The following is a 115343-nucleotide window of genomic DNA, read 5'->3' as shown; positions in this document are numbered from 1 at the left end:
GAAGCTTTTTGAGACGGAAGATAATCTAAGTCGGGTTCAAGACATTATTTATGAATTAGAAGATCAGCTGACTCCTTTAGCTGCTCAAAGTGAAGCAGCCAAGGAGTTTTTGGCGCTTAAAAAGGAACTGACGGCGACGGACGTCAGCTTAACTGTAGCTAAAATCAAACGAACACGTGATTCTTGGCAATCAGCGAAGACCGACTTCGAAGTATTATCTAAAACGGTCGAAGAAAAAGGGCTTTTTATCCAGCAAACGGAGCAGCAATTAGGAACGCTGCGGGAAAAACGCGGCTCGTTGGATGAACAATTAGAAACGGGTCAACAGCAGCTATTGCATTTATCCGAAGCGCTGAAACAGGCGGAAGGTCAAAAAGCCTTATTGAGTGAACGTTCGAAAAATACGCAAAAGACCAGCGCGGAATATCGGGAAACATTGAACGACCAGCGCAAGAAAACAGCAGATGCGCAAGAGAATTTACTAGAAGTTCAAGCTCAGCAGACGGATAAACAAGCAGAAAAGGCAGCGTTAGAAGAGAAAATCCAGCGGCTGACGAATGAAGCGGAAAAATACAAAAAATCGCCGAAGGAACTGTTGGAAGATCTGCGTGGGACTTATGTAGAGCTGATGCAGGAGTCTGCAAATGTCAGTAATGAACTAAAATACTTGGAGCGTCAATATACGCAGGAAACAGCCAAGAACCAACAGAGCGTGACTCGCTTTGAGGCTTTGCGGGAACAATTAGAAGAGTTAACGGCGCAGCAATCGGCTGCTAAAGCCAAGACGCAAACGCTTGAAACGCAATTAACGGAAGAGCAAGAAAATTATCGTCGTTTAGCTGAAGAGAAGAATGCGGCGCAGCAGCAATTGCAAAAGGAACAGCAGTTGATGTATGACATGATGAGCCAAGTCCAACAAGCTCGCGCGCGCCAGAAAAGCCTGCAGGAGATTCAAGAAAATTACAGCGGCTTTTATCAAGGGGTCCGCAGTGTCTTGCAGCACAAAGACCAATTAAGCGGGATCGTCGGTGCAGTGGCAGAGTTGATTCAAGTGCCGCAGGAATATACTTTGGCGATCGAGACTGCGTTAGGTGCTTCAGCTCAACACATCATCGTGGAGAATGAAAAAGATGCCCGGCAAGGGATCACTTTCTTGAAAAAACAACGCAGCGGTCGGGGGACGTTCCTGCCGTTAACAACAATCAAACCACGTAGTTTAGGTACGCATCACTATCAAGCAATCAAAGATGAAGACGGCTTTTTAGGTATTGCTAGTGACTTAGTTTCCTTTTCAGAAAATGTTGCCCCTGTTATGGAGAATCTGTTGGGAGCGATTTTGATCGCTCGTGATCTGGATAGTGCCAATCGGCTTGCCCGCTTGGTACGTTATCAAGTTCGTGTGGTTTCTCTGGACGGCGACGTCATGAATGCTGGCGGCTCCATGACTGGTGGCGCAACGAAGCAAGGAAATCGTGGGAATCTATTCAACCAAGGTCATGAACTGGCCGAATGGACCAAACGTTATGAAGAAATCAATCAAGCGCTGCAAGTAAAAGAAAAACTTGTCCGTGATCTGCAGGCAAAAGTTGCAGAACAAACGGAAGCGTTAGAAACGTTGCGGACGCAAGGCGAGCAAACACGTTTGTCCTATCAGGAAGCCCAAAGCAATGAAGAACGGGTGGAAACGGAATTCGCACGTTTGCAAAAGGAACAAACCTTGTTTTCTTATGAGGCCAAAGAGCTGGAAAGCTTCTTGAATGATTATCAGGCACAAAAAGAAACATTGGAATTTCAACAGGTCGAATTAAAGACGCAGCAGGATCAGATCAATCAAGAGATTCAGCAATTGAATGAAGAAAGCGATCAGCTGGAAGAAAAACGCGCCAGCATCAACGCTGAGTTGAGTCGTTTACAAGCGGATTATGCAGTATTGGATGAACGATTGCTTTATTTGGAACGGCAAGCATTGGGCTTTGAACAGCAGATCAGTGAGATTAATGAGCAGATTGCGAGTTTAGAAAACCAGTTACTGGCACTTTCCAGCGATTCCTCCGATCATGAAGAATCCGAAGAAAGCTTGAGTCAACGCTTAACAGAATTAGCCACTGCTCGTGAACATTTACAGGAACAGCTGGCGATCTGGAAAGAAACCCGTCAAAACTTGCAGCAGCAAGTCGATCAGGCGGATAGCGGGCTGACTGAAGCGAATCGGGAGCAAAAGCAATTGTTGGCACGGCAGTCACAAGCAGATGTTCAAAAAAATCGTTATGAACTGAAGCTGGATAACGCCCTGGCTTACTTGCAAGAAGAATATAGTTTGACCTTTGAAGGGGCAGAAGCTCAAGCAGATCCTGAAATTGATCAGCAGGAAGCTCAATCCGAGGTTACTAGGCTTAAACAAGCAATCGATCGACTAGGACCAGTTAATCTGAACGCCATCGAACAATACCAGCAAGTTGAAGAACGCTATGATTTCTTAACGACACAGCGGGATGACTTACTGTCGGCGAAAGAGCAGCTGTTCGAAACGATGGATGAGATGGATGATGAAGTCAAAACCCGTTTTTATACGACGTTCCAAGCGATTCGCGAAAAATTCAACGTGGTCTTTCCGAATATGTTTGGCGGTGGTCGAGCGGAATTGGTCTTGACGGATCCGGATGATTTATTGAATACTGGGATTGAGATCGAAGCGCAGCCGCCGGGTAAAAAATTACAGAGTTTATCACTTCTTTCCGGTGGTGAACGAGCATTGACGGCGATCGCGTTGTTATTCTCAATCATTCAAGTACGCCCTGTACCTTTCTGTGTCTTGGATGAAGTCGAGGCGGCTTTGGATGAAGCGAACGTTGCCCGTTTTGGCCGCTATCTGAGTGCTTTCCAAAACGATACGCAATTCATCGTAGTGACGCACCGTAAAGGGACGATGGAAGCAGCAGATGTGCTTTATGGAGTGACGATGCAGGAATCCGGTATTTCAAAAATTATTTCGGTACGACTTGAAGAAGTGAAAGAAGATGGGAAATTTCGAGTGAAGGAAGGAAATACACCAGAATGATAAAGTTAATTGCGATTGATTTAGACGGTACATTGTTGACGGATGCGAAGACGATCTCGGATACAAATAAAGAAATATTGGCAAAAGCAAAAGATCGGGGAGTGAAGATCGTTATCTGTACCGGTCGTCCATTGATCGCGATCAAAGATTATTTAGCAGAGCTGAACTTGCTTGATGCGGATGATTACTCGATCACGTTCAACGGCGGTTTGATCCAAACAAACACAGGTGAGATTTTGGGCAAGACAGCGATGGAATTAGCAGATGTGCGGCACATTTATCAATTGATGACGAAGTTAAATCTGCCAATGGATGTATTGTCAGATGCTTTATGTTTTCAACTGATGACATCGAAAGACCATCCTTCGATCTATCCCACAATGAACAAAGCATTGACCTATGTGTCAAAGACCATTGATGCACTAGAAGTCGACGCATTGTACAATAAGGTAGTCACAGCGATCGACGTGGCCTATTTAGACCAACAGATGGCGCTGATCCCAAACGAAGAATACGAGCGTTTTGAAATATTCAAAACACGACCAAATTTATTAGAGTTTATGCCTAAAGGTGTGACAAAAGCATTTGGACTTTCCGTTTTAGGTGACCATCTAGGAATCACAGCGAATGAAATGATGGCGTTAGGCGATGAAGCCAATGACTTGTCCATGATTAATTATGCAGGGATGGGTGTAGCAATGGAAAATGCGACTGATGGTGTAAAATCAGCAGCCAATTTCGTAACTAGAACGAATCAGGCCGATGGTGTTGCCCATGCCATCCAAAAATTTGTATTTGATGAGTTGAATTAAGTGAAGGTATAAGGGGGGATTTTACATGGGATTATTTGACCGCATAAAAAAAGCCTTTAGTGGTGAAACAAAAGAGGAATCTGAAAAACAAGAGGAAGTCGTCGAGGAAAAAGAAGCCTCAGAGGTCGAACCTCAAGCCGAATCAAGCGAAACACCTGAGAGCGAAGAGAAAGCGGCTGAAACGGCAGAGCAGAGCGATGAAGTGATTGAAGAATCGCTTGAACAAGCTGAGGAGATGGTGGATGCTCCTGCACAAGAAATGCCAATACAGGAACCAGAGATAGCTGAACCGGAAGAAAAAGAAGAGCCGATTGATTTAGCAGATACCAGTGAAGAAAAAACTGCTGAGCCAGAAGCAGTCGAAGAAGCTGCTGTAGAAGAAACGATCGAGACTCCAGAAGCGGAGCCGGAACCAGAAATCGTTGTTCCAGCGGAGCCCGCGGCAAAGGAAGAAACGGTTCAGGAGAAATATGATAAAGGTCTAGAAAAGACCCGTAAATCTTTCGGCGATCGAATGAATGAATTGTTTGCTCGTTTCCGCCGCGTAGATGAAGACTTCTTTGAGGAACTGGAAGAAACCTTGATCGGTGCTGATGTTGGTTTTGATACGGCAATCAAATTGACAGATTCGTTGAGGCAGGAAGTCAAGCTGAAAAATGCGAAGAAACCTGCTCAGATCCAAAATGTCATCATTGAAAAGTTGGTGGAGATTTACGAAGCAGAAGGAATCAACGAAAATAATCAAATCAATCTGCAGCCTGATGGATTGAGCGTGATCTTATTTGTTGGAGTCAATGGTACTGGGAAAACTACCAGTATCGGGAAATTGGCGAACCAATATCGCAATGAAGGTAAAAAAGTCTTACTAGCAGCGGCGGATACCTTCCGTGCTGGTGCGATCGATCAGTTAGTCGTCTGGGGCCAACGCTCTGGTGTAGAAGTTGTTCGGGGTAATGCCGGCGGCGACCCAGCCGCAGTTGTTTTTGACGCTGTTGATAAAGCGAAGAAAGAGAACTATGATATCCTGCTGATCGATACAGCGGGACGGTTGCAGAATAAGGTCAACTTGATGAATGAATTGGAAAAAATCAAACGTGTCATCCAACGTGAATTTCCAACTGCGCCCCATGAAGTGCTGTTGGTGGTTGATGCAACGACTGGACAAAACGCGTTAGTCCAAGCACGTCAATTCAAAGAAACCACTGACGTTACCGGGCTGGTCTTGACCAAGCTTGACGGGACCGCAAAGGGTGGGATCGTCCTGGCAATCCGTAATGAATTGCATTTGCCGGTGAAATTGGTTGGTTTAGGTGAAGGATTAGATGATCTGGAAGCCTTTAATCCAAATGATTTTGCAATCGGATTGTTCAAAGGTTTGTTGAAAGAAGAGTAAAAGAAGAACTGTTGAGAGTTTTCCTCAACAGTTCTTCTTTGTCAGTTTCTATTTTTTGAAAAGTGAAGGTATCGAAATGAGCTAATGCGTATCTTGAAAATAGGGTGGCACATGCAGGCTGATATTGGTTTGTCTTGCGTTAGCATCCATTATCCGTTGGACATCGTTGCAATGGAACTGATGCTGGCGATGGGGATGTAACATCACGAATTCTTTAGCTTCTGTTTCTTGACATAAATGGGCTGTATCATTCATCCTTGATGACTTTTCTTTCTCCATGATTGATGCCTCCATTCTTTTTTTATTACTAAATGCATAACTTGATTATCCCTTTGTTAATCTTATTGTTATTATTATTTAATCATAATTTAACTTTTAATGCTATAACTTTTTCAAGCATTTCCGTTCTGTTTCTGGATATACTTCTATATAATGTGAAGCATGGGAGGGCTATGGACAAATGAATACAAAAAAAATGATGGCACAAGAAAAGGTTAAGCCTTTTTTACTGCAAGCACGATATGGGATCGAGAAGGAAAGCCAGCGGGTGACACTGGAGGGAGATTTAGTACAGACAGATCATCCAGCCCCCGTAGGAAATAGAAGCTTCCATCCTTATATCCAAACTGATTTTTCTGAAACGCAATTAGAGTTGATCACGCCAGTCACTGAATCAGTTGATGAGGTATTGGCTTATTTAGAGGCGATCCATGACGTGGCGCAGCGAAGTATGTCCAAGGATGAGATGATGTGGCCATTTTCAATGCCACCCATGCTTCCGGAAAAAGAGGAAGATATTCAGATTGCCAAACTAGAACGTCATGCGGACGTCTTATACCGTCGATATTTAGCACGGGAATATGGCAAACGTAAGCAAATGGTGAGTGGGATTCATTTTAATTTTGAATACGGTCTTGATTTGATTAAGCAACTGTATTTAGTGAGCGATGAAGACGTATCAATGGAGGACTTCAAGACTCGATTGTATATGAAGATTGCCCGCAACTTCTTACGTTACCGCTGGTTGCTGACCTATTTATTTGGGGCCAGTCCGCTAAGCGAAGATCGCTATTTTGATGATGAAGATCGCCCGAAGGAACCTGTTCGCAGTATTCGCACGAGCCATTACGGCTATGTGAACAAGCCAGATGTTCAAGTCTCTTATGAAACCTTAGCACGCTACAGCGAGGATTTAGCTGAAAATGTTGCCTTGGGACGGTTATCTGAAGAAAAAGAGTTTTACGCACCGATTCGGATGCGAGGCGGGAAAAAGGTCGCGGATCTTTTTCATACAGGAATTCGCTATGTAGAACTGCGTAACATCGACTTAAATCCTTTTGACCGTGTCGGAATTGATGCAGACGAGATTGAGTTTATTCATTTGTTCATGCTGTATTTATTATGGACAGATGAAAAGTTGTCGGCGGATGAATGGGTGGCAGAAGGCAATCGGATCAGTGATGCAGTCTCATTAGAGCATCCGGCAAAGCCGACTGCTTTTCTGGCAGAAGGTCAAACGATCTTTACTGAAATGCTGCAAATGGTGAATGAGTTAGATTTAGATGGTGCTGAGTTGCTTGAAAAATATCAAGTTTGGCTAGATCATCCGGAAGAAACGTTAGCCGCAAGAATTCTTGCACTAGATGAGGCAGAAGGCCAAGCGAAAGTAGCGACAGAATTAGGTCGCAAGTTTTACGATCAAGCTTGGGCGCATCCTTATCAATTGGCAGGCTTTCAAGAGATGGAATTATCGACTCAGAACCTATTGTTCGATGCGATTCAAAAAGGTATCGAGACGGAAGTGCTGGATCGGCAGGATCAATTCGTTAAGCTGCATCACGGCGATCACCAAGAGTTAGTGAAAAACGGCAATATGACCAGCAAAGATACCTACATTGCGCCATTGCTGATGGCAAATAAAACAGTGACAAAAATTGTATTGGCGCGAGCAGGTTTCCGGGTACCGGATGGCGAAACATTTGGTTCGATGGAAGTTGCGAAAAAGGCTTATCCGCGCTTTGCCCAAAAAGCATTTGTTATCAAGCCGAAATCAACAAATTACGGCTTAGGCATCACCATATTTAAAGGTGAGACGTCAATGACCGATTTCAATGCAGGATTGGCACTGGCTTTTGCTGAAGACGATGAGATCATCATTGAAGAGTTCCTACCGGGAACGGAATACCGTTTCTTCGTGATTGACCATCAAGTGAAGGCGGTCTTGCTACGGACGCCTGCCAACGTGATCGGTGACGGCGAACGCTCGATCGAAGAACTAGTTGCTGAAAAGAATGCGAATCCTTTACGAGGCACCAACCATCGCTCGCCACTGGAAAAGATCCATTTAGGTGATATTGAACAGTTGATGCTGAAGGAGCAAGGCTTAAGGATCGACAGCATTCCAGAAAAGAACCAGCAGGTCTTCCTGCGGGAAAACTCAAATGTATCGACAGGTGGCGACTCCATCGATGTGACGGATGAAATTCATGAGAGCTATAAGCAGCTGGCAATCGATGCAGTAGAGGTTTTAGGCGCTAGTATCAGTGGAATCGATTTGATCATTCCTGATAAGGACAAGCCCTATGAAACATATGAAGATTATGGGATCATCGAAGCCAACTTCAATCCGATGATGCACATGCATATTTATCCTTATGCGGGTAAGAGCCGTCGCTTAACGATGGATGTATTGCGATTCTTATATCCTGAAATGAATATATAATTAGAAACTCCACGCTGGATTGGCAGCGTGGAGTTATTTTGTGTGTTGAATGAATGCATCAATTTCTGATAACGAATCGGAAAATAGAACCAACTGACGGTCTTCTTTGGATAGAAATCCTTGCTTAACCATCGAATCAAAAAAGTCTTGCAGAGGCTGATAAAAATGGTTCACATCAAAGAAAACACAGGGATTATTGTTTTGTCCAACGCGCGCCCATGAATAAGCCTCGCTTATTTCTTCCAACGTACCGACTCCGCCTGGCAAAGCCAGACAGACATCGCTGTATTTCATCATTGTCTTTTTTCGTTCATCTAAATCTTCTACGGTGATCATCTGTGTCAGCCCGGTATGAACGCGTTCGCGATTCTGTAAAAATTTCGGCATGATACCAATCACTGTTCCGCCACCAGCCAAAACGCTGTCAGCGACCGCGCCCATTAATCCGAGTTTGCTGCCGCCGTAGATGAGTTCGTGATTGTTCTTGACGATCCACTGTCCCAATTCCTTTGCGGCCTCCAGATAGGCAGGATCAGTACCGACGTGAGCACCGCAGTATACAGCGATGCGCATTTCGCTCGCCTCCTATTTCGTTTTTGCTTTCAATATACGTTTGATTGTTGAAAATTAACTCTCATCCAGCTCGATTGTTTGTTTGGTTTCTTCAACGATTAGTCCAGTCTTTTCTTCCCACCAGGCTTTCATTTCTTTTTCGTAATTGTTGGGGAAGCGATTGACGGTGTCGATCAATGGCTCGCCTTGAATCTTAGCATGAGGAAAGTTCATGGCTAAGTTGAATTTCAATTCCTTCAGCAAGCTGTAATACTGGAACATCATGTAACACATTTCCTCGTCATCGCCGCTGGCTAGCACTAAAGCAGCGCGATCAAGCATGAATCCCAAACTCCGCATCATAAATAAAAAACCCGGTAATTCTTCTCTTTCGATATCATCGACTTCCTTTAAAATATCGATGTGCAGATCAAGCGCTTGCAATAAATCGGTTTGCAGATTGTGATAAGTAACCATATAAATACCCTCCTTATTCGTTATAATGAATTAATTTTTCAAAGAAAATTAGTCCGACAACTAAAGTGTACTAGATGAAAATTTGCCCAATCTTAGAAAATCGCTTCCCTTCATATGTGTATTGGGAATCATTGAACTGACAGCCTTAATAATCTCTCTTATTTAAGTATAGCACAGACATAAAATCTCTAAATCAGTAATTCAGCTTTTGACTCGCATTATTGCGACTAGTTGTGTAAAGTAGACCAAGAAGGGGGTAGCGTGATGGGGAATTTAGCTGTAATCACAGATTTACATGCTGATATTAATCACTTGGGCGACTCTGAATTGGCTAAACTTTTTGAGCTGCTGCGGGCACAGGAAGTGACGCGTCTGCATTTTGCTGGTGATACAGCCAACAAGATCGATCAGACCCTGGTGGTCAATCAATTTTTCCGTTCGCGTGGGCTGCCGACAACATTTAATTTAGGAAATCATGAGATGGGCAATATCAAGGGCGAGCAGATGATCGAGCATTATCCCGATAGCCATTTTTTAAATCTGCGTTACCTGCCGCTGAATCAACAAACCGTATTACTAGGCTTTAATGGCTGGTATGATTATGGTTTTTCTGAGCTTGAAGATCCGCAGCAAATCCGCTCGATCAAGAATATTTATTGGTTTGATCGAATTATTGAACGATTCTCAGATGATCAGACAGTGGATCAAGCGATTCTGGAAGAACTGCGCGGGGTCTTAGATGACTTGGAGCGAAAGAATTATCAAGTTATTATGGCGACTCATTTCGTCCCAAAAGAAGAATTTATTGTGCATCTAAACGGGAAATACCAAATTTGGAATAAGCTGAATGCCTTTCTTGGTTCGCAGGCTTTAGGGAAGCTGTTGGATCAGTACCCCAATGTTCAACAGGTCGTGTTTGGGCATACGCATCGACGCTTTAGCGATCAGGAAATTCATGGAACGACATATAGCTGTCGTCCCTTAGGCTACTATTATGAGTGGGGGATTACGCGGGACTTTGTTTTGGATAATCAGCTGGCAGAGGTTTTTATTCCTATGAAAATGCGCAGCTTATTGAATAAGCATCAGGCAGAATTTGCGGTCTATAAAGAGGAACACTTAGTTGAAGAATTTCAAAAAGCGATAACCTTGATTTCTTATTAGTGGAAGGATATTTTTTATGGAAGCAGTGAAAAACTTTTTTCGACAGTTTACTCAGACGACACCGTTTGTCTTAGCGAATACGATGATCGTCATTCCTTATTTATTATTCATGCATATTATTGAGGCGCGGACATTTGTTACGGTCCTGCCATTTGTGCTGTTTTATACCTTTCGAGTGACGGGGATTTTTTTGATTCGGGGATTGTATCGCTCGATCGATCAGTATACCTTATTGATGGTTTCGTTGCTGATTGGCGGCATTGGTTCGTTTCTGGCCTTGATGGGAGCATTACATTTTACTTTCTATTTATTTGGCAGTATCTTTTTAGGACTAAGTGTAGCCTGGCTGCCACCAGCAAATACTAGTGTAAATTTTTTCGAAAAGTCTAAAGGCTTTCAAACGATGAGCAGTCGTCATTACTTAGCGGCACTGATTGTATTAGCTCCTTTATTTTTAGGACTGACACTGGCATTTCCGATTCAAGGGGTGATTGTACCAAGTGTTGTGACCTTGTATTATGTCTGCGCCTATCACACCGTCAAGCACTATCCCCATTATGAAATGGATTTTAAAGAATTAACGAAGCATGTTTTTTCGATTTCGGAACTGATTTGGTTCGTTTTATTCTTTGCAGCGCTGTTTTTGCTGCGCAGCGGGCGTCTGTTGTTTAACGAGTCTCTGCTGGATCATGCGATCGTCCTGTTCGCCGGTATTTTTATGCTAGCGATCGTCGTCGTGCATCAGGTAAGAGACCGCTGGAAGCTGCCACTTTGGCAAAATGCGTTGACGTTCATTAATGGGATGCTGGGCAATTTTATCTTTCTTTTTGGCGCTTTTTATGTCGCTGTATCTGAAGGAGCAGCTGCGCAAGGACTCTATTTGTTCTTACCTTATTTATTAGGCGTTATCAGTTCTCTAGTCTTGGCTGGCAAAGTGCGCAGCTATTTCAAAAATGATCTGAGCGTTCAGCTTGTAGGATTGGCAGTGGGGTTAGTGCTGTTGAGTGTCCGTTTTCTATTTCCATTTGCGATTTTTGTCTTGACCTTTTTCCAAAAGGGGACGAGTGCTTGGTTGAATCGTTTGTATTATCAAACAGAGAGTATTGATACGCAACAGCGTATTACTGCGAAATACTCGACATCAAATAAAGGAAGCATTACCCATCAATTTATTCTGATGCTGTTGCTGGTCATCACGTTGCAGTTGAAAAATCTACCAGTCGAGGATGTTTTTCTATTGCGCAGCTTGCATACACCGGAGATTCTTGCAACAATGGACATAGTAAAATTTGCTTCGATCATTATTTTATTAATCGGTCTTTGCTGGATTGGAAGGATTGGAAAGTATGCGTTTGATCATTGATGGCGACGGTTCGCCTGTGAAGGACACCACGATTGCGGTTGCTGAAAAATATAAGCTGCCGGTAATTATCGTGACTAGTATTGACCACTACTCAAAGAAGGAGTATCCAGATTTTGTAGAGTTTATTTACGTCGATCGCGGCGCGGACTCGGCTGATTTCAAGATCGTATCGGTCATTCGTCCAGAGGATATTTTGATTACCCAGGATTATGGATTGGCTTCTTTGACATTGGCAAAAGCCGCTCATGTTTTACATCAGACCGGGCTGGAATATACGCAGATGAATATTGATGCTTTATTGACGCAGCGATTTATCGGCAGCAAGATGCGTCAAGCGAAGCAGCGGACGAAGGGGCCGAAACCTTTTACGAACGATGATCGTGAGCATTTTAAAGAGGTTCTGGAAGACTTGGTACGATCGACTTTAATGTAATATAAATGGCAGGTTTTGTAATACTTGTAAAATTTCTTTTTGGGGATTTTGATTTTTGTGCTAAAATGTTAGGGATCAGAAAGTAATGGAGGATACTCAGGTGAAAATAATTTTACTTTATGGTGGGAAAAGTCCAGAGCATGATGTAGCGATTTTGTCGGCTTTTTCAGTTATTTCTGCGGTCTATTTTGACTATTATCAAGTTCAACTTATTTATATTGATAAATCTGGCCAATGGGTCAAAGGACCGTTATTAACCGAAGCACCAGAAACAGATGAGACCCTGCGTTTGACGTGGGACCCAACCGGCAGTGAAGTTGAAGGTTTCAGCGGCAAGGTAATCGCTCCTGGCGATATCAAAGAAGACAATGCGATCGTTTTCCCAGTCTTACATGGGCCAAATGGTGAAGACGGAACGATTCAAGGTTTCTTGGAGATACTGGACATGCCTTACGTCGGCGCCGGTGTAATGACTAGTGCTTGCGCGATGGACAAGATTATGACGAAATATATCTTGCAGGCAGCAGGTATTCCGCAAGTTCCATATGTGCCTGTTTTAAAGAACCAATGGAAAGAAAATCCAAAACAAATCTTTGATAAATGTGAAGGAACACTGCTGTATCCGATGTTTGTCAAACCAGCAAACATGGGCTCCAGTGTCGGCATTACGCGAGCAGAAAATCGTGAAGAACTGCAAAATGCACTGCAGGAAGCATATCGCTATGATTCACGCGCGTTAGTCGAACAAGGAATTGATGCACGTGAGATTGAGGTAGCTGTTTTAGGCAACGACGATGTTCGGACGACCTTACCTGGTGAAGTCGTAAAAGAAGAAGCTTTCTACGATTACAATGCTAAATACATCGATAACACGATCCAGATGGCGATTCCAGCAGACATCCCAGAAGATGTGATGCAAAAAGCCCGCGATTTTGCGAAATTAGCCTACACGATGTTAGGCGGATCAGGACTTAGTCGTTGTGACTTCTTCTTGACCAATAAAAATGAATTATTCTTAAATGAGTTGAACACGATGCCCGGTTTTACTGAATTCAGTATGTACCCATTGTTGTGGGAAAATATGGGCTTGAAATATGGAGACTTGATAGAAGAACTGATTCAATTAGGGACAAAGCGCTATGAGCAGCAAGCAGCCCTTGAATAATTAAGTAACTGTTTAGTCACAAGCAGGACTTGAGACATGATTCTTTAGGGAATGATGCCTCAAGTTCCTTTTAACGTCTGGCTTACCGAAATCGTTTGATGTGAAAAACGGATTCGCGAAGCCTTTACAGTAGTCAGAAACGAAAATTTGGGAGGAACACCATGAATTTTACAACGACAATCATCAGCAGGGCCGTTCAAGGTGAAGTATTGGCGGAAAATGAGGTGACCGTTACTGGTGTCGAATTCGATTCACGAAAAATTGAAGCCGGCGATTTGTTCATCCCATTAAAGGGAACGAATGACGGCCATGAGTTTGTAGCGAAGGCGATTGAAAATGGTGCAACTGCGACACTATGGAGCCAAGATCCAGCAACGGCACCAGAAGGCATCGCAGTTATTTTGGTGAAAGATACACTGTTGGCCTTTCAAGCATTAGCCAGCTATTATTTACTGGAGGAAAATCCAGATGTAATCGCAATTACAGGCTCGAATGGGAAAACAACGACAAAAGATATGACTGAATCGGTCCTTAGCCAAAAATTTCGGACCTATAAAACACAAGGCAACTATAATAATGATATCGGTTTGCCGTATACGATTTTACATATGCCAGAAGGAACTGAAAAGTTGATTCTGGAAATGGGAATGGACCACGCTGGCGAGATCAGCGTTTTATCTGAACTAGCCGAACCGGATGTGGCGGCGATCACCATCATTGGTGAGGCACATATCGAAAACTTAGGCTCACGGGAAAAAATCGCTGATGCGAAAATGGAGATTACGACAGGCTTAGCATCAGATGGGTTACTGATTATCCCGGCAGACGAACCTTTGTTAGAAGAACGGACCCACTCAGCTTCTCAGACCATTCAAACAGTCGGTATCCAAAAGGGCGAGCTTTCGGCTACGATTCTGAATGAAAACAAAGGTGCAACGGTCTTTTCTGTCGATGACAAGGGCTATCAGATTCCGTTGCCCGGAAGCTACAATGTTCAAAATGCTTTGATCGCACTGGCGATCGGTCGCTGGTTCGGCTTAACCAACGACGAGATCTTTCAAGGATTGGCTTACGTCCAAGTTACCCAGAACCGAACACAATGGCTAAAGGCTAGTAATGGCGCTGATATTCTAAGTGACGTCTACAATGCCAACCCAACAGCGATGGGCTTAGTCTTAGATACCTTTGCAAAATTACCGACAGATGGTCGCCGATTAGCCGTTTTAGCGGATATGCTGGAGCTTGGCGAAGATTCGCTTTCACTGCATACCAGTATGGTGAATCACATCAATGATCAGGATTTTCACGAGATCTTCTTGTACGGTGATGAGATGAAGGGATTGAAAATTGCTTTAGCGGATCGCTATCCGGCGCTGCCGGTTCACCTTTTCAGCAAAGAAGCGAAGCCGCAAATGATCGAAGCGATCAAAAACAGTCTGCAGTCTGCTGACAGTATTGTCTTGAAGGGCAGCAATGGGATGGGCTTGATCGAAGTCGTTGAAAATTTGCAGGAATAGTGAAAACTTGCAGAAAATGAAATGATGTGCTAAAATGAGCCATTGCCGAGAAATGAAGTAATGATTGAATGAGTCATCCAATAAATTAAAGATTCGCTGACGAGAGTTTCGTCGGCTTACCAATTATTTTGAGAAGCGGTTGAGCATTTTTCAGATGAAGATGTTCAGCCCCTTTTTGTGAGAGATGATCCTTCCGCCTGACTTCGCGGAGCGGTTTTTCGGTAGTATCGCCAAGGACGGCAACTAAAGGGACAGTTGCAGACCAAACGCAGATACCAAACCATACGCTCTAAATGATAAGGTCAACAGACATTAGGAGGATATCATTTGAAATTCAAAGAATTAAAATTATCACCAGAACTATTGCTAGCGGTTGAACGCGCAGGTTTTGAAGAAGCAACACCGATCCAAGAACAAACAATTCCTTTAGCATTAGACGGAAAAGACGTAATTGGACAAGCACAAACAGGTACAGGTAAAACAGCAGCATTCGGTCTGCCAATGTTAAATAAGATCGACGCGACTAATAATGCTTTACAAGGTTTAGTCATCGCACCAACGCGTGAGCTTGCAATTCAAACACAAGAAGAATTGTACCGCTTAGGCCGCGACAAAAAAATTCGCGTGCAAGCCGTATATGGCGGAGCGGACATCGGTCGTCAAATTCGTGGTTTGAAGGATCGTCCACATATCGTTGTAGGGACACCTGGACGGATGCTGGATCATATCAACCGCCACACCTTGAAATTAGAAACCGTTGAAACACTTGTCTTAGATGAAGCCGACGAAATGTTAAACATGGGCTTCTTAGAAGATATCGAAAAAATCATCAGTAAAGTCCCTGAACAACGCCAAACATTATTGTTTTCAGCAACGATGCCGGATGCAATCAAAAAAATCGGCGTGAAATTTATGAAGGCTCCTGAACACGTGAAAATCAAAGCCAAAGAAATGACGGCTGATTTGATTGATCAATATTACGTTCGGGCGAAAGATTATGAAAAATTCGATATCATGACGCGCTTGTTTGATGTTCAAACGCCAGATTTGGCGATCGTCTTTGGTCGGACCAAACGTCGTGTTGACGAATTGGCCCGTGGTTTAGAAGCACGCGGCTACAAAGCTGAAGGTATCCACGGAGACTTGTCGCAGCAAAAACGGATGAGCGTTTTGCGTTCATTTAAACGCGGCGATCTTGATATCTTGGTGGCAACAGACGTAGCTGCTCGTGGTTTGGATATTTCAGGTGTCACTCACGTGTACAACTACGATATTCCACAAGATCCAGAAAGCTATGTTCACCGTATCGGCCGTACAGGGCGTGCTGGTAAAGGCGGTATGTCCGTAACTTTCGTAACACCGAACGAAATGGGCTACTTACATGTCATTGAAAACTTGACGAAAAAACGCATGAACCCAATGCGTCCGCCAACCGAAAAAGAAGCATTCAAAGGCCAGCTTGGCGCAGCGATGGAACAGATCCAAAGCCAAATGGAAGAAAATTCCGATAGCCTTGAAAAATACAATGAGTCAGCAAAAGAATTACTAGCAGCTTACTCACCAGAGGAACTTGCTGCCTTGTTATTGAAGACGACAGCAAAAGATCCTTCTGATGCCGTTCCTGTAAAAATCACGCCAGAACGTCCATTGCCTTCAAATAAAAAAGGCGGCTTCAATCGTGGTGGCGGTAAACGCGGTGGCGGAAACAATCGTGGCGGCGGCCGCGGCAAAGATAACTACCGTAAAGATCGCGGTGGTGATCGTGACCGTAACAAAAACAAAAATTACGGCGGGAACAAACAACGCAGCAACAACAAAAATACAAACCGCAGCAATGATAAAAAACGCGGTTTTGTGATCCGTACAAACACAAACGATTAATTTTTTGTACTATCAAAGCCATCAATCTTTTTGATTGATGGCTTTTTGCTTGATATGAAGGAGTTTTCATGGATTATTAAAAAAAAATCGTAGCATTTAAAGAAGTCTTTGGTAAAATAAAGATATTACGTGAAAGGGTTGAGAGCATGATCAAAGGAATCGGGATTGATGCGACAGAGCTTGAACGGGTCGCGAAAATCATCGAACGTCGGCCACATTTTGTGGAAAGGATTTTAACTCCGGCAGAACAGACCCTTTTTGCTAGCCATTCTCCCCATCGTCAGGTAGAATTTCTAGCAGGACGGTATGCATGTAAAGAAGCTTTTTCTAAAGCCTGGGGAACCGGCATCGGAAAAGTCAGTTTTCAAGATTTAGAGATTTTACGTGATGATAATGGTGCACCCGCCTTTACAAAATCACCTCATCAGGGGAAAGTGTTTGTCAGCTTGACCCATACAGAGGAACTAGCGATCGCACAAGTATTGCTGGAGGAATAGAAAGAAGGACACTAAGTTTATGGTTGTAACGTATCATCGACCAACAAGAGCCATCATACATAGGAACGCATTGAGAGAGAATATTAAAAATGAAATTGAGCGATTACCAAAGGATGTAGAATTATTTGCTGTCGTCAAAGCAGATGGATATGGACATGGAGCGATTGCTACTGCGCAAACTGCGTTATCTGTCGGAGCAACCGGTTTTTGTGTTGCAACATTGGATGAGGCCATTGAGTTACGAGAAGCAGGGATTACTGAGCCAATTTTAGTATTGAGTGTTGTTTTTCCAAGTTATTTGTCGTTAGTGCTGGATTATGATTTATCAATCACGGTAGCGACAAAAGATTGGTTGCTGGAAGCACAAGAAGTGTTAAATGATTTAGAGGAGGCCACCACCCCGATAAAAATCCATATAAAAGCAGATACTGGTATGGGACGCCTTGGCTTTCTCACACCAAAAGAAGTCAAAGAAGCCGCAGAGATCATCGAAGCTTCACCGAATATGGTTTGGGAGGGTCTCTTTACTCATTTTGCGAATGCGGATGAAAAGGACACGACGTACTGGCATAAACAAGCGGATCGTTTTAATCAGGTGATCAACGTATTGGATCATCTTCCGCGTTACGTACATTCAAGCAACAGTGCCACCGCTTTGTGGCATGATCGCGAGATGCCGGGGAATATGATTCGTTACGGTGTCGGGATGTATGGCTTGAATCCGTCTGGTCATGAATTGCCAGAAGCCTACCCATTAAAACCAGCGATGGAACTAGTCTCCGAGTTGATCCAGGTCAAGGAACTAGCGGCTGGGGAAGGTGTCGGTTATGGGAAAACCTATGACACGCCAGAAAAAGAATGGATCGGCACGGTGCCGATTGGTTACGCGGACGGATGGCTGCGGAAAATGCAAGGTTTTTCATTATTAGTGGAGGGTGAGTTCTGCGAAATTGTTGGACGCGTCTGTATGGATCAATTGATGATCCGGCTGCCGCGAGAATTTAAGGCTGGAACAAAAGTCACGTTGATCGGTAAAAGTAAAGGAAAAGAAATCACGATGCAAGACGTAGCGGATCATTTAGGAACGATCCACTATGAAGTTTGTTGTATGCTTTCAGAACGTGTACCGCGAATTTATCAAGAATAAATGAACAAAATTATGAATTTTTGGGAGGAAAAATATGGTTAAGCGTGGTGATATCTATTTCGCAGATTTATCGCCAGTTATTGGTTCTGAACAAGGCGGGATTCGCCCGGTGCTGGTAATCCAAAATAACTTGGGCAATCATTTTAGCCCGACGATCATCATCGCGGCGATCACCGCAAAAATGGCGAAGCCAAAACTACCGACACATATCGGAATCAAATCAAATGGAACCGGCATCGAACGTGATTCAGTGATTCTGCTGGAGCAGATTCGTACGATCGACAAATCTCGTTTGAAGGAAAAGGTTTGTCATTTGGATCGCTGCTTGATGGCAGAAGTGGATGCTGCTTTGCGCATCAGCGTCGGCATCGAAACGATGTCTGCGGTGGCACCGAATCTTACATAACATCATTTTTGTTGGGTCGTTAAGGCACGGCTTCATTAACGTTTGTGATCATAAAAATGATTCGAAAAGCAAGAGGATCACAGGAAAGATTTTTTCAAAAGTTTTAGTAGTGATCTTAAAAAATGGGTTTACATTTATGAGTCAGCAATTTATTGATAATTTATCTACTTGTAGACAAAAGACGTTCCAAACGCGTGATTTGAGTTTGGGCCGTCTTTTTATCTGCTTTTATGCTTGGGCGTAAACAATCAGATTAACAGTATCACTTAAGCAGGTTTGCAAAGTGATGCGTTCACCACCGCCAGTCGAAGTTATCTGATCCCAGTTATCTTGACCGGAATGGATATCGCGACCGCTATCGTCAACTTGGACTATTCCATTTACGATATAAGTTGTTGCATTACCAGCGCCATCAGTAACTGTAATGCCGTTTCCAGCGCCAAGAGAACAAATAGGAGAAAAGACTCCCGGATTATGTCCGATAAAATGTGTATTTAGTCCATCTGAGCCAGATTGTATCGAACTACCGCCCCAGGTTGCAGCAATGGCTCCGCTATTAATGATCCCTTGACCGCTGCCTTGTCCGGCATTTTGGTAGGGAATAGAAATTCCATTGAAGGAAATTTGATTCGGCGTGAAGGCGGTAGGCTGACTCACCGGTTCTGGATCAGGAGCTTCAGGCGTTTGCTGAGGAGTGGGCTGGACTTCTTGAGTAGCTACGACAGGTTCTTGTTGTGGAGCTGCTTCTTGGGTACTCTCTACTGGGGGGTGTGGTGCTTCCGCGGATGAAGGTGGTTCGACGGGTGTTTGAGTTACAGAACTTTCGACTGGTCCTGGAGTCGTTTCTTCGGAAGATGAAGGAGTGGGAGCTTGGCTGGTCTGGGTTTTACTTTCAACTTTAGCAGCTGGGGCTGGTTTCTCTTTTTCAACAATGATTAGGACGGTTCGTTTATCATAGTCCTCTTTGTTTTTTGCTGTTAGGATCAAGTTATAACGGCCAGGTTTAGTTGTATTGATATTGGTGTAGTTCAACTGGACGGGCTGATAGTCATCACCAACGGCTTTGTAGTATTGATTGGGGTTGAAGGAGTCGTTCGCGGTAATGGTGATTTTGTCTTCACCATAGATCTTTACTTGATCTTCTTGTGGGACATTTTTCTCGGGTTGGATCTGAGCGTCAGATATGGAAGAAAAGATCATCGGAACAAATAGTAACAGGAGACATACAATAACAACTGGAAAAATAAATCGTTTTCCTCCTGAGGATTTCAAGAAAACCACTCCTTTTTCTTATTTGCCTAAATGATAGAACAGGAAACAATAATAAGAAATAAAAATAACATAATTGTTAAGTTTGATTGTTATTTGCGGATTTTAGTTAAATAAATATCAGTATTTTCCCGCTTTCCCAGAGTTATTTTATGATATAATGACCAATGAATGTTATAATCCAAAAACTTAAAAAGGAATATCGGATTTGAAGAATAGTGACAAATGGGTTAGGAGGGGACTTTTGTGCGGAGATTACTTAAAAATACAACACAACGGCGTTTAGCCATCATCGGTGTTTTACGAGATTTAATTGGGTGGCAAAATCCAGAAATGATTGCAGATCTGTTAGACTGCTCAATGAAAACCATTCTATCTGATGTTGAGGCGATTAATGATTTATGGGGGGAACACGTTGGCGTAGAGTATTCCCGTACGAACGGTTTGAGATTGAATGATGCGCTTCATAATAAAACACGACAATTGGCGCGGAATTTAATGGATGAATCTGAAGCCTTTACGTTCTTAGAGCGGCTCTTTTTTCGACCTAATGAAGATATGGATTACTGGCTTAATGATCTTTATATCAGCGAGGCGACTTTTTACCGAATGATAAAACAGTTGGATAAGGTTTTGAAGGAAAAAGGATTAGTTCTCGAGCGTAGGCCTTTTCGAATTACTGCTAAAAATGAACGTTGGGTTCGGGTTTTTTATGTGCAATTGTTCTTGGAAAAATATGGATTAAACGAGTGGCCTTTTGAATTGGAGCGAGAAAGGATGATCGATTTTATCAAGAGTGCTGATCAGTCTTTTGATATTGCCTACAATGATCGGGATATTTTAGAGAGCAGCTATCTGCTGGCGATCATCATCATCAGGACCTCACAGGGCTTTCTGCTTACAGAAAAAGAGAAGTTTGATTTGAATCAGGATTTAATTGATCAAATTTTAACTTTACGCCCGGCAGCAGATCGAGCCGTTCAAGATACTCAATATGTGGTGACAGAACAATGGTATTATGACATAGCTAACAGCCTGTTTTGTCCGTGTTTTATCACGCGCTTCGAGCCAAGTTGCCAGATTACGCTGAGCCATTTAGAAAGCTTTTTGGGAGAGCTGGAGCTGGCCTACAATTTACCACTAACGGATAAACGGCGGAAAATCATTTTACAGAAGTTGTTGCGGGTACAAACGGCTTATCAAGTATGGCCGTTTACGCGATCAATTCTCTTTGATTCAGCCGCATATTTTTCAAGAAATGCAAAGCTGCAGTATCCGCACTTTACAAAACATGTTCATCAATTATTGCTGCGACTGGAGCGGAAGACTGGAGATCCTTGGTTCAGTCAATTCTATTTCTCAGTGATTCAAACGCTGTTTAAAGAGTGGGAGGGACTTGCATATTCGTTGGACGAACACTCCGCTAAAGTGAAAATTTTTGTCGTAAGTGATTCAGGAGAAAGCCATGCGAAAATGATTGCGGATTTGATTCAAAGCCGCTTTTATTATCGTGTGGTGATCGAGACTCATGAAGGTTCAGTGTTGGATTTTGAACACGATGAGAGCTTCATGGACTATGACCTGGTAATCGCTAACTATCCGATCAAGAATTACTCTTATAGCAATTTAAAAATCGTGGACGATTTTTTAACAGAAAGCGATCTATCCTCAATTGGTTCCTTTGTCAAAGAAATTCGCTAAGAAGACTCCACTCGGGTCTTCTTTTTGTCAGTTCTGCTTTTAGCAGTATATTAGGATCAAAAATAGCTTTCTTATTGATGACAAGAACTTGATGATGAAGTTTAGCAGAATGATAGGCGAAACGACAATCAAACTCATTTTTCGCGTTCTTCGAAAAATGAATTCCATAGTAGGAGATAGCGGTCAGTTCTGCTTTTAGCAGTATATTAGGATCAAAACAGCTTTCTTATTGATGAGAAGAACTTGATGATGGAGTTTAGCAGAATGATAGGCGAAACGACAATCAAACTCATTTTCGCGCTAGCTGGAGGGTTTCCAACCAGTAGAAACTTCGCTAAACTAGGTATCATAATACGTTTATTAAGGAGTAAGTCATGAAGCCTCAATTCTTAGCGATCGGAATCATTTTAATCGTAGCCATGTTTTTTGTGGTTATCGACCTATTTTCGCAAATCAAATTGCGACAGCTTGTTCGTTCTCAATGGGGAAAGATTCCTCGTCAGAGCCGTTTTGACAAAGAAGATAGTCTGAAGGCGGCATGGCAGATCGAAAAGGAATTCCACGAATGGGATAGTGAAATCGATGATCTAACTTGGTACGATCTGGATATGCAGGAGATTTTTGAGCTGATCAATGGAACATACTCCAGTATTGGTTCGGAGGCATTGTATCAACGTCTGCGCAATTATAATTTTAATCAGGCGGATGATTTGGAGGAACTGATTCACTTTTACCAAGAAAAACCTGAGATCAGAGAGAAGATCCAGTTTCATTTTGCCGGTCTGGGCAAGCGCGACAATAATTTTACGAAGCAATATATCGCGAATGGCAAAAGGGAAAAGCTAGGGAATCTATGGCTGTATGTTCTGTTGGGGGGACTGCTGCTGGTTAGTTTGGGTGTTCTTGTGGTGGCTGGTCCGATTGGGATTTTTCTATTGTTGGGATCGATTCTGTTTAATGTCATTTTTTATATGACAAAAAAAGCGAAGTTGGAGACTGAACTGGAAAGTATGCGTTACCTAGTCCAGTCAATTTCTCTAGCCAACAAATTAAGTACAATCGTTACGCCGCGGCAAGCTGAGATCAGAAAAAATATTGTCCCATTAAAATCGATTGCTAAATGGGGCTTCTCTTTTCGGGTAAAGAGCACCAGTGAAGCGGATATCATGTTTGAATACCTGAATTTAGTCTTTATGATTCCTTTTATTGCGTATAATTTTGTGATCACGCGACTAAGTAAGTATAGCCAAGAGGCGATCAATTTATGGAAAGTCTTGGGAGAAATGGAAGTAGCAGCTGCGATTCTGAACTTCAGGACTTATTTTCCAGTCAGCTGTCAGCCAGAGTTTGCGATAGGAGGAATTCAGGCTGAGGATATCTATCATCCGCTGGTTGAATATTCGGTGGTTAATCCGGTCAATTGGCAACGGAATACGCTAGTCACTGGCTCAAATGCCTCGGGGAAATCAACCTACGTAAAGAGTATCGCCATCAGCGGGATATTAGCTCAAACAATCAACACAGCGATCGCTGAGAAACTGACGATGCAGCCAGGGCACGTTTTGACCTCGATGGCTGTTGAGGATGATATTATGGCTGGTGACAGCTATTTTGTCGCAGAGATCAAATCAATCAAGCGGCTGTTGAATCAAGTGGAAAAGGGTGAACGCTGCTATTGTTTTATTGATGAAATATTGAAGGGGACCAATACGATCGAGCGGATCGCGGCTTCTTCTAGTGTCGTCACTTGGCTAGCAGACTATCCAAGTCTGAGCTTTGTTGCGACCCATGATATCGAACTGACTGAGATGCTGAAAGAGTACTGCGACAATGTGCATTTTGAAGAAACGGTAACAGAGGAGCATGGGATCAGCTTTGATTATGAGCTGAAGCAAGGCCCCGCAGTCACGCGCAACGCGATAGCATTGTTAAAGGTTATGGATTACCCAGAAAAAATCGTAGAGCAGGCGCAAAAAGAGGCTCACTATTTCGATGAGCAGCGGACTTGGCCCATCATTGAGAATAATTAGGTATAGTCTTTTATCACACAGAAAGAATCGTCCTGATTACAGGAGGGTTCTTTTTGTCAGTCGAACTACATTAATATACAAGCAGTTTCGTTCGATGATAGACGCAAAGAGAATAATAATACGTTTTTTATGAAAAATGGGTGAATTTATTAGAACTTTTGAACAAAACTCTCTATACTAGAAAGAGCACTTATTAAAAGGAAGGACGTGAATACATGTTAAAAAAATTACTGACGAATGTCGGTGAGTATAAGAAGCAAAGCTTGCAGACTCCCATATTTACGATGGGCGAAGTCTTGATGGACGTGATCATGCCCTTGATCATGGCCGGACTGATCGATAATGGAATCGAAAAAAGCGATACGAGTATGATTCTGCGTTATGGCGGCTTGCTCTTTTTGTGTGCCTTGTTTGCACTGGCAATGGGAACTTTAGGCGGTCGAACAGCTGCGATCGCGTCGGCAGGATTTGCGAAGAATTTGCGTCATAATTTATTTGAACGCATCCAAAGCTTTTCGTTCTCAAATATCGATCGCTTCTCAAGCTCGAGTTTGATTACCCGTTTGACGACGGATACAACCAACGTGCAAAATGCCTATCAAATGGTGATCCGTATCTTGGTTCGTTCACCGCTGATTTTGATTTTTTCTTTAGTGATGACGTTCCATATCAATCGGGATTTATCAATGATCTATTTAGTCATCGTTCCGATTATGATCGTCGGATTAGGGCTGATCATTCGATTTGCTCATCCATTGTTTGAAAAAGTATTTCGAACTTATGACCGCTTGAACAATGTCGTGCATGAAAATCTACAGGGGATCCGAGTGGTGAAATCTTATGTCCGAGAGGAACATGAGGAGGAAAAATTCAGTCGAGTCTCTAAAAAGGTGTTTGATAATTTTACGAAGGCGCAACGGATTGTGGCCTTCAATATGCCCCTCTTACAAGTGGCGGTCTACACCTGTATGCTGTTGCTTTCTTGGTTGGGAGCGGAGCTGATTGTAAATACGGGAAGCTTGTCAACGGGTGAGTTAGTCAGCATGTTCAACTATACGATGCAGATTCTGATGAGCTTGATGATGCTGTCCATGACCTTTGTCCAGCTAATGATTGCTCGTACATCTGCGGAACGGATCACAGAAGTCTTGAATGAAGAAAGTGATCTGAAGAATGGCGAGAACCCATTGACCGAAGTCCCTGACGGCTCGGTAGAATTTAACAATGTTTGCTTCAGCTATAAGGATGATATGGATAAATTAGTCTTGGAAAACATCGATCTGAAGATTGCTTCGGGTGAAGTGATCGGGATCGTCGGCGGTACCGGGAGCTCGAAATCTAGTTTAGTCCAGCTGATTCCACGGTTATATGATGTCACACATGGCGAGGTTAAAGTTGGCGGACACGATGTTCGGAGCTATGACTTGGAAACACTGCGTGATCAAGTCGGAATGGTTCTGCAAAACAATGTCCTGTTCAGTGGCACAATTACCGATAATTTACGCTGGGGTGATGCCAACGCGACGGAGGAAGAAGTCATTCATGCAGCGACCATCGCGCAGGCAGATTCCTTTATCCAAGAGTTTCCAAATAAGTATGACACGATGATTTCTGAAGGCGGGAATAATGTCTCTGGTGGACAAAAGCAACGGTTAACGATTGCTCGGGCATTATTGAAGAAGCCGAAGATTTTGATTTTGGATGATTCTACCAGTGCGGTGGATACCAAAACAGATCGAGCGATTCGCGAAGGCTTAGCCAAGGAAATTCCTGGCACAACCACCTTCATTATTTCTCAACGAATTAGTTCGATCGAAGATGCGGATCGAATCATTGTACTAGATGACGGGAAAATCAATGGGATAGGAACCCATGAGGAATTGCTGGCAAACAATGTCATCTATCAGGAAGTCTTTGAGTCCCAACAGAAAGGATTTGGTGATCATGATGAATAAACGACCTGCACCCAAATCCAGTCCAGTAAAAACGATCAAGCGCCTGCTGAAGATTATGGCGAAGGAACACAAAGTTCAGCTGGTGATCGTTTTCTTAATGATCTTGTTGAGTGCGTTTGCCAATGTCCGCGGCTCGCTATTTTTGCAAGTCGTGATCGACGACTATATCACGCCATTAATCGGACAAAGCAATCCGAACTTTACGGGTTTGTTAAAGGCGATTATGACCATGGCATTGATTTATGTTGTGGGAATCATCGGCACGCTTTCTTATAATTTGATCATGGTGAAGGTTTCTGAAGGCACTCAGAAAAAAATCCGTGATCAGATGTTTAATCACTTAGAAACACTGCCATTGCGCTACTTTGATTCAAATGCTGATGGCGATATCATGAGTCATTTTACCAATGACACGGATACCCTGCGGCAAATGATCTCACAAAGTATTCCTAACTTGATGATGGCATTCGTGACTTTTATCTCTGTATTTATTGCGATGTTTTCATTGAGTGTTCCTCTGACCTGCTTTGTGATTGTTTCGGTATCGCTGATGCTCGTCATGCTGCGCTTCATTACGAATCGCAGTGGACGCTACTTTGGTGAACAGCAGCGTTCGCTGGGAAAGGTCAACGGCTACATCGAAGAGATGATGCATGGGCAAAAAGTTGTGAAGGTCTTCAATCATGAAGAAACAGCGATGAAGGAGTTTGATGTGATCAATGATCAGCTGCAGGAAAGCGCGGCAAAAGCTAACGCGACTGCCAATACCTTGATGCCGATCATGATGAATCTCTTGAACATCCAATACGTTTTAGTGGCGATTAGTGGCGGATTATTCGCTGTATATGGTGTTTCGGCGCTAACAGTTGGGATGATTGCTTCCTTCTTGCAATTGAGTCGTTCATTGAATGGTCCAATCAGCCAAATTTCTCAGCAAATCAATTTCGTCATTATGGCCTTAGCTGGTGCCGATCGGATCTTCCAATTATTGGATGAAGAGTCAGAAGTTGACGATGGCTATGTTACGCTGGTAAACGTCAAAGAAGTCAACGGCGAATTGATCGAGACCAATGAACGGACCGGTATCTGGGCTTGGAAACATCCCCATGAAGACGGTACGACCTCGTACGTTCGTTTAACCGGCGATGTGCGCTTTGAGGATGTCAATTTCGGGTACAACGATGATCAGCTGGTGCTGCATGATATTAATCTATACGCGGAGCCAGGGCAAAAGGTGGCCTTTGTTGGCGCGACAGGTGCCGGCAAGACGACCATCACGAACCTGATCAATCGTTTCTATGATATCCAAGAAGGCAAGATTCGCTATGACGGAGTAAACGTGAAGAAAATCAAAAAGAATTCCCTGCGTTCGTCACTAGGGATCGTTTTGCAGGATACTCACTTATTCACGGGAACGGTCAAGGAAAATATCCGTTATGGGAATCTGAGCGCCACCGATGAAGAGGTTTATCAAGCAGCGAAATTGTCGAATGCCGATACCTTCATCCAGCATTTGCCGGAGAAATACGATACGGTGATTACTGGTGATGGAGAAGGACTCTCGCAAGGGCAGCGCCAATTACTGGCAATCGCTCGCGCGGCGATCGCTGATCCGCCGGTGATGATCATGGACGAGGCGACCTCCAGCATCGATACCCGAACAGAGAGTATCGTTCAGTCGGGGATGGATCGCTTGATGGAGGGGCGTACCGTGTTTGTGATCGCCCATCGATTATCCACCATTCAAAACTCTGATGTCATCATGGTAATGGACCATGGACGGATCATTGAACGGGGCGACCATGATAGTCTGTTAGCTGAAGGCGGCATGTATTATCAACTGTACACTGGAAAAGTTGAATTAGATTAATAAAAAAAGAGAAGATGGGCCAAGTAGATTGGTACATCTTCTCTTTTTGTTGGAACAAGTGGTTAATAATCGTTACAATAAAACTAAAGATTTTCTAGAAAGGAAGCGGTGTGATGGGGATTGACGTTTCAAGAATGGATAAATCAGATTTACCAGCAGCTGTCGAGCTGATCAAAAAGGTATTCATGAAGTTTGAGGCGCCGGATTATTCTGCTGAAGGTGTGGCTCATTTTATGGCTTATTTAGATGATGAGCTGGAAAAAGAGCTTTCGGCAAATCAGCTGCAGCTTTGGTGCGGAAAGTACGATCAGCAACTTGTCGGTGTGTTGGCAGTTCGTTCGGCGAATCATGTGGCGTTGCTTTTTGTTGATGAAAACTACCATCGTCAAGGGATCGCTAAGCAGATGTATCAGGCGATGCTTACCGAGCTTACCCCGAAGCAATTGACCGTTAATTCCTCGCCTTATGCGGTGCCTGCTTATGAAAAATTGGGCTTTCAACTGAATGGAGAAGAAGAAACGGTCTCAGGGATTCGTTTTCAACCAATGATTTTTATCAGAGAGGATGTAGAAAGATGAAACGTTTTGCAATGAAAGACTATGGAGAAGCGAAGGATGTATTGATTGAGATCGAGGCAGAACCTCGTCCGGTGGATGACACGCATGTTCGGGTGGAGCTAACAGCTTTTGCCATCAATCCGTATGATGTGGCTTTACGTCAAGGAGCGATGTGTGATTTTCGGACACTGAAATTTCCATATGTCTTAGGCAATGACGGTGCCGGTGTCGTGACCGAAGTCGGCAAGGAAGTATCCCATGTAAAGGTGGGAGATGAAGTGATCGTTCATGCTGTTGGCGGAACCTACGGAGAAGAAGTAGTTGTTCCTGGGAAAAAGATCGTGAAGAAACCAGAGTTAATGTCCTGGGAAGTTGCAGCTGGTGCAGTAACTCCATGGCTGACGACCTATAATTTAGTCACTCATTTATTAGGGGACACGATAGGTGATACGGTGATGGTACAGGGGGCATCTGGTGCCGTTGGTTCGTTACTAGTGCAATATTTAAAAGAACAGGGCAAAACCGTTTTGGCTTCTGCATCGAAACGCAACGAGACTCTGGTTCGCCAGTTAGGAGCAGATCGGTTTGTTGCTTATGACGAGGTGGATGCCGGCGAAGCGTTTATGGATCAAGCGGATACCGTAATTGACGCCACAAAAGGCGGGCGTGCAGGCGAAGCTGGCATGCAAATTATGAAGGCAGGCGGAAATTTTGTTGCCTTGAACAATTTGCCGAATGAACAAAAGAAAGCCGGAAACTACTTCTCTTTCGGACCTTCTAAAGATTATTCTGATTTCGAAGCGTTGACAGCCTTGACAGAATTAGCTGACAAGATCCAGTTGACGATTGCAGAGGTATACCCATTTGATTTGCGCAGTGTCGTTGAAGGACATGAGTTGTTAGAAGGACACCCCTCAGCTGGGAAAATCATCATAAAAAAGGCGGACTAACATGGATCAACAAAAATGGTTATTAGTAAAAGCAAATTTTGAAGGAACCGAAGATTTGGCAGACGGGTATTATCGTCTGCGGGAAATTGAGGGTGGGTATCAGCTTGCGTATCTGGTAGCTGGACCCTGCGGCGATAAAAATCCGCATCCAGAGATCACGCTGCGGCAGGAAGGAAATCAGGTTCGGCCGATTCGTCTGCGAGATATGGAAGCCACCCCGATTTTGAACCTCTCAGAAAAAGATGATTCGGATCAGATCGAGGCACTGACAGAGCAGCTTTTAAATCGCTTTATTGCAGTCAAAAAACTTAGTCTTTAAGCATTTCTTTAGCATTTCACAGGTGAAAAGGGATACAATTATGACAAATTGTAAGGAATGTCAAAAAAGGTGATTTCAGAGACTCACTAGAATTGAAATTAGCCGAAATTCCATGCTACATTAGTTCAGCGAGAAAAAATAGTAGGTGAAATCAATGAAAGTTATACAATCTCTTAAACACACATGGAGTCTGTTCATATTAGATTGGCGTCGCATTTTCAAAAATCCGATCGCCATTTTACTGATGGCTGCATTAGTCATCATCCCATCCCTTTATGCTTGGTTCAATATCAAAGCTTTGTGGGATCCGTATTCCAATACAGGGGAATTGCCAATCGCGGTCTATAGTGCCGATACTGGTGCGAAATTTCAAGACAAGGATGTCGAAATCGGAGACCAGGTGATTAAAAATTTACACGAAAATAAACAGCTCGGCTGGCGCTTTGTCGATTCGAAGAAGCAAGTTGTTGATGGTGTTCGATCAGGAAAATACTACGCAGGGATCTATTTGCCAAAAGAGTTTTCCAAAGATTTATTGAGTTTTACCTCAGGGGATATTCAAAAACCGAAGATCGAGTATTATCTAAACCAAAAAATTAATGCCATTGCTCCAAAGATTACCGATAAGGGTGCTGGATCAATCCAAACTGAGATCAGTCAGGAGTTTATTAAGACAGCAAGCTCCACACTGTTGAAGGTGTTTAATGAAATTGGTTACGACATCGATGCCAACTTAGTTAGTATCAATAAGGTCAAAAATCTAATTCTAACGACGAATGATAATCTAGGTGAAATCGATAAGTACACGCAGGAAGTCGTCGAAGTACAAGGAAAGTTGCCAGAGCTGAAAGAAAAATTAGCTAAGGCCAATGAAATTCAAGGGTATATACCGCAAGTTGATGAGATGGGGCAAAAATTAATTACCTTGAATCAAAAAATGCCTGAAATCAAACGGCAAGCCAGTGTCATCTTGACCCTGCAGCAAAAGATTCCAGAGATTCAGCAAGCGGGAAATCAACTGGCTCAAGTCGATAATGACTTTGCCGAGATTGAAAAGACCTTGAATGACGGAATTAATGAAGCAAAACAAGGCTTGAACATCATCCATCAAGTTCAAACGATCCTGCCAGATGTTCAAAAGCTGGGCAACCAAGCCAATGATTTCGCCGCGACTACGAAAGACGGCGCTGAAAAGTTAAAAACAGCGGTACCGAATATTTCTAGTAGTGTGCAAGTAACGTTGCAATCAATCGGTCAGGTTGCGACTACCACGCAGTCAATTACCAGTGATCTGTCTGCGCTACTGGATAAGGAAGAACTGACGCCAGATGAGAAAGCACATATTGGAGCGATCATCAGTGACTTCCAGAGCAATTTAGCCGATCAGCAAGCAGCGATCGACAATCTAAATCAATTTTTAGCTGATTTGAAGAAAACTGCTGATGATAATGGCAATACTGAAGCGAGTCAAAATTTGGCTGCTATTATGAGTCAGTTAACTAACGTAAAGAATTCATTAGGCGATCTAAGCAATCGTTTTGGTCATTTGAATGACTTGGTTCAAAACGGCAGCACGAAGGATGCAAAAGCTTTCTTAAGTGAAATCAATAGCGCTGCTGGCAATGTAGCCAATATCACCAACAGCATCAACGCCGAACAAGTCGGTCAAACCGTCAGCTCGATCCTTGATAAACTCATCAATACGATCACGACTGCGCAGGGTGTGTTGAATCAAGCGCAGCAAATTGATTTTGCTTCATTATTGAACTCAACGGAAGGGACCGTCAGCAATGCGATCACCTTCTTGGAGAAATACCAAAAACAAATGCCTGCGATCGGTCAGGAAGTTCATGATGCGAATGTTTTATTGAACGGACATATGAATGACATCGTCAATGGCATCAACACGGGTGCGGATCTTTACAATAATGAATTGCCCGTAGTTGAACAAAAATTAGGCTTAGCCGCAAACTTCATGCAAAATGATTGGGCAGGTGTTAAGAAGGATTTAACTGGCGGCTTAAAGATCGCCAACGACAAGATGCCGGAAGTAGAAAGTGCCTTGAATCTTGCGACGGATTTGATCAAAAATGATTATCCATCCTTGCGAGCTGGTATCCAAAAAGCAGCAACCGCGATTCAACAAGGAGATAAAACGATCGACTTTGGTCAAGTCTTGAAATTATTGAAACTAGATGCGCAAAAGGAAAGTGATTTCTTCACGACTCCGGTAGATTTGCAGACCAATACGATGTATCCGATCGCCAATAACGGTTCAGCCAGCACGCCATTCTACACCGCCTTGTGTCTGTGGGTAGGGGCAGTATTGTTCTCAAGCGTCACGACGACAGAGTTCTTCCTAGATAAAAAAGATCGCAGCAAATACACCAAACGTGAACAATTTGGTGCGCGGATGCTGACTTACTTAGTTGTTAGTATCGGACAAGCGCTGATCGTAACACTAGGAAATATGTTCTTATTAGGTGTTTACGTGAAAAATCCGGTGTACAGCGTACTCTTCGCTGTTCTAGTCGCGCTGGCCTTTATGATGATTGTTTATGTGCTGGTCGCTCTCTTTGGAACGGTCGGGAAAGGGATCGCGATCATCATTCTGGTACTCTCCATTTCCGGCGGGGGCGGGAACTATCCGATCCAAGTCTCAGGTAAGTTCTTCCAAGCGGTCAATCCGTGGCTGCCATTCACTCACGCCGTGAACCTGTTACGTGAGAGCGCCGGTGGAATTTACTGGCCAAATGCGTCAGGCGATATCGTTATCATGATCGTACTGTTCATCGTGTTTGGTATCCTGGGAACCTGGGCTTATCCAGTATTGCAACCACACTTAACGAAGCTGACGAAAGTCGCGCATGAAAGTAAAATTTTCCATTAAAAACGGCTCTTTGTCAAAAAGGACTGATAGAAAATTCTTCTATCGGTCCTTTTTGAGCATGAAAAAAACAAGCAGGCAGGCCAACAGCGTATTACTGTTGTTTTGCCTGTTTTCGTGTTTTACTAAGGGTATGAAAAGTCGTTGAAAAAATCATTGACTTTTGGTTTCAGTACGAGTAATATTTCGCTTGTTTGCTTTTTTTACAAAGAATTTTTATAAATAGGAAATACGATTTGTATCGGTAAAAACAAACAACGTTATCTATAAAAAAATTGAGTACATTATTTGGAACAAGGAGTGAGTCTAGTGGATTATCTTAAACGCTTGCTGGTGGGTCGACCACTGAAGTCGTCTGAAAATGACGATCAGAACCTGTCGCGTTTTGCGGCTTTAGCGATGCTTTCGTCAGATGCGTTGTCCTCTGTTGCGTATGGGACTGAACAGATCGTTGTCGTTCTGGTGACCTTATCAGCAGCAGCGATTTGGTATTCATTGCCGATCGCGTTCGTGGTATTGATTTTATTAGCATCATTGATTTTATCTTATCGTCAAATTATTCATGCCTATCCTCATGGTGGCGGAGCTTATGTCGTCAGCAGTGAAAACTTAGGGAAGAATGCCGGCTTGATCGCTGGGGGTTCGCTTCTGGTGGATTATATGCTGACTGTTGCCGTGTCTGTATCAGCCGGTGCTGAAGCTATCGCCTCTGCGATTCCAGCTTTGTACAATCATCGTGTCCTGATTTCTGTCATTATTGTTTTATTATTGATGCTGATGAATTTACGTGGTTTACGTGAGAGTGCGGGTCTTTTGATGACGCCTGTTTACAGCTTTATTGCAGTGATAACGATCTTGATCGTCGTCGGCTTAGTAAAAATTGTTACTGGAGCGGCGCCGCTTCATTCGACTGCTCAGGTTGGAGCCGTTGTACCAGGTATTTCGACCGCGCTCTTGTTACGGGCCTTCTCATCGGGTTCTTCATCATTAACTGGGGTAGAAGCAATCAGTAATGCCGTACCATTTTTCAAAAAACCGCGAGCAAAAAATGCGGCTGGCACGTTAGCCATGATGGGCTTGATCTTAGGCTTCTTCTTTACAGGAATCACCTTTTTGAACTATTGGTTCGGAATTGTTCCAACCGCTGAAGTTACCGTCCTATCCCAAGTTGGTGAAGCAGTCTTTGGCAAAGGCTTCATGTACTATGTGCTGCAGTTTGTCACCGCGTTGATTTTAGCAGTAGCAGCAAATACAGGCTTCTCTGCCTTTCCTGTGCTAGCTTACAACTTAGCCAAGGATAAGTTCTTGCCGCATCGTTACCAAGACCGTGGCGACCGTTTAGGTTACTCTAACGGGATCATCACACTGGCTTTAGGCTCAATCGTCCTGCTACTGATTTTCCAAGGGTCGACAGAACGATTGATTCCGTTGTATTCAGTCGGCGTGTTCATTCCATTCACCTTATCGCAAACGGGAATGGTCTTGAAATGGCGTAAAGAAGGCGAGCATTGGTTAAGAAAATCGATCGCTAATATTATTGGCGCTCTGATTTCTTTTGCGATCGTCGTGATTCTATTTGTTTACCGTCTGCCAGATATTTGGCCATTTTTCATTATTATGCCAATCCTGATCTATGCCTTCTATAAGGTACACCGACATTATAAAAATGTCGCTGAACAATTACGCTTGGCAGATGATGTGGAGCTGCATGAATATGCTGGGAATACAGTCATCGTACTAGTAGGGAATGTTACCCAAGTGAATATCGGAGCGATCAATTATGCTCGATCAATCGGGGATTACGTGATCGCGATGCATGTTTCGTTAGAAGAGAACGAAGAAAAGGAACGGGAGATTCGCCGTGAATTCCGTGAGAAATTCCCAGATGTTCGTTTCTCAGTCGTTCGTTCGCCTTATCGTTCCATCGTGAATCCAGTCAGCCGATATGTGGATCGCGTAAGTAAAAATGCAAGACAGCACAACTATACTACGACAGTCTTAATTCCAGAATTCGTTCCAAACAGAACTTGGAAACGTTCGTTGCATAATCAGACGGCTTTACGCTTACGCTTCCGCTTGTCATATCGTGATGATATTATCATTAGTACCTATAACTACCATTTAAAGAAATAACGTTTGAACGAGAATGTACCTTTATCGGTGCATTCTTTTTTTGCGTACTGATTAATTTAAAAATCATAAATGTTATTCAATCAACTGTTTAAACTCATTTATTATCGACAGTTATTTAAAAAATGATGAATTATCATATTTATTAATTAATAAGTGTGATATACCCACTATTCAATGGTTTTATAGAGAAAATAGAGTTCTTTATTTTAGAGTTTTCTATGTACTAATCAGTTATCTATGTTTATCATATTTGTGAATACAATTACTTCGATCCAACTGCTTGAAAATATTTTTCTGAAATCGGTTACACGATAATAGGTAAAAAACTATAGATAAATGGAGGAAATCAGGATGAAATTAGTAAAAGCATTACAGGGCCGCCAGTTGTTCTTTATGAAGAAGGACAACCTTATGAAGCGCGTGAGCCAATACTTTGAACAAACCAACAATGCCGCCGAAGTCGTCGAGTACCTTGTGACGATACTTTTGCGGGAGGCGATGTGTGTCGAAGACTATGCTCTGGAGTCGTTAACAGACCTCATCCGTCAAATTTTCCTGACCGCTGAGCCCAATGATACTCTGCGCCGCCATGTCGTTTACTTCAAAAAATTCCTGAAAGAAGACTGGCAGACCGTCATTGATCGGTTATTCCTTAATGAAGCAGAATACCATGAAATTACCAAGCAGGCTTGTTTATATAATGAATTTCTAGAGAAAAAGACCCGTAGAACACCGCAAGTATCCGGTGAAAAATTCAATACTGTCGCCATTTTTAGGGATGCAGATGGGAAAAAATATACGTGGACATTGCGGGATACGAAAGAAATCCCCGTTGATTCAGAAAGTCAGATCGCTGAAACAGCGGGTGTATTGCAAATTTTGACGACGTTGACAATCTTCAAGTCCACGAAAGGCATAAGGCGCTTTGCGGAATTAATAGAATATTATACGCCCAAAGCCAGCATCACCGTGAGCTACAAGGTCCCACAGGCAGAAGCGCCCGTTCCAGCTTCAGACATCAAACAAACAGACGAACCACAAACCACTCAAAAGCAAGAAAAACCAGCTTCTTCTATTAATAGTAGTAAAACACCACCAAAACCAACCAAGTCCGCTATAAGCAAGGCAGGCAAAAACACCCTGTCCTATGAGAAGCTCATGGATAAAAATGAAGCGATGTACCAACTGTCGCAAGCGGCTCCGCCAGTTGAGCCGAAGGGTTGTTCCGCCGCGCCAAATCCTGAAACAACAGAGAAACCACCTGCCAAGAAATCTAGCGCAAGTCCTCAAAAGATAGATTCCTCCTATTTGCGCTACGGAAAAACCGAAGAAGAAATCAAGCAAAATCGTGAGGCTAGAAGTAAGAAACGGAGAATAGATAAGGAAATAGCCAAGAGAAGGAAAAGGAAGAAGAAGTGATGTCTTGCGTTGATTTGAAGGTTCCTTAAACGAGTAAACTGAGTAAAAATAAGCATGAGTCTTATGTTTATTTGGTGTGGAAAAAAATCGGAGAGGATAAGCTTCTTTACTGTGCTCAAAAATATACTCTAATAAAATCAATAAAAGGAACATCGAATGGAGGAGGTCTGTCCACTATTCGATGTTCTTTTTGATGAAAAAAACGAGTTGACTTATCGGGTTAAGCTAGTTTTTTTATTGACCTGACTGTCATTTTTTAAGAAAAGGTCAAAGTCTATCATTTTAAAACGTATTCATCTATTTTTTGAGCAAAAAAGGTTGATTTTATTTCCTATTAGCGGTAATATCAAACAGCATTAATTACTAACACTATTAGGTATTAATGAAAGAAAAATTATTTTAGAAAGAAGGGGGAGTCTGATGACGTTTGCAGAAGACGCTGAACGTGAGCTGATGGAGCTGATGGTCAAAAATCGCCATGGTGCATTTAGCAAAATCGAGAAAAGCAGCAAGGGTGCCAATATTGTCATTAAAGTACTTGCTCGATTAGGTGAGCCGACCAACCCAAAGAATTTGGCCGAGACACTGAATTTATCAACTGCTAGGATTGCCGCTGTGTTGGGAAACTTAGAAAAACGTGGTTTGATTATTCGTACAATGGATCCTGATGACCGACGTCGAATCAATGTCAGTTTAACAGAATGCGGAAAAAAAGTAGCAAAAGCTGAAAAACAGGAGATGCGAAATAAAATTATTCGAGTATTTGAACTTATGGGTGAAGAAGACACCAAAAAATACCTTGAATTAACTGCTAAGTTTGTCGACTACTCTCAAAAATTAACCATGGAAGGGGAAAGTGATCAATAGTGAAGATTTTTAAATATCTTGGTAAATACTGGTATGCAATCATTGCCGTATTCTTACTTTTAATCGTGCAGGCATCTAGTGATTTAAGCTTGCCGAGTTTGACATCGGATATCGTCGATGTCGGTATTCAACAAGGAGGACTTGAACAGTCGACTCCGGATAAAATCAGAAAATCAACCCTTCAAGGGCTTGAGATTTTCATGACTGATAAAGAGAAACAAACGATCGAAGACAATTATAAAGAAGCAACTCAAACTGTTGACGGTAAAAAAGTTGATATTTATAAATTAGATCTGCAAAAAGGCATGACGAAAGAGAAATTGTCTAAAACCTTCAATTTGCCAATCATGATGCTCGCTTCCACTCGAGGAGAAGATTCGAGTAATGGTAAAGAAGCCAAAGAAGTTCTAAATGATTATTCGGCGATCGCTAAGGAGGGCGCACAAGCGCAAGCCTTAGGACAAGAAGCGAAAACGCTTGGTGAACAGGCTCAAGCAGCCGGACAAGCGGCTGCAACTGCAACAGACGGCGCGACTGCCGCTGCTAAAGGTGCGGAAGCACAAAAATTAGCCGCTGAAGCGCAAGCGAAAGGCGCGGAGGCTCAAAAGCTTGGCGATGCTATCAAGGCCAAAACGGATGCCATGCCGGCAAAAGTCGACGCTGCCCGTAAAGCAACCAAAGAAAGCTTAGGCGATGTCGGTGAAGACTCATTGAAAACAGTGGGAATTCAAATGACCTTAGCTGAATACAAAGCGTTAAATGTAAACACAAAAAAAATCCAAACGGATTACATGATCAAAACTGGTGCTAAAATGATCGGCTTAACACTGCTGTCTGCTGTTGCGGCGATCATCGTTGGTTTGATTGGTTCATTAGTCGCTGCTACCGTGGGTAAAAACTTACGGGTTGGACAATACGAACGGACACTGGAATTTTCAAATAATGAAATGGAAAAATTCTCACCAGCTTCATTAATCACACGGAATACGAATGACATCCAACAGATCCAAATGGGGATCGTGATGATCATGCGGATCGTTTTATATGCACCGATCTTAGGTATCGGCGGTATTTATCGCGTGTATAGGACCGGTACTGGTATGGGCTGGATCGTCGGCGTGGCGGTTGCAGGTGTGTTGGTTCTAGTATTGACCTTACTTGCGACAACGATGCCTAAATTTAAAGCTCTGCAAAACTTAGTCGACCGCGTGAACTTGGTTTCTCGTGAAATCATTACGGGTCTGCCAGTTATTCGCGCCTTCTCTCGTGAAAAATATGAAGAAGAACGTTTCGATGTGGCCAATACGAATTTGATGAAAACGCAAATGTTTGTAAACCGTGCGATGTCATTAATGATGCCAATCATGATGCTTTTAATGAATGGTATCTCTGTGCTGATCGTGTGGGTCGGTGGACATAATATGGATAATGGTCAATTGCAGGTTGGGGATATGATGGCCTTCATTACGTACACAATGCAGATTGTTATGGCCTTCATGATGTTGTCGATGGTATCGATTATTTTACCTCGTGCCAATGTTGCTGCAGGTCGTGTGGATGAAGTGTTGAACACAGAACCTACGATCAAAGATCCAGAACAACCAAAAGATGACCATGACTTCAAGGGTGAAGTGAAATTTGAAGGGGTTCAATTCCGTTATGGCGACGCTGACGCGGATGTCTTGCATCATATTAATTTCACCGCTAAACCGGGGGAAACGACAGCTTTGATCGGCTCAACTGGATCAGGGAAATCAACGATTGTCAATTTGATCCCTCGTCTATTTGATGTAACGGGTGGACGGATCACGATTGATGGGATTGATATTCGTGAGATGAGCATGCATAAACTACATGAGATCATGGGTTTTGTGCCGCAAAAAGGGGTCTTATTCTCTGGGGATATCGCTTCGAATATCAAATTCGGTGATGCGGATATCTCAGATGAACAAATGCGAAAAGCCGCTTCGATTGCCCAAGCAGATGAATTTATCAATTCTAATGAACAAGGCTTCGATCGCGCCATCTCCCAAGGCGGGACCAATGTTTCCGGTGGACAAAAGCAACGTTTGTCGATCGCACGTGCGTTAGCGAAGAATCCTAAGATCTTGATCTTTGATGATTCCTTCTCAGCACTTGATAACAAGACCGATGTTGCGTTGCGTAAAGCATTAGCAGAAAACGTCAAAGATATGACGCAAATCATCGTGGCACAAAAAATCTCAACAATCCTTCATGCGGATAATATCATCGTATTAGATGAAGGTCGTGTCGTAGCTCAAGGTCGTCATGAAGAATTAATGAAATCATCATCTGTATATCAAGAAATTGCTCAGTCACAATTAAGTAATGCTGAATTAGGCATAGAAGAAGCGGATTAAGGAGGAGCGAAAAGAATGGCAGAACAAAAACAAAATCGCCCTCATGGTGGCGGACCTGGCCGAGGAATGGCTGCGCCAGTAGAAAAGGCCAAAGACTTTAAGGGGACAATTAAAAAGTTAGTCTCATACCTTGGCGCATATAAGATCGCGGTCTTCCTTGTAATGATCTTTGCGGCAGCTTCAACGATCTTCAATATTTGGGGACCAAAGATCCTGTCAAAAGCGATTACTGAATTATTTAATGGTCTGATCAAGAAGTATCAAGGAACTGGTGATATCAACTTTGATAAAATCGGCGGCATCCTGCTCTTCATGTTGGGGCTGTATGTAGTTGCGTCCTTATTTGGGATCATCCAAGGCTGGATCATGTCGACGATCTCACAACGAATTACTTATCGGATGCGGAAAGAGATTTCTGAAAAAATCAACCGCATGCCAATGAACTATTTTGAAAGTCGTACGACTGGTGAAGTGTTATCGCGTATCACGAATGATGTGGATACCTTAGGGCAATCGCTGAACCAAAGCTTGACGCAATTAATTACATCAACCTTCACCATCATCGGAGTTATCGTGATGATGCTGTCGATCTCAGTGAAGATGACCGGTATTGCGATTTTAATCGTGCCAATCTCATTACTATTGATCATGGTTGTGGTAAAGAACTCGCAGAAATACTTCAAGACGCAACAAGAATACCTTGGTGTGATCAATGGTAAAGTTGAAGAAACGATTGGCGGTTACACGATCGTGCGTTTGTTCAATGAAGAAGAGAACTCATTGAAGGAATTTAAAGAACAAAATGATATTCTATTCAAATCAGCTTGGAAATCACAATTTCTTTCTGGCTTGATGCAGCCGATCATGAACTTTGTCGGTAACTTAGGCTATGTTGGGGTAGCGATTGCCGGCGGGGTTATGGCCTATAATGGGACGATCACTGTTGGGGATATCCAAGCGTTCATTCAATACGTTCGTAATTTGACACAACCAATCGCACAGCTGGCACAAGTATCAAACATGCTGCAATCAATGGCGGCGGCAGCTGAACGGGTCTTTGAATTCTTAGGTGAAGAGGAAGAAGATCAATTGGCTGAAAATCCTGTTCAAATCGATAAAGCAGAAGGTATGGTCGACTTTGATCACGTTCAATTTGGTTATACACCAGACAAGATCGTTATCCAAGACTTTACTTCTCATGTCGATCCTGGTCAAACAGTCGCAATTGTTGGACCGACCGGTGCGGGTAAAACAACGATGGTTAAATTGCTAATGCGTTTCTACGATGTCAACTCTGGCGCGATCAAGATCGATGGTCATAATATCAAAGACTTCAATCGTGCAGATTTACGTAAGAACATCGGGATGGTCTTACAGGATACGTGGTTGTTCAAAGGAACGATCATGGACAACTTGCGGTATGGTCGTCTAGATGCAACAGATGAAGAAGTATACGCAGCAGCGAAAGCGGCTCATGTCGATCACTTTATCAAGACACTGCCTGGTGGCTACGAGATGGAATTGAATGAAGAATCTTCCAATATCTCTCAAGGCCAGAAACAATTGCTGACGATTGCCCGGGCAATTTTGGCGGACAAACCAATCCTAATCTTAGACGAGGCGACATCATCGGTAGATACACGGACAGAAGGATTAATTCAAGAAGCCATGAACAACCTGATGAAGGGGCGGACGTCATTTGTTATCGCTCACCGTCTGTCAACGATCAAGGATGCGGATAAGATTCTTTACATGCAGGGTGGAGATATCAAAGAACAAGGAAGCCACGAAGAACTACTGGCTCAAAATGGACTTTATGCCGCATTGTACAACTCACAGTTTGAAGAATTATCAGAATAAGCCAAAGACCAATCATCCATTTATTTCGGATGATTGGTCTTTTTTTAGATAATCGTCTATTAGTAGCGACTCTTGTCTGTGATCATCTTTGTTTGTTTATCATAAGTGATTGTGACAGAGCCGTTGGCGTATTCGCCGTCTTTCGTTTGGTCCCAAGTAGCTGTCGATTTTGGGGGCATACCGTATTTTTCTTTTTCCCAGCTGGTTATTCTGTCTGGCGGACCAACCAGCTTTTCTAATTCTTCATAACTGGCCCCGCCTTCAAAGGAGTATTTTTCGCTGTCAGCATCGTAATGCTTTGTCGCGACCTTTATACTGTCATAAATTTCTGATGTCCACTCTCCAGGAAATGCTCCTTTTGATTGGGAGTTTGCTGGTTGCGTGTCGATCGGTTCATAAGAAGTGGTATTAGAAAGTATAAAAATGACAGAACCGATGATGAGCAAAATGACAAAAGAAATCGCAATTATCACTTTACGAGGTCGTTTTTTTGAATAGGTATCTGGGTTTTGACTTTGTTGCGGTGAAGACCCTTTTTGCGGTTTCAAATAAACCGTTCCACAATAATCACATTTCCAGCCTTGTTCTACTTTATGGAAATGGGTGCTTCCGCAATTCACACATTCTTTACTTTTCATGATAGAGTCCATCCGATTCATAGTTTTCAGGAAAGTCATCTGGATATTTGCCTAACCCAGCACGCGGATACTTTTCTGGTAGACGACTAAAGTGAATGTAACGCACAATTGGGGTGACATATCCTACCTGATCATTTTTAAGATACACATTAGGTTTTCCTTGTTTTTCATAAACAAATAGTTTGTTGAAGCCGCCATAAGTATTATCGGTGTTTATGGCGATGAAGGCGCGAACTTCCCGCCAAGTTAGTTTTCCTTGCTGCCACTGCTCTCTAAGCATCTTCGCTTCATAATTAACGGGCTTGTTTTGTTTATCAAACTTAAGAGCCAGCTTTTTTTGAATCTGTTCGGTATCTGTAACGATCTCATCTGGCTGACCCCAAATTCGTAAAATATCTGAGCTAGAGTATTGATCAAAATCTGGTCCGTAAGCAGCTAGAAATCCAGCTTCTCGATAGTAAGTTGTTATCGCAAAATCACTAGCAGGATTTTCGATGATCATGTCTTCTTTCGGTGGTGTTTTTAGCCGATTTTTTTCCAGAGAATCACGTTGCTTTTGTGCAGCTGCCACTCGATCTTTAAAGTCTTGCGTCTTGTCGCCGCCGTATTCCTCGGCGGATACAAGTGCTAAATCAATCTCTGCTTGGTTCAACGAAAGCTCCGCTATTCTCACGTTTCGCTCCGGATTGTTCAATTGGCTCGGCGAATAGGTCGTCGAATCTGTCGAGCTTTTAGCGCTGGTGGCAGGTGTAAATGTAGTCAATTGCGGTCCCATCTTTGAAGGAGTTGTCTTCAATGAATTGGGCACGAGAATACTGCTAATAAAAAGAATGCCAACAATAAGGATCAGTGTGATTCCTATAATGGACAGCGGCTTTTTTCGAAGTGATCGTTTTTCTAGAGGTGGGGCATCAAGTTCGTAGACCGCATGACAATAGCTGCATTCATAGCCAGTTTCCGTTTTTTTGAATTGATTTCCACCGCAATAGTTGCAGACCAATCCCTTCATTTTTCACCACCCCCTTCATTTTCATGCGAATTCTCTAGTTAAATATCCTTGTTTTCGTTGTTACCAGAACCCTAACTGTTCATAAATGATACCACGGGGGAGGATACGCGAAAAGAGATGATTCAAAGGTTTTAGATATTGTAGGAAAGCAAAACTAGATAATTATTTCTTTTTAGTGATCATTCGTTCTGTGTTGACTTATTTAAAAAGAGGTGTTAGGTTGAATATGGAAAATATTTTCTTTTGATTGAACATAATTTCTTGATAGGAGTGGTACTTATGATGGAAACAGAAAAGGCGCAGTTGGTAGAATATGGCGAAAAATTGATTTCGACGGGATTGACTGCAGGAACTGGCGGAAACATCAGCGTATATGACCCAGCAGGACAGCTGATGGCGATCACACCTAGTGGGATCGATTATTTCGAGATGACAGTAGAGGACATTGTTGTGCTGAATCTTGAAGGAAAGATTGTTGAAGGGACAAGGAAGCCTTCAAGTGAATGGCAAATGCACTTAATTAATTATCAACGACGTGGTGATGAAGTCCACGCAGTGGTACATGCACATTCGACGTTTAGCACGATCTTAGCTACTTGTCGAAAAAATCTTCCAGCCACCAATTATATGATAGCGGTTGCAGGAGGCGATGAGGTACGTTGCTCTGATTATGCGACTTTTGGTACGGAAAAGTTAGCGGAATACGCGTTTGAAGCGATGGCAGATCGCTATGCTTGTTTTTTGGCGAATCATGGACTCCTGACTTGCGGTCCGACTTTGCAAGATGCTTTTTCTGTTGCGAGTGAGATTGAACGTTTGGCAGGCTTGCATGTTGGTGCTTCTCTATTTGGCAATCCGGTGATATTAGACAAAACAGATATGAAAGAAGTACTCGAACGGTTTCCGAGTTATGGTCAATAGGAGAAAAACTAGTGAAGGGTGTTGGCTTTGCCTTTTGCAGATTGCGATGCTTGATGATCAGCCGTCAAAGTACAATCAATCTATGTCAGTAACCGTTTGGCGGAATGGTTTGCGGTAAAGAAAAACAACAAATAAGGAGAGAGGTTAAAAAGATGAGTAAAGTAATCGTTGTTGGTGATACTTTTGTGTCAGCCAAAACTCTGAATGAAGCTGTGGCTTCAATGGGGATTCCAGAACCGGTAGAAATCGTCACTTTGGAATGGCGAACAGAAGATTCGCAGGAAGAATTTCAGCGAAACTTGAAAGTGATTGAAAAGGATGGGCCGGAAGCGATCGCTATTCCAGTAGGGATCATGGAAGAGATAAGGGACGCCGACTATTTGTTTGTACATCTTGCGCCTGTTCCCCGCAAGCTGATTGAGCAGGCAAAGAATTTGAAGCTGATCGGTACTTGTCGTGGCGGAGTGGAGCATATCGATCTTGCGGCCGCTAGAGAAAAGAAGATTCCAATCATTCATGTCATTCGGAACGCCGAACCGGTTGCAGACTACACGATTGGTCTGATTTATACAGTAACAAGAAATATTGCCCTTTCTCATGCAGCGGTGATGCAAGGAGACTGGAAGAAAAGCTACCCCAATGATGCTTATAGAACTACGCTTTCTGATCAAATAGTTGGCCTAGTTGGATTGGGGCATATTGGCAAAATAGTGGCACAGCGGCTTATGGGACTTGGAGTAAAGGTAATCGCTTATGACCCATTTGTTGATCAGGAGAAATTGTTGAGCTCAGGACTTGAGGTGGAAGTTGTTTCTTTGGAAGAGTTGTTTTCGAAATCAGATATCGTTTCTCTGCATATGCGAGTTACGTCAGAAACAGAAAAGCTGGTGGACGAGGAATTATTAGCATTGATGAAGCCTAGTGCTTATTTGATTAATACTGCGCGACCGGGATTGCTTGTTAAGGAAGCGTTTATCAATGTGTTGAAAGAGCGACAAATTGCTGGAGCGGCTATTGATGTTGTTTGGGAGGAGCCGCTGCAGCTGGATGATCCTTTACTCAAATTGGATAATTTGGTAATTACTTCCCACATTGCAGGAGATACTGTTGATGCGATTCCGAAGTCTCCGTTTCTATTAGCTAAGAAGGTGCATGAGTATTTAAAAAAAGGGGAGAACGAGTTTCTTCTCTAAAAAAGCATTCCTGAGAGATTTTTCTCAGGAATGCTTTTTTTTTAAACTCGATCGTAGTCTTCTAAGCGAATGTCTTCTAATTCTTCTTCCTTGAAGTCGAGGTCTTTATCTAAAATCTTCTCCACTGCTCGAATCAAGGAAGCGGCGTCTAAGCCGTACTTTTTCAATAAGTAAGGTTTTGAGGCTCCGTGAGTCCATTCATCATCAATGCCGACTTTGATTAATGGTTTATGCAGTTGATGTTCTAACATCACTTCACCGACTGCCGTGCCTAATCCGCCGATCTTGACATGGTTTTCCATCGTAACCACCCCATGTTTTACTTTTTTGATGGATTCAACAACTAACGGATCAGTAAATGGTTTCAAGGTTGTGATGTGAACATGCTGAACAGAGACTCCTTGTTTTTCCAGCCACTGGGTTGCTCGCATTGCTTCTTCTGTACAGATACTGCTGGAAAATAGAGCAACATCATCACCAGAAGAAATCACCCGCCCTTTGTTAAATTCCGTTGGCTTGTCAGGTGAGAAGAGTCTTGGCATTTGTCCCCGCAGCATTCTGACATAGATCGGTCCGTTGACTTCTTTACAAATTTCTAAAGCAGATTCTACATCAGTCGCATCGCCGCAATCGAAGATCGTCATATTTGGAATGGTGCGGAGAATACCGACATCTTCAATCGATTGGTGCGTCACGCCGCCGGGAGTCGTAATTCCTGGCACGAAGCCTAAAAGCGAAACAGGCAGATTTGGATAAGCAATCGACATTTCTAATTGATCTAGCGGTCTACGATATAGGAAAACCGCGAAAGTGTGTAAGAATGGTCGGAAGCCTTCACGAGCTAAACCAGCCGCCCAGCTCAACATGTTTTGTTCGGCGATCCCCATTGATAAATACTTTTCAGGGAAAACTTTCGGAAACTCTTTGACTTCACAAGAAGTTCCTAAGTCTGCTGATAAGACTAAGACATCCTCATTTTCCCGAGCAAATTTGATCATATTTTTTGAATGTACATCCGATTCTATTTTCATAAATAATACTCCTTCCTTTTTTTGCTTACATTTCGTTGTAGAATTTGGTGTATTTATCGAATTCTTCGCCTTCCTTTAGACGAACGAAATGCAGGATTGGTCTTCTTTCGTTTAAGTAAGGGATACCTTGAGTTGGGTCCGTATAGCAAAGAATAACTAATGGTTTGTTCTTTTCCCCTTGTTTGGCGGCTTCTTCGATTGCTTCGATATCATGTCCGTTGACTGAGACTGCCTTAGCGCCAAATGCGGTGAAACGATCTTCTAAAGGTTCGATATTCATGACTTTCTTGGTTTCCCCTTCGACTTGCTGGCCGTTGATATCGACCAACAAAACCAGGTTGTCCAGTTCATAAAAGACCGCAGCTTGAATGGCTTCCCACAATTGGCCTTCTTCCATTTCCCCGTCGGACATCATCACAAAGACACGTCCTTCTTCCCCGCGTAATTTTCGCGCATGAGCCGTTCCGCCAGCAACGCTGATTGCTTGATCCAATGTTCCGGCAGCGTTTTCAAATCCGGGCGTGTGATTGGCGCCGATCATCTCCATTGAGTAGCCGTCACGGTTGAACATTTCCAATGCTTCTTCATCTAAACGATCCGCTTCGATCAAAGCCGCATAGACAGGAGCAGCATAGTGGGCAGGTGATACGAAGAAGCGATCATAAGGGGCTTTTAATGAGCCGTGGTATTCTGCTCCTTGGACGTAATCCATATTATCTTTTGACGGTGTTCCCGGAAATTTATTCGGTAAGCGAGGCGCTTTGCTTTCACTCAAGTTTAGAACACGTAAGTACATAGTCGCGAAAAGTTCCGCGGAAGAGCAGGCCTGGGAAAGATAGCAGCCGTTTCTTTCGAGTGTCAGTTTCAGTACATGCTTGCGAATGTTTGTTGCCGCTTTTTCTACATCAGCGATCGTATAATTAGTTGCCATGGTAAAACTCCTTTTCTATTGTATTTATTTTTGTCCGTAATTATTTTGATAGAAATCATAGACTTCTTCAGTATAGGACTCTTCTAATGGTTGGAGTGATGCGTTCAAGGTTCGTGCGTAATAGACGCTTTGGGCTGTTTCTTCAAGAATAACGGCATTTTTCAGAGAGTTGGTAGCTGATTTGCCAACGGTGAAGACGCCGTGGTTCTTTAATAGGATTGCAGGACAGCTGGTTTCTTGGTAGCAGCGAACGATCTCGGCGCCAATGGCTTTTTCACCGACAGCGGCGATTTCTGATAGTGGGATTTTTTTTCCGAAAACAGCTGCAGAAGTCGTCGTATATATAGGAAGTGATTCTCCAGCAATCGAGAAAGCAGTAGCGTATGGCGAGTGGGTATGAGTGATTCCGAGAACTTCAGGGCAGTGATTGTATACATATAGATGAGACTCAGTATCTACTGAAGGTGTCAGTTCACCTTCGATTACGTTGCCGGCCAAATCTACAACGATCATATTGTCTGGGGTCAAGTCCTCGAAATGGATACCGCTGGGTTTAATGACCACATATTCTGTTTCGGGATCTTTTGCACTGACATTTCCGCTCGTCCATAAAACTAATCCATTTTTAGGAAGCGCTTTATTGTCTTTGCAGACCGTCTCTTTCAATTGTTCAAGCATGATATAACCTCCAATGTCGTTTTTTACATTATTTCATCATAAAGAACAAATGTCAATATGTATTTTTGTAAAAATATTTAGATATAGTACTATAGTAACTTCTTCGGCATGTGTAATCGTTTCCAATAAAAGTGTTGACAGATCGAAAATTCCGTGTGATACTTGTCATAAGTTCTTAAGCGTGAAAATAAGTTCAATTGAAAAAGGAGGAATTATTGTGGAGTTGTTACAAAATATCTTGAGTTCATTTGGTGCCGCTGTCGTTGTACCGGTGATGTTGTTCATCGTGGCATTGTTTTTGAAGGTCAAACCAAAAAAGGCCTTCCAGTCCGCTTTGAACGCTGGGATCGGGTTAACAGGGTTCAACTTGATCGTCAACTCATTTGTTCCAATCGTTACACCAGTCATCAATAATATGGTTGAACAAACAGGTGTGAAATTACCGGTGTTCGACACAGGCTGGCAGGCGACTTCGGTGATTGCCTATTCTACTCAGGTGGGTGTGATTTTCTTAGTAGTAGGATTGATCCTGCAAGTGGCATTATTCTTAGTAAAATGGACCGATGTATTCATGCCGAGTGATATGTGGAATAACTATTCATTTATGGTTTGGGGTTCGATGATCTATTTGATTACTAACAATATGGTGTTAGCGATGGCGTGTATGATCGTTCAGAACTTATATGTCATGCTGTTTGGGGAAGTAATCGCCAAGCGCTGGGCGAATTATTACAGCTTGCCGGGAACAACCCTGACCGCGCCACACCATGTTACGTCGGTACCCTATGCGATCGCGATGAACTGGCTCTTAAGTAAATTAGGCGCGGATAGAATCAATTGGGATCCAGCTACATTGAAGAAGAAATTAGGTTTCTTGGGTGAACCAATCACGTTAGGTCTATTTCTTGGTTTGCTGATCGGGATCATGGGGAACTTGAACACGTTGAATACTTTAGATGGCTGGGGCAGTGTCTTCACCATGGGATTAGCAGTATCCGCCGTAATGGCCATCTTCCCACGGGTTGCGAGTATCTTTGCTTCGGCGTTTACCAGCTTGACGAATGCGAGTAAGAAGACAGCGAAAGGCAGCGGAAAAAATCGTGAATGGATGCTGTCCGTGAATGATGCAGTTGGTTATGGTGAACCAGCGACGTTGATGACGGGGCTGATTTTGATCCCGATCATGGTATTGTTGGCGATGGTCTTGCCAGGTAACGAAACCTTGCCTTTAGTTGACTTGATCGCTTTGCCATATATGGTGGAAATGATTATCTGTGTTTCGAAAGGGAATATTTTCAAAGGTGTGATCTCAGGTGTGATTTGGTTTACGATTGGTTTGTACGTTTGTACGTATACTGCACCTTACTTTACCGAAGTGGCGGCTCAGGTGGGTGTAAATATTCCCGAAGGTGCCATGATGATTACCAGCTTTGGAATCTTGTATAACCCAGTGATGGCCTTGATTTTCCTAACATTCTTATCAGGTAACTATCTATTGATTGGAATTGTGGTTGTACTTTATTTTGCAATGTATTTCTTATTCAAGAAAAACAAACAAGCCGTTTGGTCTTTCTTGGAAGGTGAAAAAAATGATACTCCAAAAGAAAAGGTGGTCGCATGAAGGCGTTAGTCAAAACAGAACCTGGCTACAACAAAATGAAACTGTTAGAAATTGATACTCCGATCCCAAAAGACAAAGAAGTTTTGGTCAAAGTGATTTATACGGGGATTTGCGGAACGGATATTCATGGCTTTAAAGGGGAATATGATCGATTGAAGACGCCGTTAGTTTTAGGTCATGAATTTTCTGGTGTTGTCGAATCCATTGGAGAGAATGTAACCGATGTACAAGTAGGGGATCTAGTTACTAGTGAGACGACCTTTGCTACTTGCGGCGAATGTGAATCGTGTCTGAACAAGGAATACAATCTTTGCTTGAATCGCAAAGGCTTAGGCAGTCAAGTAAATGGCAGCTTTGCTGAGTATGTGTTAACACGTGAAGAAAGTGTCCATGTGCTGGATGAAAAGCTTACTTTGCTAGCAGCTTCGATTACTGAGCCGATCGCTTGCGGGGTTCATGCCAGTATGGAAAAAGTTCAAGTCAAAAAAAATGATGTGACAGTGATTGTCGGACCCGGTCCGATTGGGTTATGCTTGAGTCAGGTATTGAAAAGTGTGGAAGCCAAAGTGATTGTTGTCGGAATCACTCAAGACGCTGAGCGGTTAAAAACAGCGCTGGAATTGGGGGCTGATCGAGTGATCGATTCACAGACAGAGGACGCAGCGGCAATTATTCAAGCGTTCACGGGTGGAAAAGGCGCGGACTATTGTTTCGAGTGTTCCGGAGCTGCACCGGCAATCAAAGGAGTCTTTGATTATTTGAAACAAAAAGGGACCTTGATTCAAATGGGTGTCTTTGCTAAAAGTTTAAATGAGTTAGACATGAATTCGATCGTGCAAAGAGAGCTGAATGTGATCGGCTCAAGATCGCAAAAGCCGTCTACTTGGCATTTGACCTTGGATCTGATGAAGCAAGGAAAAATCAATGCGGAGCGCTTGATCACAAAGGTTTATCCATTAGAGCAATGGGAAGAAGCCATCGAACAGGTCATGGCTGGCAATGAAATAAAGGTTGTTCTGCAGCCAAACAAACAATAAGGTGAGGGTTTGCTATGGAAGAAAAAAATCTCGTTGAAAAAAATTGTATCTTGCTCGATCAGGATGTTCATTCCTTTGAAGAAGTCATCCAATTGATGGGTGCGGAATTTGAAAAGGCCGGAATCGTCAAGTCGACTTATATAGATGCGGTCATTGCCAGGGAGGAAGTTTTTCCCACGGGTCTGGCGGCTGATGGTCATAACATCGCGATTCCTCATACGGACCCTGAACATGTTCTGCGGCCAGCGATGGGAGTAGTGGTTACGAAAGAACCGATTGAAGTTTCCATGATGGGCAGTCCGGATATCAAGCTGCAAAGCAAGATCTTTTTCCCATTAGCGATGGAACATCCAAAGAAGCAATTGGACCTTTTACGACAATTGATGAATGTTTTTAAAACTAGAGAGGATCTGGATGCAATTAGTACTGCTAAAACGCCGGAAGAAGTTCTAGCAGTTACCAGCAAAATTAAATTTTAAAAAAGCGCCATTTATTGAAAGCGTTATACTATAATGGATGATAAGAACTTACATGGATAGAAACTAGTGAAATAGGAGGTTTAGCGATGACGGAAATCAAAGTTTTATCTGTATGCGGATCTGGTACGGTCAGTTCGGCCATGGTCGGCGAACGAATCGTGGAATTGTTAGAGGAGCATGGTTATGAGGTAGAGATTCAAGAGGTAAATCCTGGAATGGTCAAAGGCGCTGTTGCGAATGGTGATATTGACCTGGTGGCGTATACCAGCCCAATCGATCCAGCAGACGCAGAGGGGATCCCGCAAATCAATTCGGTTGGATTATTGACTGGGTTAGATGAAGATACATTTTTAGATTCAGCATTGGCAGCCTTAAAAGAGATGGGAAAATAGAAGTGTAGAAGGCTGGGTAGAAAATATCCAGCCTTCTTTTTGAAAGGAAAACCTATGAATTTAATTGCATTAGATCTTGATGGAACTTCACTGGATTCTACTGGAAAGTTAACAAGGGGAGTAACGGAAGCTATCAGGCGAAGAGCAAAGAACCCAAACTACAAATTTACCTTTTGCTCTGGGCGCCCACTGTCTGGCGCACTGCCTCACGCGCAAGCGGTGGGGATAGCGGATGATTATCACGTGCTGGCGAATGGTGCAATGGTACAAAATGGGAATGGTCAAAAATTAGTCGAGGAGCTGCTGGATTTTTCGGCCTATCAAGAGCTGACGGACTATTGCCGCGAAAGAGGGCTAACCTGCATTGCAGTCAATGATCGTGAAGTGGTTACTTCGTTTCCTTCGATTAATCTTGGAACGTTAGAATTTTGCTTCTTGACGAATAATGATTTGAGAGTCTGCTCGCTCAGCGAATGTGATCCAGCTGAGAAATATTCTAAATTGATTATTTGTGATAAGCCCGATATAATTAAACAGAATAAAAGCCGGATAGAACAACGTTTTTCACAGCGATACACCTGTGTCGAGGGCTATCCGACCATGATCGAGTTCAGTAAGAAAGGTGTTAATAAAGGAAGCTCTTTGGCCAAATTGGCCAGCCATTATGGACTATCAGACGGCGAAGTGTTTGTTGTCGGCGATAATGGCAATGATCTCTCCTCATTTGAACGGTTTCCGCAATCGATCGCGATGGGAAATGCTACGGATGAATTAAAACAGGCGGCCAAATGGCACTGCCCGACCAATGATGAAGACGGCGTAGTAAGGGCGTTAGAAATGATTGACGACTTTATTGCATAATTAACGGATGCTGACCCAGTATTTGAACTAGGAGGATAATATGGCGAATGATATTTCTACATTATTAAAAGTAGCAGAAATGTATTACTTAGATAGGATGAACCAAAACGATATTGCGAAAATAATTGGGGTATCACGTCCATCCATTTCCAGAATGCTGGAGGAAGCGCGCGAGAAGCAAATCGTCAAAATCTCGATCGAAGCACCTTTTGAACGCAATAATGCGTTGATGATGAAACTAAAGGAAAAGTTCGATCTATTAGAGGTCATCGTAGTAAAAGGATTAGGCGATTATGATTTTGACTTGGACAATGTAGGCAAGGCTTCGGCGGATTATATCAGCAGCGCATTATCTGATGACAAACTGCTGGGGATCTCTTGGGGCGCGACGGTGGAAAAAATGGTGAAAAACTTTCCTGAGCATGAAATGAAAAATGTTCATGTGGTTCAATTGACGGGAAGTTTGGGACCGAATCGAACTGTGATGGATGGAAACGAGCTGGTTTTCCGTTTAGCGCAGAAATTGAATGGCCGGCATGAATTTTTCAACGCGCCAGCCTTCGTTAATTCCCACAAGCTGCAGGAAGAACTATTGGCGCAGCCGCAAATCGATTTGAACATCTCACTAGGGCGTAAGATTGACGTAGCCTTTAGCGGTATCGGAAATATTGAAACCACACGCAATACGTTGGTTTCTTCGGGAATCTTAGATAATCGTGATTTGAATGATCTTGTGGCTGAAGGCGCAGTAGGAACGATGATTGGTCGAGCGTTTGATATCGATGGAAAAGAAATCCAGTACCGCAATCAATTTCCGATTTCCAGCGGTTTGGATTCCTTGCGTTTAGCACCGATCAGCATCGGTGCCGTCTGCTCGAAGAAACGAGCAACAGCAACACTAGGCGCGATCAATGGCAAGCTGATCAATGTTTTGATTTGCGATGAAGAAGTCGGGTATGAGTTGTTGAATAGCAACTAAAAAAAGAGTCGCTTTGATTGAAATTCGATCAGAGCGACTTTTTAAATTTATCTACTTGTTTTCGTTGCCGGATCTAGTTTGCGTTCAACGATTCCTAAGATCCAGTCAGTCATGATCGCCATTAAGGCGGTTGGTAATGCTCCGGCTAGGATGATCGCAGTTCCATCTGTTGCGTTCGTTCCGCGGATAATGATATCCCCCAGACCGCCGGCACCAACGAATACGCCGATGGCAGTAATTCCGATGGCGACAACTAAAGCATTTCGAATACCTGCCATGATGACAGAGACAGATAAAGGAAGCTCGATCATGTATAGTCGCTGCCAATTCGTCATTCCCATGCCAGTTCCGACATCTAAGGCATTTTTATCGACTTGCCGCATGCCAGTATAGGTATTTTTGATGATTGGCAATAGTGAATATAGAAAGACAGTCAGAATGACGACATTGACGCCGAGGCCCATTCCGATCATCAAGACTGAAATCATCGCTAGCGATGGAATTGTCTGGATCACGTTAGCTAAACGAATCACCCAGTTGGCTAGCTTCGTATGGCGAGCAATGAAGATCCCCAATGGAATCCCGACGATCGCAGCAAAGATCACCCCATAGATCGAGATCAAGAAGTGGCGAACGAATTGTGCGAAAATAATACTGCCATTCGTTTGATAATATTGAATGAATTGTTGAAAAGTATTTAGATTTTCCATTACGCTCACTTCCCTTCGAAATAGTTATGTTCTTTTAGAAACTCTTCAGCAACGATTTGCGGTTCAACTAAGTCATTGTCTGCTCGATAGTTGAGCTTTTGCATCTCTTCAGTAGAGATTTTTCCAGCCAAACGTTCCAAAGCATCTTTGACCTCTGGATCAGTTTTCAGCAGTTTATTGGAAACGATCGGCGCAGCATCGTAAGGTGGGAAGAAGCGCAAGTCATCTTCTAACATCACGAGGTCATAGCTGGCGATCCGTCCATCTGTGGAATAGCCGAGAACGATGTCCATTTTTCCGACTGACAAGGCGTCATAAACCAGACTGACCTGCATCGGCAGGATTGAAGAAAATTCGAATCCATAAGCCTGCTTGAAGCCTTCATAGCCGTCCCCTTTACGTGTAATCCACGAAGTATCGACACCTGCTTTTAACTCACCGGCGACACGTTTCAAATCACTGACTTTTTTCAGATTGTATTTTTCAGCGGTATCCTTTCGAACTAAGAAAACATAGGTGTTGTCAAAGCCGTACGAAGGAAGCCACGTTTGATCAAAGCGTTTTTCGAATTCGTCATGAACGATATCGAAGGCCTTCTTAGGATCTTTTTCAGCTGGTAATTGCAGGATCGAAGACAGGTCCGTTCCTGTATAGCGCGCAGAGGAGACCGACGCGTCATCCTTCAGCATCGCTTGATGATTGATCATGTTCGTTGCCAAGTTATTGATCACTGTCGTTTCCTTATCTGTATAATGCTCGACCATTCCAGCAGTGATGCTGCCTAGGATTTGCATCTCTGAAGTGATCCCTCCAGTAATAGCGATCGTTTCTTCATCATCGTTTGATGCTAAACCAGGGAAGGAACAGCTGCTTAGAAATAGTAGAGAAAGTCCGAGTAAAGCCAAAATTTTTATTTTCTTCATGGGTTACTCCTCCTTCCTTAGGGCTGCTGGAGTCATGCGATCTTCTAAGAAACCTAGTAGCAGATCGACGACTAATGCCATCACGATGACCGGCACTGTTCCTGCGATGATTAAAGGCGGTTGGAAGTTGTTCAATCCACTGAAGATCAAATCACCTAGTCCGCCGGCACCAATGTAAGAGGCTAATGTTGCCCATGCGATAACGTAAACAGCGGCTAGACGAATTCCTGCCATGATCGTTGGAATAGCGATCGGCAGTTCCACAGTGAAAATCGACTGCAGATTGGTCATCCCCATACCTTTGGCGACGTCACGATAATTACGATCGACATTTTTCATCCCGATAAAGGTGTTCCGTAAAATCGGTAATAAGGAATAAATGAACAAGGCGATGATCGCCGGGAATTTCCCTACACCGAAGAAGGGAATCATTAAGGCCAGCAAAGCAAGGGAAGGAACGGTCTGCAAGACACTGGCGATTCCGATCACAAGATTAGCGATTTTGGGCAAACGGGTCAAGACAATACCTAAAGGAACAGCAACTAAGATACCAAGGCCTAGAGCGATGGCAGAAATATACAAATGTTCAGCGCTTTTTGTCAGCATTTGCCCACCATATTCATTGATGAATGCTTGCATGATTACGCCTCCCCGCTAGTGATGTTTTCTGCTGCATCTCCGAAAGTTTCTTCTTCGCCCCAAAGAACGTCATAAATGATATCCACTAGCGACACTCTCGTTAAGATGCCGACAAGGTGATTGCTGTCGTCCACTACGGGCACGTATTTCACACCGCGTTTTAGAATTCGCTGCAGGCTGTCGCGAACCAACGCTTTTTCTTTGACGTAGAAAACTTTTGGATTGATGATATCGCCGATGCTGGTTGCTTTTCCGCGACGACGTTCACGGTCAATCGTTTCAACATCGACAAAGCCCTTCAAGACATTGTCTTCATCCACGACCAACAAGGTATCTACCCGTTTTTCCCGCATCAAACGAATCGCGTTTTGCAGGCTCTTCTCTGGCGTGATGGAAACGGCTGTATGCATCATGATCTCGCCAACAGTTGTCGTATCTGGTTTTGCTTGCAATAAGCGGTCTTCTCCTAAAAGCTCCTCAACAAATTCATTGGCTGGATTTTGTAAAATATTTTCTGGAGTATCAAATTGAATCACTTTTCCGTTGTCCATGATGGCGATCCGGTTCGATAACTTTAAGGCTTCGTCCATATCGTGAGTAACGAAGACAATGGTTTTACCTAGACGTTCCTGCAGATCTTTTACTAAGTCTTGCAGCGAGTCACGAGTGATCGGGTCTAACGCACCGAAGGGTTCATCCATCAAAATGACATCCTGATCGGCAGCGAGCGCACGAACAACCCCGATCCGTTGCTGTTGTCCACCAGACAGTTCATGGGGATAACGGTCCAGCATGTCTCGCGGCAATTCAACAAGATCGATCATTTTCTCGGCTGTTTTGTTCTGTTCTTCTTTGTCTACTTTCAATAAACGTTGTACAAGGGTAATGTTGTCACGGATCGTCATATGGGGCATTAGACCGATATTTTGGATCACGTAACCAATCTGACGACGCAATTCAACAGGATTTTTCTTCTGAATATCCTCTCCGTTGATCTTGATTGTTCCTTTTGTTGGGTCGATCATGCGATTGATCATCCGCATCGTAGTGGTTTTGCCGCTGCCGCTGGTACCAATCAGACAAATGAATTCTCCTTTATCAAAAGAGAGGTTGATATCTTCAACGGCTACTTTGTTTCCATTGTAGATTTTAGAAACGTGGTCAAACTCAATCATGTTTACACTCCTATTCCTGTTTTGTATGTTCAAATTTTTCTGACACGAAAATTCAGCGGAGCGTCACTCGGATTAGACGATCTTTTCACAAGAAAAAAGCTCTAATTCCACTTCATCGACTATTCCGCCAAGCGTATTTATATGCAAGAGATCCTTCAGTGAAAGTAACTGATATACATGAATTCAGCATCTAAAAAGCAAAAAATTTAACAGACTTATAATTTTAGTATGCTACACAAAGCGATAAAAAAGCAAATGACTGGCTCATTTGCAACTATTTTTATCAGATTAGTATTGCTTTTTCTAGATTATAAAATAACTATTTTGATTTTATGGATGTAATCATCTTTTATTAGAAGTATGAGAGGATGGCAGAATAAAAAAACGAATAATTAATTTTTGTAAAAATTTTTTATGAAAATGAAAACTATTCTAATTTGATGAGGGAATTATGTAAATAGCAATGGACTTTTCATTGCGCGTGTCCCATGATAGAATAGCCGAGGAAAAGAGGAGAAGCTATGTTAACCACAGAAGATTTTGATTTTGATTTACCAGAAGAATTAATTGCCCAGACCCCTCTAGAAAAGCGTGACAGTTCGCGTTTATTAGTGCTGGATCGGGAAACTGGCCAAATCGCGGATAAACATTTTGATGAGATTATTGAAGAATTGAATCCTGGTGATGCTTTAGTGATGAACGACACACGAGTTTTGCCAGCGCGTCTATATGGCGAGAAGCCTGAAACTGGCGGACATCTTGAAGTGTTGCTGCTGAACAATACTCAAGGCGATGAGTGGGAAACCCTAATCAAGCCAGCGCGTCGGGCGAAGGTCGGCACGCAGATCGTCTTTGGCGATGGCCGCCTGCGGGCAGAAGTGAAGCAGGAATTGGAACATGGCGGTCGGATCGTAGAGTTTTCTTATGAAGGTATCTTCTTAGAAAATCTAGAATCACTTGGTGAAATGCCATTACCGCCGTATATCAAAGAACGCTTAGAAGATCCCGAACGTTATCAGACCGTATACGCGAAGGAAAACGGATCAGCCGCAGCACCAACAGCCGGCCTGCATTTCACCCCTGAGCTACTAGAAAAAATCGCCGCAAAAGGTGTGAAGCTGGTCTATCTAACGTTACATGTCGGATTAGGAACCTTCCGACCAGTTAGTGTCGATAATATCGCTGAACATCAAATGCACAGTGAATTCTATCGCCTGACGGAAGAAGCTGCTGTCCAATTGAATGAAGTCCGAGCCAATGGCGGAAAAATCGTGGCTGTCGGAACAACTTCGATCCGGACGCTAGAAACGATCGGAACAAAATTCAATGGTGAAATCAAAGCCGACAGTGGTTGGACCGATATTTTTATCACACCAGGCTATGAATTCAAAATTGTTCAAGCTTTTTCAACAAACTTCCATTTGCCTAAATCAACTTTAGTGATGTTAGTAAGTGCCTTTGCCGGACGTGAAAAGACGTTGGCTGCCTACCATCATGCGATTGAAGAACGCTACCGTTTCTTCAGCTTCGGTGATGCAATGTTTGTAAAATAGCATATTCAACAAAAGCAAGGCGCTAGATGAATGCTGACATCTAGCGCCTTGCTTTTGTTTTTTCAGAATACACACCTTCCAACCTTGCCAAATGTAAAGCAATTCCGCAAGTAACTTTCTATTCGTTAAGTATGCTGAGCGAAAACCTAACGATCAAAATAAAATAAATTCCGCTATCAGCACGACCACACAACACAAGGAGGAAACTTTAAACAGATTTGCCCCGTACCAAGCTGCAAAGATTCCTACTGCTAAAGCCAACACTCCAGCCAGTGGTGAACGCGTGGCTTGCGTGATAGCAGGGAAGGTCATGACTGATAAGGTGACATAAGGAACATAATAGAGGAAAGACTGAATGAACTCATTTTTGATCGGACGACGAATCAGAGTCAAAGGAATCACGCGGATCGCGTACGTGACGCTAGCCATTACCGCAATATAAATGTAATTATTCATTATTCGTTTTCGCCCCTTTCTTCACAGGGAAAAATAAAGCAGCTAATACTGAGATCCCAACAGTCAAAATGATTGTTTGCATCCCATTAGGCAGGCGCTCAAATATTGCCAGCTTATCAGATAGAAAACTCGCAAGAAAACTGATACATACTAAGGCGGCGATCAATCGGTCTTTTCTAGCTGGCGGAATAATTACAGCTAAGAACATGCCGTACAATGCAACGCTTAAAGCGCTGACTAGACTTGCAGGCAGAAGATTTCCAGCAGAAATCCCCAGAGCTGTGCCGACTGCCCAACCAGGAGCGGCGACAAAAACAGCGCCATAGGTATGAAACGGCTCAACAAAACCAGGACGGGAAATCGTAAGGCCAAAAAGCTCATCAGTAACATCGTAACCAAGCAGAAAGCGATGGAGCAGGGACGTCTCTGATGAAATTCGTTGACTCAACGCGCAGCTCATCAGCAGGTAGCGGGCGTTCGTGACAAGCGTGACGATTGCGATTTCTAAATAACTGGCTTTCGCAGCGATCAGAACGAAAGCGGCATATTGTCCTGCGGAAGCATTGTTCGAAATACTGGCAAGAAAGCCTTGAAAAGGAGTCAGACCAGCATTCCTAGCGGTAATTCCTAAAGAAAAAGCGACCGCAAAATAGCCTAAGCCGATGGGGATTCCGTCTCTGATCCCTTCCAAAAAGACTTGTTTTGAGAACGTCACATTTGAGTTGGGAGGGTTGACTAAACGTTTATCTTTCACGACATCGTCTCCTCTCTTTTAGCCACATTATAGAGAGCTCCTTTACCATAGTAAAACGAATGATTATAATGGATCCATAAGTAAATCTTATGGAGGTAAATATGATCACAAAATACCGCGTGTTTTGCTTAGTGATAGAAGTAGGGAGCTTTACAAAAGCCGCGAAAATACTGGGTTATTCTCAAAGTGCGGTGAGTCAGATCATCAAGTCATTGGAACGGGAATTGGGAACCATTCTAGTCAATCGCGGAAAAGACGGTATCCGCTTGACGAGTGATGGTGAGCAGTTTTTACCCTATCTTCAAGCGATCCAAGTAGCTGAAAAACAATTGGAGAAAAAACAGCAGGAGCTTTTAGGTCTGGAAGCTAGTACGATTCGGATTGGCGCCTTTAACAGTATTAGTAAAAATTTCCTGCCGCAGCTGATGGGAAATTTTAAGCAGCTATATCCCAAAGTCAGTTTTGAATTGCTGCAGGGAGAAACCTCCAGTATTGGCAGCTGGATCATAAATGATCGAGTCGACTTCGGCTTTTTGAATCATGATTGTGTTGATGGGGTGGAGACGCGGCCGATTTATCACGATGAGATGTTGGCGGTTATTCCAAATGAACACAAGCTGACTGTTGAAAATCAAGTCAGTCTGAAGCAGCTAGCACAGGAGACTCTGATCCTTTTAGACGAAGGGGAATTTAGTGTAGCCCTAGAAGCTTTTTCAAAAAAACAGCTTGAGCCAAACATTCAATATAAAATCTATGATGATTCCGCGATCCTTGAGATGGTTCAGCAGCAATTAGGCGTTTCGATCATGTACAGTCTGACATTGTCGGGAGTCAAGGACAAGGTAGCCGTCCGTGAGATCAAGGAGCATCCCGAACGGACCGTCGCTTTAGGCTGGCGTAATTGGCAGACGATGTCCTTTGCCTCGCGCCGATTTGCGGAGTTTATTCTGGAGAATATCGCGAAGATTTATCCAGAGGGAATTCAAGGTGTGCGGTTTGTCTAGGTTGTAGAGTTCCGTTGCAGACATAAAATCAAAGTAACTTAGGAATTAATTTATTCCCATTTTGTATACGATTCGGACTTTCCTCCTCCTACCTTACAGCTCTTAATCAAGCGGATTTCTCTCTAACTAAGTAACCTGTAAAAAGTCGAACTTTGACGTGCAAGTAAAAGATTCTCATCGAGAAATAATTATCTTGCGATGAAGAAGTAAGAATGTATTACTTGTTCAGGAAGTATCATGATAAACTTGATATATAAAAGGTGAAATTAGATGGATACAGAAGAAAAAATTATAAAAGGCATCTTATCAAATAGGACTGTAAGAGATGTGTAAGTTTCGATTTAGCAGCGGTAATCCATATGGAAAGAGGAGCAGAGATGAATATCAATTACCTTAAAGATTTTGTCATTCTGTCAAGGTATAACAATTATTTAGAAGCTTCAGAGGAGCTGTTTATCTCACAATCGACATTATCTAAGCATCGATGTCAGGATGATCAAAATATTCAAATCGTGAATTGGAGTACTAATACATGAGCTTAAAAAAACGATTAGCATTTATCTATTTTTTTATTTCAGTTCTACTTTTCATTTTAGTCTCTATCAGTATTGTCTTATACAATAGCAAACAAACGAGAGACGAAGCCTATGCTACGTTGTCAAACTATACTGAAACGGTTAGGCAGCAATATGAATTACAATTATCTTCTTATGAACAAGCTACTACGAACATTCTATCAGACAAAGATTTTTTAGATGACATACAAACACTCAGTTACATCGAAAGAAACGAAAAGAATGTTTCATCGTTAGAGAAGTCATATCGTCAAATTACTGAAAAAATTAGTAACTATTCCAACCTGACTGATTTTTATCGAGTCAATATTATAACAACAAAAAATGATTTTTTGACTAATGATATTAGTTTGTCCAGCTTAAATGACGATGCATCAGAAAAAATCAAGAAACTCTTGTCCAATGGTGATAGTTATAGGGGAATCCATGTCATTCCACATTATCAAGATGTTTGGAGCAGTTCTGCCACATATCTTTTCTCTTATATCCGAGAAGTAAACTATTCTAATCAGGAGAAAGTATATATTCAGGTAGAAGATGAGCAAAAGAAAATTGACCAACTACTGAACCCTTCAAAAGAGACCCAGATTTCTTTTTTTATTGTTGATAACGAGAGGCATACTATTGCGTATTCGAAAAATGGTGATTTGGCTAGAATGCAGCAATACACCCAAAAGAAAACAAGCGGGAGAACTTATGATGGTGCACTGGTTCGAGAAGTAAAACTGGAAAATGGTCATAAAGTAATTGCTTTTCAGGAGTTAACAGCAGTAAACAATTCTATTTGGAATACTTCTTTTTATATCGTATCTATTAGTGTTGTCTTACTTTTCATCATGTATCATATTTTCAAAAGACAATTGAATAGGATTCTAAATCCTCTTGAAGAACTTAAGAGAGAAATGGAAACTGCCAGTATTAGTAACCTACCAATAAGTAGTTCAATCAAATCAGATGAAAATGAAATTACTGCTCTGTCTGAGTCTTATAATGGACTCAAGAGACGGCTAAATCAATCGATTGAAAACGAGCTAATCGCTCAAAGAAAGCAATTTGAAGCGAATATGGAAGTCCTTCAGGCTCAAATCGATCCGCATTTTATTTACAATATTATGAATATTGTCGCTTATAAAGGGATCGAATATGATGATGCAGATATAGTAGAAATCGCGCAAGGAATTACTGAAATGTTACGTTACTCAACTTCAAATGTTGAGAAGCAAGCGACATTCAAAGAGGAGTTCGCACATGTCAAAAATTATTTGCTTTTAATGAAAAAAAGATATCAGGAAATGCTTAAATATGATATCGAACTACCTGATAAATTTCAGAATATCAGGATTCCAAAATTGGTTTTACAAATATTTGTTGAGAATAGTATAAAATACAGTTTTGATTCTGGAAAAGAATCAGTCGCTGTTCAAATTTCAACAACAGATTCTCCACTCAATGAATGGCACATCATGATCAGTGACAATGGTCCAGGAATATCTGATGCAAAAATTGATTACTTAAAACAAAAAATAGCGGAAATTAAAACCATTTTAGACAATCATGATTCTTTATCTCAGTTAGATTTTGAAATTGGTGGATTAGGTATTATCAATACCTATGCAAGACTTCGTTTGTTTTATGGAAAGGGTTTTAACATGTCGATTGAATCTGATGGAAAGGGAACAAAAATTTCCTTATATAAAAAAAAGGACGGTCAAAAAAATGATGACACTATTATTGGTTGAAGATGAACCTGCTGCCCTAACGATTTTAGAGAAAATTATAGAAAAGATTCCGCTAGAAATACAAATTGTTGGTAGAGCGAGAAATGGGCTTGCTGCAAAAGAAATGATTGAGAATCAACCAGAAATAGATGCTGTCATCACAGATATAAAAATGCCCTTAATGGATGGTATTGAATTATCCGAATACATTTTCGAAAAAAAGATTGATATTGAAGTAGTCATTCTAAGTGGTTTTCAAGAATTTAGTTTTGCTCAAAAAGCAATTCAATTCGGGGTCGAGGAGTATCTTTTGAAACCGATTAAGATTGAGGAGATTACAGAGGTATTAAGTAAAATTGCGAGTAAACGAGAGAAAAAAAAGAAAAGATACGAAAAACGTCTCTTGGAAAATGAAATAAAGAAAAATGGTTATACTACCGACATTCATTGGAATAAAAGGTATCAGATTATTACATTACATTTTGGATCTTTTAATGGATTGGTAGTTTATGACGATATGGAAATTAAAAAAAAAATAGCGGAATTCGAAGGCTTAATGAATTTTGTAATTAATGGACGAAAAAGAAATGAGTTTGTCTTGATTATTCAAGAATCCTCTCATTTAGCTAAAATATTGGGAAAAATTCAAGAAGGATTTACGAGGAACCCTTATATAGCAATATATTCCAGTTCCTTTATTACCATTTCAGAACTTAATAGTATTTATAGCAAGATGTCACGTTTTGTAGAATTATATCATCGTATAGGTGTAAAAGAGGTTTTTAGTTTTGAAACTATTAAGGATGATATTGTTTCTCAAAAAGATTCTTTGAACTGGTTAAGTGTGCATAGTAAACTGCAAGATCACTATGTAAAAGGACATTGGATTGAGTTAGAGGAGTTATTGAAGAATGTCGTGATAGAAAACTTGAACATATTAACAACTCAACAGTTGATTGATCGAAGTAATCATTTACTGAGTTTTTTTAATCAATACTTGGAGATTGAAATGCAAATTAGTCGTAACATATTTGAAGATGTGATATTTTCCAGTGTTGAAATATCTGATGTAGTCCGGGACTACCAGGATTTGATAGAACATTTTTTGGACCAATCCAAAAGATTTCCTGAAAAAATTGATTCTTATGAGTTCTATCAATTGATAGAACAATTTCTAAAGCAAAATTTTGATCGGTCTGATTTAAACTTGACTATGATAAGTGAGCATTTTGGTATTTCAATGAAATCAATTAATGATCTTTTTAAAAAGTACAAGCAACAAACGTTTAAGGAGTTTATGCTGGACCTAAGAATGGAACAAGCTGTATTCAAAATGAATCAAGCGCCAATAATAAGTTTAAAACAAATAGCTGAGGAGGTGGGGTATAAGGATGCGCTTTATTTCAGCAAGGTTTTCAAAAAGCATTTTGGGAAAAGTCCATCAATGTTTCAGGAAGAAATTCGCAATCTGGATGATTCTTTTCATTCTAAGTAGTCTCACACTCTTAAGTGGTTGTGATAGCAATCAAAGACAACAGACAAAAGAAAAACAACCACAGGTCTCAGAGTTATCAATATCAGTGGATGCTGGGTTAGTGACAGATGATTTTTTAGACTTTATTGATTCGTTTTCCAGTACTCATAAAATAGATATCCAGCTCAATGAGCGCCCGTCAGGAACTGCAGGAGAAAATGAAGTTACGACAGAATTATTAACAAAGAATGCATCAGATATTCTACTATTCAATAGTGGGGGGCTTTTTAAAGCACTTGACCCACAAGAATATTTTTATGATTTATCTGATGAGTATTATGTTGATCAGTACATCGACAGCTACCGACAAGCTGTATCGATAAAAAAAGAGGTTTATGGGTTACCTATGGGTAATGTTGATGCAATAGGGTTCATTTATCGTAAGGATATTTATGATGATTTAGATCTAAGCATTCCTAACAATTGGGAAGATTTTGAAAAAAATCTTAAAAAAATAAAGGAAAACAGTATCACTCCCATTTTGACTCCATTTAAAGATCAGTGGTTAACACAGTATTATTGGTATGTTGCAGAAACATCAGAATCAATAAGTGGTGTCGAGCAGTATCGCGAGGTCTTAGAAAAAGTCGATCGATTGAAATCCCAAGAATTTTTGAGTCAAAACTTATTAACAATGAGTTTATCAATGGGATTGAATGACTTTGGGAAAAAAAACAGTGCCCATCTATTAGGTCAATACAGCTTTCAGAATTATTTAACGAATAATCACGTTCTTGATAAGGATAAATTGGGCTTTTTTCCTTTTCCTAATCAAGACAATCAATATGTGTACATGCTACCCTCATCCTTATATATAAACAAAGAAACTAAAAATTTAACTCACTGTCGTCTATTTTTCGAAGAGTATTTTGAGAAAAAGATTAGTAATTTACCCTCAACAAAAGAGCAACCTGGTATTTTGAATAATGCTAAAATTAAACCTGGAAGAATCATTTATGAACAGCAAATGGATTATAAAGTTGATATCTTACCAGAATTACTTTTAGATTTTTTTACCAACAATCTGACTGTTGATGATTTGCTCCATCAGTACCAACAAAGAAACGAAGAGTTGAAACTGATTCATTACTAATGAAAAAAAGAGAGACTACAAAATTTTGAAAGATTTTGTAGTCTCTCTTTTTTTGTAACTTACAAAATTTTCCATGTCTAATTTTTAATTTGTCCATATAAAGAAAAATTGTAACCGCTTATTATTTTAAGTGAAAGAGGTGATGAAAAATGGAAAAGCGAGAATTATTAAGTGCGAGACACATAACAAAAAAATTTGGAGATGTTACTGCACTGAATGATGTTTCAATTCAAATTGAATCTGGGAAAACTATTGGATTGATTGGCGAAAATGGTTCTGGGAAAAGTACGATTTCTTCTATATTGTCTGGAATCATTAAACCATCTTCAGGAAGCTTAAAATACAACCAAAAGGACTATCATCCTATTAATATGGTCGATGCTTTAGAAAAAGGAATCGGTATGATTGTTCAAGAAGAAGGAACGATTTCAGGAATCTCTGTGGCAGAGAATATGTTTTTAGGAAACTTGAAGTATTTCAACAAGAGAGGAATTGTCTCCAAAAAACACTTGATTGAAGAGACACAGAAAATTTTGGATAAGTATGACTTACAAGAAATATCCGCCTCTCACTTAATTGACGTTTATAGTCAAGAAGAACGAAAGTTACTCGAGGTTGTCAAAGTACTGATGAAAGAACCTCAAGTCTTAATCGTTGATGAGACAACAACGGCCTTATCTCAGCAAGGAAGAGAATTCATTTATCGGCAAATGGCGAAGCAAAAGCAGGAAAATAGGGCAAGTATTTTTATTTCCCATGATTTAGAAGAACTAATTGAGCATTGCGATCAGCTAATAGTTTTAAGGGACGGTCTTCTTATTGATGTATTAAGTAAAGACGAATTTGATGAAAGTAAAATCAAAAATCTGATGGTAGGTCGGGAATTGACTGGGGCATATTATAGAGAGGATTTTAATCCATCCTCTCAGGAAGAAGTATTACTGACTGCTAAACATTTAATGTATGAAAATAAAGTAAAGGATATAAGTTTTCAGGTTCATAAAGGGGAAATAGTCGGTATTGGTGGTTTGTCTCATTGTGGAATGCACGAGTTAGGAAAGCTTCTTTTCGGATTTTTGAATCAAAAATCTGGAACCGTTTTATCTAATTTTTATGATCGTGAAATTAAGTCAACCAAGGATGCAATGAAAGTAAAAATAGGCTATGTTTCTAAAAATCGAGATCATGAAGCACTAGCTCTTAATTCGTCAGTAAAAGATAATATTTCAATTGGTGGATTAGATATTTTAGCTGGGAAACTTGGGTTTATCAGTACAAAAAATGAGAAAGAATATGTGGACCGCCAAATTGAAGATCTCGCTATTAAAACACCTAGCAGAGAACAGGAAGTGCAGTTTCTTTCAGGAGGAAACAAACAGAAGGTGGTGTTCGGCAAGTGGTTAGCACGAAATTGTGATGTCTTGATTTTGGATTGTCCTACTAGAGGAATAGATATAGGGGTCAAGGCAGCGATGTATCGCTTAATGGAAGAGATGAAAGAGCAAGGTAAGGGGATAATTCTTATCTCTGAAGAGCTGCCAGAATTATTAGGAATGAGCGATCGATTGCTGATAATGAAAAATGGTGAAGTGAGTCATGAGTTTCTGAGATCCGAAACCTTAAAAGATACAGAGGTTATCCAGTATATGATATAGAAAGGAGGAAATAGAATGGAAAAAACAATTTTGGGAAATTCTCAGGAAGAAAAGCGGAGAAAAATTATCAGTAAAAAATTAATTTTTGAAAGCGCTCCTTTTATCGGGTTGATTGGACTGATAATAATCTATTTTGGAATCTCAGGTGGTAATATTTCTCTCTATAATTTCGAAATCATTATTAATCAGTCGGTAATTCTAACGGTAGTAGCCATTGGTGCTGTTTTTATTTTTTCGTTTGGATCATTTGATATTTCACTAGGAGCATCAATGGCGGTTAGCGGAATGATTGGAGTTATGGCATACAATCGAACAGAATCCTTTGCCATCATGTTGATTGTTTGTCTTACTACAGGTGTGTTAGTTGGGATAGTAAATTCTTTGCTATCAGCAATTTTCAATTTGCCAGCTTTTGTTTCCACAATCGCGATGTTGAGCATCCTAACGTCCTTAGTAGACCTTATTTTAGATGGAAATACTAACATTAGCTTGTTAGGATCAACAATGGAAATTGATAATCTAAGTGTAAAAATGGTGATACTAGTACTCTTCTTTTCAGTTGCCTTTTATCTATTTAATAAAACAGAGGTTGGAAGGAAGAATAAGTTTTTAGGAAGTAATCCTGTGGCCGCGAGCCAAACAGGTATTTCGATAGTTAAACAGACTATCTATTCATTTTGTTTTTCAGGACTGGGCGTTGGGTTAGCAGCTTTCATCACAATTTTGAGAGCGCCGACTTTAAGTAAATCAACAGGCGGTTCAATCGGAATGGATGTATTAATCGCTATTGTTTTTGGTGGAATGTCAGTTTCAGGGGGAGCTAGAAGTAAAATCGGTGCTGCTGTAGTGGGATCATTGTCCATTACAGTGTTAAACCAAGTGCTTTTAGTTTTAGGAGCCTCATTCGGAATGACGCAATTGATTAAAGGTGTCATGTTTTTGGTAGTAGTGTTTGTTGCATCACTAAATTACAGATCTAAATTATTACCTAGATAAGAGGAGGAAAAATAATGAAAAGATTATGGAAGAAGAGTTTGTTAGTTTTTGCTACATTGATGATGTTGCTAATACCGGTGTTAGGGGCTTGCGGGAATGATTCATCAAAAAAAAGTGGTGCTGCTGAAAGTGGTGAGAAAGTTAACATTGGTGTTTTGATTTATGATCCATCAGATTCACAAGTATTGGCATTCCAAAAATATTATAACGATTACATCGCAAAAAAATACAATGTTGAATTCAAATTTTCAGATGCAATTTCCACTGCTGAGGAAGAAAAATCAGCGATTGAGAATTTTGCATCACAGAATTGTAAAGCAGTCATTGCTTTAACACAATCAGATATGGTCGCAGCAATTAATGAGGCTGCGAAGGCAAAAATGTATTATATCGTTGGTGTAGGAACAATGACGGATGAACAATATGAAAAAACTAAAGACAACGAATACTTTTTAGGAACAATCGGACCTGACTTAGATTCAGAAGAAAAGGCAGGTTACGATATGGCTAAGCACTATATTGCTGAAGGAGATACAAATTATGTCCTTTATGCTGGTGGAATGAGTTATGGAGTTGACGCACATAGAAAACGGTTTGATGGGTTTGTAAAAGCACTCCAAGAAGCTGGGGTAACCTATAAGAAACCAGAAGCTGGAAAATTTATCGGAACTTTTGAGAGCGACAAGTATACGATTCAAGTGTTAGAAGGATTTCCGGACGAAGCTGGTGCATTCTACACAGAAGCTCAACAAAAACTTGGCGAAAAGGGTGTTCAGACTTTATTGTCAGTTGGAATAGGATTAGAAGTTTTTGGAGCTACGATTTCAAATGTCAATCCTGATATCAAATTAGCGACTGTTTCTGCATTTACTGAAGCGTACAAAGACGGTTTCGATGCGAAACCTCAACAAGTTGATTACTTATCAGGGACTTTTCCTGCAATGATTGGACCAACATTTGCTGCTGTAATGAATGCTGTGAATGGTGATGGTGAAGATTTCCGTGAGGATGGTAAAGCCTTCCGAATTACTCAAAATTATTGGAATGCTCAATCAAAAGAAGAGTTTGAAACTATGTATAAAATTGCCAATGATTTTAAGGACCCTGCTATTAACAAAACAGATATCGATAAATTAATTAAAAATAACAATTCAGATATCACGTTTAATGAATTTAAAAAATTCGCTAGTAATGTGGATTTTGAAACAATTCAAAATAATATTTCTGATAGAAAATAAGAAATGAGGAGAAGAAAATGGAAAGACGAGTGAAAAAAATTATCAAAACTTTTTCGATTCCAGTTTGCGTATTTCTTTTCTTCTCCATCCTATTGTTCAGCCAGGGAACCACATTATTTAATACAGCGAATCATTATCGAACCTTTATTAATGCATTCGTAGTAACTACTTTTATTGCTTGGGCTCTGAATCTCAACCTTTCAACTGGGCGGTTTGATTTCTCTTTGGGATCAATCAGCTTATTGTCTTCCATTTTGGGAGTAAAAGTGATGTGGTTTTTGGAGAGCATAGGTTGGAGAATGAATGGATGGTATATGCTAATCGTTATCGCATTGTTTGGTGCACTATTCGGAATGATTTCAGGGCTCACTTATGTATTATTAAAAATTCCACCAATTGTCACATCATTGGGGATGACATTGATATACGAGGCGTTAGGATTTATCGCCACAGAGGGTGGTGGTGTTGTGCTGAATCGAACGTTACATCTGTCGAAAATTGGTTCTATGGAAAATCAATTGATTATCCTTTTAATAGGATTTGTAGCAATCTATGTAATCTCTAATATGACGACTTTCGGTTTCAATTGGAAGACACTGGTGTCAGGACAAAAGATTGCCGTAGATACAGGAATAAGTGAGAAGAAAAACGCTGTAATATCATATACATTATCCGGTGTTTTTGCTTCTGTGGCCGGTTGCTTCACAATGAGCATACAAGGAACGGCATCAGCAAGTTTGAATTTTGGAACGATCTCAACAATTTTTGTAGCTTTCTTACCATTATTTATTGGTGGTTTTATTGGAAGGTTTAGTGAAGAAAAGTTCGGAATACTTTTAGGATCCTTTACCACGGCTTTGATCACTTTGGGATTTGTTAGATTAAATGTTTCGGCCCAAATGCAGTCATTTTGGAATGCGATCATTCTTTTGGCTTTCTTGATATACCTGAATAATGAATACAAAATATTATCATTCTTGAGTAAGAGGATTACTTTGAATAATAAATGAGGTCGCGACAGAAGTTGTTTCTGGAACACCGTTTATTCGTAGGAAGGGAGCCGTGACAAAAACTGATGTCACGGCTCCAATTTTATAGATGGAGGTAAAAAGATGAATTTAAGAAAAAACCCCTTCTACTTGAATGAGGAACAAGTGAGTTGGGTTGAAAAGACAATAAAAAGAATGAATCAGGATGAAAAAATTGGACAATTATTCGTTACAATTGGATTTTCAACTGAAACTAATTATCTGGACAATCTTTTAAGGCATCACATTGGTGGATTGTTTTTTAGATCTGGTAATTTTGAAGAGATGAGAACAACTTTAGAATACGCGCAAGTTAAGTCAAAGATCCCTTTATTGACACCTGCCAATTTAGAGTACGGCGGAAATGGTGCTATCAATGAAGGAACAGCATACGCCACTCCAATGGCTATCGCTGCGACCAAAAATAGCCATAATGCCTACACGCTAGGACACATTTCTGCAGTAGAAGGAAAACAAATCGGGATCAATTGGTCCTTTTCTCCAGTGGTAGACTTAGATTTGAATTTTAGAAATCCTATAACAAATGTACGAACCTATGGAGATGATCCAAAAAGAGTTGTTGAGAATGCAAAAGAATATACTAGAGCATTTCATGAACAAGGTTTAATGACCTCCATAAAGCACTTTCCGGGAGATGGTGTGGATGAACGAGACCAACATTTATTAACATCTGTAAACAGTTTGCCAGTAAATGCTTGGTGGAAGAGTTATGGTCTAATCTATCAGGAAATGATCGATTTTGGAACCAAGGCAGTAATGATTGGACACATAGCGTTTCCAGCATATTCTAAGTCTCAGATGCCAGCTACCCTAAATCGTTCTCTCCTGCAAGATCTTTTAAGAAAAGACTTGAATTTTAATGGATTAGTGATTACTGATGCTTCACCGATGGTAGGATTTACTTCGGCGATGTCTAGAAAGGAAGCCGTTCCCTTATGCATTGAATATGGATGCGATATGTTATTATTCAACAAAGATTTTGAAGAAGATATTCGCTATATGAAGGATGGGTTGAAATCCGGTCTCCTATCTGAAAAAAGGCTTAATGAAGCAGTTTATAGAATACTTGCAACAAAGGCTTCACTAAACTTGTATAAAGAATCAATCAGCGATCCAGCTTCTTATATAGATTTTTCAGATGCTCAAGAAAGTATCGCTGATGAAGCAATCACCTTGGTTAAAGACGAACAAAATCTATTACCTATTAGAAAGAACGAAACTAAAATTCTTGTTGAGATTTTGGGAAGCTTTGATTCGAATCGTTTCGTAGAAGAAAAATTTGTTAATGAATTAGTCTCTGATGGTTTTGATGTAGATATCTATCAAAAAGAAGAGAACTTTTATGAACTAGAAGATGTTGAAACTTTCAAATCTAAGTATGACCTGGTAATTTATATTGCGAATATTGAGAACTCTAGTAATCAAACTACAGCACGCATCAATTGGCATACATTGTACGGTTTGGGGAACAATCTTCCATGGTTTGTTAAAGAAGTGCCGACGATGCTTATTAGTTTTGGTAATCCGTATCATTATTTTGACGTTCCGATGGTATCAACCATTATCAATGGTTATTGTAATTATGAGTATTTTATCAAAGCCGTTGTGTCTAAACTAACGGGAAAAAGCAGGTTTAAAGGTATTTCACCAATCGATCCTTTATGCTCTAATAAAAAACTGATGGAGTTGATGAGAGATGAAGATTAGTAATTTAAGGGTAAACGGCCATCTTCAACCCATTGGCTATCATTTTGATCATTTAACATTTTCATGGGATCTAATTGGAAATTCGACAGAGGAGATATTATTTCAACGAGTCCTGATCGCTGTAGACTCAGAATTCAATACAGTGGTGGAATCTGCGGATACTACCAGCAGTCAAAACATTCTTTCAGTAAACCATGATTTTTTATCACCACGAACAAGGTATTACTGGAAGGTAATTACTCAATTAAAGACTGGTATCTTTGAAAAGGTTAGCTACTTTGAAAGTGGAAAATTGACTGAACCATGGGATGCAAACTGGATCAGTTACTCTAATGAAGCTATTGATAGTGTCATTTTTTCGAAAGAATTCTCTCTAGCAAAAAAGATAAAATCTGGTCGATTATATTGCTGTGGATATGGTCTCTATGAGGCTACTATAAATGGTATGAAAATTACTAAAGAAGTTCTTTTACCTGGTTATCATAGTTATGATTTACTCAATCAATATCAAACATTTGATATCACTGAGCAATTAAGACAAAATAATCAGTTATCAATTCTAACTGGAAACGGGTGGTATAAAGGGCGTTTTGTTTTTGATGGCGGTTACGAAAACATTTATGGAGAGAAACAAAAGTTAATCGCTGAAATAATTGTTGAGTATGAAGACGGCACTTCGATAAAGTGTGTTTCAGATGATTCTTGGTCTGTAACTACCTCTTTTATCAAAGAAAATTCAATTTACGATGGAGAAACCATTGATTATCACTCAAAACCCAATCAATTAGAAATAACGGAATTATCGAATGGTAAAGAATTGTTAGACGAACGTAGCAATCCACCAATTTTAAAGCAGAAGGTATTTCGACCACAAAAAGCATTCTTTGATAAAACAGGTAGTATTGTTTTAGATTTCGGTCAAATAATTACAGGTTGGTTGGAAGGAAATGTAGCATCGGATCAACCAATTCGTTTTCGTTTTGCTGAACTTTTGCAGGAGGGCGTCTTCTATCAAGATAATTTGCGAACTGCTAAACAAGAATTCAGTATTTTTTCACCAAAAGAAGAAATATATGTTCGTCCCCATTTCACTTTTTTTGGATTTCGTTATGTTCAGGTTACAGGATTATCGATGGAACAAGCCGTTGAATTAAAAGCGTATGCAATTCATTCAGACATGGAAGAGTTATTCAAATTTGATTCTAGTAATGACAAGCTGAATCAATTAGTTAAAAATATCCAATGGAGTCAAAGAGATAACTTCCTTGATATTCCCACGGACTGCCCTCAAAGAGATGAGCGAATGGGGTGGACCGGAGATGTTACAGTTTTTGCAAATGCTTCTTGTTACAATATGAATACTCGAAGTTTTTATGAGAATTACTTAAGAAACTTGTCACTTGAACAAAATAATTTATCAGGCTCAGTCCCTTTTTTCGTTCCCTTTCCTAAGATTGATCCTCACGAAGGAATTAATCCTTTTTTGGTTTCAGATGGAGCCGCTGTATGGAGTGATGTAGCCACAGTTTTACCATTTCAATTGTATCGTCACTATAAAGATAAGGCCTTGCTTGCAAAAAATTTAGAAGTCATGGAAAACTGGGTCAACTATGTTTATGAAAGAGATGTGGCGAACGGTTCTAAACACTTGTGGAATTTCGATCGGCAATTAGGTGACTGGCTAGCGTTAGACACAGATGATTCAAGAAATCCTATTGGAGCGACAGATCCTAATCTGATTGCCTCAATTTATTATTATAAATCAACAAGTAATTTGGCGAAATGTTTGCAGTTTTTGGAAGATGAGCGGGCTGAAAAATATATGCAATTAGCAACGGAAATTCATCAAGCGATAGTTGATGAATATTTTATAAATAATAAGCTCCTGCTCAAGAAGGTTACCCAAACAGCTTTAGCCTTATTATTAAGGAATAGCTTATACCCTTCTGAACAAGCAAAAAAAGAGTTACAGATAAAATTAATTGAGCTACTAAAATCAAATAACAATTTTCTTAATACAGGATTTGTTGGAACACCCGAGTTGACGCATGCTTTAGCTGAAAATAATTTTTCAGAAGCAGCGTATACGTTACTTTTGAATGAAGAATGTCCAGGGTGGTTATATGAAGTAAATCAAGGAGCTACAACTGTTTGGGAACGCTGGGATTCCATATCGCCAGATGGGACAATTAATGGTACAGATATGAATAGTCTAAATCATTATGCATATGGAGCTGTTCAAGATTTCATAATAGAAAAAGTACTAGGCCTTAGTCATGTAGATGAAAGTTCTGAAATCCTAACGATGAAATTAGAACCTTATTTTGACAGGAGACTCGATTGGGTAAAAGGTAGTTTCAAAACATCAAATGGTCAGATCGAAATATCTTGGAAATGGAGAAATCAGAAAATTATTGATTTGGAGGTTGAAATCCCTCATGATACACAATTAGTGTATATAAAAGGAAATCATGAGAAAAGTATTCTAAATTCAGGAACCACAACTTTGGAGGTAGTAGAAAACGATGATTTTAGGAGCGATTTTTGATCTTGACGGTGTATTAGTCGATACTGCTAAATATCACTATACAGCATGGAAACAATTAGCAACGGAACTGAATATTCCGTTTAGTTTAGAGGATAATGAAAGATTGAAAGGGGTCTCTAGGGTGGAGTCATTAGATATTCTTTTATCTTTAGGGGAAACACATTATTCTCAAGAAGAGAAGAACCGATTCATCAAAAAGAAAAATCAAACCTATCTAAATCTAATTGAAAGAATGTCTTCGGAGGAGGTGCTTTTAGGTGTAAATGAGACGCTGATTCATTTGAAAAGATCTGGTATCAAGTTGGCTGTCGGATCAGCTAGTAAAAATGCACAAACTATTTTAAAAACTACGAAACTATTGGACTACTTTGATGAAGTTGTTGATGGTAATGATGTAAAGACTGCCAAACCAGACCCGGAAGTCTTCCTATTAGCGGCAAAAAGAATTCTGATTGAACCTAGTAAGTGTATTGTCTTTGAAGATTCGCGTGCGGGGTGCTTAGCCGCAAAAGCAGCCAATATGTATTGTATTGGAATAGGATCAAAGCTAAAATTACCAGAAGCAGATATCGTACTTGAAAATTTAGTGAGATTTGACATCAATAAAATCGACAATTGAAAGTGGCTAAAATTTGGCTAAAATCGACCTTCAATTCTCCGCAAAACAGTGCAAACTTTCGATATTCAGTTTTAAAGAAATAGCGTAGAATCGCCGTCATTTCAACACATTCCAATCATAACCACAAAAAAGCCAGGCTCTCGATAAGCCTGGCTCTTAGAATTTCGGAAGGATTAAATCATTCGAATTTTATATTACTTTATTGATACATGTAAAGTATTACATGAATTTCTTGACTATAAACATAAATATTTGTTTTTACTACGTTTTCACTTGTATTCAGTTTTAAGAAACTTATTTCTTACTTACGTATCTTTTTACTTGTGTGTTTGATGTACTACTCAACCTTGGATACGCATTCACTATTTTTATAAGGAAATACTTCACACGTACACTATTGACAACTTTTCGGTGAATCTTGTATTACTAACAATTTTATTGTTTACTTTTTTCTACTTTCTTATCGAGAAATCCTTCGAATGATTTAAGTTCCTCCTTCCTTGTATCTATAATATAGCACATCCTAATCATTTTTGAAAGCGATTGCACTTGGTTATTTTGAATAATTTATTTTGTTACTTTTTGATGGATTATCAAGGTGTATGCTTTGAGTTAAGAATCTTTTCTGTGTTATAGTAATAATATAGGTAGTATTTTTATAACATAAGGAGGAATAGGATGGAACCCTACAAAGAGACAGTTGATACTGTGATTGATGAATATAGTGCTGATTTAGACAATGGTTTATCAGAGAGTAAAGTCGAAGAAAAAATTAAAAATAACGGAAAAAATAAATTTGAGGAAGCGCCTAAGGAATCATTGGCAAAAAAGTTTTTCCATAGTTTGACCGATTTCACGACAATCATTTTATTAGTGGCTGCAGTCATTTCTTTATACACTGCGATTGCTACTGATCATGGAGATTATTTTGAAAGTTTTTTGATTATCGCAATTGTTGTGATCAATTCTGTTTTAGCAATTGTACAAGAAGGAAATGCTGAAAAAGCTTTATCTGCCCTGCAAGACATGAATAAGCAGACTGCCACAGTCATGCGTGACGGCAAGCAACAAGAGATTGATGCAGAAGAATTAGTACCAGGAGATACATTATTACTGGAATCTGGATCAATGATTACGGCTGACGCTCGAATTGTAGAAGCTTCGCAATTACGCGTAGAAGAATCTGCATTAACTGGAGAAAGTGAACCAGTGATGAAAGATCCGGAGTATCAAGGTGAAGAGGACGATTCATTAGGAGATCGTTTGAATATGCTCTATAAAGGATCGACTGTAGTTAATGGTCGCGGGAAGGCAATCGTAACTGCGACTGGCATGAAGACCGAAATGGGAAAAATCGCTGGCCTGTTAAATAGTGATGAAACTCAAAAAACACCTCTGCAAAAACGATTAAATCAATTAGGCAAACGTATCAGTTTGATCGCTTTGGCAGCTGCGGCTTTTGTGTTTTTCATTGGCGAGATGCAAGGCGAACCGATGTTGGACATGTTTATCACGGCAATTTCATTAGCGGTCGCGGCGGTTCCGGAAACCTTGACAGTTATCGTGACTCTGACACTGGCATTCGGCGTGCAGAAGATGGCACAGAAAAATGCGATTATCCGGAGATTACCTGCGGTTGAAACATTGGGCTCGGCAAACGTCATTTGTTCAGACAAAACTGGAACGCTGACACAAAATAAAATGCGCGTCCGTCGTGTCTGGACTCACGGAGATTCTGTGGTAGATACCGAAGAAGGTATGACCGAAGAAGCGATGGAAGTTTTAAGTATTGCAGCTTTGTGTACGGATGTTATCGTAGAAAATGATGACAACGAGTTAGAAATCAAAGGCAACCCAACTGAAGCGGCGATTGTTCGTGCGGTAGAAGAAAATTATCATACGAAAGCTGAACTGGAAGAAAAATATCCGCGAATCGGTGAAATCCCATTTGACTCAGATCGAAAGATGATGACGACTGTACATAAGCGCGGGAAGAAATTTATCTCCATTACTAAGGGAGCTTTCGACGTTTTACTACCAAAATTTCATTATGGCGACGTGGATCAAGCTGCTATTGTCAATGACCGCTTTGGGAAAAAAGCATTGCGGGTCATTGCTGTAGGTTACGCGATCCATGAAGAAGAACCAAAAGAAATTACTTCAGAAGCTTTGGAAAAAGATCTGCGTCTAATGGGTCTGATCGGGATGATTGATCCGCCACGTCCAGAATCAAAAGCCGCAATTGCCCGTGCGAAAAAAGCTGGAATTAAAACGGTCATGATCACTGGAGATCATGTTGTGACTGCTGGAGCGATTGCAAAAGAACTAGGAATCATGAAAAGTCGTAAAGAAGCAATCTCTGGCGCTCAGCTGCAAAAAATGACCGATGAAGAACTAGATGATCGCGTTAAAGACCTATCAGTATACGCTCGTGTAACACCGGAAGACAAGATTCGTATCGTTAAATCTTGGCAGCGTTCAGGCGCTGTTGTGGCGATGACTGGTGACGGAGTCAATGATGCACCCGCTTTGAAAGCCAGCGATGTTGGTTGTGCGATGGGGATCACAGGGACAGATGTGGCGAAGGGTGCTGCTGATATGGTCCTGACTGATGATAACTTTGCGACGATCGTTGATGCGGTTGCTCGTGGACGTTCTGTTTATCAAGGGATTCGTAAAGCAATCAACTTCTTGTTGAGCTGTAATATCTCTGAGATTTTTATCGTAGTAATTGCGATGCTGCTAGGCTGGGGCGCTCCGTTTACAGCCGTTCAGTTGTTATTCGTTAACGTTGTAGCAGACGGACTGCCAGGGTTTGCTTTAGGTAGAGAGCCGGCAGAAGCAGGGATCATGGATGAAAAACCGATTCCTCGTGATGAAGGAATCTTCGCTCGCGGACTTTGGAAGAAGATCGGTCTGAATGCAGCGATCTTTACAGTCGTGACTTTAATCGGCTTTTACATTGGTGCATTTGTTGAGCATGTCAGCTACTTTACACCGCCTAGTTTAGAAGTTGGTCAAACGGTAGCCTTTCTAGTATTGGCCTTCTCGTCAATCCTGCATGTCTTTAATGTACGCAGCAGCAAGTCGATTTTCAAGGTGGATTTAGCTACGAATAAATCATTGGCACAAATGGCTTGGTTGGCTTTAGGAATTACAACGGCGATAGCCTTAATTCCGCAAACACAAGAATTGTTCTACTTGGTTCCAATCAGTATGAATCATTGGGTAATCGCGATCTTGCTTTCGATCGTACCGATTATTGTGACTGAACTGATCAAGTTCCATAAAGCACCGGAAGTTGATCCGGAAAATATCTAAGCAGTAACGCTAGGCTGATTTCAGCTTAGCGTTTTTTCTGGTGGAAAGCTATCTGTCGCTACAGAGAGTTCTGGTAAAACTTTATATTTAGTTAAGCGTATCGTTTATCGATAAAAATATGTTGAATATCAATTCGTTGAATGCTAACATATGGCTATCAAATTTAGTGGGGTGTTTTAATGAAGCTCAAGGTCAATTTGCTTAAAACGGCATTAGTTATTATTTCGTTATTCGTTCTCTTCATCACAGTAATTTTTATGTTCCAATTCTCATCGGAAAAAAAGAACGTAGTTAACACTATTCTTTTCTGCGCAGTTTTTGGCTCTGTTTTATTAGGGTTTCGGGTATTGTTTTTATTGAATCGAATATTGGATTTTATTCAACGTGCAGAGGCTTTTTCTGCCAAGACATTGAAGGTTGTTTCGAAGATTAAGAAACTGATTCTTTTGATCAGTCTTGTGTTTTTGGGAATCTTGCCGTTTTTCTACACGGTTGCAGATCGGCAAGATGCACCTGGCGTTTTGGTGATTGGTTTGGGGCTTGTTTCGATTCCTTTCACAGCGTTTATCTTTTCTCAAATTGTCGAGGAATTATTTAAGAGTGCTGCTGAGCTGAAGAATGATAGCGAGTTAACTATTTAGGGGGAACAAATGGCGATTATTATTGATTTAGATGTTGTCTTGGCACAGCGAAAAATGAGCGTGAGCGAACTCTCCGAAAAAGTCGGGATCACGCTCGCGAATATATCAATCCTGAAAAACAATCGTGCAAAGGCAATCCGTTTTTCAACCTTAGATAAGATCTGTGAAGTTCTGGAGTGCCAACCGGGAGATATTATAAAGTATCAAGAAGATCAGAAGAAATAGAGGGTTTGGTGATTAAGCTGGATTCATTGTTGCAATCTGTCTTAAGCCTTGTACAGAAAGTTGCAAAAGCGGGTTAAAACCAGTATTATGGTACAAGTTGCAAACACATACATATAGAAGAAAGTAGGAAATTAAATGACTGAACCTGCCATTTCTTATCGCTTAATAAAGAAAGAAAAACATACTGGAGCGCGTCTTGGCGAAATCATCACGCCTCACGGAACGTTCCCGACACCAATGTTTATGCCAGTGGGAACGTTGGCTACTGTAAAAACCATGTCACCGGAAGAATTGAAGGAAATGGGTGCTGGCATCATCCTGAGCAACACCTATCATCTTTGGCTGCGTCCTGGTGAAGATCTAGTCGCAGAGGCAGGCGGCTTGCATAAATTCATGAATTGGGATCAGCCAATCTTGACTGATTCAGGCGGCTTCCAAGTCTTCTCACTAGCGGATATGCGTAATATCGTTGAAGAAGGCGTGCATTTCAAGAACCATCTAAATGGTTCAAAAATGTTCTTGTCACCGGAAAAAGCCATTGATATTCAAAATAAATTAGGCTCTGATATCATGATGAGCTTTGACGAATGTCCGCCATTCGATGAAAGCTACGATTATGTGAAGAAATCAGTAGAGCGCACGTCACGTTGGGCTGAACGAGGCTTGAAGGCCCATGCGAATCCAGCAACTCAAGGATTGTTCGGGATCATCCAAGGTGCCGGTTTTGAGGATCTGCGTCGTCAAAGTGCGAAAGATCTAGTCAGCATGGATTTCCCTGGCTACTCGATCGGCGGTCTATCTGTTGGTGAACCTAAAGAAGAAATGAATCGAGTATTAGAGTTCACCACACCGTTGATTCCAGAAAACAAACCGCGTTACTTGATGGGCGTCGGTGCGGCTGATTCATTGATCGATGGCGTGATTCGCGGTGTTGATATGTTCGACTGTGTCTTACCTACGCGTATTGCCCGCAACGGTACTTGTATGACTTCTGCCGGACGTTTAGTGGTTAAGAATGCGAAGTTTGCTCATGATTTCCGTCCGTTGGATGAAAAGTGTGATTGCTACACTTGTCGTAATTACACACGGGCATACATTCGCCACTTGATTCATTGTGATGAGACGTTTGGTATTCGTTTGACTTCGTATCACAATCTGTATTTCTTGATCAACTTGATGAAACAAGTTCGCCAAGCAATTATGGATGATAATCTATTAGAATTCCGCCAAGCCTTCTTTGAAGAGTATGGTTTTAACAAGCAAAACGCAAAAAGTTTTTAAAGTCTGGTTAAAATGCTAGTGAAAGACTGAAAACTTTGTTACAGTTAAAAGGAATTACTTTAGAAGGCGAGGAAATTAAAAATGGGCGGAAGCTTTTCAATGATTATTTTGTTAGTGTTGATGCTGGGAATGTTCTTCTTTATGAATCGTTCTCAAAAGAAACAACAGCAAGAACGTCAGAATTTATTAGATGCAATGAAGACTGGGGACAGCGTCGTAACAATCGGTGGATTACACGGTGTGATCTCTGAAATCAATGATAGCGACAAAACGGTTACTCTAGACTGTGAAGGAATCTACTTGGTATTTGATCGTTCTTCAATCAGAACGGTGAAATCTGGTGTACGTCCAGCGGCAGCTCCCGTTGAACCAGCAGCAGTTGAACCTACAGAACCAGAAGAAACAGTAGTAAAAGAAAAACCTGAAGACAAACCAGAAGAGAAGTAAGAGCGATTTCTGGCTTTAGCATTTTTAGGTATCAAGGCGCGTATTTATACGCGTCTTTTTTGTTGTGTAAAAAAACCAGATTGCTTACTGAACGTTAAAAATAAGAAATATAAGATTTTAAAATTGGCTCTTTAGCGGTCAATATTCTGAGAAAATAAGGAAAAGCGGTACGAATAGAAAGTTAGATAGAATGCGTATATATAAATAAGAGAAGATGATTTTGGAGCTAGTATTTTTGGTTGTTTGATTAGAGATGGTATTGGGGGAGAGAATGATGAAAATCAGCAAAGGGCCAATTCTCATGCTTTTTTTACTGCTGAGTTCCTATTTAGTAATTTTAGGAATTGCAAAGCCGACAATTTCAGCGGCAGTAAAAGATACTACTGCTAAGGTGCACGTATTGGATTTGAAATTAGTAAAGGATGATGGAAGCGCGGTTACAGAGAGCAATCAGATTCAACTGAATGACAGGATTCAATTAGACTATATTTGGAACATCAATCAGGAAAGCATGACTGAGATTGAGGCAGGAGATACCTTTCGTATTTCTCTACCAGATGCGCAGTATTTTCGGAGTGATGATAATAGTTTAGAAACGAAGCTTAAAGATTCTGTAACAGGCGAAACTTTGGGCCAGGTTTCATTATCAGATAATCAATTTACAGTGACGATCAATGAAACGGGAGCGAAACAAAAAGAGTTATCGCAGCTTCATCTGAAAATAAACGTAAAGGCTATAAAGGTGGGCAGCCAAATCAATGCTGGCGGAAATGGATCGCTGACCATTCCTCAACTGGAGATCATTGATCCCAATGTTCCTACGGATGATTTAATCCAAGCGAACGCCAAAATAGCTGGTGTTGGTATCTTGGATAAGCCTCTGAATTTTGATTATGTGATTGTTGACAAAGCGGATCAGAAAGAAGCAGTCGCCTTTGGAAGAACAGAAAGAAAGCTGATTCAGAAGGGAGAAACAGTCAAAGTTGTTTTTTACAAAAGCAAATCAGCACAAGGCGAATTGTCAAACAAGATTGATGGAAACACAGGTGCTTCAGGCTGGCGTTCTTTATTCAAAGATGATCACAGCTATTTAATCCGAGAGATGCCCAATCCAGATTTTTCAGCGGTGATCACTGGCGGCGTTGGCGAAGGGGATCAATACGATTATCAGATGGATGATTCTCGAACAGCTCATTTTTTGATCTTAAATCAAACGATCTTAAAGGAGCGATTTACCAATGATCTAGCGGCGGTTCCGACAATGGTGATTCCGAAAATTGAGAATGAAACCCAGAAGGACACGACTGAAAAGACGAGCTTGAAGCAAAGCGCTAAAGAAACAACGCCAAAAACGTCGACGGCACCTGATACGATAGACAACTCCGCGGAAAACACCGAGGAAAAGAAAGGAATTGATTTGACCAAGACGGATTCAGCAACAGGAGAACCGCTGCCAGGAGCTGAGTTTGAACTGAAGAACTCGGCTGGCGATAAAATGTATCTAAGAAAGGCATTGGTCACAGATGAAGATGGAGTGCTTCACATTAATCCCCTCCCAGCTGGAGAGTACACTTTGGTAGAGATAAAAGCACCAGAAGGCTATGTGTTGGATGATACCCCGATAAAATTTACTTTCGCTAAGGATGATCGGTTTGTAGCATTGGCAAAAGAGAATACGAAGGGAGATACGCCCATTCCAGAAAAAAAAGAATTCTCTGAATCATCGGAAACCAGTGAAGAATCCAGCAGTCAGCAAACGAATAAATCGTCCCCGTCTTCGTCAAAAAAAGAATATCCGGCAACAGGTATGAGGGAAAATCAATTATTCTCAATAGCAGGTCTTGGACTACTTGTTGGACTCTGGCTTTATAATAAGAAAAGATAAGTAGGGAAATGGCTGATCAGTTAAGACTGGTCAGTTTTTTTGTTGTACTCGAAAATCAGTGAGAGAACAGACTTTGGAAAGAAATTAATGATTGCTTAATAATACGCCAACAGACTAGTGAAAATTTTGGGACGAATGGAGACTAAAAAGAACTAGAAGTGACCTTGGATAGTAAAAAATCAAAATATTAATAATCCATTAAAAAATTGACAGATATAATTTGGAAATAGCCTAAAAATCGGCAAAAAATCTGAGAAAATTAAAATAAAGAAAATATTGTCAGTTAAGGGAATTAAATGTATCTATTTATTGTTATTTATAAGGATAAGGAGGAGATTGTATAAATCAGGATGGTTAATTGTTTATCACGAAAGAAAAAATGGAGGGGAAAGAGATGAGGAAAATAAAAGTTGTACATCTTGTGATGCTTATTTTACTAGTCAGCTCGTATATTGTAACGCTAGGAACGATTCGCCCTACCGTTTCGACGGCAGCAAAAGATATTACCGATCTAGTAGATATAACTGGATTGGAAATGGAAAAGAATAATGGGACAGAAGTAACTGAAGACAATAAGATAAATATCAGTGATACGATCCATCTACGCTATTCGTGGGAAATCAGCGAAGAAAATATGCTTATGGTTGGAGCAGGAGACAGCTTTGTACTTTCTTTGCCCGACCCGGAATATTTTGGCGGCTATAGAGATGAAGGACCCTATGAGTTAGAGAACCCTCATGGCGGAAATAGTTTAGGGATGTATGCATTGATCGGTAGTCAATTTGTCGTAACGATTAATGAAGAAGGTGCCAGACAGAGTGTGTTAACGGATGGTTGGTTATCAGTCGATGTAAAAGCATTGAAAGCTGGCACAGGGATTGATGGTGGTGGGAATGGTTCTGCGATCATCCCTAAATTGGAGATCGTTGACCCAGGCGGCGGTGAAAATCCAGGTGATGATGACGAAGAATACCCTGAGGAAAATCTGCCGTTTCATAAAAACGGAAAACAAAACCACAACCAAAACAGTATCAATTGGTCTTTTATCGTAAATTATCAAGGGCTTCATGAGTTGATTAATACTTATTCTGCTAATAAAGAAGCCGGAACATCAACAAAGATGGTAGCTCGTGAGAATGGCTTGTTAATCGATAAGTTAGATCCAGGAATGAAATTTCAAGACGGCTCGCTTTATGTAACTGTCCCGGTCCATACGATCAATACGGTAGGCGAAATGGGGACTCGGTGTGTTAAGAATACTAACAACTTACAAATTCAAGATGCGTTTGAACGAATTTATCCTGATAATGCCGAATCTTATACCGACTTTATGAATCGCGTGAGGGATTACCCGGCGAAGAATAATCAACGTGCTTACGGTGTCTATACTGACAATGAAAATCGGGATACCGTCTTAGTAGCCTTTGGTGACTTGCCAGGAGGTCATGCACTATATAACGATGTTCATAACGGAGCCATCGCAAATGCGATAGCAACTGATGATTCCCTTAATGATACTCAAAAAGCAGATTTACAAAAAATTTATTGCGATCCTAATGAAAGTCCAGGCGGTGGAGGAATTGTCGCTTATGGATTAAGCTTTAATGCAGATGTATTAGTAGAGGAAGGCTATGGGAACGGCACCTATGCAAATAAGGCTCAGTTCATCTGGGGTGAGGATGGATTTGAAGAAGACGAATGGGAAACGGATTTTCAAAGAATCGGCGGTGGTGTAGCCAGCGAGTTTATTCAGGCGGAAAAAGAGGTTGAAGGAACTGGCGAAATGAAGGAGCCGCGTCATTTTGAATTTGAGATCGTAGATAAAACCAACTTAATAATACCGATTGCTTATGGTGTGACGGAAAAAGAAATAAGTCAAAAAGGCGAACGGGTCAAAGTAGATTTTTACAAATACAAAGATGCGGCTGGAAACTATACTGGAAAGATCAACGGAAACAATGGAACTGACGGCTGGGGCTCAGTCATGATCGATGGACACAGCTATTTGATCAGAGAAGTTGGCAGTCCTGAATATTCCCCGCTAATTACTGGGGGAACAGGCGAAGGTGATCAATATGATTACAACGCTAAAATCAACAAAGCCACCCAGTTTCTGATTCTAAATCAATCGACAATCAATCTGCAAGCTAAAAAGAAGGTTGTTGGAACTGCTGAACTGGACACTCCGACCACCTTTACTTTCCAATTGAAAAACAAAGGGATTCCTGTAGCTTATGGGAAAACGGACGTTGAAGAAAAGGATAAAGAATATCCAATCAATTTTTATACTTCACCTACTTTTGAAGAAGCAACAATTATTGTTGACTGGAAAAAAATTCTTCTATCCGGCGAGCAATATACATTAGAAGAAACGGACGCGCATGGGTATCAGCAAACATATACCCATCGTAAAGGCGAAAGTGGGAATTATTCCCAAGGCAATACCATCACGGTAGATAATGAAAATCATCATACCTTCCAGTTCTTAGTCGAGAATAAAAAAGAAAAACCGAAGGCGACTGAGGTTTCATTAACGGCTAAGAAAAACTTGGATGGCCGAAAGCTAAAAGATAAGGAATTCAATTTTGAACTGTATGACTCAGAAGGGCGTCTGGTAGAGACTAAAGCGAATGAAGGAAAGAGCATCGATTTTAAACCGCTGACCTTTGACAAAACGGGAACCTATACCTATACGATCAAAGAACAAGCCGGTGATGAAAAAGGTATGAACTACGATAAGAAAATAGTGACAGCGACGATTGAGATTGATGAAAAAGACAACAAGCTGGAAAGCAAAATCAGTTATACAGACGATGACGAAAAAGAAAACACCGCAAATGAATTTACCAATACATTCAGTGAAATCAAGCCAATTACTGTGTCCCTAAAAGCGTACAAGTCATTAATGGGCCGGGAACTAAAAGACAAGGAATTCAATTTTGAATTATACGACTCAGACGACCAATTGGTGGAAACCAAAACCAATGACGGATCAGATATCGACTTTGGACCGTTGACTTTTGATAAGATCGGAACTTATACGTATACGATCAAAGAACAAGCTGGCGATGAAACGGGAATGATCTATGATCAGAAAATTGTTACTGCTGCAATCACAATAAGTGAAAATGATCAGCAGCTAGAAAGCATGATTACGTATGTTGACGATGATAATCAAGAAAACTCTGCCAATATGTTTATCAATGTTTATAAAGAAGAACCGCCAACAGGAGGTTTCTGTATTAGAAAGGTTGATGATGATACCAATGAGCCATTGGCGAATGCTGTCTTCCACGTGTTTGACGCAGAAAATCAGCGAGTCAAAGAAGATGAGGTAATCAAAACAAATGAAGAAGGGGTTGTGAAAGTTGATGGTTTACCGTTCGGCGACTATTATGCAGTAGAAGCGGACGCACCTGAAGGCTATCTGATCGAGGCTGAACCGATGAGGGTTTCGATTCATGAGGAAAGCCATGAAGAAAGAAATATGGTAACTAATCGGGATCCTAAGATTCAAACAGGGATCACATTGACCAAAATTGATTCTGTGACTGGTAAAAAACTTCAAGGAGCTGAGTTTGACTTAAAAAATGCCGCCAATGATTCGATAGACTTGGGAAGAAAACTGATCACGGATGAAAATGGTTTGCTTCATATTGATTCTCTGCCAGCAGGCGAGTACTCACTGATAGAAACAAAAGCCCCGAAAGGTTATCAGTTGGACAGTGAGCCGCTGAAGTTTACCGTCGATAAGGAAAATAAACTAGTAGAATTGACTAAGAAAAATACCATAGAGCTTGTTCCAGACAAAAAAACTACACCTACAGTAATGCCAACAAAACCAAAAAGTTCCAATTCTGCTGTAAATCCGACTGTTCAATCGCCACCATCGACTACAAGCAAAGAGTATCCTAAATTGAACGCGTTGGAGAATTTTGCCTTAGCGGTACTAGGATGGGGAGTTCTAGGCGGATTTTGGGTATATGCCAAGAAAAAATAGCTCATTAATATAGAAGGAAGCAGAGATTGTATAAAAACCTGCTTTCTTTTTTTGAATTGTGAAAAGGAGAACTTTGATAACGTTTTTATGATTTCAAAACACTATAAAAACAATTGTTCTAATATCGCTGATATCATAGCATTTGTTAATAAAAAAATACGGTGTGAAAAAAATCACAAAAACTGTTTACAAACGATTGACGGTGTTGTATGATGTGTATGTGAAAAGTAACACAAAAATTTTTAGGAGGATACACATGGCTAAAGCGATTGAAAAGGAAAAAGACGCGATCAGCGTTGAGCAAGTGATTGACGAATTAGCGGCAAAAGCAAACGTTGCTCTGAAAGAAATGGAAGACTTCGATCAAGAGAAGGTTGACCATATTGTTCATGAAATGGCAATGGCGGCATTAGACAAACACATGATGTTGGCAAAAATGGCAGTTGAAGAAACTGGCCGTGGGATTGTCGAAGATAAAGCGATCAAAAATATGTACGCATCAGAATACATTTGGAACAGCATCAAAAATGACAAAACAGTTGGCGTGATCGGCGAAGACAAACAAAAAGGTTTGATCGAAGTTGCCGGACCTGTCGGCGTTGTTTGTGGAGTAACTCCTACGACGAACCCAACTTCTACTACGATCTTCAAATCAATGATCGCATTGAAAACTGGGAATCCAATCGTATTTGCATTCCACCCAAGTGCTCAAAAATGTTCTGCTGAAGCTGCACGTATCGTTCGTGATGCTGCAATCGCAGCCGGCGCTCCTGAAAACTGTATCCAATGGATCGAAAAGCCATCGATCGATGCAACATCAATGTTAATGAATCACCCGGGCGTAGCGATCGTTCTTGCGACAGGCGGACCTGGCATGGTTAAATCAGCATACTCTACTGGTAAACCAGCTTTAGGTGTAGGTGCTGGTAACGTACCTTCATATATCGAAAAAACTGCGAAAATCAAACGTGCAGTAAACGACTTGATTGTATCAAAATCATTTGATAACGGTATGATCTGTGCTTCTGAACAAGCAGTCATCGTTGACAAAGAAGTTTACGAAGAAGTAAAAGCTGAGTTCCAAGCACATCAAGTTTATGTAGTGAAAAAAGCGGAATTGAAGAGATTAGAAGACGCTGTAATGAACGAAGGCAAATATGCGGTTAACCCTGCGATTGTTGGTCATTCAGCTGAAGATATCGCTCAACGCGCTGGTATCAAAGTTCCTGCGGGCACAAAAATTCTGATCGCAGAATTAGACGGCGTGGGTGCTGATTACCCATTATCACGTGAAAAACTTTCTCCAGTTTTAGCAATGATCAAAGCAAACGATCACCAACATGGATTCGATCTTTGCCAAGGTATGTTGGAATTAGGTGGTTTAGGACATACAGCAGTTATCCATACTGAAGATGAAGATCTACAAGTGAAATTTGGATTGCGTATGAAAGCTTGCCGTATCTTAGTAAATTCACCATCTGCAGAAGGCGGTATCGGTGACATCTACAACGAAATGATTCCATCATTGACACTTGGTTGTGGTTCATACGGTAAGAACTCTGTATCTAAGAACGTATCTGCTATTAACTTAATCAATGTTAAAACTATAGCGAAACGGAGAAATAATATGCAATGGTTTAAATTACCATCAAAAATCTACTTTGAAAAGAACTCTCTATTGTATTTGACACAAATGGAAAACGTTGAACGTGTCATGTTAGTTTGTGACCCTGGTATGGTTCAATTTGGGTATGCTGACATCGTTCGCGAAGTTCTTGGCCGTCGTTCAAATGATGTGAAAATCGAAGTATTCTCTGATGTTGAACCTAACCCTTCAACAAACACTGTTTATAAAGGATTAGAAGTATTCAACGACTTCCAACCTGATACAGTAATCGCTCTTGGTGGTGGTTCTGCAATGGATGCGGCGAAAGGAATGTGGATGTTCTTTGAACACCCAGACACTTCATTCTTCGGCGCGAAACAAAAATTCTTAGATATTCGTAAACGTACTTACAATATCGGCAAACCTGAAAAAACTCAGTTCGTATGTATCCCAACAACATCTGGTACAGGTTCTGAAGTAACACCATTTGCCGTTATCACAGATAGTGAAACACACGTGAAATACCCGTTAGCAGATTACGCGTTGACTCCAGACGTAGCAATCGTTGACCCTCAATTCGTTATGACGGTACCTGCTTCAGTAACTGCTGATACTGGTATGGACGTATTAACACATGCGATCGAGTCTTATGTATCTGTTATGGCATCTGACTACACGCGTGGATTGAGCTTACAAGCAATCAAACTTGTCTTTGAAAACCTTGAAAAATCAGTGAAGACAGCTGATCCAGAAGCTCGTGAAAAAATGCATAACGCATCAGCAATGGCTGGTATGGCCTTTGCCAATGCATTCTTAGGAATTTGTCACTCAATCGCTCACAAGATCGGTGGAGAGTACGGCATTCCTCACGGACGTACGAACGCAATTCTGTTGCCTCATATCATCCGTTACAATGCGAAGGATCCGCAAAAACATGCGATGTTCCCTAAATATGACTACTTCCGTGCAGATGCTGACTACGCTGATATCGCTAAGTTCTTAGGACTTAAAGGCAATACAACAGCAGAATTAGTTGAAGCATTGATTGAAGCTGTCTACAACTTAGGAGCTACTTGTGGCATCGACATGAACTTGAAAGCACAAGGTGTGACTCAAGAAACGTTGAATACAACAGTTGATCGTATGGCAGAGTTAGCGTACGAAGACCAATGTACGACTGCTAACCCTAAAGAACCATTAATCAGCGAACTAAAAGAAATCATCGTAACTGCTTACGATTACAAAGCGTAAAAGTAAATGAAGCAGCCATCTAAAATTGAGACATCAATTTTAGATGGCTCTTTTTTTAATATTTCAAAATCTACTTGTTATGTGGGGGTTACAGGAAGTTTTTAACATAACATAATATTAAAAAGGCTTCTCAAGGATTGAAGAAAACATTCAGCCGCAGAGCAAACAGTTCTTTTAAACAGAGGGGTTCATTTTAGAAGAATTAAAAAAAGTGGTTGAAAAAGCTTGTTGACAGCGTTTTCTCCTCGTGCTACAATTGCTTTGTAAAATAACAATTATTCAGTAGGATTCGTTACGGGTAAAGCTGGCAATGCCTAAAGAAAGCGTATTTTGATACGCTCTCTTTGGGCATTTTTTTATTGAATAAATTAAAGGGAGGGCGATTGAATGAATAATCGAGATTTAGCGAAAGCGATTCTAAATGAAGTAGGTGGGGAGAAAAATATCAAGAGTTACACGAACTGTGTCACAAGGTTGCGCTTTCAGTTAAAAGACAGTGAAAAAGTGAATCAGCAGGCTATCGACCAATTGGAAGGTGTTTTAGGTTCGCAATTTCAAAGTGGACAATTTCAAGTGATTTTGGGAGGGAAAGTTGCAAATGTTACGAATGAGTTTAATGAATTAGTTCATCTATCGGATGAGAGAGATGACGGATCTTCCAATAATAGCAAAGGAATTATTTCCAATATCTTAAATACATTGTCTTCGATTTTGACGCCGGTTTTACCGCCAGTGATTGCGGGAGGACTTCTTAAAGGCTTTATCTTTATGTTTCAAAATTACGAGTGGATTGATGGAAGTAGCGACTCGTTGATCTTCTTTAGTGCTTTAGCGGATGCAATGTTTTATTTCTTCCCATTCTTGCTGGCAGTTAGTTCCGCGAAGAAGTTCAAAACAAACGAGTATCTTGCATTAACCTTAGCTGGACTTCTTATGTACCCTTATGCAATTGCGGAAGGACAAACCTTTATCAAGTTGTTTGGTGTGATCCCATTAGCTGTTGTGGATTATAGTGCTTCCGTATTGCCAATTATCTTTTCTGTTTGGCTGTTAGCGAACGTGAAACGTTTCTTTGATAAAAGAATACCTGAAATGGTGAGTATGGTCTTTTCTCCACTGCTTTCAGTACTTATTGTAGGTCCGATTTCGCTGGCAATGCTAGCGCCTTTGGGATTCTATATTGGAGAATATCTAGCTACGGGTGTGAAATGGTTAATTGACTTTTCTCCATGGTTGGCAGGATTGATCGTTGGAGGTACTAGACCAATTGTAGTTTTAGGAGGAATGCATCATGCGATGAATCCGATTATGCAACAAGAAATTTCAAGTTTTGGTTCTTCTCAATTGATGGCGATGGTACTTATGAGTACGTTAGCCCAAGCAACCGCTCCTTTGGCTGTTTACTTTAAAGAAAAAGGCTCCAAAGAGAAACAAGTTGCTTTATCAGCAGCTATTTCAGGATATATCGGTATTACTGAACCTGCGATCTACGGAGTACTTGCGAGAAATAAAGGATCTATGATTGCTGCTTGTATTGGTGGCGGTATTGGTTCTGCAATTAGTACGATGCTTGGTGGACAATGCTTTGGCTTTGTCATGCCAGGAGTACTATCTTTTCCTGCTTTCATGGGGGAAGGGTTTATAGGAATCATTATCGGAGGGATAGTTTCGGTAGTAGTAACTGCACTGCTAACATTTGCTTTAATGAATCGCTTTAAAAAAGAAGCAGCAGAGCAATCGAAAGTAGAAACTGCAGATGCAGGTGGATTAAACGCTGCAATGGAGGTCCCTTCACCAATTATTGGTGAACAGATTTCTCTGGAAAAGATTGACGATGCTACGTTTTCGAAAGAAATATTAGGTAAGACACTAGCTATTGCTTCTTCTGATGGACGAGTATACGCTCCTATGTCAGCAACAGTAAAAGCAATCTTTCCTACAAAGCATGCGATTGGTTTGGAACTGGACAATGGGGTTGAGTTACTGATTCACATTGGTTTAGATACCGTAACGATGAAGGGAGAAGGATTTGATTTGAAAGTTGAGCAAGGCGAGCATGTTGAAAAGGGCGATGTCTTGATAACGTTCGACAAAAAATTGATTCAAGAAAAACAATTAAATGATGTGATTATTGTTGTTGTAACAAATACAGAGACTTACGGTGTTGTAAAAAAACACGAAGCAGAGGCTGAGATAGGTTTAAATCAAAATCTATTTAGTATAGCAAAATAGAAACTTAAGGAGAGGGAAAATGAGATTAATTGTAACCAACACACTTAAAGAAATGAATGAGGTAGGCGCTCAACATCTTTTAGGAGCGATGCACACGCAACATCGTACAAATATTGCGATTACGGCAGGATCAACACCGAAGGGCGTGTACGATCTGATGATTCCATTAGTAAAGGATAAAAATTATTTTGATAATGTTCATTATTATAATTTTGATGAGATTCCATTTAAAGGTGAAGACGGCTACGGGGTTACTATGAAAAATTTAAATAAGTTGTATTTTGAACCTGCGAATGTTTGTCGCGAAAAGATCCATGTATTGGATTGGACCAATTATGAGACTCAAGATGAACGCATAGCAGAAGATGGCGGACTGGACTTTGTCTTATTAGGAGTAGGAGCAGATGGTCATTTCTGTGGCAATTTACCTGGTACCACAAAATTTGGTGATCTGACTAGTCGCGTAGATGAGGATGCTACGCCTGACATGGTAGAGGTATTGCTAAATGAGGTTGGCGGTGTGGAAGAAAAACGGCCAGATTTCTATGTTACAATGGGACCAAAGAGTATTATGCAAATCAAAAAGCTAGTGATGATTGCGAATGGTGAAGCGAAAGCTGGCATAGTCAAAAAGTTAGTTGAAGGAGTAGTTTCAGAAGCTGTTCCGGCTACGCTACTAACCACTCATCCTGATTTTACTTTGATCGTAGACAAAGAGGCCGCAGCACTGCTTTAGAATTTTCTAGGAGGAACAGCCGTGCGTGTAAAGCAAAGATTAAACAATAACGTTGTACTTGTAGAAAATGATGTGCAACAGCAAATGGTCATTATGGGGAAAGGGGTAGGCTATAAAGCCTACCCTGATGATCCTGTGAAGATAGAACTTATTGAACGGACCTTTGTACTGAAAGAGGAAGATGAAAACGAACTAGAAAAAGTATCTGTGCTTGTTCGAGAGGTCCCTATTGAATTTATTGTATTAACAGATACATTGTTACGAATAGCTGAAAAAGAGCTACACACAGAGTTCAAATTACCAATGTTGATTTCTTTGGCAGATCATATTTTTTCAGCTGTGGAAAGACAAAAGAAAAATATTCAAATGGTTAATCCTCTTTACTGGGATATCAAACAGCTTTATCCTATTGAGGCAAAATTGGGAGATAAAGCGGTTGCTATGATTAATGAGAAGCTGAAATCAGCACTTGATGAATCTGAAGCAACGGCCATCGCTATGCATTTTATCAGCAAGAGAGAAAACTATGATTCCATTCAGCAAGTAATGAATTTCACAAAAATCATTTCAGATATTATTTCGATTATTCAATATCATTTTCAATTTCAAATTAATCAAGAGTCTATTGGATTTTCACGTTTGATCACTCATCTTCAGTACTTTTTGATTCGTCAAGTAAAGGGAATAAGCATGATGAATATCAGTGATGAAATGATGCGTTTAGTCATTCAGCAATACCCGAATTCTTTCCAATGTGCTGAAAAAATAATCAAATATCTTAATGAGAATCAGCAAATTCAAACTTCTTTAGAAGAAGAGATTTACTTGACCATGCATATAGAACGTGTATGTACGATGAAAGAAGACTAGGGGATTTTATACGTAAATGAAAGAGACTGACAAAGCCCAGTCTTTTTTTGTTTGTTCAGAAAGCCTGATTGTATTCAACGGGTATAATAAGAAAAATCACGCAACTATTAATTTTTATATCTTTAATCGAATAAATATGTCTTTTTTATATAATTTAAATACCGAATAAACTTATGTTCCCTTTTGGTATCGGACTGTTTTATGTAAAATATATATAATAATAATTATTATTTGGAGGATGAAATGGAAATTAGAAAATATCTCGGAGAAATGCCGCAGATAGGGAATTATCTTAACACTCAATCAGAAGCCAACTTCTTTTCGCTAGAATTAGATGGGGAATGGAAGGCCTTGTTACCTAGTTTTATAAAGAAAGAAGCTGTCGTTGTTTTAAAATCAACCGAGAAACTAAATAATGGAAATGAAGGATTTATCATTCAACTAAATGATCTGGACGAGGATGATGTGAATATTCCCGTTTATATTTCTGAAAAGAAAATCACTCTGAAACAATTTAGTTGGGGAATTGATTGTGTTGTAACAGATTTCTTGAGAAAAGAATTGATTATTTGGTTAATTCAGGAGTCTTTTTCAAGCTATGGAGGAATCGTTCATGGGAATTATAAATAAGGTTCTAGCAAAATTTAGTCGTGCTTACGTAAAACAGATTCCGTTAGCTAAAGGATGGTCTTTGTATGTCCCAACAAATCATTATGATAACTTCAATGCGTATACAAGCTTATCAGAAACTGAACTTTTGGTGATTTACGTGGAATATTTTGATGGAGAAGATACCTCTTCGATAACGATCAAAATAGTTGATGAACAGATTTCAGTAGACGCACTATTTGAAGAGTTTGAAGAGTTACAGTTCGATTTTGAAGAAAAAACTTTAACAATTCTTGAATAATGGAAGATAGAAGGGATGAAATAAAATATTAACTATTTAAGAAATACCTTTCAATTCTTTTGGCTAAAATAACAATAGTTGTTTTTGTTTAAAAAATTCATTTCTTTTAGTAAAAATGAATCTCTTTGATTGTTATAGTCTGTGAAAAACGATAGACTATAATTAGGATAAGAGGAAAGGTTCGAGGGTATGGAGAAACTGAGACGAGAGATAAAAGAACTGGCTGAATCAAACGCACGCTTAGGTGTTTTGATTGATTATTTAGTGGACGAAAAGAATTTAATGGCTAGCAAGTCAAATCATATTTTTATGTTAGACATGCAGGACTATGTCGCCGCGCTAAAAAGATTGGCTCCCTCGGATTCGGAAATTTCTGTGGAACCTCCCGAAATCAAACAGATCAATCGTCTGCTTACTCAGCAATATGAGTTAATGAAGCTCATTCAAAAAGATTATGCTCGGCTCGAACTCCAAGATAAATTACCTGAAGAGATGAAATTTGATAGCCATAAGAAGAAGCACTTTAGACGTTTACAGGTGATCAATCAATTATTATTACAGGATAATATTTTTTTTCAATCTATGTTGAACGCAAACAAGATCAGCGGAAATATACGGATCGGTGAAAGAAAAAATTGGCTGCAGCGTCTCTTAAGAAGATAAAGCAACAGATACTCAGATAAGATAGACAGGTGTTAAGCTCAATACTGGGCTTGATGCCTTCTTCAAATAGCTACCAGTAATCAGTTCATTTTGGATTATGATGTCTATCATAATCCAACGAATACGAAAACATTCCCAACATTTATAGAAAAAATGAACAAAGCGGGTCGCCTTCCTAGATATATTGTGACAGATGCCGAATATGGTTCAGAACAAAATTATCGGTATCTTGAGGATGAACTACCGCATTCATTCCTTACTCTACAATGCTAAAAGAACAGACTAAGAAATGGCAATCGGATGAACGTAAAGTCATGAATTGGACGTATGACGAAACAGAGGATTATTACCTTGATCCAAAAGGAGTTCGGTTCAATTTCAATGCATACAGAACAGCTACGGATAAAGTCGATGGGTTTGTTCGAGACTTCAAAGAATACAAAGCAGAAAAATATACAGAAAACAAAGAAGTGATTCCAGAAGCGTTGACCAAAGGGGGCAATACACGCATCATAAAAGTCAATCCTTCGTTAGAATACTTTAAAGCAAAACAACGCACCTTGCTTTCAGAACCTGAAAATGAAAACATCTACGCACAAAGAAAAATTGACGTAGAGCCAGTTTTTGGGTGGATGAAGGCTTGTTTGCATTTCACTCGATACCATATTCGAGGGATGGAGAAGGTGAAAAAGAGACAGGTATTCTTATCATGGCATTAAACATGAGAAAGTTAGCGGCAGTGAAACGTCTCGGGACGCTAAAAACATAAAGAAAGTTGGCTCCATGAAATCATCCACTGATTTCATGGAGCCAACTTCTTATAGCTAATGGCAATGACTTATGTCACAGCCTCCTTGTTATTAGAAGTTAGTTGCGCAATGCTAATTTTTTATAATTGATGCCGCGAGCTTGGCACCATTCTTTTGGTGTACCGCTGATAATGATCGGATTGTGGACTAAATCCGCTGTTTTTGCCTTATCGGTCATTAGATACAACCGACGCAACTGTGTTTTCCAGTCTTCAATCATTTCAATCGTGGCATCAATTCCATTGCTGATCAAATGATCTAAGATTGTAGCGGAGATGCCAACAGCTTTAGCACCTAAACAAAGCGCTTTGAAAATATCGTAGGCATCACGAATGCCACCGGAGGCTAAGAGCGTGAGATCATTGACAGTTTGGGCTTCTAATAAGGAGATCACCGTTGATTGTCCCCAGTCATCTAAATAGCTTAGTTCCCGTTTTTTACGTCGGGCATTCTCGATTTGCGAGAAGCTTGTACCGCCACTCCCTGAAACATCAACCGCTTTTACGCCGAGCGTTTGTAATTGCTGAAGGGTTTCTCTGCTCATACCGAAACCAACTTCCTTAACAATTACGGGCACACTCAATTGTTGGACCGTCTCTTGAATGTTCTTTGGCCAATCGTGAAAATCACGATCTCCTTCAGGCATGACCAGTTCCTGCGGGACATTCAAATGAATCTGCATCCCGTCGGCTTGAAGCAAGTCGACGATTTTTTTTGCATCTTCACTGGTGCGGCCAGCGCCCATATTGCCTAAAATCAAGCCGTCAGGATTTACTTCACGAACAACACTGTAAGAATCTGCTACGTTCGGATCTTTTAATGCAGCGCTGACCGACCCTGTTGCCATCATTAGGTTCGTTTCGCGAGCGATAATCGCCAAATCATGATTGATCTGCTTGGTTTTCTCACTGCCGCCGGTCATTGCATTAATGTAGAAGGGGGCACTGAGTTGTAATCCAAGGATTTCTGTACTTAGATCGATTTCTTCTGATCGCGTGCTGACGAAGGAATTGTGGATCAAGCGAACCGCATCAAAATCATTCTCTTTTGGTTTTTGATGAAAAGCGCGAGCTAAGGAAACATGTTCATCTTTACGATTCATGAGGATCCTCCGTAAAATGATAGACATGTAAAGGCAGCGGCGTGATGCCGGCCTTTTCCCAGGAACTCATCAAGGGCAGAATCCCAGCGCGTTTGTCAACGATCACGATACCGCAGTCGCCGCCGCCAGCGCCTGATGATTTTGCCGCGCCGCCATATTTTTCTGCCAGATCATTCAAACGTTTTAATTCTTCGGTCTCGATGGAAACATTGCTGAGACTGGTTAATTGATTCAATAGGCTGCGGTTTTTGCGGATCATTTTTTGGATCAGAGCCACATCGTTTTGTTTGAAGCCTTGGATCATTTGATCCACACATTCTGTGCTTTCCCGTAAAAAGTTCTCATAAGAAGTCCTTTTCTCCTCGCGGGACTGGTGGACTTGATCGACTAAATCAGAGGTCGAGGCAGGGCTGCCGGTCCAACCGATCAGCAAACGCAGATCTTCTGGTACTTCTAAGGGTTCAATCTTCAGACTAGGCCATTCGCTTTCCACCAAGGTAGTCATTTTTTCAGATTCAAGCTTGCTTAATACCCAGTCGTGATCAAAAGTAGAAAAGGCCAGCCAGCCGCCGTAACAGCTTGCTGCGATATCTCCGCAGGAGCCGTTTCCTTGAACATTCAGATGAGCCAATGTCGCCAATTTAAACAGTTCCAGCTGCGAAAGCTGTAGATCATAAAAAGCATTCAAGGCTTTGACTGTAGCGACAGTAACAGCACCGCTAGAGCCTAAACCGTATTTGCGCCCGTTGGAATTATCCAGCTCGCTAGTCACCTTCAAATCAAAGAAGGCGAGTTTTTTGCCTTTTTCTTGAGCGAATTTCTCCGTAAAGTGGATCGCCGCTAAAATGTAGTGAAAGGGATTGTCGCGAATATCTAAGACCAGCTCATTTTTCCGTCGTGTCCAACGAACAGGCATGTCGCTGTATTGAGCGGATTGGATACTGCCGCTTTTTTTTGCGGGACCAATCGAAACAGAGATGAATTGATCGATCGCCACGATAATTGCCGGATGTCCTGGTTCGACTACCGCATATTCGCCGGCAATGTATAATTTCCCTGGTGCAGTCACTTCGATCATTTGGCTTCCTCCTCGCTCAAGATTTCAATCGCCGGCCCTGCATGGGCAACGACGAGCTGTTGGTCATCAAATTGATTTTTTAAAGCGTTCAATAAAGCTTCCTCATTTTTACGTTCCACTAGGATTTTGACATTTGGGCCAGCATCCATCGTGAAATAGCAAGGCAAGCCAGCATTTCTGATTTGACGGACAAGATTCATGACTTTCATACTTTCCGCAGACCAGTAAGTGAAGGGCGGATTTGCAGCTAAAGTTGTTCCGTGCATTTTCAAAGCACTGGCCTCAGTCACTTCTCCCAGAGCGGTGAAGTTTTTTTCTGCGATCGCCTGTTTCGCTCTTGCTATGTCTGCAGGTACGGTTTGCAGCCAGCCATCATAAAAGGCCGAAGTTTCCACCGTGCGCTGCATTCCGTCACGGCTGGATATGTCTTTTTGAGCGTCATTCACAACGACAAAAAGCATACTTAATTCATCTTCAAAACCGGCGCTAGGAATTTTGACGGCATAAGAAGATTCGTCAGTATCGCCTTTTTGCCATTCCGCAAAACCGCCGTAAATACTGCGGCAAGCCGAGCCTGAACCGCGGCGCGCTATACGAGATAATTCTTCAGGAGATAGCGTTAAATTCAAAGCGGCACTTGCGGCTCCGGCTAGAGCCGCTAGACCGCTGGCTGAAGAGGCTAAACCTGCTGCGGTTGGCACAAAGTTTTGACTTTTTACGACCGCGCGCAAAGAACAACCCGCTTTTGTGCGGATGACATCAAGAAAGCGACTCACTTTTAAGGTCGCTTTCGAATCTTGCAATTGATTGTCTAGATAAAATTGGTCATGCTTGATCTCTTCTGAGAAGGTGACGCGTGTTTCGGTATAAAAAGCATCCAATGTCAGTGATAGGCTGTTGTTCATTGGAATGATCAGTTCTTGATTTTCTTTGCCCCAATATTTTATCAAGGCAATATTGGTATAAGCCCGCGCTTTACCGCTAAACATGTGCGTACACTCCTAACCCTTCGATCCATGTATTTCGCGCGCCGGCATCTAATAAAATCTGCTGCAGCTGACGTCCGCTGGTTTCATTTTCCGCCAGTGCAATCATACAGCCGCCGCGACCGCCGCCGGTCAATTTCGCGCCCAGAGCTTGATTTTCCAAAGCTGTTTCGATCAAGTGATCTAGGTGACGATTGCTGGTGCCTAATAATCGTAATAATCCTTGTGCTTGATTCATACAGTCGCCTAAAATCTGCGGACGATTTTGCAGGATGGCTTGTTGGGCTTTGCTGGTCAAGTTACCCAGCATACGCATTTGTTTATTGGTTTCGTAGGGGCGCATCTCCATCAATTTGGCGATGTCCTTCACTGCTTTACGCGTTTGACCTTTGACGCCAGTATCGGCGACCACTAAAAAAGCATCCATGTTTAATTGGAAAGGCTGGAAGCCGATGCCTTTTTGGTATAAGATCGGTTCCGTGCCGCTGATCGTAGTAGCATCGATACCACTAGGATTTCCGTGAGCGACTGCTTCAGCTTGGTTAACGAAGTGCAGCACGCTGTCTTGCGTCGCTGGTTCTTCCATCCAATCAAAGACAGCCCGTGTAATTGCGACTGCTACAGCCGCGCTAGAGCCCATTCCCCGTTCAGCTGGGATCGAGCTTTCGATTTTTAGATAAAATGGCTCTGGAATTTTAAAATGCTTCACTAAATACCATAGTAAAACAGTCACGTTGCGCATCGTATTTGGAGCTTCTGAAAGCGGTCCGTGGAAGAAGCTGGATTCGATCCACGATTCTAATTTATTCGCGCGGATCGTCGCTTGAATACCTGTTCCTGAAAAAGGAAAGGCAATCGCCGGTTCGCCATAGACAACCGAATGTTCCCCCATTAAGATGATCTTTCCGCTGGCATAACCCGTGCCAATCGATTTCATTTAAAAAACCCCTATTTCGTTTTAGAATGATTCTTTCTCAACAGAAAAAATAAATTATTCTCACTAATATTCATTTTAATTGAATCGTTCTTAATGTAAAAACAATTCGTTTTCCTTTATCTTTTAACTGGAATTGCGTATAAATCTTTAATTAATAGTAATTATCAATATTTAGTCTCTTCCTATTTTACTCAGACAGAGCCGACAAGTAAACGAAACCATTGAAAAGTTTTTGAAAATCAGCGAATTTTTAAACATTCCTTAGAAGAAAATTTTTTTCTTCGATTCAGCTATTTTGTTTGACGACACAAGATATTGGGGGTATATTTGATAAGTTGAAAAATACGCACTATATTTTGTATGAAGCGAGTTGGAGGTCTATGAGCGTGATCGTATTAGCAGGAACCATTGGAGCGGGGAAATCAAGTTTGACCGCAATGTTGTCAGAGCATTTAGGGAGTCAAGCTTTTTATGAATCAATCGATGATAATGAGGTATTGCCGCTGTTTTATGCCGATCCAGAGCAGTATGCTTTTTTATTGCAGATTTATTTTTTAAATAAACGTTTTGATAGTATCAAAAAGGCGATGCAGGATGATAATAATGTCTTGGATCGTTCAATCTATGAGGATTCATTATTATTCCACCTGAATGCCGATCTTGGTCGAGCAACAGAGACAGAAGTAAAGGTATACGATGAATTATTGGCGAACATGATGCAGGAATTGCCTTATGCAGCCCACAAAAAGCATCCCGATTTACTTGTGCATATTCGTGTTTCTTTCGAGACGATGATGGAGCGGATTCAAAAACGTGGCCGGGAATATGAGCAGCTAGAATTTGATCCAACATTATATGACTATTATAAAGAATTAAACAGCCGTTATGATCAATGGTACGAAGAATACAACGAGAGTCCAAAGATTCAAATCGACGGTGATCGTTTGAACTTTGTCGATGATGCTGACGCACGTGATGAAGTGATTCGTCTGATTGATGAAAAAATTTTAGATGTTCAAGGGGCTGCGGTAGAATAATGAAAAGATGCTTAATCGTAATTGATTAAGCATCTTTTTTTACTACGATTGCTTCAAAGGAACGCAGTGTAATTGTTTTTGCCCATTGCGGCTCTTGGTAATTCGATAACAGTACTGTGACTGGTGTGTTTATCCAGCGATTGGGCAGTGTGACAGTCTGTGGCTGATCGTTTAAATTTGCAAGAACATAGGCTTCCTCTGAGTCTAGTTTACGTGTATAGGCCCAGACCTTGGGATGCTTGGCTAGTTCAATATGATAGCTGCCATTCAGGAAGACGGGCAAGGATTTTCTCAGGGCAATCAACTTTTTGTAATAGTTGAAAGGCGAGAAGGGATCTGCTTCTTGAAGGGCAACGTTGATCTTATCCGTGTTAGGATTGAGCTTCATCCAAGGCAGGTTCGTTGAAAAGCCACCGAAGTCAGTCCAATGCATGGGTGTCCGGGAATGGTCGCGGGTCCAATTAGTGGTTAGGCGCAGAGCTTCTTCAGGTGATAATCCTTTTCCTAACCAATCATGATAAGCAGCTAAGGAATCAGTCGCATTGACTTCCTCAATGGATTCGAAGGGGAAGTTCGTCATTCCTAATTCTTGTCCTTGATAAATGAAAGGAGTTCCTCTTAACAGCATATAGGCCGTTGCTAGTGCTGTTGCTGATTCTCGAGTTTCATTTCCAAAGGTCGAATTGCTGCGGGGATTATCATGATTATCGGTGTACAGTGCGTTCCATCCCATCGGCTGCATGTCCTTTTGCCAGCGCGATAATACTTTCTTGAACCCTAGTAAATCCCCTGTTTCGGAGCCGGGACTGCCTGTGCGTACCTGGTGCTCCAGTTCAAAGATCATATCGATATAGCCGTCTTCTTCGCTAGTCCAAAAGGGTGCTGTTTTACTATTAACTCCGCTGGCTTCACCGACAGTCATGATGTCGTAGCTGCGGAAGATCTCTCGTAATTCAGACATATAGGTTTCGATTCCCGCGACATTCATAAAAGGTGCCCAAGGGTTATCCGTGATTTTGAAATTCCAAGGCTCTTTTTGAATGTGGCTGATGGCGTCTAGGCGAAACCCATCAATCCCCAAGTCCAACCACCAACGAATCATTTGATAGATTTCTTTTCGCATCGCTGGATTTTTCCAATTTAAATCGGGCTGTTCTTTCGCGAAGACGTGAAAATAAGCCTGTTTTGTAGTAGGGTCATAAGTCCAGGTTGATCCGCCAAAAAAGCTTTTCCAGTCATTCGGCATTTTATCCGGTGTAGCATCAGCCCACAGGTAGTAATCGCGATAGGGATTTTCTCGACTTTTTTTGGATTCTAAAAACCAGGGATGCTGATCACTCGTGTGATTGACTACTAAATCCATAATGAGGCGAATGCCTATTTCATGAGCTGCTGTGAGTAAGTTCTTCAAGTCTTCGAGCGTGCCAAATTCTGGATTAATGGCCTGGTAATCGGAGATATCATAACCATTGTCTACGTTGGGGCTTTGGTAAACGGGGTTGAGCCAAATAAAGTCAATCCCCAACTCTTTTAGGTAGGGAAGCTTTGCCTGAATACCTTTTAGATCACCGATACCGTCATCGTTGCTGTCCATAAAGCTGCGGGGATAAATTTGATATCCTACGGCATTTTTCCACCATTTGCTCATACTTCTTCTCCTAGTTCTACGACAAAGGCATCCCACGGTTCCAGCTGAATCGTCCTTTCACGAGGGATATCAGTTGTGAAGTTTGAGATAATCACTTTTCCTAGTGTTCCCTTAGGGTAAGTAAATGACTGGGATTCATTTGAAAAATTCGTGACAATTAGCCAACGCTTGTCTTCGTGAGTTCGAAGATAGCTGAATACCTCGTCGGCTGTTTCCGTCAATAATTTGTACTCGCCCCATACCATGATCGGCTGCTCTTTTCGCAACTGGATCAATTTTTGGTAGGTATAGAAAATGGATTGGGGATCACGTAAAGCCTGCACCACATTAATCTTAGGATAATTTGGTACTACTGCGAGCCAGGGAGTGCCTGTTGTAAAATCGGCATTAGGAGAAGCGTCCCATTGCATCGGCGTTCGTCCGTTATCTCGTCCTTTTTGATTGATTGCAGCCAACAGTGTTTCTTTGGATTGTCCGGCAGCGATTTGTTCAGCGTACATGTTTCGACTTTCGATATCTTCGACTTCCGTGATATCCGTGACCACATGATTGGTCATACCGATTTCTTCTCCTTGATAAACGTAAGGCGTTCCCTTCATGCAATGGAGTAAGATCGCTAATAGCTTCGCTGATTTTTCATGATACTCTGTATCATTTCCCCAGCGTGAAACAATACGCGGGAGGTCATGGTTGTTCCAAAAGAGCGAATTCCAGCCATGATCGCCTAATTTGGTTTGCCATTTCGAAAAAACTTCCTTCAGCTCTTTGATTTGCAAGGGGCGACTGACCCACTTGGATTGTCCTGCTACTTCATCTAAGCCGATATGCTCGAATTGGAAGACCATTGACAGTTCTTCGCGATCCGGGTCGGAGTAGAGCTTGGCGATTTCGGGCGTTGCGCCCCAGGTTTCTCCGACAGTCAATAGATCTTTTCCACCAAAGGTTGCTTGATTCATTTCCTGTAAATAGTCATGGAGCTTGGGACCGTTGCCGGTAATTTCTTTATCGGGCACTTTTCCGATCAAGTCTATCACGTCCATTCGGAAGCCGCTGATTCCTTTATCAATCCAAAAATTCATCATGTCGTACACGGCTTGTCGAACCGCCGAATTTTCCCAATTTAAATCCGGTTGTTTCTTGCTGAAAAGATGTAAATAATATTGTTGTGTTGTTTCATCGTATTGCCAAGCGGGACCGCTGAAAATACTTTTCAAATTATTTGGGTAGGTATCCTGAACTGGATCCCGCCAGATATAAAAGTCACGATAGGGATTGTCTTTCGATTTTCGCGCCTCAATAAACCATCTGTGCTCATCGCTGGTATGGTTGACGACTAAATCGAGGATGATTCGAATACCGCGTTGCTTTGCGGCTTGGATCAGCTGCTCCATTTCAGCCATCGTTCCGAATTCCTGCATAATTGCTTGATAATCTGAGATATCATAGCCGTTATCATCATTCGGGCTTTGGTAGACTGGACTTAACCAAATCGCTCCGATCCCCAGCTTCTGTAAATAATCAAGTCGTGAAATAATTCCCGCCAAGTCCCCAATGCCATCCCCGTTCGTATCTTGAAAACTTCGTGGGTAAATTTGGTAGACAACAGTTTCCTGCCACCAATGACGCATATGCTTCAACCTCCTATAAAACAATGATTTGCTAATTTTTTAAAATGACAAAGCCGTTTGGCTCAAGTGTGATTCCCTCATCTGTGATGTTTGCTAGATGCAGCATCAAGGCTTCGCCGGTTGAATACTCGAAGATAGAATGATCTCCGGTGTTGAAAATCCCGATAATGCGTTCATCAGGGATATCTCGTGAAAAAATCAGCATCCCTGTGGTTGGATCAATCTTCTGCCACTCAAGTGTTCCTTCACAAAGCGTGAATTGATTTTCTCGACGAAAGGCGATAAGCTGCTTTACAAATGATAAAAGTTGTAAATCTTGTTTCTCAGGTTCCCAAATCATACATTTTCGACAATCTGGATCCATCCCGCCATCCAAACCAATTTCATCTCCATAATAAAGACAAGGAATTCCTTGCTGAAGATAGAGAAAGGCTAGGACTTGTTTCATCAGGTCTTTGTTGCCGCTCGCTAATGTCAATAAGCGCGGTGTGTCGTGGCTATCAATCGTATTCAGCATCATCTGATTTGTCTGTTTGCGGTAAAGTGTCAATTGCTCATTCAGGTTGCTAACCAATTTATCTAGTGGAATCTTTCTTTCCAAGAAATAATTCGTAATTGATTCAGTAAAAGCATAATTCATTACACCTGTAAATTCATCCCCTTGCAGCCAAGGTTGAGAGCTGTGCCAAAATTCGCCTAATAGGTAAAAATCATCTTTCAATTCGTGACAGGCTGCTGCAAATTTTTTCCATAGTTGGTGATCCACTTCGTTGGCAACATCCAAACGCCATGCGTCAATATCGAACTCTTGAATCCAATACTTTGCGATGGTCAAAATGTATTCCTGCACTTCTTTGTTGGCGGTGTTTAACTTCGGCATGTGGGGCGTAAAGGCGAAGGTATCGTAATTCATATTTTCAGCCACTTCAAAATCATCCGTTTTTGTATAATGAACAGGAAATGAATGGATATGGAACCAATCTTTGAAACGAGAGTCTTCACCTTTTTCAAGAACATCGCGCCATTGCGGGGAAGTGTCGCCCATATGATTAAAAACCGCGTCCAACATGATTCGGATGCCACGACGATGGCATTCCTCGACGAGCTTGCGGAAGAGTTCTTTGTTTCCAAATGCGGGATCAATTTCTAAGTAGTCGGTAGTATCGTATTTGTGATTGGTAGGAGCAGTGAAGATCGGGCAGAAATAGATCCCATTGATTCCAAGTTCACTTAAATAATCTAAATGATCGATGACTCCTTGCAAATCCCCGCCATAAAAATCCTGTCTTCCAGGGTATTCTTTGCTGCCCCAAGGGAGAACACCTTCTGGGTCATTTGAAGGATCGCCATTGGCAAAACGTTCTGGGAATATTTGATACCAAACGGTTTCCTTTACCCATTGAGGTGCCTTGAAGCGGTCAACTTCATGAAAAAAAGGCATTCGGAAATAATTATTTGCCATTAACAAGTAGTCTTCCTCCACCGGGAAAACCCCGTGTTCAGTAAAGAAAACAGTTGTCTCATCGTAGCCCGTGACAATAAATCCGTAGCCTAAACGGCGATGAGGGGCGGTGATATCCACCTCCCAATAATCGTATAGGTCGGTAGAGAGTGTTTTCCTCATCGCCGTGGGTTTGCGATACCAGCGCTTTTTGTCTAACTCATAGGGATCTCCATGAACTAAGGAGACCTGTTTGCAGTCTGCGCGAGCGGTTCGTAAGCGCAGATGCATTAACTCGTTGGTATATAAATAGGCGTATTCGCTTTCGGTGCGATGGTAAATTGCTGCTGTGTTCATAAAAACCTCCGTTGCTAATCAATCGCTTCTTCTGTTTCAGAATCGAAAAAGCGGGCTTTGTTTAAATTAAAGGCAAGCTCAATGCGTTCGCCGGGATTGTGAAAATCGCGGGCATCTACTTTCGAGATAAATTCCGTATCGCCAATTGTTGAGTAAAGCATGGATTCGTATCCAAGCAGCTCACTGACGACAACAGTGGCTGAGACGACTGAATCTTCGTAAGCTTCTAAAGCGACTTCTTCAGCTGTAATATCCTCTGGTCGAATACCAAAAGTCAGTGTCTTTCCTTCATATCCCTTTTCAGAGAGCGTCTTCGCTTGTCCCTCTGGTAGAGGCAAATTCAATCCCTTATGGTTTGAGATCCGTCCAGTTTTGAACGTAACCTCGAAGAAGTTCATAGCAGGACTGCCCATAAAGCCGGCAACAAATTTGTTTGCCGGTTTATTGTATAACTCCTGCGGGGAGCCGACTTGCTGAATAACCCCCGCATTCATGATTACAATACGATCAGCTAGCGTCATTGCTTCAGTCTGATCGTGGGTTACATAAATGGTGGTAGCACCTAGATTTTGATGGATTTTTGCGATCTCCGCTCGCATTTGAACCCGTAGCTTTGCATCTAAATTTGACAAGGGTTCATCCATCAAAAAGACCTTCGCATCACGAACGATTGCTCTTCCCATAGCGACTCGTTGACGTTGCCCGCCTGACATATCCGCTGGTTTTCGGTCTAAAAGCTCTGTTAATCCTAAGATTTTTGCCGCTTCTTCAACCCGTTGTTTGATTTCATTTTTTGGATATTTTCGTAATTTCAAACCAAAAGCCATATTTTCAAATACTGTCATATGAGGATATAAGGCATAGTTTTGAAAAACCATCGCAATATCACGATCTTTAGGGGGCGTATCGTTCATTCTGACACCGTCAATGTCAAACTCTCCCTCAGTAATATCTTCTAGCCCAGCGATCATTCGAAGCGTGGTAGACTTCCCGCACCCAGAGGGTCCGACAAAAACGATAAATTCGCGATTTTTGATTTCAAGATTAAAGTCTTTTACAGAGTAAGCATCATTGTTTGGATATTTTTTGTGGATGTGCTTTAGATTCATTTCAACCATTCTAATACTCCTTTTTGGTAAATTATTGTGGTGCAAGTATGACATATTGTGCAATCGGTTGCAATATATAAAACTTTTTTTAAATGAATTAAATAATTATCTGTAACGATAAAATTAGGATTGGTATATCGATATTATCGGCTTATTTATTAGTGTTCTGTTGTTTCTTTGGCGATTTTATAATTACAAAAAGATGCTGCTATTTTTATTTTCGAATAAATTAATTTAAGAAAAATTCAAAAAAATAAGCGCTTTCTATTGCAATTAAACGCAATCGGTTGCATAATGTAGACTGTAGCAAAAAATCAAACTACGCAGGAGGAAGCGAAATGAAAAGCAAGTTGAAAAAATATGTACTGTCTGGAGTTGTGTTAGGAGCAGCTGCCTTAACGTTGGCCGCGTGTGGATCAGGATCAGATGAAAAGAAAGCCTCTGGTTCATCCGATAAAACAGATATCACATTATGGGTCACTACTGATTCAAAAAAATTCTACACCAATGTGTTAAAGGATTTTGAAAAAGAAAATCCAGATATTAGTGTAAAGGTTGTCGAAACAGAAGATGCTAAGGCGCAGGAAAACGTGAAAAAGGATCCTTCCTCTGCTGCAGATGTTTTTGCTCTGCCACATGATCAATTAGGCCAATTAGTGGACTCAGGAGTGATCCAAGAAATTCCTGAAAAATACGCAGATGAGATCAAAGCAGAACAATCTGAGACAGCGTTAGTTGGAGCTACTTACAAAGATAAAGTGTATGCGTTCCCATACGGTGTTGAATCACAAGTTCTTTACTACAATAAAAAAATGTTGAATGAGGACCAAGTAAAATCCTATGAGAACATCACAAAAGATGCGACATTTGGTGCGAATTTGAAGGCTGTGGATGCTTATAAAATTGGACCATTATTCATGTCGGTGGGCGATAAGCTATTTGGTGATAACGGAGAAGATGTGAAGGGTACGGATTGGAACAATCCTGCAGGTGTTTCCGTTCTTCAATGGATCGCGAATCAGAAAGACAATCCTGGATTTGTAAATGTAGGGGATGATTATATTTCGCAATTCGAGAACGAAAAGATTGCTGCGTTCGAATCCGGTCCATGGGATAAAGAGAAAGCCACAGAGGCCATTGGAAAAGACAATTTAGGAATTGCTGTCTATCCAAAAATCACGATTGGCGATAATGAAGTTCAACAAAAAGCCTTCTTAGGTGTGAAGCTTTATGCAGTAAACCAAGCCCCGGCTGATGGTGATTCGAAAAAAATCGCTGCTGATTATAAGCTGGCTTCTTATTTATCTAGTGAAGCAGTTCAAGAAGCGCAGTTTAAAGATGAAACAAGAAATATTGTTCCAACCAACACAAAAATTCAACAAGCAGATTATGTGGCAAATGATGAGTTGGCCAAAGCTGTAGTGACGATGAGCGGATCGGATTACTCTGTGGTTATGCCGAAGATTCCTGAAATGACTAATTTCTGGACATCATCTGCGGCTGTATTGAGTGATACCTATAATGGGAAAATCAAACCCGATCAATACCAAGCGAAACTGGACCAGCTAGTGAAGGATATCTCTGGCGAAAAATAGACATGAATGATTATCGGGGCAAGAAGTATCCTTTTTGCTCCGAAATCGTTTTTACTTACTAAAAAATCATTTCTGAAAAAGGAGGTTTTGTCGATGGAAATAGCCGAGAGCTACGGCGAAGAAATTTCGATGAAACGAGTGTTCAAAGAAGGTGACCTCAAAACAAAGCTATCCTTTGTGGTTATGGGATTGAGCAATTTGTTAAACAAGCAAATTTTTAAAGGGCTTTTATTCTTATTGGCTGAAATAGCATTTATTGTTGCATGTATTTATCAGATTGTTCCAGGGATTATTGGCTTAATCACATTAGGAACGAATACTCAAGGGATGCAATGGCAGACGATCGATGGAATCCGAATGAAGGTTTCTGTAGAAGGCGATAATTCCATGCTGCTGATGATCTATGGGTTAGCAGCGATCATTTTCTGCGGCATCTTTTTCTATGTATATTGGTGCAGCTTGAAGAGTACGCGTAAGCTATTTGTGTTGAATAAGGCGCATAAAAAGATCCCGAGTTTTAAAGAAGATCTGAAAACACTGACTAATGGACGTTTCCATATGACATTGATGATTATTCCGTTGATCGGTGTTCTGCTGTTCACGATTTTACCACTGGTTTATATGATCGCTTTGGCATTTACGAATTATGATCATAATCATTTGCCTCCGGGGCATTTGTTTGACTGGGTCGGAATTGCGAATTTTAGAAATATTTTGACTGGACGAATGGCCGAGACGTTTATGCCGTTACTGTCTTGGACGATGATTTGGGCGGTTGTAGCGACAGCGACCAACTTCTTCTTTGGGATTTTGCTGGCATTATTGATCAATACAAAAGGACTGCGAGGTAAAAAGATTTTCCGGACGATTTTTGTGATTACAATGGCAGTGCCGCAATTTGTTTCCTTATTAATTATGCGCAATTTATTAGCTGATTGGGGACCAGTAAATGCCTTATTAGAAAGATGGGGATTGATCTCTAATGCGTTGCCGTTTTTAAGTGACGGTACATGGGCGAAATTCTCGATTATATTTGTCAACATGTGGGTAGGGATTCCAGTAACGATGTTGATTGCAACAGGAATTATTATGAACCTGCCAACTGAGCAGATCGAAGCGGCGGAGATCGATGGCGCAAATAAGTTCCAGATTTTTCGTTCGATTACGTTTCCGCAAATCCTGCTGATCATGACCCCGAATCTGATCCAGCAATTTATTGGCAACATCAATAATTTCAATGTGATTTACTTGCTAACTGAAGGAAAACCGAATAATTCCGCCCTCTATCAAGCTGGGGATACTGATTTGCTGGTTACCTGGCTCTACAAGTTAACGGTGATAGCCAGTGATTACAACTTGGCGAGTGTGATTGGGATCATAATTTTTGTATTGAGTGCCGTCTTTAGTTTGCTTGCCTATACTCGCTCGAAATCTTATGAAGGAGGCCTGCAATAATGAAAATGAAAAAACGTCGAACATTATCGTTTGTCTACGTCTTATTGATCATTCTTTCGGTGATCTGGCTATTTCCGATTTTATGGGTTGTCCTGACCAGCTTTCGTGGAGAAGGGGCTATGTCAGTCAATTACATTATTCCGAAAACCTTCACTTTAGAAAATTACAAAATGTTGTTCACCAATAGTTCGTATCCGTTTGCCCGCTGGTTTATGAATACGCTGATCGTAGCAATTGCTACATGTCTCATCTCAACCTTTATTACGGTAGCAATCGCCTATTCGGTTTCGCGAATCAAGTTTAAGTTTCGAAACCGTTTCTTAAAATTAGCGTTGATTTTGAACATGTTTCCAGCTTTCATGAGTATGATCGCTGTGTATTATATTTTAAAAGCGATGGAGCTGGATGGCACGTTGGTTGCATTGGTGATTGTCTATTCTTCGGGTGCGGCACTCACATTTTATATTGCGAAAGGTTTCTTTGATACGATTCCATATTCGTTGGATGAATCAGCAATGATCGACGGGGCGACTAAAAAGGATATTTTCTTCAAAATTACGCTGCCCTTATCCAAACCGATCATCGTGTACACGGCATTAATGACATTCATGATACCTTGGATGGATTTCATTTTTGCTCAAGTGATTTTAGGGCAGCAAAAACAGAAATACACTGTTGCGATCGGGTTATTTACGATGCTGCAGCCGGATAAGATCAATCAGTGGTTTATGCCTTTTACAGCGGGGTGTGTGATTATCGCGATTCCGATCACGCTATTGTTCATGGTGATGCAGAAATACTATGTTGAAGGAATCACCGCTGGTGGTGTGAAGGGATAGATAGAGACGAGGGGAGCAGGAACGAAGTGATTCGTTGCTGTTTTTCTCTTATATTTGGGCAGCATTGAATTACCAAAGGGCTGTTTTTTGATATACTGGATTAGAATGATCTAGACCAGGAGGATTCTAATGGACAGCAGACAAACATTTAATCAAGAGATGTGTTCATGGATCAATGTGGATAGTACGCAATCCCATGAAGTAAAGAAATTACGAGAAGATTTTTCTATTAGCGATGAGATGCTGACCTATGCGCTGGATGATAATGAACGGGCACGAGTGGAATATGATCCGATGGAAAAAGCGTTGCTGCTGATTTTCAATGTACCTAACTTGTTGAAAAAGGACAATCATTATGAAACGAGTCCAATGGCGTTCATTTTGAAGGATCATTATTTCTTCTCTTTTGTGAACGAGCGGACGGCTTACGTCGAGAATATTATTGAGAATTTATTGGCGAACGAATCGAATCAAAGTACAGCGAGTTTGCTGTTTCATACATTGTTTCTGATCTCGGATTATTACTTTCCATTAGTCGAAGAAGTAGATAGTCAACGGATTCAGTTGAATAAGAAATTGCGAGAAAAAACGACGAATAAAAATTTATTGGCATTATCTGATTTGGAAATAGGGCTCGTTTACTTAGTGACTGCTACGAAACAAAATGCAGTTCTTTTAGAACAGGTGAAGGTTCAAGCGATTTTTTCAAGCTTTACAGATAAGGAAAAAGAAGAGTTGGATGATGCGTTGATCGAGGCCAAGCAGGCGGTAGAGATGACGAAATTATCCAGTGAGATTTTGGATCAGCTATCCGGCACGTACAATAATTTGTTGAACAACAACTTGAATGATACGATGAAAATTTTGACGATTTGGTCGTTGTTGTTGACGATCCCGACAATTGTGACTGGCTTTTTCGGGATGAATATGCCGCTGCCCTTTACTCATTCTGAAATCGGCTGGGTGATTACCTTAGTTATCAGTCTTGGATTATCCGTGTGGTTGATCTTGATTTTGTGGCGCAGAATACGCTAAAAGCGAAACGATCTTTTGCTGATCGTTTCGCTTTTTTTGCCATTATTTATAGTATAAAAGTTTCAATGACTTCAGCTACAGCACTTTGCTCATGATCGGCAATCGTTGTATGCTGTGCTGCTTCTTTTACAGCGGGTACGGCATTCGCCACAGCGATGCCTAATTCGGCTGCGTGGATCATTGCGAGGTCGTTCGTATTATCTCCAATGGCGATAGTTTCTTCTATGGGAATATTTAAATGATCAGCCAACGTTCGCAAAGCGGCTCCTTTATCGACACCTTTGGGATTAAATTCGATGTAGCGATTAGAGGAGTAGCTGATTTCCAATGCAGCATGAAGATCAGCAGGCAGCTCTTGTTCTAATTTTTCCAAATAGCTACGATCCAAATTTTGGAACAACGCTTTGTAGCAAGTCTGGTTCTTCAAAAAACTGATGTCATCATCCAGTCGTTTTTCATGGGGGATCGTAGTCAAATATGCATCCTCGTCAGGGTTGCTGTGATAGACGTAGGTTTGCTCAAAGGTATAAAGGTGAATTGCTACCTCATAGTTTGAAGCGAATTCAAACAAACGAGCTAAAATCTCGTAATCCATCGGAAAGTCTTTGATGATTGTGTGACCTTGATTTTCTACTACCACACCACCATTAAAGCCGATCATATAATGCTTCGCTTTGTCTGCTGCGTCCAATTCCTCTAGGGTTTGCTTAATCGAATAAAATCCGCGACCAGTCGCCGGAGCGAATACTAGGCCTTGCGCTTCGGCCATTTTTATTGTTTCTTGCGTTCTTTTTGAAACATGCCGACCTTTGTCCAACAGTGTCTCATCCAAATCGCAAGCAATCAATCGGTACATAGAAGAGCCTCCTTCATTTTTCATGACCTCATTATAGCAAAAACCGAGTGAGGTCACTCGGTTTTCTGATCGCGGTATTTAATTCGCATGGAATTTCCGATTATAAAATTCTAAGCTGGTACTCATCATCCAAGCTGCAAGCAATCCTAACAAGCTTCCGATCACAATGCCGAGAAAGCGAAATTGGATCAACGTATAAAGATATTGCTGTTTTACCAGCATTGAAAGCATTAATGACATGGGGGTAGTAAAGAACTGCGCAATCGCGTAATTGCGTTTAACAAAATACTCCACAGTGACGAACAAGGCGGTAATAACCAGCAACATTTCAAAAACCGAGAGTGGAAGATTGAGCAAAAATGCCGCAATAGCGAGTCCTATCGTAGTGCCAAAGATTCGTTGAATATTGCGATGAGCCATCGCTCGAAGATTGTCCCCCTGCAGAATGGCTGCACATGATACAACCAGCCAATAAGGATTCTTTAACTGCAATCCTAAACTCAAATAAACAGCAAAAAAGAGAATACCACTGTATAGCAGGCTGTCCATAACCACTGCGGGATCTTCGTCAATGCGCGTTCTCAGTGTTTTTAACGTTTCACGCTCAGGCAAGGGTTCATTTTCTACAAAATGTAAAATAAGGGCAAAAAGCAAAGCGAAAAGCACACCAATAAAGAAGTACCCGCTCATCACTGGTATCTTAGTTAGTGGAATCTTCGTACTTACGCCCATCGCCGTAACCATGACAATAAAAAAAGGTCCCGGTTTGGCAATACCGTAGAGACGAAAGAAGAATCTTCCTAAAAAACCAACAACAGCGACGACGATTGGCGCAGTCCAAGCCACATGAGTCGAAAGCATGCCAAGAAAATTCGCTGCAGTCAAAAAGCTGCCAATAATAGACAAGCGCAGTATCAATTGTTTTAACGGAAGTCTTTGATAATAAAGAAAGGTGAAAATACCTAAAGAGCCGAAACTAGAAATAGCTAGCTGGTGGGATAAATAGCCGGTGAATAAAACGCTGATCATACAAAGGCCAGCACCGATAAGGCGAAACGGTGATTCCTTTGGTTTATGATAATGAATCAATTCTTTAAAAAAGGATTGTTCCATTCCATCACTTCCTTTTTTATAGTATTAAGCTGAAATATCTATTTATTTATTTATTATTTCGCTAGACTTCTTAATGAAGCCAGCTTATTAATTCAATGAATCGCACTGTACGGTCAAAATAGATTATGCTGACGACCTACCTATATAGGTTAGCACACAAACCAAAGAAAACTCAACCGAAAGTTTCTGAAAACGAATAGAAATAGAGAGAAAGAGGTTGACAATCAGGAGAACAGCTTGTATACTAATAAAGTTGAGAAATGAAAGCAGAAGCACCCGCTTCTCGCCTTACGCGAACATCTCGCTGGGCTAGATAGTTAATGACGAATCATTTTGATGAGTCGAACTACGTGCGGGTTCGTAAAGAACTCGTTTTTTTTATTTGCTTTTTTCTCTCAAAAAATTTGGAGGTGAATGACCATAGCAAAGGATATGATGGTTAACGACGGCATTCGTGCACGTGAAGTACGTTTGATCGGACAAGACGGCGAACAATTAGGTGTTAAATCGAAAGTAGAAGCCTTAAAGATTGCTGAACAAGCAAATCTTGATGTAGTCCTAGTAGCTCCCGGTGCGAAACCACCTGTAGCGCGTATTATGGATTATGGTAAATATCGTTTCGAACAACAGAAAAAAGAACGTGAAGCTCGCAAGAAACAAAAAGTGATCAACGTTAAAGAAGTTCGCTTAAGTCCAACGATCGACGTGAACGACTTTAATACAAAACTTCGTAATGCGCGTAAATTCCTAGAAAAAGGTGACAAAGTGAAAGCTTCGATCCGCTTCAAGGGCCGTGCCATTACCCACAAAGATATTGGTCAAAAAGTTCTTGATCGCTTAGCTGAAGAAACTGCCGATATCGCGACAGTGGAACAAAAAGCGAAGATGGACGGACGTAGCATGTTCTTAGTGCTTGCACCGAAAGAGAAGAAAGACTAGCAATAATTTTGAGAATGCTTCTTTGACTCTGGTTAAAGAGTATGCGAAATGAAAAGTAGGAGGAATTTTAGTCATGCCAAAACAAAAAACACATCGCGGTTTAGCAAAACGTGTAAAACGCACAGGTAACGGCGGTTTAAAACGTTTCCGCGCATTTACAAGTCACCGTTTCCACGGAAAAACGAAAAAACAACGTCGTCAATTACGTAAAGCGTCTATGGTAGCTAAAGGCGATTACAAACGTATCCGCCAACAATTGGCACGCATGAAATAATTGCGCAACCCGCTTTACAACTAAAAAAATTCAATGATTTATTTATTAGGAGGAATTAAACATGGCACGTGTTAAAGGTGGAACTGTAACTCGTAAACGTCGTAAAAAGACACTAAAACTAGCTAAAGGTTACTACGGTTCTAAACACACTCTATTTAAAACAGCTAAAGAACAAGTAATGAATTCATACAACTACGCATACCGCGATCGTCGTCAAAAGAAACGCGACTTCCGCAAATTGTGGATTGCACGTATCAACGCTGCAGCTCGTATGAACGGCTTGAGCTACTCAAAATTAATGCACGGTCTTAAAGTTGCCGGTATCGAAATCAACCGCAAAATGTTAGCTGACTTAGCAGTTAACGACGCAGCTGCTTTCACTGCACTAGCTGACCAAGCAAAAGATTCATTAGCTAAATAATGAATATCCGACCTCGCTGATCGCAGCGGGGTTTTTTGTTTGGAAAAGCTCCTAAGCATATTAGAAGATACATTGAATTATAGTAAGTGCCTAATCATTCGGTACCTACAACTTA

The 115343-nt window shown here is 41.1% G+C and carries 93 protein-coding genes, 1 pseudogene and 1 other annotated feature (1 of these 95 running past the window's edge); of the genes and pseudogenes, 69 read left to right on the top strand and 25 right to left on the bottom strand.

The window, feature by feature from the left end; all coding sequences use genetic code 11:
* The 3 genes in view from smc to ftsY are tightly spaced (at most 25 nt apart) and all read left to right on the top strand, a layout consistent with a single transcriptional unit that may run on beyond the window.
* A protein-coding gene (gene smc / locus AC4J95_RS00470; RefSeq protein WP_494548180.1) for a chromosome segregation protein SMC crosses the window boundary here: on the top strand, positions 1–3058 show its 3' portion. Its footprint begins 536 nt before the window's first position; only the last 3058 of its 3594 coding nucleotides appear in the window; its start codon lies off the left edge, out of view; its stop codon occupies positions 3056–3058.
* Complete coding sequence (locus tag AC4J95_RS00465; protein ID WP_494548179.1) at positions 3055–3870, top strand: Cof-type HAD-IIB family hydrolase; 816 nt, start codon at positions 3055–3057, stop codon at positions 3868–3870. Before smc ends, AC4J95_RS00465 begins: the two co-directional genes overlap by 4 nt.
* A 25-nt stretch (positions 3871–3895) precedes the next feature.
* The gene (gene ftsY / locus AC4J95_RS00460; protein ID WP_494548178.1) at positions 3896–5263 is read left to right on the top strand and encodes a signal recognition particle-docking protein FtsY; all 1368 of its coding nucleotides are present in this window, start codon (positions 3896–3898) and stop codon (positions 5261–5263) included.
* Between the two features lie 81 nt (positions 5264–5344).
* On the opposite strand, the gene AC4J95_RS00455 is transcribed toward ftsY, so the two are convergent.
* A complete protein-coding gene (locus AC4J95_RS00455; protein WP_494548177.1) occupies positions 5345–5542 on the bottom strand; it encodes a hypothetical protein in 198 nt (65 codons plus the stop codon).
* Between the two features lie 181 nt (positions 5543–5723).
* Here AC4J95_RS00455 and gshAB point away from each other — a divergent pair, with 181 nt between their 5' ends.
* Positions 5724–7985: a bifunctional glutamate--cysteine ligase GshA/glutathione synthetase GshB gene (gshAB, locus tag AC4J95_RS00450; RefSeq protein WP_494548176.1), complete on the top strand. Its 2262-nt coding sequence runs from the start codon at positions 5724–5726 to the stop codon at positions 7983–7985.
* Between the two features lie 33 nt (positions 7986–8018).
* Here gshAB and AC4J95_RS00445 read toward each other — a convergent pair whose 3' ends face one another.
* Positions 8019–8558 carry an LOG family protein gene (locus AC4J95_RS00445; RefSeq protein WP_494548175.1) on the bottom strand — a complete coding sequence of 180 codons (540 nt, stop codon included), beginning with the start codon at positions 8556–8558 and terminating at the stop codon, positions 8019–8021.
* A gap of 54 nt (positions 8559–8612) precedes the next feature.
* On the bottom strand, positions 8613–9014 hold the full coding sequence (locus tag AC4J95_RS00440) for a hypothetical protein (protein ID WP_494548174.1): 402 nt from the start codon (positions 9012–9014) through the stop codon (positions 8613–8615).
* A gap of 264 nt (positions 9015–9278) precedes the next feature.
* Between AC4J95_RS00440 and AC4J95_RS00435 the strand changes: the two genes are divergently transcribed.
* The 9 genes from AC4J95_RS00435 to AC4J95_RS00395 all read left to right on the top strand — a co-directional run bounded on the left by AC4J95_RS00435 (position 9279) and on the right by AC4J95_RS00395 (position 18587).
* Positions 9279–10178, top strand: coding sequence for a metallophosphoesterase (locus tag AC4J95_RS00435; RefSeq protein WP_494548173.1), 900 nt, complete (start codon positions 9279–9281; stop codon positions 10176–10178).
* 16 nt (positions 10179–10194) lie between these two features.
* The gene (locus AC4J95_RS00430) at positions 10195–11541 is read left to right on the top strand and encodes a hypothetical protein (protein WP_494548172.1); all 1347 of its coding nucleotides are present in this window, start codon (positions 10195–10197) and stop codon (positions 11539–11541) included.
* A complete protein-coding gene (locus tag AC4J95_RS00425; RefSeq protein ID WP_494548171.1) occupies positions 11525–11974 on the top strand; it encodes a YaiI/YqxD family protein in 450 nt (149 codons plus the stop codon). The genes AC4J95_RS00430 and AC4J95_RS00425 overlap by 17 nt, the downstream gene beginning before the upstream one ends.
* Before the next feature lie 100 nt (positions 11975–12074).
* Positions 12075–13139 carry a D-alanine--D-alanine ligase gene (locus AC4J95_RS00420; protein WP_494548170.1) on the top strand — a complete coding sequence of 355 codons (1065 nt, stop codon included), beginning with the start codon at positions 12075–12077 and terminating at the stop codon, positions 13137–13139.
* Between the two features lie 161 nt (positions 13140–13300).
* Entirely contained in the window at positions 13301–14656 is a 1356-nt protein-coding gene (locus AC4J95_RS00415; RefSeq protein WP_316401938.1) for a UDP-N-acetylmuramoyl-tripeptide--D-alanyl-D-alanine ligase, read from the top strand.
* Positions 14657–14983: 327 nt separating this feature from the next.
* Entirely contained in the window at positions 14984–16537 is a 1554-nt protein-coding gene (gene cshA, locus AC4J95_RS00410; RefSeq protein ID WP_494548169.1) for a degradosome RNA helicase CshA, read from the top strand.
* Between the two features lie 146 nt (positions 16538–16683).
* Complete coding sequence (gene acpS, locus AC4J95_RS00405; protein ID WP_016179518.1) at positions 16684–17034, top strand: holo-ACP synthase; 351 nt, start codon at positions 16684–16686, stop codon at positions 17032–17034.
* A gap of 19 nt (positions 17035–17053) precedes the next feature.
* A complete protein-coding gene (gene alr / locus AC4J95_RS00400; RefSeq protein ID WP_494548168.1) occupies positions 17054–18181 on the top strand; it encodes an alanine racemase in 1128 nt (375 codons plus the stop codon).
* A 34-nt stretch (positions 18182–18215) separates the two neighbouring features.
* Positions 18216–18587: a type II toxin-antitoxin system PemK/MazF family toxin gene (locus AC4J95_RS00395; RefSeq protein WP_316401935.1), complete on the top strand. Its 372-nt coding sequence runs from the start codon at positions 18216–18218 to the stop codon at positions 18585–18587.
* A gap of 228 nt (positions 18588–18815) precedes the next feature.
* Here AC4J95_RS00395 and AC4J95_RS00390 read toward each other — a convergent pair whose 3' ends face one another.
* Positions 18816–19868, bottom strand: coding sequence for a sortase domain-containing protein (locus tag AC4J95_RS00390; protein ID WP_494548167.1), 1053 nt, complete (start codon positions 19866–19868; stop codon positions 18816–18818).
* 234 nt (positions 19869–20102) lie between these two features.
* Here AC4J95_RS00390 and AC4J95_RS00385 point away from each other — a divergent pair, with 234 nt between their 5' ends.
* From AC4J95_RS00385 to AC4J95_RS00325, 13 genes are all read left to right on the top strand, one after another.
* A complete protein-coding gene (locus tag AC4J95_RS00385; protein ID WP_494548166.1) occupies positions 20103–21557 on the top strand; it encodes an AcpB/EbpR/MafR family transcriptional regulator in 1455 nt (484 codons plus the stop codon).
* A gap of 374 nt (positions 21558–21931) precedes the next feature.
* Complete coding sequence (locus AC4J95_RS00380; protein WP_494548165.1) at positions 21932–23587, top strand: MutS-related protein; 1656 nt, start codon at positions 21932–21934, stop codon at positions 23585–23587.
* A gap of 215 nt (positions 23588–23802) precedes the next feature.
* On the top strand, positions 23803–25542 hold the full coding sequence (locus AC4J95_RS00375; RefSeq protein WP_494548164.1) for an ABC transporter ATP-binding protein: 1740 nt from the start codon (positions 23803–23805) through the stop codon (positions 25540–25542).
* On the top strand, positions 25532–27412 hold the full coding sequence (locus AC4J95_RS00370) for an ABC transporter ATP-binding protein (RefSeq protein WP_494548163.1): 1881 nt from the start codon (positions 25532–25534) through the stop codon (positions 27410–27412). The genes AC4J95_RS00375 and AC4J95_RS00370 overlap by 11 nt, the downstream gene beginning before the upstream one ends.
* Positions 27413–27525: 113 nt before the next feature.
* On the top strand, positions 27526–27990 hold the full coding sequence (locus tag AC4J95_RS00365; protein WP_494548162.1) for a GNAT family N-acetyltransferase: 465 nt from the start codon (positions 27526–27528) through the stop codon (positions 27988–27990).
* A complete protein-coding gene (locus AC4J95_RS00360) occupies positions 27987–28919 on the top strand; it encodes an NADP-dependent oxidoreductase (RefSeq protein WP_494548161.1) in 933 nt (310 codons plus the stop codon). Before AC4J95_RS00365 ends, AC4J95_RS00360 begins: the two co-directional genes overlap by 4 nt.
* Position 28920: 1 nt before the next feature.
* Positions 28921–29238, top strand: coding sequence for a hypothetical protein (locus tag AC4J95_RS00355; protein WP_494548160.1), 318 nt, complete (start codon positions 28921–28923; stop codon positions 29236–29238).
* A gap of 154 nt (positions 29239–29392) precedes the next feature.
* Positions 29393–32128 carry a YhgE/Pip domain-containing protein gene (locus AC4J95_RS00350; protein WP_494548159.1) on the top strand — a complete coding sequence of 912 codons (2736 nt, stop codon included), beginning with the start codon at positions 29393–29395 and terminating at the stop codon, positions 32126–32128.
* Between the two features lie 306 nt (positions 32129–32434).
* A complete protein-coding gene (locus tag AC4J95_RS00345; protein ID WP_316401922.1) occupies positions 32435–34258 on the top strand; it encodes an APC family permease in 1824 nt (607 codons plus the stop codon).
* Between the two features lie 351 nt (positions 34259–34609).
* Positions 34610–35677 (top strand): hypothetical protein, encoded by a 1068-nt coding sequence (locus AC4J95_RS00340; RefSeq protein WP_494548158.1) that lies wholly within the window; start codon positions 34610–34612, stop codon positions 35675–35677.
* A gap of 420 nt (positions 35678–36097) precedes the next feature.
* Positions 36098–36544: a MarR family winged helix-turn-helix transcriptional regulator gene (locus tag AC4J95_RS00335; protein ID WP_316401920.1), complete on the top strand. Its 447-nt coding sequence runs from the start codon at positions 36098–36100 to the stop codon at positions 36542–36544.
* The gene (locus tag AC4J95_RS00330) at positions 36544–38925 is read left to right on the top strand and encodes an ABC transporter ATP-binding protein (protein WP_494548157.1); all 2382 of its coding nucleotides are present in this window, start codon (positions 36544–36546) and stop codon (positions 38923–38925) included. The genes AC4J95_RS00335 and AC4J95_RS00330 overlap by 1 nt, the downstream gene beginning before the upstream one ends.
* 15 nt (positions 38926–38940) lie before the next feature.
* On the top strand, positions 38941–40785 hold the full coding sequence (locus AC4J95_RS00325) for an ABC transporter ATP-binding protein (protein ID WP_494548156.1): 1845 nt from the start codon (positions 38941–38943) through the stop codon (positions 40783–40785).
* Between the two features lie 59 nt (positions 40786–40844).
* On the opposite strand, the gene AC4J95_RS00320 is transcribed toward AC4J95_RS00325, so the two are convergent.
* Together AC4J95_RS00320 and AC4J95_RS00315 are read right to left on the bottom strand one after the other, a co-directional pair.
* Positions 40845–41423 carry a hypothetical protein gene (locus AC4J95_RS00320; RefSeq protein ID WP_494548155.1) on the bottom strand — a complete coding sequence of 193 codons (579 nt, stop codon included), beginning with the start codon at positions 41421–41423 and terminating at the stop codon, positions 40845–40847.
* Entirely contained in the window at positions 41413–42432 is a 1020-nt protein-coding gene (locus AC4J95_RS00315; protein ID WP_494548154.1) for a DUF4947 domain-containing protein, read from the bottom strand. Before AC4J95_RS00315 ends, AC4J95_RS00320 begins: the two co-directional genes overlap by 11 nt.
* A gap of 282 nt (positions 42433–42714) precedes the next feature.
* On the opposite strand from AC4J95_RS00315, the gene AC4J95_RS00310 reads away from it, so the two are divergent.
* Together AC4J95_RS00310 and AC4J95_RS00305 are read left to right on the top strand one after the other, a co-directional pair.
* Entirely contained in the window at positions 42715–43353 is a 639-nt protein-coding gene (locus AC4J95_RS00310) for an L-fuculose-phosphate aldolase (protein ID WP_494548349.1), read from the top strand.
* 152 nt (positions 43354–43505) lie between these two features.
* Positions 43506–44546 (top strand): 2-hydroxyacid dehydrogenase, encoded by a 1041-nt coding sequence (locus tag AC4J95_RS00305; RefSeq protein ID WP_494548153.1) that lies wholly within the window; start codon positions 43506–43508, stop codon positions 44544–44546.
* A gap of 41 nt (positions 44547–44587) precedes the next feature.
* Here the strand turns inward: AC4J95_RS00305 and AC4J95_RS00300 are convergent, their stop codons facing one another.
* From AC4J95_RS00300 to AC4J95_RS00290, 3 genes are read right to left on the bottom strand one after another with little or no spacing between them, the layout of a single operon-like run.
* Positions 44588–45577 carry a transketolase family protein gene (locus tag AC4J95_RS00300; protein ID WP_494548152.1) on the bottom strand — a complete coding sequence of 330 codons (990 nt, stop codon included), beginning with the start codon at positions 45575–45577 and terminating at the stop codon, positions 44588–44590.
* 25 nt (positions 45578–45602) lie between these two features.
* Positions 45603–46508 carry a transketolase gene (locus tag AC4J95_RS00295; RefSeq protein ID WP_494548151.1) on the bottom strand — a complete coding sequence of 302 codons (906 nt, stop codon included), beginning with the start codon at positions 46506–46508 and terminating at the stop codon, positions 45603–45605.
* A 24-nt stretch (positions 46509–46532) separates the two neighbouring features.
* Positions 46533–47186, bottom strand: a complete 654-nt coding sequence (locus AC4J95_RS00290; RefSeq protein WP_494548150.1) for an L-ribulose-5-phosphate 4-epimerase — start codon at positions 47184–47186, stop codon at positions 46533–46535.
* A 217-nt stretch (positions 47187–47403) separates the two neighbouring features.
* Here AC4J95_RS00290 and AC4J95_RS00285 point away from each other — a divergent pair, with 217 nt between their 5' ends.
* From AC4J95_RS00285 to AC4J95_RS00260, 6 genes are all read left to right on the top strand, one after another.
* Positions 47404–48807, top strand: a complete 1404-nt coding sequence (locus AC4J95_RS00285; protein WP_494548149.1) for a PTS galactitol transporter subunit IIC — start codon at positions 47404–47406, stop codon at positions 48805–48807.
* Positions 48804–49844: a zinc-dependent alcohol dehydrogenase gene (locus AC4J95_RS00280; protein WP_494548148.1), complete on the top strand. Its 1041-nt coding sequence runs from the start codon at positions 48804–48806 to the stop codon at positions 49842–49844. The genes AC4J95_RS00285 and AC4J95_RS00280 overlap by 4 nt, the downstream gene beginning before the upstream one ends.
* A 14-nt stretch (positions 49845–49858) precedes the next feature.
* The gene (locus AC4J95_RS00275) at positions 49859–50323 is read left to right on the top strand and encodes a PTS sugar transporter subunit IIA (protein WP_494548147.1); all 465 of its coding nucleotides are present in this window, start codon (positions 49859–49861) and stop codon (positions 50321–50323) included.
* 86 nt (positions 50324–50409) lie between these two features.
* On the top strand, positions 50410–50715 hold the full coding sequence (locus tag AC4J95_RS00270; RefSeq protein WP_494548146.1) for a PTS sugar transporter subunit IIB: 306 nt from the start codon (positions 50410–50412) through the stop codon (positions 50713–50715).
* A 54-nt stretch (positions 50716–50769) separates the two neighbouring features.
* Positions 50770–51576, top strand: coding sequence for a Cof-type HAD-IIB family hydrolase (locus AC4J95_RS00265; protein ID WP_494548145.1), 807 nt, complete (start codon positions 50770–50772; stop codon positions 51574–51576).
* 40 nt (positions 51577–51616) lie between these two features.
* Positions 51617–52555, top strand: coding sequence for a sugar-binding transcriptional regulator (locus AC4J95_RS00260; RefSeq protein ID WP_494548144.1), 939 nt, complete (start codon positions 51617–51619; stop codon positions 52553–52555).
* A 47-nt stretch (positions 52556–52602) separates the two neighbouring features.
* Here AC4J95_RS00260 and AC4J95_RS00255 read toward each other — a convergent pair whose 3' ends face one another.
* The 4 genes from AC4J95_RS00255 to AC4J95_RS00240 are packed head-to-tail and all read right to left on the bottom strand — an operon-like array spanning position 52603 to position 56002.
* Positions 52603–53265, bottom strand: a complete 663-nt coding sequence (locus AC4J95_RS00255) for an ABC transporter permease (RefSeq protein ID WP_410470511.1) — start codon at positions 53263–53265, stop codon at positions 52603–52605.
* Between the two features lie 5 nt (positions 53266–53270).
* Positions 53271–54188 (bottom strand): osmoprotectant ABC transporter substrate-binding protein, encoded by a 918-nt coding sequence (locus AC4J95_RS00250; protein ID WP_494548143.1) that lies wholly within the window; start codon positions 54186–54188, stop codon positions 53271–53273.
* Positions 54189–54191: 3 nt separating this feature from the next.
* On the bottom strand, positions 54192–54827 hold the full coding sequence (locus AC4J95_RS00245) for an ABC transporter permease (protein WP_316401900.1): 636 nt from the start codon (positions 54825–54827) through the stop codon (positions 54192–54194).
* Positions 54828–54829: 2 nt separating this feature from the next.
* On the bottom strand, positions 54830–56002 hold the full coding sequence (locus tag AC4J95_RS00240) for a betaine/proline/choline family ABC transporter ATP-binding protein (RefSeq protein WP_494548142.1): 1173 nt from the start codon (positions 56000–56002) through the stop codon (positions 54830–54832).
* 521 nt (positions 56003–56523) lie between these two features.
* On the opposite strand from AC4J95_RS00240, the gene queA reads away from it, so the two are divergent.
* Positions 56524–57555 carry a tRNA preQ1(34) S-adenosylmethionine ribosyltransferase-isomerase QueA gene (gene queA, locus AC4J95_RS00235; RefSeq protein WP_494548141.1) on the top strand — a complete coding sequence of 344 codons (1032 nt, stop codon included), beginning with the start codon at positions 56524–56526 and terminating at the stop codon, positions 57553–57555.
* A gap of 153 nt (positions 57556–57708) precedes the next feature.
* Here the strand turns inward: queA and AC4J95_RS00230 are convergent, their stop codons facing one another.
* A complete protein-coding gene (locus AC4J95_RS00230; RefSeq protein WP_494548140.1) occupies positions 57709–58011 on the bottom strand; it encodes an AzlD domain-containing protein in 303 nt (100 codons plus the stop codon).
* Positions 58004–58765: an AzlC family ABC transporter permease gene (locus tag AC4J95_RS00225; protein ID WP_494548139.1), complete on the bottom strand. Its 762-nt coding sequence runs from the start codon at positions 58763–58765 to the stop codon at positions 58004–58006. Before AC4J95_RS00225 ends, AC4J95_RS00230 begins: the two co-directional genes overlap by 8 nt.
* A gap of 101 nt (positions 58766–58866) precedes the next feature.
* Between AC4J95_RS00225 and AC4J95_RS00220 the strand changes: the two genes are divergently transcribed.
* The 26 genes and pseudogenes from AC4J95_RS00220 to AC4J95_RS00095 form a co-directional block, all read left to right on the top strand.
* Entirely contained in the window at positions 58867–59769 is a 903-nt protein-coding gene (locus tag AC4J95_RS00220; RefSeq protein WP_494548138.1) for a LysR family transcriptional regulator, read from the top strand.
* A 532-nt stretch (positions 59770–60301) separates the two neighbouring features.
* On the top strand, positions 60302–62083 hold the full coding sequence (locus AC4J95_RS00215) for a sensor histidine kinase (RefSeq protein WP_494548137.1): 1782 nt from the start codon (positions 60302–60304) through the stop codon (positions 62081–62083).
* A complete protein-coding gene (locus AC4J95_RS00210; protein WP_494548136.1) occupies positions 62061–63557 on the top strand; it encodes a response regulator in 1497 nt (498 codons plus the stop codon). Before AC4J95_RS00215 ends, AC4J95_RS00210 begins: the two co-directional genes overlap by 23 nt.
* On the top strand, positions 63454–64689 hold the full coding sequence (locus AC4J95_RS00205; RefSeq protein WP_494548135.1) for an ABC transporter substrate-binding protein: 1236 nt from the start codon (positions 63454–63456) through the stop codon (positions 64687–64689). Before AC4J95_RS00210 ends, AC4J95_RS00205 begins: the two co-directional genes overlap by 104 nt.
* Positions 64690–64838: 149 nt before the next feature.
* Positions 64839–66344, top strand: a complete 1506-nt coding sequence (locus AC4J95_RS00200) for a sugar ABC transporter ATP-binding protein (RefSeq protein ID WP_494548134.1) — start codon at positions 64839–64841, stop codon at positions 66342–66344.
* A gap of 15 nt (positions 66345–66359) precedes the next feature.
* Positions 66360–67340, top strand: a complete 981-nt coding sequence (locus AC4J95_RS00195) for an ABC transporter permease (protein ID WP_494548133.1) — start codon at positions 66360–66362, stop codon at positions 67338–67340.
* Between the two features lie 14 nt (positions 67341–67354).
* The gene (locus AC4J95_RS00190) at positions 67355–68578 is read left to right on the top strand and encodes a sugar ABC transporter substrate-binding protein (protein ID WP_494548132.1); all 1224 of its coding nucleotides are present in this window, start codon (positions 67355–67357) and stop codon (positions 68576–68578) included.
* A gap of 17 nt (positions 68579–68595) precedes the next feature.
* Positions 68596–69588 (top strand): ABC transporter permease, encoded by a 993-nt coding sequence (locus tag AC4J95_RS00185; RefSeq protein ID WP_494548131.1) that lies wholly within the window; start codon positions 68596–68598, stop codon positions 69586–69588.
* Positions 69589–69690: 102 nt separating this feature from the next.
* Positions 69691–71334, top strand: a complete 1644-nt coding sequence (locus AC4J95_RS00180) for a glycoside hydrolase family 3 protein (RefSeq protein WP_494548130.1) — start codon at positions 69691–69693, stop codon at positions 71332–71334.
* A complete protein-coding gene (locus AC4J95_RS00175) occupies positions 71324–73882 on the top strand; it encodes a family 78 glycoside hydrolase catalytic domain (protein WP_494548129.1) in 2559 nt (852 codons plus the stop codon). Before AC4J95_RS00180 ends, AC4J95_RS00175 begins: the two co-directional genes overlap by 11 nt.
* Entirely contained in the window at positions 73860–74501 is a 642-nt protein-coding gene (pgmB, locus tag AC4J95_RS00170) for a beta-phosphoglucomutase (protein ID WP_494548128.1), read from the top strand. The genes AC4J95_RS00175 and pgmB overlap by 23 nt, the downstream gene beginning before the upstream one ends.
* Positions 74502–75179: 678 nt before the next feature.
* Positions 75180–77822, top strand: a complete 2643-nt coding sequence (locus AC4J95_RS00165; protein WP_494548127.1) for a cation-translocating P-type ATPase — start codon at positions 75180–75182, stop codon at positions 77820–77822.
* 179 nt (positions 77823–78001) lie between these two features.
* A complete protein-coding gene (locus AC4J95_RS00160; RefSeq protein ID WP_494548126.1) occupies positions 78002–78463 on the top strand; it encodes a DUF2975 domain-containing protein in 462 nt (153 codons plus the stop codon).
* Positions 78464–78472: 9 nt separating this feature from the next.
* Complete coding sequence (locus tag AC4J95_RS00155; protein ID WP_316401890.1) at positions 78473–78688, top strand: helix-turn-helix domain-containing protein; 216 nt, start codon at positions 78473–78475, stop codon at positions 78686–78688.
* 135 nt (positions 78689–78823) lie between these two features.
* The gene (tgt, locus tag AC4J95_RS00150) at positions 78824–79969 is read left to right on the top strand and encodes a tRNA guanosine(34) transglycosylase Tgt (protein ID WP_137664790.1); all 1146 of its coding nucleotides are present in this window, start codon (positions 78824–78826) and stop codon (positions 79967–79969) included.
* Positions 79970–80068: 99 nt separating this feature from the next.
* On the top strand, positions 80069–80416 hold the full coding sequence (gene yajC, locus AC4J95_RS00145; protein ID WP_494548125.1) for a preprotein translocase subunit YajC: 348 nt from the start codon (positions 80069–80071) through the stop codon (positions 80414–80416).
* 274 nt (positions 80417–80690) lie between these two features.
* Positions 80691–82301: a SpaA isopeptide-forming pilin-related protein gene (locus AC4J95_RS00140; protein WP_494548124.1), complete on the top strand. Its 1611-nt coding sequence runs from the start codon at positions 80691–80693 to the stop codon at positions 82299–82301.
* Between the two features lie 394 nt (positions 82302–82695).
* Entirely contained in the window at positions 82696–86301 is a 3606-nt protein-coding gene (locus AC4J95_RS00135) for an MSCRAMM family protein (RefSeq protein WP_494548123.1), read from the top strand.
* Positions 86302–86557: 256 nt separating this feature from the next.
* Positions 86558–89158, top strand: coding sequence for a bifunctional acetaldehyde-CoA/alcohol dehydrogenase (adhE, locus tag AC4J95_RS00130; RefSeq protein WP_494548122.1), 2601 nt, complete (start codon positions 86558–86560; stop codon positions 89156–89158).
* Between the two features lie 387 nt (positions 89159–89545).
* Positions 89546–91390 (top strand): glucose PTS transporter subunit IIA, encoded by a 1845-nt coding sequence (locus AC4J95_RS00125; protein ID WP_494548121.1) that lies wholly within the window; start codon positions 89546–89548, stop codon positions 91388–91390.
* 19 nt (positions 91391–91409) lie between these two features.
* On the top strand, positions 91410–92126 hold the full coding sequence (locus AC4J95_RS00120; RefSeq protein ID WP_494548120.1) for a glucosamine-6-phosphate deaminase: 717 nt from the start codon (positions 91410–91412) through the stop codon (positions 92124–92126).
* 21 nt (positions 92127–92147) lie between these two features.
* Entirely contained in the window at positions 92148–92996 is an 849-nt protein-coding gene (locus AC4J95_RS00115; RefSeq protein WP_494548119.1) for a PRD domain-containing protein, read from the top strand.
* A 243-nt stretch (positions 92997–93239) separates the two neighbouring features.
* Positions 93240–93626 carry a hypothetical protein gene (locus tag AC4J95_RS00110; protein WP_494548118.1) on the top strand — a complete coding sequence of 129 codons (387 nt, stop codon included), beginning with the start codon at positions 93240–93242 and terminating at the stop codon, positions 93624–93626.
* Positions 93610–93906: a hypothetical protein gene (locus AC4J95_RS00105; protein WP_494548117.1), complete on the top strand. Its 297-nt coding sequence runs from the start codon at positions 93610–93612 to the stop codon at positions 93904–93906. The genes AC4J95_RS00110 and AC4J95_RS00105 overlap by 17 nt, the downstream gene beginning before the upstream one ends.
* A 189-nt stretch (positions 93907–94095) precedes the next feature.
* Positions 94096–94569, top strand: coding sequence for a hypothetical protein (locus tag AC4J95_RS00100; protein ID WP_494548116.1), 474 nt, complete (start codon positions 94096–94098; stop codon positions 94567–94569).
* 60 nt (positions 94570–94629) lie between these two features.
* A pseudogene (locus tag AC4J95_RS00095) lies at positions 94630–95338 on the top strand (transposase); the annotation flags it as partial.
* A 98-nt stretch (positions 95339–95436) separates the two neighbouring features.
* Here the strand turns inward: AC4J95_RS00095 and fni are convergent.
* From fni to mvk, 4 genes are read right to left on the bottom strand one after another with little or no spacing between them, the layout of a single operon-like run.
* Positions 95437–96480 carry a type 2 isopentenyl-diphosphate Delta-isomerase gene (gene fni / locus AC4J95_RS00090; RefSeq protein WP_494548115.1) on the bottom strand — a complete coding sequence of 348 codons (1044 nt, stop codon included), beginning with the start codon at positions 96478–96480 and terminating at the stop codon, positions 95437–95439.
* A complete protein-coding gene (locus AC4J95_RS00085; RefSeq protein ID WP_494548114.1) occupies positions 96470–97558 on the bottom strand; it encodes a phosphomevalonate kinase in 1089 nt (362 codons plus the stop codon). The genes fni and AC4J95_RS00085 overlap by 11 nt, the downstream gene beginning before the upstream one ends.
* On the bottom strand, positions 97555–98547 hold the full coding sequence (gene mvaD, locus AC4J95_RS00080; protein WP_494548113.1) for a diphosphomevalonate decarboxylase: 993 nt from the start codon (positions 98545–98547) through the stop codon (positions 97555–97557). Before mvaD ends, AC4J95_RS00085 begins: the two co-directional genes overlap by 4 nt.
* A complete protein-coding gene (gene mvk / locus AC4J95_RS00075; protein ID WP_494548112.1) occupies positions 98540–99481 on the bottom strand; it encodes a mevalonate kinase in 942 nt (313 codons plus the stop codon). The genes mvaD and mvk overlap by 8 nt, the downstream gene beginning before the upstream one ends.
* Before the next feature lie 380 nt (positions 99482–99861).
* Between mvk and AC4J95_RS00070 the strand changes: the two genes are divergently transcribed.
* Positions 99862–100518 carry a deoxynucleoside kinase gene (locus AC4J95_RS00070; protein WP_494548111.1) on the top strand — a complete coding sequence of 219 codons (657 nt, stop codon included), beginning with the start codon at positions 99862–99864 and terminating at the stop codon, positions 100516–100518.
* 25 nt (positions 100519–100543) lie between these two features.
* Here the strand turns inward: AC4J95_RS00070 and AC4J95_RS00065 are convergent, their stop codons facing one another.
* Genes AC4J95_RS00065 through AC4J95_RS00050 form a run of 4 tightly spaced genes read right to left on the bottom strand, consistent with a single transcriptional unit; the run spans position 100544 to position 106710 of the window.
* Positions 100544–102166 carry a glycoside hydrolase family 13 protein gene (locus AC4J95_RS00065; RefSeq protein ID WP_494548110.1) on the bottom strand — a complete coding sequence of 541 codons (1623 nt, stop codon included), beginning with the start codon at positions 102164–102166 and terminating at the stop codon, positions 100544–100546.
* Positions 102163–103794 (bottom strand): glycoside hydrolase family 13 protein, encoded by a 1632-nt coding sequence (locus AC4J95_RS00060; RefSeq protein ID WP_494548109.1) that lies wholly within the window; start codon positions 103792–103794, stop codon positions 102163–102165. The genes AC4J95_RS00065 and AC4J95_RS00060 overlap by 4 nt, the downstream gene beginning before the upstream one ends.
* A 31-nt stretch (positions 103795–103825) precedes the next feature.
* A complete protein-coding gene (locus AC4J95_RS00055; protein ID WP_494548108.1) occupies positions 103826–105592 on the bottom strand; it encodes a glycoside hydrolase family 13 protein in 1767 nt (588 codons plus the stop codon).
* Between the two features lie 14 nt (positions 105593–105606).
* A complete protein-coding gene (locus tag AC4J95_RS00050; RefSeq protein WP_494548107.1) occupies positions 105607–106710 on the bottom strand; it encodes an ABC transporter ATP-binding protein in 1104 nt (367 codons plus the stop codon).
* Between the two features lie 329 nt (positions 106711–107039).
* On the opposite strand from AC4J95_RS00050, the gene AC4J95_RS00045 reads away from it, so the two are divergent.
* The 4 genes from AC4J95_RS00045 (at position 107040) to AC4J95_RS00030 (ending at position 111625) form a co-directional block, all read left to right on the top strand.
* On the top strand, positions 107040–108296 hold the full coding sequence (locus AC4J95_RS00045; protein ID WP_316401873.1) for an extracellular solute-binding protein: 1257 nt from the start codon (positions 107040–107042) through the stop codon (positions 108294–108296).
* Between the two features lie 129 nt (positions 108297–108425).
* The gene (locus AC4J95_RS00040) at positions 108426–109751 is read left to right on the top strand and encodes a carbohydrate ABC transporter permease (RefSeq protein ID WP_494548348.1); all 1326 of its coding nucleotides are present in this window, start codon (positions 108426–108428) and stop codon (positions 109749–109751) included.
* The gene (locus AC4J95_RS00035; protein WP_494548106.1) at positions 109751–110590 is read left to right on the top strand and encodes a sugar ABC transporter permease; all 840 of its coding nucleotides are present in this window, start codon (positions 109751–109753) and stop codon (positions 110588–110590) included. The genes AC4J95_RS00040 and AC4J95_RS00035 overlap by 1 nt, the downstream gene beginning before the upstream one ends.
* A gap of 129 nt (positions 110591–110719) precedes the next feature.
* Complete coding sequence (locus AC4J95_RS00030; RefSeq protein WP_316401870.1) at positions 110720–111625, top strand: magnesium transporter CorA family protein; 906 nt, start codon at positions 110720–110722, stop codon at positions 111623–111625.
* 46 nt (positions 111626–111671) lie between these two features.
* Here AC4J95_RS00030 and AC4J95_RS00025 read toward each other — a convergent pair whose 3' ends face one another.
* Positions 111672–112481 (bottom strand): Cof-type HAD-IIB family hydrolase, encoded by an 810-nt coding sequence (locus tag AC4J95_RS00025; RefSeq protein WP_494548105.1) that lies wholly within the window; start codon positions 112479–112481, stop codon positions 111672–111674.
* A gap of 78 nt (positions 112482–112559) precedes the next feature.
* The gene (locus AC4J95_RS00020) at positions 112560–113594 is read right to left on the bottom strand and encodes an FUSC family protein (RefSeq protein ID WP_494548104.1); all 1035 of its coding nucleotides are present in this window, start codon (positions 113592–113594) and stop codon (positions 112560–112562) included.
* Between the two features lie 258 nt (positions 113595–113852).
* Positions 113853–113981, top strand: a sequence feature (ribosomal protein L20 leader region).
* Positions 113982–114008: 27 nt separating this feature from the next.
* Between AC4J95_RS00020 and infC the strand changes: the two genes are divergently transcribed.
* The 3 genes from infC to rplT all read left to right on the top strand — a co-directional run bounded on the left by infC (position 114009) and on the right by rplT (position 115228).
* A complete protein-coding gene (gene infC / locus AC4J95_RS00015) occupies positions 114009–114533 on the top strand; it encodes a translation initiation factor IF-3 (RefSeq protein WP_010747120.1) in 525 nt (174 codons plus the stop codon).
* Positions 114534–114606: 73 nt separating this feature from the next.
* Entirely contained in the window at positions 114607–114807 is a 201-nt protein-coding gene (gene rpmI, locus AC4J95_RS00010) for a 50S ribosomal protein L35 (protein ID WP_316401867.1), read from the top strand.
* Positions 114808–114868: 61 nt separating this feature from the next.
* Positions 114869–115228 (top strand): 50S ribosomal protein L20, encoded by a 360-nt coding sequence (gene rplT / locus AC4J95_RS00005; RefSeq protein ID WP_010747118.1) that lies wholly within the window; start codon positions 114869–114871, stop codon positions 115226–115228.
* Positions 115229–115343: the final 115 nt, after the last annotated feature.

The sequence above is a fragment of the Enterococcus sp. GPZ-007 genome (assembly GCF_059374735.1).
The sequence above is the reverse complement of the archived record's forward strand: the minus strand, read 5'-3'. Positions and strand labels throughout refer to the sequence as shown.

Bases quoted from the DNA above. Each gene is read 5' to 3' on its own strand.
- AC4J95_RS00020 (WP_494548104.1), bottom strand. From the start codon at position 113,594: ATGGAACAATCCTTTTTTAAAGAATTGATTCATTATCATAAACCAAAG.
- AC4J95_RS00165 (WP_494548127.1), top strand. From the start codon at position 75,180: ATGGAACCCTACAAAGAGACAGTTGATACTGTGATTGATGAATATAGT.
- AC4J95_RS00380 (WP_494548165.1), top strand. From the start codon at position 21,932: ATGAAGCCTCAATTCTTAGCGATCGGAATCATTTTAATCGTAGCCATG.
- AC4J95_RS00155 (WP_316401890.1), top strand. From the start codon at position 78,473: ATGGCGATTATTATTGATTTAGATGTTGTCTTGGCACAGCGAAAAATG.
- AC4J95_RS00290 (WP_494548150.1), bottom strand. From the start codon at position 47,186: ATGCTTGAACAATTGAAAGAGACGGTCTGCAAAGACAATAAAGCGCTT.
- AC4J95_RS00275 (WP_494548147.1), top strand. From the start codon at position 49,859: ATGGAAGAAAAAAATCTCGTTGAAAAAAATTGTATCTTGCTCGATCAG.
- AC4J95_RS00030 (WP_316401870.1), top strand. From the start codon at position 110,720: ATGGACAGCAGACAAACATTTAATCAAGAGATGTGTTCATGGATCAAT.
- AC4J95_RS00445 (WP_494548175.1), bottom strand. From the start codon at position 8,558: ATGCGCATCGCTGTATACTGCGGTGCTCACGTCGGTACTGATCCTGCC.
- AC4J95_RS00300 (WP_494548152.1), bottom strand. From the start codon at position 45,577: ATGAAAATAGAATCGGATGTACATTCAAAAAATATGATCAAATTTGCT.
- AC4J95_RS00110 (WP_494548118.1), top strand. From the start codon at position 93,240: ATGGAAATTAGAAAATATCTCGGAGAAATGCCGCAGATAGGGAATTAT.
- AC4J95_RS00305 (WP_494548153.1), top strand. From the start codon at position 43,506: ATGAGTAAAGTAATCGTTGTTGGTGATACTTTTGTGTCAGCCAAAACT.
- AC4J95_RS00060 (WP_494548109.1), bottom strand. From the start codon at position 103,794: ATGCGTCATTGGTGGCAGGAAACTGTTGTCTACCAAATTTACCCACGA.
- AC4J95_RS00175 (WP_494548129.1), top strand. From the start codon at position 71,324: ATGAAGATTAGTAATTTAAGGGTAAACGGCCATCTTCAACCCATTGGC.
- alr (WP_494548168.1), top strand. From the start codon at position 17,054: ATGGTTGTAACGTATCATCGACCAACAAGAGCCATCATACATAGGAAC.
- AC4J95_RS00350 (WP_494548159.1), top strand. From the start codon at position 29,393: ATGAAAGTTATACAATCTCTTAAACACACATGGAGTCTGTTCATATTA.
- AC4J95_RS00465 (WP_494548179.1), top strand. From the start codon at position 3,055: ATGATAAAGTTAATTGCGATTGATTTAGACGGTACATTGTTGACGGAT.
- yajC (WP_494548125.1), top strand. From the start codon at position 80,069: ATGATTATTTTGTTAGTGTTGATGCTGGGAATGTTCTTCTTTATGAAT.
- AC4J95_RS00125 (WP_494548121.1), top strand. From the start codon at position 89,546: ATGAATAATCGAGATTTAGCGAAAGCGATTCTAAATGAAGTAGGTGGG.
- AC4J95_RS00440 (WP_494548174.1), bottom strand. From the start codon at position 9,014: ATGGTTACTTATCACAATCTGCAAACCGATTTATTGCAAGCGCTTGAT.
- AC4J95_RS00425 (WP_494548171.1), top strand. From the start codon at position 11,525: ATGCGTTTGATCATTGATGGCGACGGTTCGCCTGTGAAGGACACCACG.
- AC4J95_RS00340 (WP_494548158.1), top strand. From the start codon at position 34,610: ATGAAATTAGTAAAAGCATTACAGGGCCGCCAGTTGTTCTTTATGAAG.
- AC4J95_RS00295 (WP_494548151.1), bottom strand. From the start codon at position 46,508: ATGGCAACTAATTATACGATCGCTGATGTAGAAAAAGCGGCAACAAAC.
- AC4J95_RS00375 (WP_494548164.1), top strand. From the start codon at position 23,803: ATGTTAAAAAAATTACTGACGAATGTCGGTGAGTATAAGAAGCAAAGC.
- AC4J95_RS00210 (WP_494548136.1), top strand. From the start codon at position 62,061: ATGATGACACTATTATTGGTTGAAGATGAACCTGCTGCCCTAACGATT.
- pgmB (WP_494548128.1), top strand. From the start codon at position 73,860: ATGATTTTAGGAGCGATTTTTGATCTTGACGGTGTATTAGTCGATACT.
- AC4J95_RS00245 (WP_316401900.1), bottom strand. From the start codon at position 54,827: ATGCAAGCATTCATCAATGAATATGGTGGGCAAATGCTGACAAAAAGC.
- AC4J95_RS00365 (WP_494548162.1), top strand. From the start codon at position 27,526: ATGGGGATTGACGTTTCAAGAATGGATAAATCAGATTTACCAGCAGCT.
- adhE (WP_494548122.1), top strand. From the start codon at position 86,558: ATGGCTAAAGCGATTGAAAAGGAAAAAGACGCGATCAGCGTTGAGCAA.
- AC4J95_RS00435 (WP_494548173.1), top strand. From the start codon at position 9,279: ATGGGGAATTTAGCTGTAATCACAGATTTACATGCTGATATTAATCAC.
- AC4J95_RS00315 (WP_494548154.1), bottom strand. From the start codon at position 42,432: ATGAAGGGATTGGTCTGCAACTATTGCGGTGGAAATCAATTCAAAAAA.
- AC4J95_RS00140 (WP_494548124.1), top strand. From the start codon at position 80,691: ATGAAAATCAGCAAAGGGCCAATTCTCATGCTTTTTTTACTGCTGAGT.
- AC4J95_RS00195 (WP_494548133.1), top strand. From the start codon at position 66,360: ATGGAAAAAACAATTTTGGGAAATTCTCAGGAAGAAAAGCGGAGAAAA.
- AC4J95_RS00370 (WP_494548163.1), top strand. From the start codon at position 25,532: ATGATGAATAAACGACCTGCACCCAAATCCAGTCCAGTAAAAACGATC.
- AC4J95_RS00205 (WP_494548135.1), top strand. From the start codon at position 63,454: ATGCGCTTTATTTCAGCAAGGTTTTCAAAAAGCATTTTGGGAAAAGTC.
- AC4J95_RS00070 (WP_494548111.1), top strand. From the start codon at position 99,862: ATGAGCGTGATCGTATTAGCAGGAACCATTGGAGCGGGGAAATCAAGT.
- AC4J95_RS00240 (WP_494548142.1), bottom strand. From the start codon at position 56,002: ATGATTGAGTTTGACCACGTTTCTAAAATCTACAATGGAAACAAAGTA.
- AC4J95_RS00355 (WP_494548160.1), top strand. From the start codon at position 28,921: ATGGATCAACAAAAATGGTTATTAGTAAAAGCAAATTTTGAAGGAACC.
- AC4J95_RS00065 (WP_494548110.1), bottom strand. From the start codon at position 102,166: ATGAGCAAATGGTGGAAAAATGCCGTAGGATATCAAATTTATCCCCGC.
- AC4J95_RS00265 (WP_494548145.1), top strand. From the start codon at position 50,770: ATGAATTTAATTGCATTAGATCTTGATGGAACTTCACTGGATTCTACT.
- tgt (WP_137664790.1), top strand. From the start codon at position 78,824: ATGACTGAACCTGCCATTTCTTATCGCTTAATAAAGAAAGAAAAACAT.
- AC4J95_RS00180 (WP_494548130.1), top strand. From the start codon at position 69,691: ATGAATTTAAGAAAAAACCCCTTCTACTTGAATGAGGAACAAGTGAGT.
- AC4J95_RS00255 (WP_410470511.1), bottom strand. From the start codon at position 53,265: ATGGAAAATCTAAATACTTTTCAACAATTCATTCAATATTATCAAACG.
- AC4J95_RS00120 (WP_494548120.1), top strand. From the start codon at position 91,410: ATGAGATTAATTGTAACCAACACACTTAAAGAAATGAATGAGGTAGGC.
- AC4J95_RS00230 (WP_494548140.1), bottom strand. From the start codon at position 58,011: ATGAATAATTACATTTATATTGCGGTAATGGCTAGCGTCACGTACGCG.
- AC4J95_RS00310 (WP_494548349.1), top strand. From the start codon at position 42,715: ATGGAAACAGAAAAGGCGCAGTTGGTAGAATATGGCGAAAAATTGATT.
- AC4J95_RS00320 (WP_494548155.1), bottom strand. From the start codon at position 41,423: ATGAAAAGTAAAGAATGTGTGAATTGCGGAAGCACCCATTTCCATAAA.
- AC4J95_RS00085 (WP_494548114.1), bottom strand. From the start codon at position 97,558: ATGATCGAAGTGACTGCACCAGGGAAATTATACATTGCCGGCGAATAT.
- rpmI (WP_316401867.1), top strand. From the start codon at position 114,607: ATGCCAAAACAAAAAACACATCGCGGTTTAGCAAAACGTGTAAAACGC.
- fni (WP_494548115.1), bottom strand. From the start codon at position 96,480: ATGAATCGTAAAGATGAACATGTTTCCTTAGCTCGCGCTTTTCATCAA.
- AC4J95_RS00260 (WP_494548144.1), top strand. From the start codon at position 51,617: ATGGCGAATGATATTTCTACATTATTAAAAGTAGCAGAAATGTATTAC.
- AC4J95_RS00200 (WP_494548134.1), top strand. From the start codon at position 64,839: ATGGAAAAGCGAGAATTATTAAGTGCGAGACACATAACAAAAAAATTT.
- AC4J95_RS00185 (WP_494548131.1), top strand. From the start codon at position 68,596: ATGGAAAGACGAGTGAAAAAAATTATCAAAACTTTTTCGATTCCAGTT.
- AC4J95_RS00335 (WP_316401920.1), top strand. From the start codon at position 36,098: ATGACGTTTGCAGAAGACGCTGAACGTGAGCTGATGGAGCTGATGGTC.
- ftsY (WP_494548178.1), top strand. From the start codon at position 3,896: ATGGGATTATTTGACCGCATAAAAAAAGCCTTTAGTGGTGAAACAAAA.
- AC4J95_RS00035 (WP_494548106.1), top strand. From the start codon at position 109,751: ATGAAAATGAAAAAACGTCGAACATTATCGTTTGTCTACGTCTTATTG.
- AC4J95_RS00280 (WP_494548148.1), top strand. From the start codon at position 48,804: ATGAAGGCGTTAGTCAAAACAGAACCTGGCTACAACAAAATGAAACTG.
- gshAB (WP_494548176.1), top strand. From the start codon at position 5,724: ATGAATACAAAAAAAATGATGGCACAAGAAAAGGTTAAGCCTTTTTTA.
- AC4J95_RS00050 (WP_494548107.1), bottom strand. From the start codon at position 106,710: ATGGTTGAAATGAATCTAAAGCACATCCACAAAAAATATCCAAACAAT.
- AC4J95_RS00395 (WP_316401935.1), top strand. From the start codon at position 18,216: ATGGTTAAGCGTGGTGATATCTATTTCGCAGATTTATCGCCAGTTATT.
- AC4J95_RS00105 (WP_494548117.1), top strand. From the start codon at position 93,610: ATGGGAATTATAAATAAGGTTCTAGCAAAATTTAGTCGTGCTTACGTA.
- AC4J95_RS00250 (WP_494548143.1), bottom strand. From the start codon at position 54,188: ATGAAGAAAATAAAAATTTTGGCTTTACTCGGACTTTCTCTACTATTT.
- AC4J95_RS00160 (WP_494548126.1), top strand. From the start codon at position 78,002: ATGAAGCTCAAGGTCAATTTGCTTAAAACGGCATTAGTTATTATTTCG.
- mvk (WP_494548112.1), bottom strand. From the start codon at position 99,481: ATGAAATCGATTGGCACGGGTTATGCCAGCGGAAAGATCATCTTAATG.
- AC4J95_RS00215 (WP_494548137.1), top strand. From the start codon at position 60,302: ATGAGCTTAAAAAAACGATTAGCATTTATCTATTTTTTTATTTCAGTT.
- infC (WP_010747120.1), top strand. From the start codon at position 114,009: ATGACCATAGCAAAGGATATGATGGTTAACGACGGCATTCGTGCACGT.
- mvaD (WP_494548113.1), bottom strand. From the start codon at position 98,547: ATGTTTAGCGGTAAAGCGCGGGCTTATACCAATATTGCCTTGATAAAA.
- rplT (WP_010747118.1), top strand. From the start codon at position 114,869: ATGGCACGTGTTAAAGGTGGAACTGTAACTCGTAAACGTCGTAAAAAG.
- AC4J95_RS00455 (WP_494548177.1), bottom strand. From the start codon at position 5,542: ATGGAGAAAGAAAAGTCATCAAGGATGAATGATACAGCCCATTTATGT.
- AC4J95_RS00055 (WP_494548108.1), bottom strand. From the start codon at position 105,592: ATGAACACAGCAGCAATTTACCATCGCACCGAAAGCGAATACGCCTAT.
- AC4J95_RS00045 (WP_316401873.1), top strand. From the start codon at position 107,040: ATGAAAAGCAAGTTGAAAAAATATGTACTGTCTGGAGTTGTGTTAGGA.
- AC4J95_RS00220 (WP_494548138.1), top strand. From the start codon at position 58,867: ATGATCACAAAATACCGCGTGTTTTGCTTAGTGATAGAAGTAGGGAGC.
- acpS (WP_016179518.1), top strand. From the start codon at position 16,684: ATGATCAAAGGAATCGGGATTGATGCGACAGAGCTTGAACGGGTCGCG.
- AC4J95_RS00360 (WP_494548161.1), top strand. From the start codon at position 27,987: ATGAAACGTTTTGCAATGAAAGACTATGGAGAAGCGAAGGATGTATTG.
- AC4J95_RS00415 (WP_316401938.1), top strand. From the start codon at position 13,301: ATGAATTTTACAACGACAATCATCAGCAGGGCCGTTCAAGGTGAAGTA.
- AC4J95_RS00430 (WP_494548172.1), top strand. From the start codon at position 10,195: ATGGAAGCAGTGAAAAACTTTTTTCGACAGTTTACTCAGACGACACCG.
- AC4J95_RS00040 (WP_494548348.1), top strand. From the start codon at position 108,426: ATGAAACGAGTGTTCAAAGAAGGTGACCTCAAAACAAAGCTATCCTTT.
- AC4J95_RS00190 (WP_494548132.1), top strand. From the start codon at position 67,355: ATGAAAAGATTATGGAAGAAGAGTTTGTTAGTTTTTGCTACATTGATG.
- AC4J95_RS00100 (WP_494548116.1), top strand. From the start codon at position 94,096: ATGGAGAAACTGAGACGAGAGATAAAAGAACTGGCTGAATCAAACGCA.
- AC4J95_RS00135 (WP_494548123.1), top strand. From the start codon at position 82,696: ATGAGGAAAATAAAAGTTGTACATCTTGTGATGCTTATTTTACTAGTC.
- queA (WP_494548141.1), top strand. From the start codon at position 56,524: ATGTTAACCACAGAAGATTTTGATTTTGATTTACCAGAAGAATTAATT.
- AC4J95_RS00325 (WP_494548156.1), top strand. From the start codon at position 38,941: ATGGCAGAACAAAAACAAAATCGCCCTCATGGTGGCGGACCTGGCCGA.
- AC4J95_RS00025 (WP_494548105.1), bottom strand. From the start codon at position 112,481: ATGTACCGATTGATTGCTTGCGATTTGGATGAGACACTGTTGGACAAA.
- AC4J95_RS00270 (WP_494548146.1), top strand. From the start codon at position 50,410: ATGACGGAAATCAAAGTTTTATCTGTATGCGGATCTGGTACGGTCAGT.